Source organism: Aquitalea pelogenes (assembly GCF_001515305.1).
GTDB classification, from domain to species: Bacteria; Pseudomonadota; Gammaproteobacteria; order Burkholderiales; family Chromobacteriaceae; genus Aquitalea; species Aquitalea pelogenes.
The window spans coordinates 1-82,035 of record NZ_LNQV01000018.1; the positions used below are offsets into that span (position 1 = coordinate 1).

Genomic DNA, 82,035 nt, shown 5'->3' on the forward strand with positions numbered 1-82,035 from the left:
AAAAGCAGTAACCCTTTTCGGGCGTTTAGCTCAGTTGGTAGAGCGTCTGCCTTACAAGCAGAATGTCGGCGGTTCGACTCCGTCAACGCCCACCAGGTTGGAGTGGTAGTTCAGTTGGTTAGAATACCGGCCTGTCACGCCGGGGGTCGCGGGTTCGAGTCCCGTCCACTCCGCCAATAATCAAAAAGCAGCCATCGGCTGCTTTTTTGCATTCAGATCATCCCCTCTCCAATAAAAAAACCGGCATTTCGCTGCATGCGAAATACCGGCTTGATCAGTTGTTTGCTTCAGGATTTACGAAACGCCAACCACAGTTGCAGCACGATCACACCGACAAAGAATACCGCCACCCAGAACGGCATTGCCTGCCCCAGGAAGGTCCAGTCAACCTTGGCACACTCGCCACTGCCTTTGAATACCTTGGACAGCACATCCCACATCGGCGAGGTTTCCATCAGGTAATCCAGGCCAGGCCCACAAGCAGGAACCATGTCCTCAGGCAGGCTTTGCAACCACAACTGACGTAAAGACACCGCGCCACCAGCCATCGCCGCCAGCACGCCCAATACACCCCAAACCCTGTAACCAGTACGCCCCGGGTTATGCAGGGCAGCCAGCAAGGCAATAATACCGACCGAGATCACCCCTACCCGCTGGAAAATGCACAAGGGGCATGGCTCCAGATGCAATACGTATTGCGAATAAAGGGCAAAAGCCATTGCGGCGGCGCAGCCGACTGCGACCAGAAAAAAACCCTGTCTGCGTGATAAACGAATACTCACAACTTCCCCTTGTCTTTGTATTGGGCTTGAAAATGGAACATCTAGGATTTTAGTCCTGATTCAAAGTTCCAGAAATTGTCTGATGGCATCTTTCTGTGCCAGCGCATCCTTATAACCGAGTGTAATCAGCGCGCGACAATAACCCGGTTCAAACAGCAAATAAGTGGCCAATGTCATGCCACGCTGCCTGGTTCCACCTGCACCTTTCATCAGAAAGCGCAGCACGGGTGGAAATTCATGGGCGTACTGGTAGGCAATACTCTCCAGTGACTGACTGGGACTGAGCATGAAAATATCCACCTGCTTGAGGCTGGTCTGAGCACATAATTCCTCATGCCCTTGCAGCAGGGATACTGTGTGATTCACCCGCAGCAGACGCTCCATATCCATGGACATGCTGTCAACAAACACACTATTGAGCAGATGACCGAAAATCTGCGCTGGCGAGGGTGCCACACCGGCAGCGCGACGCTCCACCGCCTGAGGCCGCTGACTGGTGAGGCCGACAATGAACAATTTGTCAGCACCCAGATGCAAGGCTGGTGACAAAGGAGTCATTTGCCGGATGGCACCATCGCAATAATGCAGTTTGCCAATCTGGGTTGAAGGAAAAATCAGTGGAATGGCCGAGGTCGCCATCAGGTGATCCAGGCCGATTTTTTCCCGCAACCCCATGCGCTGATGGCGATTCCACTCATCTATCTGCGGCTGTCCCTGAAAAAACGTCACCGACATTCCGGTGGTAAAACAGGATGCCGTCAGTGCCAAAGCCTGCAATGCCCCCTGCTGCAACGAATGCTCGATGCCATCAAATGGCATGGCCTTGCCCAGGAATTCACGTAAGGGCGAATTATCCAGAAAGCTTTTCGGGTTGTGCCAGCCATGGCCACCGGTTGCAATGGAAATGCCAAAGTGGAAAAAGGTTTTGATGAAATAAGAAAGGCTGGCATCGTAAACATCATGGATGTGGAGGTTCTTCCACATCTGCGCAAGGTAGTGCACGGCTTGCCGGTAATTGGCAGCACCGGAGGCCACCGCCACCGCATTGATTGCCCCTGCGGATGTGCCACAGATAATGGGGAAAGGATTCACATCCGGATCGGGCAACATGCGCGAAATGGCCAGCAGTACGCCGGCCTGATAGGCCGCTCTGGCACCGCCTCCCGACAGCACCAGGCCGATATTGCATTTCCCCGCCATCTTGCACCTCGCTACGGATGCTTTTTCATCTATTCAGGAATAGCTGCCCACCAGCCACTTTGGCAAGAACGGAAATGCCTGACAGAACGATGAAGGGTAGCCGGTTTGCTACCCTGCCCGCCTTGCAGCAAGGTAGCAAACGCTTGAGGACAGCTTAATCCTCGCCAGCCACCATCATGGACTCGATCAGCACCGAACCCATTACCTTGCCACCACGCGACAGGGTGTCCGTGCCCACGGCAACCATGCGGCTGAACATGTCGCGCAAATTGCCGGCGATGGTGATTTCTTCTACCGGATAGGCGATCACCCCATTCTCCACCCAGAAGCCAGCCGCTCCGCGCGAGTAGTCACCAGTGACGGTATTAATGCCATGACCCAACAGCTCGGTAACCAGCAAGCCGGTGCCCACCTGCTGCAACAACTCGGCAAAGCTTTCACCGGTGGTATGCACCAGCAGATTATGTGGCCCACCGGCATTGCCGGTTGATTGCATGCCCAGCTTGCGTGCGGAATAGCTGGCCAGCATGTAACCCTGCAACACACCCTGATCAATCAGGCGTCGCGCCGAGGTTTCCACCCCCTCGCTGTCAAACGCGCCACTGGACATGCCACGCAGTACGAACGGGTCTTCATCAATGATGATGTTGGGATGGAACACCTGCTGCCCCAAGGCATCCAGCAGGAAAGACGACTTGCGGTACAAGTTGCCACCACTGATGGCGGAAACCAGATGACCAATCAACGACGCCGCAACCGGCGCTTCAAACAGCACCGGGTACTGACCTGTCTTTACCCGGCGTGCCGACAAACGACGTACGGCTCGTTCGCCCGCGGTCCGGCCCACCTTGATCGGGTCATCCAGATCATCCGGATGACGAGCGGCCGAATACCAGTAATCCCGCTGCATGGAGCCGGCCTCCTCCGCCACCACCGCAGCAGAGATGCTGTGACGGCTACCCGGATAGCCCGCCATGAAACCATTGCTGTTGGCGTAGATGAAGTGACTGGCCTGCGCCGATACTGAAGCCCCTTCGGAATTGCTGATCCGCGCATCCACCCCGCGTGCGGCATCTTCGCAGTGGCGTGCCAGATCAATGGCCTGCTCGACAGACAGCTGCCACGGATGGAACAGATCCAGATCCGGAAAATCCGTTGCCAGCAATTGGCGATCCGCCAGGCCGGCACAAGCATCTTCTGCAGTAAACCTGGCAATATCCAGTGCAGCCTTCACAGTGTCCTGCAGGGCTTGATCTGAAAAATCAGAGGTACTGGCATGGCCCTTTTTCTGTCCCAGATAAACAGTGACCGAAACGCCTTTGTCCTGATTGTATTCAATGGTTTCCACTTCACCCAGGCGCACGCTTACCGTCTGGCCCAAGCCTTCCGACACATCGGTCTCGGCAGCCGTCGCCCCTTGCTGACGCGCCAGGTCCAGTACCCGACTGGCGATGTCCTGCAATACGTCCTTACTGAAACTGAAAGTGTTGTCTGCCAATGTTTTATCTACCATGATGAATGTTGCTTTGCCGATGACGCATTATTGCCGTGACAGCAACACGCCATGCGAGTTTGCGCGGGAATCGGCCCGCCTTTTCCGGTATCATACCAGCCTTGAAAACCGTAGAGACTGTTGAACGATGACTGATTACCAGAACGACAACCTGCCCGATGGCATGGTCAGCAAATCCCAGCGCAAACGCGACATGGATGCGCTGCAAGACCTGGGCAAGGAACTGGTCGAACTCTCCAAGGATACGCTGAAGAAAATGCAGCTGCCGGAGGATTTGCTCACTGCCATTCTGGACTACAAACGCTTTACCGCCCACGGCGCACTGCGCCGTCAGCTGCAATACATCGGCAAGCTGATGCGAGACATCGACCCGGAACCCATTCGTCAGTACCTGCTGGTCATCAAGGGCGAGTCTGCCGAACACATCGCCTGGCAGCATTTGCTGGAACGCTGGCGCGAGCGCCTGATGAGCGACGATAAAATGTCTGCCACCTTCATCAACGAATTCCCCGGCGTGGATGCACAGCAGCTGCGCACCCTGATTCGCAATGCACGCAAGGAACAGGCTGAAAGCAAGCCGCCAAAATCCTTCCGTCTGCTGTTCCAGCTGATCAAGCAAGCCATTCCGGAACCGGGCAAGTCGCGTCAACAATCTGCTGATGCTGCCGCCGATGATGTCGAGGGAGAAGAGGAATAATGCTGAAGATCGGACTGGTATCGGTTTCGGATCGCGCCAGTAGCGGCGTATATCAGGATCAGGGCATTCCGGCCTTGCAAGACTGGCTGGCCAGCGCCTTGAGCAACCCGTTTGCCACAGAGACCCGCCTGATTGCCGATGAACAGGCAGTCATCGAAGACACCCTGCGTCAACTGGTGGATGAGGAAGGCTGCCATCTGGTGCTGACCACCGGCGGTACTGGACCGGCTCCGCGAGATGTCACACCGGATGCCACCCTGGCAGTGGCAGATCGCGAAATGCCCGGCTTTGGTGAACAGATGCGCCAGATCAGCCTGCGCTTTGTGCCCACTGCCATTCTGTCCCGTCAGCTTGGCGTGATCCGCAAGAGTTCGCTGATCCTCAATTTGCCCGGCCAGCCCAAGGCCATCAAGGAAACACTGGAAGGCCTGAAGAACGAACAGGGCGAATCCATCGTCCCAGGCATCTTTGCCGCCGTTCCCTACTGCATAGACCTGCTTGGAGGACCGTATATCGAAACCCGTCCGGAGGTCATCAAGGCATTCCGGCCCAAATCGGCCCAGAAGCCTCCCAGCGCCTGATGCGCTACACCGCACCACCCTGGCTGCCAGAAGGACATAGCCAAACCATCTGGCCCGCCCTGATGATTCGTACACCACGCCCCCACTATCGGCGTGAACAGTGGCCCACCCCGGATGGCGGCAGCATTGTGCTGGATTTTGTCGACGGCAAGCCAGGCAGCCCGCTGGTGGTGCTGTTTCACGGACTGGAAGGCAGTAGCGACAGCCACTATGCCCGCGCCCTGATGCACGCACTGACCGGGCTGGGCTGGCACGGCGTGGTTCCGCACTTTCGTGGTTGCGGTGGCATCGATAACCCTTTGCCACGCGCTTACCACGCCGGTGATGCAGATGAAATCCGCTGGATTCTGCAAAAACTGGCCATCCGTCACCCTGTCATGGCTGTTGCCGCCGTTTCGCTGGGCGGCAGCATGCTGCTGAACTATCTGGCCTGCGAGGGTGAACAGGCCATCCCCCGTGCGGCGGCAGCCATTTCTGCCCCGCTGGATCTGGTGGCGGCCAGCACCCGGCTGGACCGAGGCCTGGGTCGATTGCTGTATACCCGCATGTTCATGAACACGCTCAAACCCAAGGCCCTGGCCACCTTGCAACGTCATCCCGGCCTGTTTGATGGCAAGAAACTGCGCAAGGCGCGCACCTTCATCGAGTTTGACGACCTGGTCACCGCCCCGCTGCACGGCTACGGTACCGCACTGAACTACTGGACCAGCGCCAGCAGCAAGTCACGCTTGCAGTTGATCAGCTGCCCTACCCTGATTCTCAATGCCAGGAATGACCCCTTCCTGCCGGCAAGCGCCCTGCCCGCCCGGCACGAAGCCAGCCCGGCGGTGCAATTGGAGTTCCCAGCAGACGGCGGCCATGTCGGCTTTGTCAGCGGGCGTTTTCCTGGCCACATCAACTGGCTGCCACAGCGCATTCTGGACTTCTTCAAACCCCATCTGCAGGTTTGAAACCAAAGCCTTGCCTGTTCACCAGCCGAGCGCGCATTGCCAAAGCCCGCACAGTTCTGCATGATGTCCGTTTTGGCTGAACGCATCATCACAGGCTTACAGAATGTCAGACATCCTCAATACCATTGTTGCCACCAAACATCAGGAAGTCTCTGCCGCCCTGCAGCAGCGCCCGCTAAGTGCGGTACGCGAGGCTGCCGAAGCACGCAGCACCGACAAGCGCGACTTTGTTGCCGCCATGCGTGCCAAGCATGTATTGGGCCAGCCGGCAGTCATTGCTGAAATCAAGAAAGCCAGCCCCAGCAAAGGCATCATCCGCGCCGACTTTGATCCGCCCGCCATTGCCAGGAGCTATGCCACCGCTGGTGCCGCCTGCTTGTCAGTACTGACCGACAAACAGTACTTCCAGGGGGATGCCGCCTATCTGGAAGCTGCCCGCGCCGCCTGCCATTTGCCGGTACTGCGCAAAGACTTCATGGTGGACGAATACCAGCTGTATGAAGCTCGCGCCATGGGTGCCGACTGCATCTTGTTGATTGCCGCCGCCCTGCCGCTGGCGCAGATGCGCGATTTTGAAGCCCTGTCCCGCGAACTGGGCATGGCCGTGCTGGTGGAGGTTCATAACGAGGATGAGCTGGAACAGGCCTTGCAACTGGAAACCGAGCTGATCGGGGTGAATAACCGGAATCTGCGCACCTTCGAAGTGAGCCTGACCACCACGCTGAAATTGCTGCCCGAAATCAGCAACGGGCGGATTGCTGTCACCGAAAGTGGCATCCTGACCCAGGACGATGTCCGACTGATGCGCAGCCATCAGGTGCATAGCTTCCTGGTTGGCGAAGCCTTCATGCGCCAGGATGACCCCGGTGCGGCCTTGTCCGACTTGTTTTTCCCCGCTTAAGCGTAAGCCCGCTCATAAACCGGTCTTCACCTGGACAGCAAAACGGCCACTATTACAGTGCGTTTTTGCTTTGGGCAACATCAATAATCCGCACCCAGGTAGAGATAACCGCTTAACTTGCCGTTACGGGCATTGCCTACCCCGAGAAAGAATGGCCCCAGAATGGTATCCGCAGCCAGGAACACCGACCCGGCAGGTATCCATGGGGTATTGCTGCCATTGAATGGATTGCCCCACACCCTTCCTACCTCGGCAGACATCCCGGCATACAAGCCGCTACCCAGGACCGAGGGCAAGGATGAAGCGCGCCAGTAAACCATCAGGCGGGATAGCGACACCTTCTCTCCCAGCAATTCGCCTGCCTGATAACCGGTCAGGTTCAGAAATCCACCCAGGGATTCCAAGCGGTAGTCATCCTGCTTGCGATTGACAATGCCCCGCATTTTGCCTGTCAGACGGAAGGTAATGTCACCAAAGGTTTTGACACCCTCCACCACTGCATCGTAATCGCGGCTGGCCGTGTAGCTGCCAAGTGCGGGCAAGGAAGAAGTAAAGACCGTACTCATGAAATAGCCGGAACGGGGCCACCGCGGATTATCAAACTGGTCGATGACAAAGCGGCTGCGGATACCGGCATAGCTGTGGTAGACGGTGGATGACAGCAAGGGAAACTGCCCCTGCGACAGATAACTTTCCACTCTGGAATCAAACAATCCCAGCCTCAGCTCACCGAAACGGCCAAGCACCGTGCCGATATCGGCATTGACCGACGCAACGTCATTACTGACTTCTGCATATTTGATGTGATTGTCATCATAAAAAGACAATGGCTGCACGTGATAGCTGAAGGAAGCCGCAGCAAACAAGGGGCTGTCATAAGACCAGGGCTGATACAGCTCGGTCTTGAACAGCTTGTCCTTGCCAATGGCCATTTCATTACGCCATGAACCTCCCGCAGCGTTCAGCCAGTTGCGCTGATGCGCGGCCAGGAAGGTGAAACTGGAATCACCGGGTGTAGAGCTATTGAGGCTGAGCCCGAAGTGAACAGCATTCGGCCCGATACTCTTCTCCAGCGGCATGACCGTCATCACATGGCGGCCATTCCTGTCATCAATGGCATAACTGAGCTGATCGTAGTCACCCGAGGCAAACACATTACGCAATTTCTGGCGAATATCATCCACAGCCTCTCCATCCTTGAAGTTGGCAATGCTGCTGGCCAGCCCCTCGGTATTGACAAAGTGGCTATCGGATTTCACCTGGACAACATCCACGCGCGGATGCTCCGGCAACTGCAAACGCTGACGCCAGGCCGCATAGCGCTCGGCACTGATGGCAAACTTGCTCAGCTGGGCTGCCTGTGCACTCGCCGCTTCGCCACCACGCTTGATGATGGCCTGGTTATCACCAAACGAAGCGGCACTGAAACCATCCAGGTCTGGACGAATCAGCACATCTCCCGGCTTGAGCAAAGCCATTTGCTCCTTGACGTTCCGGCTCACCATCAGATTGCTGGTTTGTGCCACCACATCGAACAGACTGTTGATCTGGTCCTTGGTAAGCGGCGGAGTGCCAACATCCACCACAATCAGATTCCGTGCGCATTGACGGGCATCCTGGATGGGAAGATTGCGCGCCAGCCCGCCATCCACCAGCAGACGACCATTTGTTTCCACCAGGTCAAACAGTCCTGGCACAGCCATGCTGGCCCGCAAGGCCTCCGCCAGCGGGCCTTTGTCAAAAACCACGGCCTCGCCATTGGCCAGATCGGTAGCAACCGCACGGAAGGGAATGGGTAATTGATCGAAGGAATCCAGCTGACGATCGCGCGTCAGCTTGCGGATGAACATTTCGATTTCCTGCGAGTTGATGGCGCTACGCGGCACGCGCAACTGCCCTCCTTGCAGACCAAAAGTGATATCCAGATAGTTTTTGTAGTCGTCGCGCTTCTTGTCATAAGGAATTTCAGTGCGCGGCAACCGACCGGACAGCATCTGATCCCAGTTGGCATTGTTGAAATCCGTGGCCATCTGATCCAAATCCAGCCCATTGGCATACATCCCGCCAATCAGGGCCCCAGCACTTGTGCCAGCGATGCAGCGAATGGGAACATGCAGGCGCTGCAACTCACGCAATACGCCAAGATGGGCAAAGCCACGCGCTCCGCCACCGCCAAGCACCACGCCCACGCCTTCATCCGGTGCCAGTTCAAAGGCCAGCGCGGGTGTGACATGCAGCATGCACAGAGCGGCAAGTATGATTCTGCTCAGAAAGCGGACAAATCTTTTCAGACAAACATGCATATTCGGTAAAAAAGGAAAAATTGCTATTTCACCCACGCATCCGGTGACGTAAGATATAGTGACATACATTCGATAAAACATAGAGCCCAACAAAGCTAAGGCACAATGTTCGATTTTAAATCTCTGGTCAGTTCCCTGCTCACAAAAAACTCTCTGGCAACAGGTATTGCGCAATCCGCTACCATGCTGGTGAGGGACCTGCCGCAGACAGAATACTTTACCGCCCTGGTTGAAATCATCAAGGCCATCTCCAAAATCAACGCGGACACCGACACCCCGTTGAAGGAGCGTATCAAGACCCTGGTTTATGTGGACGACAAGGCCCACAACATTCACCATCAGCTGTGCCAGGATTTCCTGGCCGCCACGCCGGGCAGCAAGAACTACCTGCCCACCATTCTTGCCTTCTGGCATGAACTGGCCAATGCCTACCAGATTTGCCTGCGCCTGTATCAGGCAGCCCCGAATACCGCGCTGGAAGCGGATATCCGCCTGATCACTGCACGCGGTCTGCATCACCAGATGCGCCTGATCGCGTGGAATTCACTGCGTTACCTGAAACCGGAAGGGTCGGTCTGGCAACAAGGCTTCCGCTTTTACATGCAGGCTGAAGAAGCCGGCGTTGCCCGCACGCCCTTGATGCTGTATCCGGACTCCAAGGTTGAGGTCAGCTGTGAACAGCTACTCCTGCAAGGCTGCATGCTGTATCTGGCGCAGACAGACAATATGCTGCACCGGGAAATCATCGCGGTAGACCAACTGATGATGCCGCTTAGCCAGGGTATTCATCTGGAAAAGCAGCCCCCCATCCAGGAGCCGGTTTTTGTCGTCAATCTGAGCATGCCGGAGCATCCGCAACCCATCCTGCGCGGCATGGCCGGCAAGTGGCTGCGTTACTGGTCCACCAACGACCTGACCAGCCGGCTTGCCGACCTGATGTTTGACCTGGACCGCTCGGTACCACCCGTCCTGCGTGCGCTGGATGCCAAGCTGGAACGGGAAGAATGGCTGGCCCTGTGTGAAAAGCTGGCCATCCGCTGGTCGGATGATGGTGGCAAATCCTTGCGCAAGTCCGAGCGCTCGCTGCACAGCTCGGCCGCACAAGTCACCATCGGCTTCGAACGCGCCGCCTTTGCCGTCAAGATTCAGGACATTGAAAACAATAGTGCCAACTCCATCCAGGAGTGGAAGGTCAACGATATCAGCAGCACCGGGATGGGCCTGACCTTTGTTGGCAAAAGTGTCGAACAACTCGCCATTGGTCGTATCGTGCTGGTCAAGACCGAGAGCCATCCCCTGTTGCTGGGTGCCATCCGCCGCATCTTGCGACAGCAGAATGGCACGCGGGTCGGGATTGAAATACTGGGGCAAAACCCGGTTGGTGTTTCCCTGAGTGAGCCCGGTGGTAATCGTGACCAGCCCACCACCGCCATCTATATTACCCAGCCGAATTCACGCAAGGGTCAACGCTGGTTCCTGATGCCCAAGCCACTGGCCGAACCGGGCCGGGAGCAGATTCTCACGGCACAGGGCAAGTCTTACCTGATTCGCCTGAAAACGCCGCAGCAAGAATTCGAAGACTGCAGCAACAGTGATTTTGACACCTTGTCAAAGGTTGACTGAACAACTCCATCCAAATCGCAAGCAGAAACAAAAAACGCCCGTCAAACGGGCGTTTTTCATGCTGGGGTACTTGTTTACAGCACTTCGATAATGCCTGCCGCACCCATGCCGGTACCGATACACATGGTAACCATGCCGTAGCCCTGCTGGCCGGCATTACGCATGCCATGCACCAGCGTTGCGGTACGGATGGCACCCGTAGCGCCCAAGGGGTGACCCAGGGCAATGGCACCACCATGCGGGTTGATCTTGCTGGTATCCAGCGCCAGATCACGCGTCACGGCCAATGCTTGCGCAGCAAAAGCTTCGTTCAGCTCAATCCATTTCAGATCATCCTGTGTGATACCAGCTTGCTGGCAGGCAGCCGGGATGGCTTCTTTCGGGCCGATACCCATGATTTCCGGCGGCACACCCTTCACCGCGAAGGTGACATAGCGTGCCAGCGGCACCAGGTTGAATTCCTTCAGTACGCGCTCGGACACCAGAATCACCGCGCCGGCACCGTCGGACATTTGCGAAGAGTTACCGGCGGTCACCGAGCCCTTGGCATCAAACACGGTTTTCAACTTGGCCAGGCCTTCCAGCGTGGTCTCGCGACGCGGACCTTCGTCGGTATCCAGCAGCCTGGTCTTACTGATGACTTCACCGGTTTCCAGATTCGGGGTGCGATAAGTCACCTCCAGCGGGGTGATTTCGCTCTTGAAGGCACCGGAATCAATGGCGGCGATGGCACGGCGATGCGACTCGACGGCAAAAGCGTCCTGGTCTTCACGCGACACACCCCACTGCTGGGCTACTTTTTCTGCCGTCAGGCCCATGCCGTAAGCGATGGCATAGTTCTCATCCTTGGCAAAAATTTCCGGGTTCAGCGATACCTTGTTACCCATCATCGGCACTAGCGACATGGACTCGGCACCCGCGGCAATCACCACGTCGGCCTCACCCAGGCGAATGCGGTCAGCCGCCATCTGTACTGCATTGATACCGGACGAGCAGTAACGGTTGATGGTGATACCACCAACGGTATTGGGCAGCCCCGCCAACAGCACGCCGATACGCGCCATGTTCAGGCCCTGCTCCGCCTCAGGAAAGGCGCAACCCACCACGCAGTCGGAAATCAGTTTCGGATCCAGCGTCGGCACCTGGGCCAGCGCGCCGGTAATCACATGCGCCAGCATGTCATCCGGACGCACATGACGCATCATGCCACGCGGTGCCTTGCCCACCGGGGTACGGGTGGCAGCGACGATATAAGCTTCCTGTACTTGCTTGACCATTTTTCAATCTCCTTGCAGCCGACGGCTCCGCCCCTCGCGGCCGTCGGTCTGATGCATTGTTCGTATTAGTTGCGCAGCGGTTTGCCGGTGGTGAGCATGTTGGCAATGCGATCCTGGGTTTTGGAATTTTGCAGCAGGGTCATGAAGGCCTTGCGTTCCAGATCCAGAATCCACTGCTCGTTCACCAGCGTACCGGCCTCAACATCACCACCGGTCATGACATCGGCGATTTGCGAAGCAATGAAGAAGTCATGCTGGGAGATGAAATTCCCTTCCAGCATATTGATCAGCGAGCCCTTGATGGAAGCGGCACCAGAGCGGCCAGCCACCGGGAAGCCCTTCACTTTCAGCGGCGGGCGATAGCCGGATTCAGCCATGGCCAGCGCTTGCTGCTTGGCGACATACAGCAGTTCGTAAGCATTGAATACCACCGGATCGCCCTTGCGGAAGAAGCCGATTTCCTGCGCTTCCTGACCGCTGGTGGCCACCTTGGCAGTGGCAATCGCCATGAAGTAATCCTTCAGTGCGGCCAACACATCACCCTTGGCTTCCTGTGCGGCACGCAGGGCGAATTCCTTGCAACCACCACCGCCCGGCAACAGGCCAACACCCACTTCCACCAGACCAACATAGGATTCCAATGCCGCAACGGTCTTGTCGCAGTGCATGGCGAATTCGCAACCACCACCGAACACATAGCCTTGAGTCGCGGCTACGGTGGGCACCTGGCTGTAACGCAGGCGCATGGAGGTTTCCTGGAAGCGGCGCACGGTAGCGTCAATGGCAGCCCAGTCGCCCGTCATGAAGGCAGGCAGCATGGACTGCAGATCGGCACCAACCGAGAACGGCTCTTCGGTCTGCCAGATCACCAGCCCCTTGAAGCGCTGCTCTGCTATATCCAGTGCGGTGTTCAAACCGGTGATGACATCCGGGCCAATGGCATGTGCCTTGGACTTGAACGACACCACCAGAATGTCATCGCCCGTGGTGAAGGCACGTACGCCATCGTTTTCGAATACGGTTTCGCCCAGCGGAGCAGCCGCTTCACCCAGCACACGCGCCGGAGCCAACTGGCGTTGGTATACGTCCAGCGTGGAGCGGCCTACCAGGTTCTGACCTGCCGCGTTGTAGGAGCCATCAGCAAAATGCACGCCGGCACGGTCGGCCTGCAATGCCCAGGCAGGCAATGCGGCACCGGACAAGGCCTTGCCTGCCTTGATGTCTTCATCAATCCACTGTGCTACCTGCTGCCAACCGGCAGCTTGCCAGGTTTCAAACGGACCAACCGACCAGCCAAAGCCCCAGCGAATGGCAAAATCCACATCACGGGCACAGTTGGCAATATCTGCCAGATGGTAAGAGATGTAATGGAATACATCGCGGAAGCAGGCCCACAGGAACTGTGCCTGCGGATGCTCACTTGCGCGCAGCTGACGGAATTTCTCCGCCGGGTCGGCAATTTTCAGAATGTCCTTGACCGCATCATCACCCTTTTGCCCGCCGCCAACGTATTCGCCGCTGGCCGCGTCGAACACGAACATTTTCTTGCCGTCTTTCTTGTAGATACCAACTTTGGTCTTGGCACCCAGCGCACCGGCTGCAATCAGCTTCTGCAGCCATTCCGGCGATTTGAACAAGCCATGCCACGGGTCACCCGGCAGGGTGTCGTCCATGGTTTTCACTACGTGGGCAAAGGTGTCCAGGCCTACAACGTCGGCAGTACGGAAGGTGGCAGACTTGGGTCGACCCAGGCGCGGGCCAGTCAGATCGTCGACAATATCAAAGCGGATGCCGAATTTTTCGGCATTGGCGATGGTTGCCAGCATGGAGAACACACCAATGCGGTTGGCAACAAAGTTGGGGGTATCCTTGGCACGTACCACACCCTTGCCCAGGGTGGTCACCAGGAAACGCTCCAGATTGTCCAGCATGCCCGCGTCCGACGTTACGCACGGGATGATCTCGACCAGGTGCATGTAACGCGGCGGGTTGAAAAAGTGCACGCCGCAGAAGCGCGGACGCACGGAATCGGGACAGCTCTCGGCCAGCTTGTTGATGGACAGGCCAGAGGTGTTGGTGGCGAAAATGGTGTGTTCGCCCAGATGCGGTGCCACCTTGTGATACAGGGCGGCTTTCCAGTCCATGCGCTCGGCAATGGCCTCGATCACCAGATCACAATCCTTGAGCAGGTGCAGGTGGTCTTCGTAGTTGGCCGGTTCTATGTAACCGACTGCGTCTTTATTGGACAGCGGGGACGGCTTGAGCTTTTTCAGGCCATCCAGTGCCTTGAGCACGATGCCATTCTTGTTGCCTTCTTTGGCTGGCAAATCAAACAGGATGGTCGGCACTTTGGCATTGACCAGATGAGCGGCAATCTGCGCACCCATCACGCCAGCACCCAGCACTGCCACCTTGCGTACATTGAACTTGGTTTGAGACATGGTTTCCTCGTTATGTTGAAACTCATCAATCATGGGGCAGGCCCCTCATGCCTGCCTTGCTTTCGGGCAGCAGCGACCAAGGCCGCCACTGCCCTGCCACGCCCCTAAACCGTTACTGTCTGTTTAGAAGCTGTAGTTGTACTGCAGACCAAGGAATTGCAGGTTGGTCTTGTAAGAGCCCTTGGTGGTTTCGCCGTTACCGGTACATGTGGTCGACGTTGTCGTGCAGCTGTCGGTATAGTTGACATTAGCATTCTTGAAGAACACATAAGAGTAGGCAAAATCAAGCGACGACTGCTTGCTCAGCTTGTAGTTGGCACCAAAGGACAACCAGTAGCGGTCGCTATCCGGCAAGGCCGGATGGGTTTCGTCTGCATTCTTGACCGGAGACTGGTCCCAGGCGACACCGGTACGCAGCAGCAGGTTGTCGCTGTAATGGTAATTGGCACCCAGGGACAGCTTGAAGGTATCGCGCCAGCCCTGTTTGATCACCAGGTCGCCTTCACCAGGCTGGCTGAACTTGATATCAATCTGGTCGAGGCGGGAATGGCGGGTCCAGGTCAGGTCGGCCATCAGGTCTACCTTGTCATTCAGCTTGTGGAAGCCATTGACCGAAATGGATTCCGGGGTATCCACAGTTACCGTGCCATCCGAATTTACGTGATGGAAGTTGTTTTGAATGATGGATGCAAAGGAACCTGCCGCGCTCAAATCCCAGTACGCCTGTCCATCAAGCTTTTGACGGATATTGGAACGATAGGCAACACCAAAACGGGTAGCATCATTCAGCTGGTACATGTAGCCAAGATTGAAACCGAAACCCCAGCCATCTGCACTCAAGGCAGCATGGCCATCACCGTTGTGAGGTACACCTGTCAGATCAACCGCCTTGGACAAGTATGCCTTCATGTATTGGGCAGAAACGCCAAAACCAAAGGCATGGTGGTCATCCAGCTTGTAGGACACCGAAGGATTGAAGTTCAGGGTTTCCAGCTTGATGCTTTCCAGCGAATAGCGGCCCGCCCAGGTTTCGCCATAGTTCAGTTCTGCACCAAACGGGACAAATACACCCAGACCAACCGTCCATTTATCATTAATTTGATGCGTTGCATAGAAAGATGGTGCAACTACATAGTCCGGCGCATAGCCACTGGCACTGCCACCGCCAGTCGAAGTTCCGGAATGTGTCTTGGAACCATTATCGGTATAGCTGGAATCCGGCACGACCAGGGTCAGGCCACCGGAGAAGTTGGTGCCAGTCAGACGCGACATGCCTGCCGGATTATAAAAAATGGTGGAAGCGTCGCTGGCTTCTGCGCTATTGGCAAATGCCGTGCCTTGCGCGGAAACGCTTTGCGAGCCGAAGTGGTAACCGGAAGCCAGTGCTGTGGAAGAGAACGCCCCGACGGCAACTCCCATGAGCATCACGGATTGGCTGAGGTGCTTCAGTTTCATGTGTCATCCCTCTCTTGCGAATATATCTGTATGTAGTCCTAGTCGCTTTTTATGTCCGTATTACTACGGATCAATTTGGATACTACCAGAGAATCTAAGCATGTCCACCAAAATAAGAGCGTTTGTTCCAAACGATCGTTTTACACAACAAACAAGCAACAAATACTCTTAAATTCAACCAACTTCCGCCAAGTTTCGCGATTTACCATCAACATCAATTGCCACAAAAGTGGCAATCACTTCCGTGACAAATACCAGCTCGCCATCCAGCCGCTCCGCCTCAACCGATATCTTCAGCGTGACTGACTTTTGCCCCACTCGCAGTCTTTCGACATACAGATTGACCACATCCCCCAGCAAGATGGGGTGGGTGAACTGGAATGCATTCACCGCCACCGTCGCCACCGGCCCCCGCGCCAGGCGCTCTGCATCCAGACTGCCTGCCATGTCGATCTGCCCCATCAGCCAGCCGGCCTGCACCCGCCCATAAGCATTGGTGGCAGTTGGCAGAGCCCGAACCCGCAAGGTTGGCAGGCGAGGTGTAGTGGAATCCATAAGGCGCTCCTGGTGATCGCTCAGTCAAATTGCCGCAACACGGCAACTTGACTGAACGGCCGGATGAAGAATCTCCCGGCAATCCATTCAGTGTAGAAAACAGGCTTAGAAAATGTGGCGCTTCAGCAGTGCCGCATCATGCTGCTCCAGAGCCATGTCGAAATCATCCACCATGATGACATCGCGCTTGAGCTTGCGTGCACGGGTGACCGCATCAAAATCAGCCTGGGTGATCAAGCCGCTTTGCAAGGCCTCTTCCAGTCGCTCACGCGCAGTAATGCGTGAGAACTTGCCATCACGCGCCAGCTTGCGCAGCTTCTGTTCGACTGGCTCCGTTGCCAGGATGGCATCCAGCGCATGGCGCAGCACACCGACGGCATCTTCTTCCGAAGGCGATACATACATGCCCCGGGTCAAGCGATCGCGCATGCCGCCCGGCTCCATCATGCGCGCGCCACCTTGGTGCCAATGCGATCCGAAGCAGGCTTGAGGGTGAGGCCCCACGGGAAGATGATTTTGCGCAGCACCCAGGCCAGACCACGGCTGGGCAGGTTGGCCAGAAAACCATCCATCGCCTGTTGCAGATCAAACAATGCGTTTTCCACCGCCCAGCGCAGCACGGCCAGGTCTTCCTTAGGTGCGCCATCGCGTTCAAAACGCTTGAGGCAAGCCGTGGCAATGTACAGATTGGACAACATGTCACCCAAACGGGCCGACAGCTTTTCGCGGAACTTCAGCGAGCCACCCAGGCTGAACATGGCCATGTCGGACAGCAAGGCAAAAGCACTGGAGAAACGGGTGATCTGCTTGTAGTAAAGCGCGGTTTCGCCACCACGTGGCGCACCGGCAAAGCGGGCGCCGGTCAGCCCCAGCCACAGCGAACGGAACACATTGCTGATGACGAAGTTGATGTGACCGGTGATGGCACGATCAAACTCGGCAGCATCATTGGCCATGGCGGCCTTCATCTCGCGCAATACAAACGGATGGCAGCGGATGGCACCCTGACCGTAGATGATCATCGAACGGGTGAGGATGTTGGCACCTTCCACCGTAATGCCGATCGGGATGGACTGATAGGCACGTGCCAGATAGTTGCGCGGGCCCAGCACCACGGCCTTGCCACCGTGAATATCCATCGCATCATTGATGGTTTTGCGCATGCGCTCGGTGTTGTGATACTTGAGCACGGCGGACAGCACCGATGGCTTCTCGCCCATATCCAGACCGGTCAGCGCCAGATCCTGCGAAGCTTCCATCTGGTAGGTGTAGCCGGCAATACGTGCCATGGCTTCGTCCACACCTTCGAACTTGCCGATGGGCAGGCCGAACTGGTCGCGAATACGGGCATAAGCACCAGTAGTGAAGGTGGTTACCTTGCCGCAGGCCACCGACATGGCCGGCAGGGAAATGCAGCGACCAACCGACAGACACTCCACCAGCATGCGCCAGCCCTGACCGGCGAATTCACGCCCGCCAATGATCCACTCCAGCGGAATGAACACATCCTTACCCCAAGTCGGGCCGTTCATGAACACAGCGCCACCCGGGAAATGACGGCGGCCGATGCAAACGCCTTCATGCTCGGTCGGCACCAGTGCGCAGGTAATGCCAATCTCTTCCTTGTCGCCCAGCAAGTGGTCCGGGTCGTACATCTTGAATGCCAGACCCAGAATGGTGGCGACCGGAGCGAGGGTAATCCAGCGCTTTTCCCAGCTGACGCGCAGGCCCAACACGTTTTCGTGCCGCTGGCCGCTGCGCGGGTCGGTATAGCTGCCACGGCAGACAATGCCATAGTCAGGAATGCTGCCCGCGTCCGAACCGGCATAAGGGCTGGTCAGGGCAAAGCACGGCACTTCCACGCCCTTGGCCAGGCGCGGCAGGTAATAGTCTTTTTGTGCTTCGGTACCATAGTGCTGCAGCAACTCACCCGGACCGAGCGAGTTGGGCACCATGACCGACACCGCAGCAGAACCGCCACGCGTCGCAATCTTGGTAACCACTTTGGCGTGGGCATAGTTGGAGAATTCCAGACCGCCGTACTTCTTCTTGACGATCATGCCCAGAAAACCGTTGTCCTTGATGAACTGCCACACTTCCGGGGGCAAGTCCTTCAGCTCGTGGGTGATCTTCCAGTCGTCGATCATCGCGCACAGCTGCTCGGTGGGGCCATCCAGAAAGGCCTGCTCTTCTGCGCTCAGCTTGGCATCCGGGAAGGCCAGCAGGCGCTGGTAATCCGGCTTGCCGGAGAACAAGTCCCTATCCCACCACACCGTACCCGCGTTGATCGCTTCCTGTTCGGTCTGCGACATCGCCGGGGTGATTTTCTTGAAGATACCGAATACCGGGCCGGTGAAAACGGCACGACGCAGCGGAACGATATTCAGCACAAGCGCCAAGAGTGCAAACACACCCCAGACAATGGTGGAAACCGGGCAGCCAAACGCAAATTGCAGGCTGGCAAGCCAGGCTGCCAGCCCCACAGTCCACGCCAGCACCGGCGCGCGATAGTACGCCATCACACCAAGCAGTGCGATGAGAAGAACAGCAGCAAACATTGTGATTTACCCTCGTGTTGACCCTGCTAACCCTTGACAGGCGAGACCAACCCGGCAACCACAAATGGCACAAGATACTTCACGATCATGTCTGGATCCCGCGCGGAAACAATCTGGCTGCGTGTGAAAATCTTCAGCACATCATTTCCGGCGAACGCGTTGAACATGACGCTGAATGCAAAGTGCATTCTCCAGGCCAGCTCCTCCACCCCAAGCTCTGGCAGCGCATGATGAAATGCGCGCGAGTAGCGTTGCACGAACACACTGTATTGCTGTGAGATGGTTTCACGCAGCAGCCGGTGGTTTTCCACCAGTGTGCGTGACAGAAGTCTGACAAACAGGGCCCCGCCCCTCGCAGGGTCCTTGGACAGCGCCAGACACGGCCGGATGAAGGTCGTGACCAAGCCTTCCACTGACAGCTTCTCTTCTCTTGCCTCCAGCTCGTCGAGTTCAGCCAGACAGGACGCAATCAAGGGCGCCAGCCTGCGCATGAACACGGCTTCAAACAGTGCATCCTTCGAGCCGAAGTGATAGTTCACCGCGGCCAGGTTGACTTCGGCCTGCTGAGTAATCATGCGAAGCGAGGTAGCCTCGAATCCGTGCTCCACGAACAGACGCTCGGAAACGTCAAGAATGCGTGTTGCCGTATCCGGGCGGCTGGCTTCCATGTTCTCTTGTGCCTTTTTTGTACTTGCAGGGTATTTAGTCTTGTCCATCTCAGCTTTCGAACAAGCGTTTCAAACTTACGTTTTAATTTGATCAGTGTCAAGAGCCCCCTCCTTGCAATATGGATGGATTTCCAGTACACCATCGCGAAAACGGCAGTCTAAAGTCTAGACTGCCGTTCGTTTGAATGAAACGCAGGTATCAATATTTAGTCAAGTCCACGCGCCAGGTCCTTTTTCAGGTCCTCGACATTTTCCAGGCCCACGGCCACCCGGATCAGGCCTTCCTCGATGCCGGCCTTCTGCCGCACTTCAGGGGCCACCCGCGCATGCGTGGTAGATGCCGGGTGGGTAATTGTACTCTTTACGTCGCCAAGATTGGCAGTCCGTGAAATCAGTTCCACACCATCAACCAGTCGCCACGCCCCGGCACGACCACCCTTCACCACAAACGACACCACCGCACCACCCGCATTTTGCTGACGCTGCGCCAGCTCATGCTGCGGATGGCTGGGCAGTCCCGGGTAATACACCCGTTCGATGGCAGGGTGCGCCTCCAGCCAGCGCGCCAATTCCAAGGCATTGGCGCTGTGTTTTTCCATACGCAGCGACAAGGTTTCCAGACCGGACAACAACACCCAGGCATTGAACGGGGCCAGGGTCGGGCCGGCAGCGCGCACATGCAGGTAAACCTGCTCAACCAGCACATCACTGCCCACGACCGCGCCGCCCATCACACGGCCATGACCATCCAGGTATTTGGTGGCGGAATGCATGACCAGATCAGCCCCCAGCTTCAGCGGCTGCTGCAAGGCCGGCGAACAAAAACTGTTATCCACCACCAGCAAGGCATTGTGTCGATGTGCAAGGTCGGCAATGGCCGCGATATCCGCAATCTCGGTCAGCGGATTGGAGGGCGTTTCCAGGAAAAACAGCTTGCTGTTGGGCTTGGCCGCAGCCTCCCATGCTGTCAGATCGCGTGCATCGACAAAGGTGGTTTCCACGCCGAATTTTGCCAGCAGCCCGGTAAACAGATTGGTGGTGGAACCGAACAGGCTTTGCGAGGAGACTATGTGATCACCTGCCTTGAGCAGGCTCATCATGATGGCCTGTATGGCCGCCATACCGGTAGCCGTGGCGATGGCGCGCTCACCACCTTCCATCAACGCCAGTCGCTGCTGGAAGGCCGTGACGGTGGGGTTGGTGAAGCGGGAATAGGTATAACCTTCGATTTCACCCATGAACATGGCAGCAGCCTGCTCTGCCGACTCGTAACAGAAGCTGGAAGTCAGATGCAGGGCCTGGCTGTGTTCGCGATATTCACTGCTTTCACGGCCGCCACGTATTGCCAGTGTTTCAGGATGATATTGTTGCGGATTATTTTCGACTGACATGATGATTCTCGAATCTTGTTGCCGGGAACAAGCCACCATGGCTTGCCACCGTCTTGTGCAGGCTATCTTGCCTGATCAGTACCCGTTATCTAAATGAAATTGCAGCATAACGATGTCAGCCATCGGCAGCATGCCCGCGCCACCATGAAAAAACCGGCCGAAGCCGGTTTTTCTGCGCCTGACTTACATCAGGTTTTGCTCTGCCACATTCAGGTTCAAATCAATCATCTGGGTGCTGACCGGATTTTCCTCTTTCTTGTCGGCACCGCGGGCACACTCGATGGCATCCAGATAAGCCGCCGTGATATCACCGGTGATGTATTTGCCGTCAAAGCAGGAAGTTTCGAACTCATGCAGCTTCGGATTCACCGAATGCACTGCTTCTTGCAAGGCCGACAGGTCCTGGTAAATCACCGCATCTGCGCCGATTTCTGCCGCAATTTCCAGTTCGGTGCGACCGGTGGCCAGCAGCTCGGCACGGGTCGGCATGTCGATACCGTAAACATTGGGGAAGCGGACCGCCGGTGCTGCGGAAGCAAAGTACACTTTCTTGGCACCAGCATCACGCGCCATCTGCACGATTTCCTTGGACGTGGTACCACGCACGATGGAGTCATCCACCAGCAGTACATTGCGATCCTTGAATTCGCAGGCAACCGGGTTGAGCTTCTGGCGAACCGATTTCTTGCGCACAGCCTGACCCGGCATGATGAAGGTGCGGCCGATATAGCGGTTCTTGATGAAGCCTTCGCGGTATGGCAAGCCCAGGCTGTTGGCCAGTGCCAAGGCACTTGGGCGGCTGGTATCCGGAATCGGCATGACTACGTCGATGTCCAGCTCCGGCAGCACACGGCGGATCTTCTCGCCCAGCTTCTCACCCATCACGATACGTGCCTGATAAACCGAAGCACCGTCAATCACCGAATCCGGGCGGGCAAAGTAGACATATTCGAACAGACAGGGCGCGTGGCGGACTTCCTTGGCACACTGACGGGCGTGGAAATCACCATCGAAGCTGACAAACACACCCTCACCCGGCTCGACATCACGCAGCGTGCTGAAGCCGGAGCAGTCCAGCGCAACCGATTCAGAAGCAAACATGTACTCGGTCTTGCCACTGCCCTGCGTACTGCCGATCACCAGCGGGCGAATGCCATTGGGGTCACGGAAAGCCACCAGGCCATAACCGGCGATCAGCGCCACCACGGCATAAGCACCACGCACACGGCGATGCACGGCTTCGATGGCACCAAAGATGGCCTCCACGCTCAACTCAAAGCCCACCACACGCTCGGCCAGTTCATGGGCGAATACGTTGAGCAGGACTTCCGAGTCGGAATTGGTGTTGATGTGACGCAGGTCGTGACGGAACATGTCCGCCTTCAACTCGTCGGTATTGGTCAGGTTGCCGTTGTGCGCCAACACGATGCCGAAGGGCGAGTTGACATAGAACGGCTGAGCCTCGGCCAGACTGGAAGCAGAACCGGCCGTCGGGTAGCGCACGTGTGCGATACCGGCATTGCCCATCAGGGAGCGCATATTGCGGGTGCGGAATACATCGCGCACCATGCCGCTGCCCTTGTGCATGTGAAAGGTCTTGCCACTGGAGGTGACAATACCCGCCGCATCCTGCCCACGGTGCTGCAGCACTTGCAGTCCGTCATACAACAACTGATTGACGGGGGACTGCCCTACCACGCCTAGAATTCCACACATTGCTCTACTCTCTCTTCCCAACTACCAGGATTTTCAGACAAAACCTACAGCCAAAGAAAAAGGCGGAAATCTTGAGGTGAAGATATCAAGATAATCCGCCTGTTCCATCACACTAACCGGTGTAATGCAGATTGTCTGCCAGCATGGCTGGCAGCCAGGGCCTTAATGACAAGGCCAGTGATTCGAATGGAGCGGCCAATACCGCATTCCTCCACATAGGCTGGCGCGGCATGTCACTCAAGCCGCCCACCAGCACCAGCACCGTGACCAGCACCAGCCCGCGAGCCAGGCCGAACACGGCACCCATCAATCGGTTCAGACCACCCAGACCGGCCGAATCCAGCAAACTGGTCAGGGTGATACGCAATAATGCCGTGGCCAGCCACGACAGGAAAAACAACAGCACAAAAGAAGCCACCAGACGCAAACCCTGGCTTGGCAATTCGTTGGGCATGAAGCTTGCCACCAGTGGCGACAACTCCTTGGCACACCAGAAAGCCAGCAGCCAGGAGCCCAGCGACAGCACCTCGGCCACCAGGCCGCGCACCATGGCCACCAGCACGGAGCCAAGCAGGATGGCGATCACAATGTAGTCAAAGACGGTCATCGTTGCTTACTTGCTCACGACAATGCCGGAAACCCCAGCCTGGGAAAGCTTGCGCAGTGCAGCTTCTGCTTCTGCCCGGCTGGCAAACGGCCCAACCCGCACACGGGTGACTTCACCCTTGCTGGTTTGCACCTTGCTGAAGTGGGCAGACACCCCAAGAGCAGACAACTTGTTCTTGAGTGCATCGGCCTTGGCCGGGTCTGACAGTGCCGCCAGCTGGATCACGGATTTGCCATTGCCGACATTATCCACTTTTTCCGGCTTGGACTCACTTTTCTTTACAGCAGCCGGCTTGCTTGCCGGTTCGTCATCAAAATGACCAGACAAAATGGCTGCCGGGTCAGGCTGTTTATGCTTGGCCGGAGCGGGTTTCTCCGCCTTGGCAGGCTTGCTGTCAGCCACTACCGGCTGACGCGCTTCCACCGGTTTGCTGGCCACTTTCTTTTTCGGCGGCTCGTGCACCAGCGGCTGACTGGCGCCTTCCGGCGCCTTGGCCTTGGACTGCCCGGCGGCGATGGCACCTACCGTTGCCACCGCTGCAACTGCTGCAGGTGCCGCCACACTGGCAGTGGTGGCTGCAGGTTTGTCCGGCACCACGGAATTCAGATCTGCCGGCAGCTGGGTGCCGGCAGTTTTGGCAACCGGAGCAGACGCACTGGCCAGGGCCGGAGCCGATGCCACCGGCTTGCCAACAGCAGGTGCAGAAGCACTGGCCACATGCACGGCCGGGGGCAACGCAGTTTCTGCCGGAGCGCCGGAAGCTTCACTGGCGATCTCCACCGACTCCGGGCGCATTTGCTGATCCGGCAGATGACCAACCACATTCCACAGGACGCCCGTGGATACCGTCACCAGCACAACCGCACCAACCAGGCGACGCCGGGCACGCTTGCGCAACAAAATCAGTTCATCGTGGGCAGACAGTGCCATGCCATCCTCAAGTGCGTTGCCGACGGGCTTCCAGCACCTCGGCAACAGTGTGGAAAGAGCCAAAAACGGTAATTCTATCATTCTCGCCCGCTGCCGATAAGGCAGCTTGCCAGGCAGACGCAACATCTTCGAAGGCGCGCACCTTGCCGATGCCCAGCGCATTCAGTTGCGCGGCAATACCGGTGCCGCTCTGCCCGCGTGGCATATCAAGGCCAGCCACGAACCAGCCATCGAATTCATCCTTGGCCAGTTCGGCCACGGCAGCCAGGTCCTTGTCCGCCAGCATGGAAAATACTGCGTAACGGTTTTCGGCAAACGGCAACTGGCGCAGGCTGGCCACCATGGCCTTGACCGCATGCGGGTTGTGACCGACATCCAGCACCACCACCGGCCGCCCGGCAATACCTGGAAACGACCGGGCCATTCCACTTCGACCAGACCTTGCTTGAGCGCACCAATACCGACCGGCAGGCGCTCATGCAGGCAGTCGAGCACTGCCAATGCAGCTGCGGCATTGCCCAGCTGGTAGCCACCACGCAGCGCAGGCATGGGCAAGGCATGGCGACGTGCACTACCCATCTGGAAGGACCATTGATTGTCCATGCGGCTATAGCTGTAATCGCGACCCAGCAGTTTGAGGTCGGCACCGATGGCCGCGGCATGATCCAGCAGGCGCTGCGGCGGCTGCGGGTCCGCGCAGATGGCAGGCTTGCCTGGTCGGTAGATGCCGGCTTTCTCGAAGCCGATATCCTCGCGGTTGTCACCCAGAATGGCAGCGTGGTCGATATCCACACTCACCACCACCGACACATCCGGCTCAAAGATGTTCACCGCGTCCAGACGTCCACCCAGGCCAACTTCCATGATGGCCACATCGACTTTTTCTTCGATAAAGCTGTGCATGGCACCCAGGGTGCCGAACTCGAAATAGGTCAGCGAAGTATCACCACGCGCCGCATCGATAGCCACAAAACTCTTGATGATGCGCTCATCACTCACTGGTTTGAGGTCGATCGCCACCCGCTCGTTATAGTGCTGGATGTGCGGCGAGGTATAACAGCCCACCTTGAAACCGGCACGCTGATACATGGTGGAGAGCATGGCACACACCGAACCCTTGCCATTGGTCCCGGCCACCATGATGACCGGAAAAGCAGGCTGCACCTGCATGGCATGCCACACTTTGCGTACCCGTTCCAGACCCATGTCTATGGTGGTGACATGCAGGCCTTCCAGCCATTGCAACCATTCGTTCAGCGTAGTTCTTTGCATCATGGATTTTCCAAAACAGCAGGTGTAAGCCGCTCTGCTTCCGGATGGAACCACAGCAGATAGACCCGCAATTGCCGCAGTGCTTCCTGATCGGCACTATCCGGCAACAGCAGACAACTGTGACGACGGCCTGCGGCCGTCACATTGACGATGACAAACAAGGGAGACACAAAACAGTCGTCGCGCAACTGCACTTCAACAGTGCGGTCGCCTTGCAAGCACTGCATGCGGCCATGGGCATCCACTTCGATACGCCGCACCCTGTTAGGATTTCCCCAGCCGTTGGCACGCAAGGCAAGCCACCCCAGCAGAAACTGACAGGGCAGCAGTGCCCACATGCGCGGCTGATAAAGCATCAACAAGACAGCAGACAAGGCCAGCACGCACAACACCAAAAGCAAGAAGATGCGGGACGGACGTAATTGCAGCGCAAAGGGCGGCAGCAAGCGGGCCTTGTGCATGAAATGGCTTACAGCTCACCTGCCGGGCTGTTGCTGATATCACCCTCTACCGTGTCCAGTACGGTAGAGTGGATTTCCACATCAAACCATTCCCAGAAGGCCTTGAGCGACATGTCCTTGGGCCACAGGTCTTCGTCGTCATACCAGGACGCCACTTCAATCTTGAACAATTGTTCGTACTGTTCATCGATATGGGCAACCGCCTCTTCCGGCTCATTGAACTCCGGCAACAGGATCACCGTGCAGTCACTGCGCAGGCTGTCCAGGGTCAAATCCACCATATCGTTGCCGGGCACGGCATTCAGCCAGTCCAGAAATGGCTGTTTGGGTTTGATTACGGCAACCGAGCGGTCAACAAAATACATGGCATTCCTTTCCATTCCGAGTTGGCGCGCATTGTAACCCAAGTCCGCAAGGGCCAGCACGCCGCATGCTACAATTGCGGCCATTGAACCCTGATTACAAGATGCTGCAATGTCATTGATTTCTGTTGAAAAGGCCTGCCTGGCTTTTGGCCATCACGCTTTGCTGGATAATGTCGATTTCGCGCTGGAGCCGGGCGAAGTGGTTGGCCTGATTGGCCGCAATGGTGCCGGCAAGTCGTCCTTGCTCAAGGGCATTGCGGGCGCCATCACGCTGGACGACGGGCGCATCAACATCAAGGGCGATGTGCGCGTGGCCTACGTGGCACAAGAGCCGGAACTCAACCCGGACGACACCGTTTTTGACGCGGTTGCCAGCGGACTGGGCGAATTGAAAGCCTTGCTCAGCGAATACCATCAGGTTACCCAGCAACTGACCCAGCCGGATGCCGATCATGAAACCGCGCTGGCATGCATGGAAACGCTGCAACACGCACTGGAAGCACGTGATGGCTGGCAGTTTGATGCGCTGATCTCCACCACCCTCTCCCACCTGGACCTGCAAGCCGACACCCTGATCCGCGAATTGTCCGGTGGCTGGAAAAAACGCGTGGCACTGGCCCGTGCACTGGCGGCCAAGCCGGACGTGCTGCTGCTGGACGAACCGACCAACCATCTGGATGTTGCTGCCATCGAATGGCTGGAAGGCTTGCTGAAGAACTTCAGCGGCAGCGTACTGCTGATCACCCACGACCGCGCTTTCTGGACAATGTCGCCACCCGCATTGTGGAACTGGACCGTGGCATCCTGCGCAGCTATCCGGGCAGCTTCACCGCCTACCAGGTACGCAAGACCGAAGAAATCGCCATCGAGGAAGAGCAGAACCGCATTTTTGACAAATTCCATGCGCAGGAAGAAGTGTGGATCCGCAAGGGCATCGAGGCACGCCGTACTCGTAACGAAGGCCGTGTCCGCCGTCTGGAAGCCATCCGCCGCGAACGCAGCGCCCGGCGCGAACGCGTGGGACAGGTCAATTTCCAGCTGGATGCCGGCGAGCGCTCGGGCAAACTGGTGGCCGAGCTGGAACATGTCAGCAAGGGTTTTGAAGGCCGCACCCTGATCAAGGACTTCACCACCCGCATCCTGCGCGGTGACAAGATCGGCCTGATCGGCCCCAATGGTGCTGGCAAGACCACCTTGCTCAAGCTGATCCTGGGTCAGCTGGAAGCGGACAGCGGCAGCATCAAGCAAGGCAGCAAGCTGGAGATTGCCTACTTCGACCAGTTCCGCGAACAGCTGGACGACGACACCAGCGTGGCCGACATCATCAGCCAGGGCAATGACTTCGTCGAAATCGGCGGGGTGAAAAAGCATGTGATGAGTTACCTGGAAGACTTTCTGTTCTCGCCGCAACGTGCGCGCAGCCCGGTGCGCTCGCTGTCTGGTGGCGAACGTAACCGCCTGTTGCTGGCCCGCCTGTTCACCCGTCCGGCCAATGTACTGGTACTGGATGAACCCACCAACGACCTGGACATCGACACGCTGGAACTTCTGGAAGACGTGATTGCTCAATACAGCGGCACGGTGTTTCTGGTCAGCCACGACCGGGCTTTCCTCGACAATGTGGTTACCCAGGTGATTGCCTTTGAAGGCAATGGTCAGCTGGAAGAATACCCGGGTGGCTATCAGGACTGGATCGACACCAAGGCGCGCATGGCAGCCATGGGAACAGTAGCCAGCAAGACCACCACGACAGCCAGCAAGCCGGCCACCCCGGCCAAGCCGGAGAAGCAGCGGAGCAATCGCAAGCTTTCTTATAATGAAACCCGCGAGCTGGCCGCACTGCCGGACGAGATTGCCGCTCTGGAACAGGAACAAGCCACACTGAACCAGCAACTGCTGGACCCGAACTGCTATCGCGACACCCCCAAGGAAGCCATTGCCTGGCAGCAGCGCATTGAAGCCATCGACGAATTGCTGCTGGAAAAGCTGGCCCGCTGGGAAGAACTGGAGGCAAAACAATCATGAGTAAAACCCGGCCCACCCTGCCCTCCCCGCAACGCCGCCGCCTTTTGGGCGGTGCCATGCTGGGCACGCTGGCTTTGTGGCTGAGCGGCTGCGGCACACCGCCGAAGAAGACCAGCCACGTGCGCCCCTATCCATCACAGGACAAAACGCTGTCTGCCCTGAAGGCAGATGGCGCGGGCCGGGAAATCCTCATGTACACCCTGGGGCTGCTGGATCTGGACTACAAGTTCGGTGGTGCCAACCCGGAAGCCGGGCTGGATTGCAGCGGCATGGTCAGCTACATCTACCTGAATGCGGTGGGAGTGAAGCTGCCGCACAATGCCGCCCAGATCGCCAGCCTGGCGCGCCCCGTCAGCAACAGCCAGATGCAGGTAGGTGACCTGGTGTTCTTCAACACCATGAACCGCTCCTTCTCCCACATGGGCATTTACATTGGCGACAACAAATTCGTGCATGCCCCGCGCACCAATAGCGCATCCGGGTAGACCGGCTGGACAACAGCTATTTCTCCGCCCGCTTCGAAGGGGCGCGTACCCTGTTTGCCTGAACATGGATCATCACTGGCAAAGCCGCTTGATCCGGAGCTGGCAGCAAAGACCCACCCTGCACCGGGATGGCGTCTCCCTGCAAGAAGACTGGCTGCTGCGCAAGTTGCAGCAGGCATTGAATGGTGATGCGCTACAGATTGACGGCCTGTCACTGCTCAGCCGGGACAGCACCCTGCATCTGACATCACAGCAGCCGCTTGCCGCCAGGCTGACCCTGCACTTCGACTTCCTCCCCATCGACTGGGATAGCCGGCAAATACGACTGCGCTATCACGTGCAGGGCGAGGCCATATCCCCCTCCACCACACGCCGCTTGTTGGGCGGACTGCTGCTGGGCGTGATGGAAGGCGCATTCGGCCACAAGGCGCTGCAACAGCTGGCCAAGCCACTGGACTGGCTGAACCTGGAGCAGGATGTTGCCATTATCGACCTCACCCGCTTGCCGGCGCTGCAACAATGGCTGGACTACCCACTGCTGGGCAAACCGTTGGCTGCGCGCCTGACCATCAAGGCCATCGAGACCAGCCCCGGCCTGCTGCGCATACGCCTTGGCCGCTCACCGGCTCCAGCAGACTGAAAAACGAAACGCATGCCGAAACATCTGGCGCAATAAAAAACCCCGCCGTAGCGGGGTTGTTCGCGTCAGGGTGAAATCAATCAGCCCTTGACTACCTTGGCGATGGCTTCAGCCACATACGGCAGGTTCTTGCTGTTCAGCGCGGCCAGGCAGATACGGCCGGTGGATACGGCGTAAATGCCGAATTCGCTCTTCAGCACTTCCACTTGCGCTGCAGTCAGGCCGGTGTAGGAGAACATGCCGCGTTGCTGCGCCACGAAGGAGAAGTCCTGCTCAACACCCTGTGCCTTGATGGCGTCAACCAGACCGGTACGCATGGCGCGGATGCGGTCACGCATGCCGGCCAGTTCGTCTTCCCACTGCTGACGCAGTTCCGGGCTGGACAGCACGGCAGCCACAATGGCAGCACCGTGGATCGGCGGGTTGGAGTAGTTGGTACGGATCACGCGCTTCAGTTGCGACAGCACACGGCCGGTTTCTTCCTTGCTGGCAGTCACGATGGACAGGGCGCCAACACGCTCGCCGTACAGCGAGAAGCTCTTGGAGAAGGAGCTGGACACGAAGAATTGCAGGCCGGAAGCCGAGAACAGGCGCACGGCAACGGCGTCAGCATCGATACCGTCGGCAAAACCCTGGTAAGCCATATCCAGGAAAGGAACCAGACCCTGGGCACGGCACACTTCCACCACTTCAGCCCACTGGGCGTCGGACAGGTCGGCACCGGTCGGGTTGTGGCAGCAGGCATGCAGCACGATGACGGAACCGGCAGCCAGACCTTGCAGGAAGGACTTCATGCCAGCAAAGTCAACGCCACGGGTCGCTGCGTCGTAGTAGGGGTAGTTTTCCACGGTGAAACCGGCGGATTCAAACAGCGCGCGGTGGTTTTCCCACGACGGGTTGCTGATGTAAACCTTGGATTCCGGATTCAGGCGTTTCAGGAAGTCGGCACCAATCTTCAGGGCACCAGTACCGCCCAGCGCCTGGGCAGTCACTACCTGACCATTGCTGATCAGCGCGCTGTCAGCACCGAACAGCAGGTTTTGCACAGCGCTGTCGTAAGCGGCCGGGCCTTCGATCGGCTGATAGCCACGCGGCAGCAGCGCATCAACGCGGGCCTTTTCCGCGGCCTTGACGGCAGCCAGCAGCGGGATCTTGCCATTGTCGTCGCTGTAAACACCCACACCCAGATTCACCTTGAAGGGACGGGTATCGGCGTTGAAAGCTTCGTTCAGGCCAAGAATCGGGTCGCGCGGGGCCAATTCCACCGCGGCGAAGATCGAAGAGGTCATGCAGGGGCTCCATTTGCTTTGCAGAACAGCCGCAACCGGGCGCTGACAATGCAGCAGGCCACGGCTGATTGATGAAAATCTTTGTCCGGGACAAAGTTTACCACCATCTGCGGGCTTGCTGCGCTGCAAAGCCGACAAAACAACAAGCTGCCAGCGCATTTGTGTCTGACAGGACATTGCATACAATCCACCGCTCGGACACGGCATCCATGCCCCTGACTTGAACCTTCTTGAACCTTGCACGCCAAGGTCTAGTCTCAATGCAAATACAAACGCATGATGAGGAGTTCTGACCATGAGAAAAGGCATTCTGCTGTTCTGGCCGTCTTTTCTGATCGCCGCGCTGGCTACCAGCGTGTTTTTCTCGATTTTCGACCCCGCCGAGTTAACCCTGCACGGCAATGCCCTGTTTGCCGACAAGCTGTCGGCCTACTCGGTATTTTTCCTGATCAGCTGGGCTTTTGGTGCGCTCAATACTGCCATTGTGCTGGTACTGGAAAAGTCCTCCCGCGACATTAACGGCTTTACACCGCCACCGGTACAACCCATGGATGATGCGGAAGACCCGCTGCGCAGCTGAAACGGCGTGGTGCGTGGGCAGACAAGAAAGGACGACCCGCGTCGCCCTTTTGCTTGACTGTTTTCAGCCAGACGCATCAGCCATGAGACGGTGCAACCGGAGTCTGCCCCACCACAAAATATTTGCGCACCGGCTGCACTACCTCGAACACGCCGGTGAAACCTGCCGGGATCACCGCCGCTTCGCCAGGCTTCACTTCCACCACTGTCCCGGCTTCATCATGCAGGCGCACCAGTCCTTCGATCACGCAGAAGAATTCGTGCTTGTTATCGGCAAACTGAATGCGCCAGGCACCGGTCTCGCAGGCCCAGATACCACAACTGAGCGCCTCGTCGGCGGTTTCGTAGTGAGTCCAGGTATGACGCTGCGGATTCCCGGCCAGCAGTCGATCCGGACGGGGCTGGTCGGCTACGGGTGTCACTGTCTGGGAAAAATGGGTGATGGCGGGCATGCGGCTTGTTTCCTGCAAACGAAAAACACCATTATCACCGTAGCTGCCCGCTGGAGCCAGACTCACCCAGCCGCTGTGCCATACGGCGCAACATCAGCTTGCTCAGCAGCCAGTGCACAGGCAGCACCAGCGCCAGATACAGCCAGCCACCCCAGTGATGTGGCCGTACCCAGGTTTCAACCTGCAGGCGGCTGCCACCAGCCTCGGGGCTGACTGACAGCAGAATGCGGAAATCCAGATGACGGTCATCCTCACCCAGCACCGCCAGTTGCGGGCCAAGGTGCATGATGCGGAACATGCCGATATGGCCGCCCGGTTGCAAAGACAAGGTTCCGGCCTGCTGCATGGGGCCGGTCTTGAGGCCAAAGCGTGCCACCAGCCGGTTACGCCATGCCATCAGGGTGCCAGCCCAGCCTGGTGCAGCAGTGGAAAAAGCCGTCAGCAGTTGTGCTGCGCCAAGGTCGGCCCCTCGGCAATGTGCCTGATGCATGTCGCGAAACGGGTAATGCGCAGCCTGTGGCAGGGAGTCCGGCATAAATGGTTTTCCTGGGACGAAAAGCTGATTATCCCGTGGCTTGTGTCCGCTGCTCCATGCCTGAAACTACCTAGTAGCGAGTGTTATCGGTGCCGCAATCAACTTGAATCCCATCTCGCAGGCCTGGTTTGCCTCTTTCCAAGCCTGCCGGCAAAGCCAGGCAACATTCAAAGCCCGTCTTGCCACTTGATGGACGCATGCGAGCCGTCACAAAACGGCTTGTTAGCAGAAGCCCCGCAGCGGCATAAGGTCATACGCTCCCGTACCGGATAGGGCTTGTCGCCCTCGACATCCAGCGCATCCGCTGCTTTCACCCACAAGGCAGCCGAACAGTGCAGCTTCGGGTCTTCCAGCAAATAGAGAGCCTGGGTATCAGGCTCTCTATTTGCTGATTTGCTTTTGCGACTGGATATCCCACACCTTCAGGCGACCGGCCGGGCAGTACTCCGCCTCACGCACCGCCAAGGCAATCGACTGTGCATCTGTCTGCTCCACCAGATTCCAGATCTGGCCACCCGCATCGCAAAAGCGAGCAAAGGCACAGAGCTTTTCGGCATCGGACAAAGCAGCGACCGGTCCCTCTTGCAACTGTGCTTGCTGGAAATAGTCTGCGCGGGTCGCTTCTACCCGACCATCGAAACCGGTGGGCTGGTGGCTGCCATCACAGTAGGGCTTGTTGGCAGAATGACCACACCGGCACAACAAGCTGCCTTCTTCCTGCAATGGAAATGCTTTGCCTTCGCGATAGCTCCAGGACAAGCCTTGTGCGTTTGGCTGAATGAACAGTTGGGCGATTTGCCTGGCACCCACCACGCGATAGGGTCCATTGGCCAAAACAGTAATTTTCAATGCTTTCATTGCCTGCTCCTGTGCGCTATTGAGCTAACCTTGCCGCATTATGTGACTGTCTGTTGGTACGGTAACTGGGGCTTATCACAGGTGGCGCAGTGACTTTTCCGATGGATCTGCCGGAAGTCGCCAAATGCAATAAAAAAAGCCGACCTGCCAGGTCGGCTTTTAGCAGCAGGTGTTTTCCAGTCAGGCAAACACCAGTTGACCGTCGCGTGCTTCCACCATGATGGTGGCCTTGGGCGGATACTTGCCGGCCAGGATGGCCTTGGCCAGCGGGTTTTCCAGCTCGTTCTGGATGGCACGCTTGAGCGGACGTGCGCCATAGACCGGATCGAAGCCTTCTTCCGACAGCAGCGACAAGGCGTCTTCGCTGATTTGCAAATTCAGCTCCAACTTGGCCAGACGTGCTTCCAGACCCTTGAGCTGGATACGGGCAATGGCCTTGATGTTCTTCTCGTCCAGACCGTGGAACACCACTACCTCGTCGATACGGTTGATGAACTCGGGGCGGAAGTGGGTTTTCACCTCGGCCATCACCGCCAGCTTGATCACCTGATAGTCATCCGTTGCCATGGCCTGGATTTGCTGGCTGCCCATATTGGAAGTCATCACCACCACGGTGTTTTTGAAGTCCACGGTGCGGCCCTGGCCATCGGTCAGGCGGCCGTCATCCAGCACTTGCAGCAGGATGTTGAACACATCCGGATGCGCTTTTTCCACCTCGTCCAGCAAAATGACGCTATACGGTTTGCGGCGTACTTGCTCGGTCAGATAACCACCCTCCTCATAGCCGACATAGCCGGGAGGTGCGCCAATCAGCCGCGCCACCGAGTGCTTTTCCATGTATTCGGACATGTCGATGCGGATCAGATGCTCTTCGCTGTCGAACATGAAACCGGCCAGCGTCTTGCACAGCTCGGTCTTGCCCACGCCGGTCGGCCCGAGGAACAGGAAGGAACCATAGGGCTTGTTGGGGTCGGCCAGACCGGAACGCGAACGACGGATGGCATCGGCCACTGCGCGCACTGCTTCGTCCTGCCCCACCACGCGCTGGTGCAGCACTTCTTCCATGCGCAGCAGTTTTTCCCGCTCGCCGGTCAGCATTTTCGACACCGGAATACCCGTAGCCCGGCTGATGACTTCGGCAATTTCCTCGGCACCTACCTGGGTACGCAGCAAGCGGTTGGGCTTGTTGTCCGCGCCGGCATCAGCTGCTTCGGCTTCACGCAGCTGGGCTTCCAGCTGCGGCAGCTTGCCATATTGCAGCTCGGCCAGTTTTTGCCAGTCGCCCTTGCGCTTGAGGTCTTCCATGTCCACCTTCAGGCGGTCGATTTCCTCCTTGATGGACTGACTGCCTTGCGCCGCGGCTTTCTCTGCCTTCCAGATTTCCTCCATGTCGGCGTATTCACGCTGTAGACGCTGGATTTCGTCTTCAATCAACTGCAGACGCTTCTGGCTGGCCTCGTCGGTTTCCTTGTTGACCGCTTCACGTTCGATTTTCAGCTGGATCAGGCGGCGGTCCAGCTTGTCCATGGCTTCCGGCTTGGAGTCCAGTTCCATCTTGATGCGGCTGGCGGCTTCGTCGATCAGGTCGATGGCCTTGTCCGGCAGGAAGCGATCAGTGATATAGCGGTTGGACAGCTCGGCTGCCGCGACGATAGCCGGGTCGGTAATGTCCACACCGTGGTGGATTTCATACTTCTCCTGCAGACCACGCAGAATGGCGATGGTGTCTTCCACCGTCGGCTCATTCACCAGCACCTTCTGGAAGCGGCGCTCCAGTGCGGCATCCTTTTCGATGTACTTGCGGTACTCGTCCAGCGTGGTGGCACCAATGCAGTGCAGCTCGCCACGCGCCAGCGCCGGTTTGAGCATATTGCCGGCATCCATCGCACCATCGGCCTTGCCCGCCCCTACCAGGGTGTGGATTTCGTCGATGAAGATCAGCGTCTGGCCGTCGTCCTTGGACAAATCATTCAGCACTGCTTTCAGGCGTTCTTCGAATTCGCCACGGAACTTGGCACCGGCAATCAGCGCTGCCAGGTCCAGCACCAGCAGCCGTTTGTTCTTCAGGCTGTCCGGCACTTCGCCGTTGACGATGCGCTGGGCCAGTCCCTCGACAATGGCGGTCTTGCCCACGCCGGGTTCGCCAATCAGCACCGGGTTGTTCTTGGTACGGCGCAGCAGCACCTGAATGGCGCGGCGGATTTCGTCATCGCGGCCAATCACCGGGTCCAGCTTGCCGTTACGGGCGCGCTCGGTCAGGTCGGTGGTGTACTTTTTCAGTGCCTCGCGCTGGCTTTCCGCGTCCTGACTGCCCACGGTCTGGCCGCCACGCACCGCCTGGATGGCAGCCTGAATGGCGTTGTGATTACCACCATGTTCTTTCAGCAGGCGGCCGGTTTCACCCTTGTCCTGCGACAGGGCGGACAGGAAGGACTCGCTGGAGATGTATTCATCCCCCTGCTTGGTGGCGATCTTGTCGGTGACATTGAGCAGGTTGCCCAGCTCGCGCGAGACAGTGATTTCACCATTGGTGCCCTGCACTTTCGGCAGGCGCTGGATGGCGCTTTTAAGTGCCAGTTTCAAGCCCGGCACATTGACACCGGCACGGGCCAGCAGGCCGCCGATACCGCTGTCGTTGTCATCCATCATGGTCAGCAGCAGGTGTTGCGCCTCGATATAGGCATTGTCTTCAGCCAGCGCCATGCTTTGTGCGTCGCCCAGGGCCTGCTGGAATTTTGTCGTCAGTTTTTCGAATCTCATCAAAAAGCTCCCTTCAAACAAGATAACGCTCTGTTTGCAATATTCACGCATGCCACACACCCTGCCCGACCAGAAGGTGCAGCCATCTGACACTGCATATGCGGGCAGATTTCAGCGCCACAAGGCATGGTATGTTTTTTTCTCATGGCTAACGGCCATCGCGATAACAATAGAAAAAGCCGGATGGTTTATCCGGCTTTTTCTATAGCAGTGCGCGCAGAAATCAGGTACGGAAGGCGCGGACTTCTTCCTTCAGGGCATCGGCCAGACCCGCCATATGGCGTGCCGTTTCTGCCGAGCGTTCGGCCGCATCGTTGCTGGCTTCGGCCTGCCGGGCCACCGAATTCACCCGCTCGGCCATCTGCTCCACGATGTCACGCTGTTGCGACAGTTCGCGGTTGATGTTTTCCACCACTTCCATCGCGCGACGCGAGTCTTCCACGATGGAGCCGATTGCCTGACGGGCGGCCGAGGTAATGGCCGCGCCTTCGGACGCCTGCACCACCGATTGGCGCATGGATTTGACCGCGCCTTCGGTCGCATCCTGGATCTTGCTGATCATCCCGCTGATTTCCTGGGTAGACACACTGGTGCGCTCGGCCAGCTTGCGCACTTCGTCGGCCACCACGGCAAAGCCGCGCCCCATCTCCCCGGCACGCGCCGCTTCGATGGCGGCATTCAGTGCCAGCAAATTGGTCTGATCGGCAATATCGTGAATCACGTTGACGATGGCGGTAATCTGCTGCGCGCTGCTCTCCAGCATTTTCAGGCTGTCGGCCGCACCGGCCAGGGTGGCGGAAATCTGGCTGACGCCATCCACCGCGGCCACCAGGCTCTGGCTGCCTTCCATGGCTGCCGCACTGGATGCGCGGGCGGCGTCACTGGCTTCGCCGGCCACTTTTTCGATTTGCGCCACACCGGCAATCAGCATGCCGGTTTGCTCGGACATGGCCTGCGCACTCTGGCGCTGTTCACCCGAGCTGGCAGCAGCGGCTCCAGCCTTGTCGGACAAATCCTGTGCGGCGTGGTCAAGGTCCACCGCATGGGAGCTGGTGCGGTTGAGTGCCTGCTGGAAGCTGTCCAGCAGGCTGTTCATGGCATCGGCCACCTGCCCTACTTCATCCTTGCGGTTGATGGCCAGCCGCCGGGTCAGGTCACGGCTATCGCGGATATTGCCTACGTCAGCCACCAATTGCTGCACCGGTCTTGCCACCAGACGACGGGTAAACAGCAGCAGGGCCAGCGCCAGAATGGTCAGCAGCAAGGCTGCACCACCAGCCAGCCACAGCAGCAGCTGGCGGTTTTCCTTTTCCAGCTCGCTACGGGTTTCATTGCTAACGATCATCCAACCCCAGGGTTTGTATGTGGCATAGGACAGCATGTGTTCGGCCACACCGGCATCACCGGGCAGCTTGACGTTGAGATTGCCCTGACCGGCTGCCATCAGCTCGTTGGCATAGGCCTGGCCGTTGGCATCAAGGTCCTTGCTGACGGCCCGACCGGACAATTTGGGATGCAGCACATATTGCCCGTAGGTTCTGGATGTCTTGTTGACGTCGATGATGTCGACATGACCGCTTTCGGCCAGCTTCACCTTGGACAGACGCACCAGCAAACCGGCAATGCCTTCGGTGGCGCCCACGCCGACAAAGGTGGCGCCAATGACATTCTGCGCAGCATCCTTGATGGGGCTGTAACTGGTGATGTAGTCACGACCATACAGGTCCACCCGGCCGGAATAGTTCTCGCCATTCATCAACTGGGCATAAGCCGGGCTGGCGTGATCGAGCTTGCTACCCAGTGCGCGCCCGCCGTCTTCTTTCAATACCGAGGTAGCAACACGGACAAACTCGTTACCGTCCTTTACAAACAGGGTGGCGACATTACCGGTCTTGGAGGAAAAGCGGTCGACAATATCGTTGTTGCCATTGACCGGCGTACTGCCCAACACCAGTGCTGGCGTCGAGGTACCGGCCACGTCGATGCGGCTGGCCGGGTTAAGGGAGAATGCGCCACCGATTTCGCCCAGCAGGACTTTCTCGAACTGCCGGGTGGTGATCTTGAGGGATTCGTTGAAGGCATCAATCATGTTGAGCGACTGCGTCAGCAGCTGCGCCTGTACCTTTTCCGTCCGCTCTTGCATCACCCGTCCGGTGAACACATAGAGTGGCAACATCAGGGCCATTGCCACCACCACCATCAGGACTACCTGGGTCGTTACCAGCCGCGACCCAATGCTCATGCCTCGCTTCATCAGCTTCACCCTCTACACTGCCGCACCTGTTTTACAGGATTGTTTATTTATAATTCAGTATCTTTTTGAAATACTGGCTTTATATCAGCGAACAAGAAAAATGCGCGAGAAACATGCAGTTGTCAATGCGAACCCACGCTCTTGCCATTGCTGATCAAGCAAGAACAACGCCAGCAAGACCTGTACATTCAGTCAGCTTAAAGCCTCATTCAGCAGCATAGCCTGCTTTTCCGCAGTGGGGGTGTGACAGCATCATCAACGGCAAGCGGACAATAAAAAACCCGACAGTGCGTCGGGTTTGCTGTGGTTTGAACGGTATCAGTCCATTCAGTCAACACGGATGCGGGCAGCGCCGGCCTCCAGCCTGCCAATCACGCTTGCATAGCCGAAACCCTGGTCATGGAAAGCGGCCAGCACGGCATTGGCCTGCTCTGCTGCCACCGACACCAGCAAGCCGCCACTGGTTTGCGGATCGGCCAGCAGGCGACGCTGCCACTGCGGCACGCTGTCGGCATAATCGACAGCCTGATCAAAACTGGCCTGATTGCGTTCGATGGCGCCCGGTCCGTAGCCCTGCTCGGCAAAGGCCTGTGCTTCGCGGATCACCGGAATCCGTGCCATCTCCAGCTGCGCTTGCAGGCCGGAGCCCTTGCAGATTTCCAGCAAGTGCCCCAGCAGGCCAAAACCGGTGACATCGGTCAGCGCATGCACGCCGGGCAGTTGCGCCAGCGTGCTCCCCACCTTGTTCAACTGCGTGGTGGAGGCAATCAGCGCCTGATAGCCTGCTTCGTCCAGCACGCCCTTTTTCATGGCTTGCGCCAGAATGCCGACGCCCAGGCCCTTGCCCAGAATCAGCACATCTCCCGCGCGGCATCGCTATTGCGCTTGAGCTTGTCCGGATGCACCAGTCCCAGCGCCACCAGGCCGTAAATGGGTTCCGGCGAGTCGATGGAGTGGCCACCGGCAATCGGGATTCCCGCGTCCGCGCACACGGCCTGACCACCATCCAGAATGGCGCGGATGGTTTCCACCGGCAACACATTCACCGGCATGCCGACAATGGCCAGTGCCATGATGGGTGTGCCTCCCATGGCGTAGATGTCCGACAGCGCATTGGTGGCGGCAATGCGGCCAAAGTCGAAGGCGTCATCCACAATGGGCATGAAGAAGTCGGTGGTCGCCACAATAGCCTGCTCGTCATTCAAACGATACACCGCCGCATCATCACTGGTCTCGGTGCCGACCAGCAGTTGCGGGAACACCATTTTTTCCCTGGCGGTGGACAGGATGGACTCCAGCACCGCCGGTGCGATTTTGCAGCCGCAGCCACCACCATGAGACAATTGCGTAAGTTTGATTTCAGCCATCTTCAGGACCACCTTCCCTATGCACTTCAAGGTCGCGACGCTAGCACAGCTGGCGCAGTTTGACGAGATCATCGACGTGCGCTCGCCCGGCGAGTTCGCCGAGGATCATCTGCCGGGTGCCATCAACTGCCCGGTGCTGGATGACGCAGAGCGGATTCAGGTAGGCACGCTGTACAAACAGGTGAGCCCGTTTGAAGCGCGCAAGCTGGGGGCAGCACTGGTGGCGCAAAATATCGCCCGTCACCTGCAACAGCAGTTTCACGACCGGCCCAAGCACTGGAAACCGCTGATTTATTGCTGGCGCGGCGGTCAGCGCTCGGCGTCGATGGTCATCATCTTCAGCCAGATCGGCTGGGCGGCTCACCAACTGGATGGGGGTTACAAGCAATACCGCCTGCAAGTGCTGGCCGACCTCGCCAGCCTGCCTGCACAGTTGGACTTGCAAGTGATTTGCGGCCCGACCGGTTCCGGCAAAAGCCGGCTGCTGGATGCACTGCACCGTGCCGGCAAACAGGTGCTGGATCTGGAAGGTCTGGCCCGCCACCGGGGTTCGGTATTGGGCAAGCTGCCCGATCAGGCACAGCCGACGCAAAAATGGTTCGACACCCAGCTGCACCAGGCCATGCTGCGGCTGGACCCGGCGCGGCCGGTATACATAGAGGCCGAAAGCCGCAAGATTGGCCAGATCACCCTGCCGGACAGTCTGTTTGCCCGCATGCACGACAGCGACTGCCTGCAGTTGCAGGTGGCACGGCCCGAACGGGTGCGCTTCTTGCTGGAGGACTACCCGTTTTATGTCAGCGAGCCGGAAAGACTGGAAACGCAGCTGGGTTTTCTCAAGGCCGTGCATTCGCGTGAGCAACTGCAACAATGGCAGGCCATGATCAGCCACGGCGACTATGCCGCACTGGTGGAACAATTGCTGGAACAGCATTACGACCCGCTCTACACCCGCTCCATGCACAGGCATTACCACCGGCTGCAACAGGCAGTGCTACTCAAGCCGGACAGCCTGCAGGCCGATGCACTGGATGCGCTGGCCGCCCGCCTGCCCGGTTAAGCAGGGTGTGCACTGCCCCGGATTAACAGCATTTGCCCGGTCGCATTGCGGCTGCCGGTTCATCACACGGGTGCCCAGCCGGTGAAAGGGGTAGAATAGGCCCCTTCCCGCGCTCCTTCTTCCTTGTTTGGCATGAGTTCACACGCACAACTCGACTGGCTGGATGGCCAGCCCGTTTCGGTCGCCTTTGGTGATGTCTATTTTTCCCGCAGCAGTGGCCTGGACGAAACCCGTCACGTCTTCATCCGGCACAACCAGCTGGAAGAGCGCTTTGGCACCATGCCGGCCCAGGGACAGTTCTGCATCGGGGAAACCGGCTTTGGCACCGGCCTGAATTTCCTGTGTGCCTGGCAGCACTTTCTGCAGCACGCACCGGACACCGCCCGCCTGCACTTCATCAGCACGGAGCGCTATCCGCTGAGCCGGGCAGACCTGCAACAGGCGCTGGCCTTGTGGCCGGAACTGGCAGCACAGGCGGAACAGCTGTTACAGCAATACGATGTGCTGACCGGCGGCTGGCACCGCTTTGTGCTGGAACAGGGGCGCATCATGCTGACCCTGCTGATTGGCGATGTGCTGGAAACCCTGCCGCAGCTGGATGCCCGCATCGACGCCTGGTTTCTGGACGGTTTTGCGCCATCCAAAAACCCGGACATGTGGCAACCCGCCCTGTTTGCCCAGATGGCACGCCTGTCTGCGCCGGGTGCCAGTTTTGCCACCTTTACCAGTGCCGGTTTCGTGCGCCGCGGCCTGAAAGAAGCCGGGTTTGCGGTGCGCAAGGTAGCCGGGCATGGCCAGAAACGTGAAATGAGCTGTGGCGAACTGCTGACGCCGCCAGCCAGAGCATGGTCAGCCCCCTGGTATGCCCGTCCCGCGACAGTCGCGCAACAAGAACGCAGCGCCATCGTGGTGGGAGGCGGTATTGCCGGGGCAGCCACCGCCCACAGCCTGGCCATACGTGGCTGGCAAGTGACCCTGATTGAACGCCTGCCCGCACTGGCCCAGGCAGCGTCCGGCAACCCGCAAGGCGTGCTTTACACCAAGCTGTCGCCGCACTTCACCCCGCTTACCCGTCTGGTTCTGGCAGGCTATGCCTATTCCTTGCGCTGCCTGCACCAGCATTTGCCGCAGGGCGAAGACAGCTGGCAAGCCTGCGGCGTGCTGCAACTGGCGCACGACAGCAAGGAGGCCGAACGCCAGTCCCGGCTGGCGCAAGCCGGGCTGCCAAGCTCCTTGCTGCACTTGGTGGATAGTGAAGAAGCCAGCCGGATTGCCGGCATTGCGCTGCCATCCGGCGGGCTGTTTTTCCCGCAAGGTGGCTGGCTGAATCCACCCAGCCTGGTGCAAGCCTTGTGCGCCCACCCCAATATCCAGCTGCGGACCAGCCATACCGTCATCGAGCTGGATTACAACCCGGTCGAGCAGAGCTGGCTGGCCAGCAGCGAACAAGGCCCGCTGGCCATGGGCAGTGTGGTGGTGCTATGTACCGCCGCCGATACCACCGCCTTCGACAGCACCAGCCATTTGCCGCTCAAGGCGATCCGTGGCCAGGTAAGCACCCTGCCGGTGACCGCCGAGAGTGCCGCCTTGCAAACCGTGCTGTGCGGTGAAGGCTATGTTTCACCGGCACGCCATCAGCAACACTGCGTGGGTGCCAGCTTCAAGTTTGACGCAGACAATCTTGATGTCACGACAGACGAACATGCGGAAAACCTGGACATGCTGGCAGGACTGGCACCTGCCCTGCACCAGGCCTTGCAGGCCGATACCCTGAGCGCGGAGCAACTGGGTGGCCGCGCCGCCTACCGCTGCACCAGCCCGGACTACCTCCCCATCATCGGCCCGGTGGTGAACCGGCAGGACTTTGCCAACTGCTACAGCGCACTGGCCAACGATGCCACGCTGCCACTGACACAAGCAGCACCGTATATTCCCGGCCTGTATGTGAATGCCGCCCATGGCTCGCGCGGCATGATCACCGCCCCGCTGTCCGGCGAAATCATTGCTGCCTATCTGGAAGGCGAAGCCGCCCCGCTACCGGTGGACCTGATGCAGGCCGTGCACCCCAGCCGCTTTTTACTGCGCCGACTGATCCGCAAGCAGGGCTGAGCCTTCAGCCTGGCGGGCCACCGCTTGTTCAATCACCTGGCGGATGTCATCCGGAATGGCTACCGGCACCCCGGCCTGGTAGTCCACCCACACCAGGGTGACGTCGCCATAGGCATACACGGTGTGCGGGTCACCCTGCCGGTAGAAATGATGGCGCAACTGCAAGCTGCTGCGACCCAGCTTTTCCAGCTCGATGGTGATTTCCACCGTGGCCGGGTAGGTCAGTTGCTTGCGGAAGGTGCAGGAGGTGCTGGCCAGAACCGGCCCCCTGCCCTGGGGATTGATGCTGTGCCCCATGGACTCCAGCCAGTTCAGGCGGATTTGCTCCAGATAGCGGAAGTAATAAGTATTGTTGAGATGGCCAACCGCATCCATGTCACCCCAGCGCATGGTGATGGTCTGGCGGTCAATGACCGGGTAGGTTTTTTCCAATATGTTCTCCTTACCTTAACGTCATGCTGTGCTGCATCATAACGCCAGCCGTCAAAATCCGTCACAAAAAAACCATGCAATGATGCTACTGAGAGCCAGTACGGCTTGCGCATAATCAGCCTGTTCCTGCTCTACAACTTGTGTAGTGCAGGAACATGGCTGTCAGTCAGGTGATCGGTTCCCCCGGCCCACCTGACTGACAGCTCCTGAGCGAAGGTGCAAGCTGGAGCCCCGTCCCCCAAGGCCGGGGCTCGTTTTTTTCCTGCGGCTGCCATCCAGCAGCACACCAGCCAGCCACAAAGCAAAAGGGCCGCAAATGGCGGCCCTGTTCATCTCATTCAGTAATCAGCCATTGCCGGCATTACATCACCAGCTTGGCCCCCACCACGGCCAGCATGACCGCGAGCGCAGGACGCAACCAGCTGTCGGTCAGGCTGCGAGTCAGCTTGCTGCCCAGCCAGATGCCCGGCAGCGAGCCCATCAGCAGGTTAAGCAACAGCATGTAATTGAGGTTACCCATGCTGGCATGGCCCAAACCCGCCACCAAAGTCAGCGGAACGGCATGGGCAATTTCGGTTCCCACCAGGCGTCGGGTGGGCAGGGCCGGATACAGTGCAAACAAGGCCAGGGTACCCAGCGCGCCGGCACCAATCGAACTGAGGGTGACCAGCACGCCAAGACCCACGCCGATCAGCACGGTGGGCAAGGGCTTGAGCACCAGCTCGGCCTGCGGATTGCCAGTCGGGTTGATCAGCTTCATCAGCTTGGGTTTGAGCAGGATGGACGCGGCGGTCAGCAACAGCGCAATACCCAGCACCAGCTTGAAGACCGAATCCAGCACATGGCTGGAGAGATGCAGCCAGGACAACAGGCCCAGCGTCAACAGCGAAGCGGGCACGCTGCCCATGGACAACCAGCCGGTCAGCTTCCAGTCCACGTGTTTTTGCTTGTGATGGACAAACACCCCACCGGCCTTGGTCACGGCGGCATACAGCAAATCGGTGCCGACGGCAGTGGACGGCGAGATGCCGAACCACAGCAGGATGGGGGTCATCAGGGAGCCTCCTCCCACGCCGGTCAATCCGACGATGAAGCCCACCACCAGACCCGCAATTGCATATCCTAACTCCATGACCGCTCCAGACTAAGTTCTGGCGCTATGCTACTGCACACAACATATAACCAACTAGATTGTTTGATTTATTCGATATTCAATAAAAGTCTATACCGCATCGCAACAGGGTTATACGGGAATGTCGGCGTCAAATCTGCTACAAATAACCATACGTGGGGAGATGTAGCGCGGCAAACACACAACATTTTGGGAATCGCTTGACTGATCAGGCTTTACAAATGTTTGAAATACAGTCAAGTTTTAATGGTTGGCACAACCAACCGCATGTTGTAGTACCCACATCAGGAGGTGCAAGGATGATTTCCCGTATTCCTCTCAGCGTCCGCCGCAAGCAGGCGCGTGATCAGCATGAAAGTTTTCTGTACGCGGTAGCCAAACCGCAATTGAGTGACACCGAACGCTGCCGGCAACAAAAGGTTCGCCAGCGCGCCCATGACCGTGATGATGCCCGCTTCATGGCCGAACGCTGCGAAGACGATCTGTTCTAGACACACTTCAACACTGCAAGACACCATGGCGCCACACGCTGGCGCCTTTCCCCTTTTGCATTCCGCCACACCCCGCAGACACCCCACACAGGCATGCATCCCGGCATGCCTGCTGATTTTTATCTTTTCTTTATCTCCCCTCCGCGCTTTTTAGCAGGTTTTTGACACCGCTTTGCGTACCTTTCACTGGCACCTAACGTCCACCAAAGGAAACGCAAAATGGATTTGGTCTACCTGGGCCTGACCCTGGGCTTTACCGCGCTGACATTGGCTTTTGTCGCAGCCTGCCAGCAGCTGGAGGGCAAATAAACCATGAACCTGTTTTATCTGATCAGTACCGTGATCGCACTGGGACTGCTGGGCTATCTGGTCTACGCCCTGGTCAAGCCGGAGAACTTCTGACATGAGCACACCTGCCTTTCTCCAACTGGGGCTGTTCCTGCTTGTCCTGCTCGCACTGGCCTGGCCCCTGAGCAGCTATATCACCCGCGTCATGCAGGGGGAAAACCCTGGCGTGCTGCGATTTGTTGCGCCACTGGAACGCGGCGTCTACCGCCTGGCCGGTATCCGGCCTGATGAAGACATGGGCTGGCGCGGCTATGCAGTGGCCTTGCTGCTGTTCAATCTGCTGGGCGCACTAGCGGTTTATGGCCTGCAGCGCTTGCAGGGCATCCTGCCCTTGAACCCGCAGGCACTGGCCGGCGTTGCGCCGGACTCTTCATTCAATACCGCCATTTCCTTCATCACCAATACCAACTGGCAAGGCTATGGTGGCGAAACCACCATGAGCTACCTCACCCAGATGCTGGGGCTGACGGTGCAGAACTTCCTGTCGGCCGCCACCGGGGCCGCGGTGGTGATTGCGCTGATCCGTGGTTTTGCCGCCACAACTCGGCCAGAATCGGTAACTTCTGGGTCGATGTCAGCCGCTTTACCCTGTATATCCTGCTGCCGCTGTCGCTGGTGCTGGCGCTGGTTTTCACCCAGCAAGGTGTGATCCAGAACCTGCTGCCTTACCAGACAGCACACACCGTTGAGGTGACGCAGTTCCAGCAGCCCAAGCTGGATGCCAAGGGCAGCCCGCTCATCGGCAAGGATGGCAAGCCTGTCATGGTAGACAGCCAAACCCGGCAGCAAACCCTGCCGATGGGTCCGGTCGCCTCGCAGGAAGCCATCAAGATGCTGGGCACCAATGGCGGTGGCTTCTTCAATGCCAACTCGGCCCATCCGTTTGAAAACCCGACCCCGCTGTCCAATCTGCTGCAAGAGCTGGCCATCTTCCTGATTCCAGCTGCCCTGTGCCTGGTATTCGGCCGCATGGTGGGCGACCGGCGTCAGGGCTGGGCCATTCTGGCCGCCATGCTGCTGATGTTTGCCACTGCCGTGGTGGTGGAAACCGGCGCCGAACAGGCTGGCATTCCGCAACTGAGCGCCATGGGGGTGGACCAGCAGGCCAGCAGCATGCAGGCCGGCGGCAATATGGAGGGCAAGGAAAGCCGCTTCGGCATTATCGACACCTCGCTGTTTACCGTCATTACCACTGCGGCGTCCTGCGGGGGCGTGGTGGCCATGCATGATTCGCTCACCCCTGTCGGCGGCCTCGTGCCCACCTTCCTGATGCAACTGGGTGAAGTAGTATTCGGCGGTGTGGGTTCCGGCCTGTACGGCATGCTGGTCTTTGCCATTCTGGCGGTATTCATTGCCGGCCTGATGGTGGGACGCACGCCGGAATACCTGGGCAAGAAGATAGAAACCTACGAAATGAAGATGACCGCCATCACCATTCTGGTGACGCCCATCCTGGTGCTGGTACTGACCGCCATTGCTGTCAGCCTGGATGCGGGCAAGGCCGGTATCGCCAACCCCGGCGCGCATGGTTTCAGCGAAATCCTCTATGCCTTCACCTCGGCCGCCAACAATAACGGCAGCGCCTTTGCCGGGCTATCGGCCAACACGCCGTTCTACAACATCATGACCGCCATCGCCATGTTCTTTGGCCGCTTTTTGATGATTGTGCCCATCCTGGCCATTGCCGGTTCGCTGTCCGCCAAGAAGCGTCTGGCCGTCACCAGCGGCACCCTGCCCACCCACGGCCCGCTGTTCGTGGTGTTGCTGATCGGCACCGTGCTGCTGGTAGGCGCGCTCAACTATGTTCCGGCGCTGGCACTGGGCCCGGTGGTGGAGCATCTGCAAATGGTGAGCGGACATTAATCCTGCAGGCGGACACGCAACAGGATCAAGGAAATCAATATGAACGATCGCAATCATTCTTCTGTTTCTGCCACGGCAGAACAGTCTGCCAGCCAGCAGATCAAGACTGGCAAGGGCATGTTTGACCCGGCGCTGATCAAGCCGGCCATCATCGACTCTTTCAAGAAGCTGTCGCCGCGTACCCAGTGGCGCAATCCGGTGATGTTTGTCGTCTATGTCGGCAGCATCCTGACCACAGCGCTGTGGCTGCAGGCCCTGTTTGGCAAGGGCGAGGCCGCCCCCGGCTTCATCCTGGCCATTACCCTGTGGCTGTGGTTTACCGTGCTTTTTGCCAACTTTGCCGAAGCACTGGCCGAGGGCCGCAGCAAGGCACAGGCCGCCAGCCTGCGCTCGGCCAAGAAAAACGTGGTGGCCAAGAAGCTGTCCGGCCCGCGCCGCGACGCCGGTGTCACCATCGTGGATGGCCACAGCCTGAAAAAGGGTGACATCGTGCTGGTGGAAGCCGGCGATGTGATTCCGGTGGATGGCGAAGTGATTGATGGCGTGGCGTCGGTGGACGAATCCGCCATTACCGGCGAATCTGCCCCGGTGATCCGCGAATCCGGTGGTGATTTTTCCTCGGTCACCGGTGGCACCCGCGTGCTGTCGGACTGGATTGTGGTGAAGATTACCGCCAATCCGGGTGAAACCTTCCTAGACCGCATGATTGCCATGGTGGAAGGTGCCAAGCGCCAGAAAACCCCGAATGAAATCGCGCTGACCATCTTGCTGGTAGCGCTGACCATTGTCTTTCTGATTGTCACCGTCACCCTGCTGCCCTACTCGCTGTTCAGCGTGGAGGCGGCCAAGGCCGGCTCGCCCATCAGCATCACCACGCTGGTGGCGCTGTTGGTGTGCCTGATTCCCACCACCATTGGCGGCCTGCTGTCCGCCATTGGTGTGGCCGGCATGAGCCGCATGATGGGTGCCAATGTGATTGCCACCTCCGGCCGCGCCGTGGAAGCGGCGGGCGATGTGGATGTGCTGCTCCTGGACAAGACCGGCACCATCACCCTGGGCAACCGTCAGGCATCGGCCTTCATCCCGGCACCGGGCATCAGCGAACAGCAACTGGCCGATGCCGCCCAGCTGGCTTCGCTGGCGGATGAAACCCCGGAAGGCCGCAGTATCGTGGTGCTGGCCAAGCAGAAATTTGCCCTGCGCGAGCGCGAGCTGGCCAGCCATGAAGCCAGCTTCATTCCGTTTACCGCCCAAACCCGCATGAGCGGCATCGACTACGATGGTCGGCAGATCCGCAAAGGTGCCATCGACGCCATCCGCCGTCATATCGCCGAGCAAGGCGGGGCCTTCCCCGACGCGCTGGCCAAGAGTGCCGATGAAGTAGCCCGCCGCGGTTCTACCCCGCTGCTGGTGGCCGAAGGCAATCGTGCGCTGGGGGTGATCGAGCTGAAAGACATCGTCAAGGGCGGCATCAAGGAACGCTTTGCCGAGCTGCGCCAGATGGGCATCAAGACCATCATGATCACCGGCGACAACCCGCTGACCGCTGCCGCCATTGCCGCCGAGGCCGGCGTGGACGACTTTCTGGCCGAAGCCACGCCGGAAGCCAAGCTCAAGCTGATCCGCAATCACCAGGCCGAAGGCAAGCTGGTGGCCATGACCGGTGACGGCACCAATGACGCACCAGCGCTGGCCCAGGCTGACGTGGCGGTGGCGATGAACACCGGCACCCAGGCGGCAAAAGAGGCCGGCAATATGGTGGATCTGGATTCCAACCCGACCAAGCTGATCGAGATTGTTGAAATCGGCAAGCAGATGCTGATGACCCGCGGCTCACTCACCACCTTCTCCATTGCCAATGATGTGGCCAAGTATTTCGCCATCATCCCGGCTGCCTTTGCCAGCACCTATCCGCAACTGGGCGCGCTGAACGTGATGGGTCTGAACAGCCCGGCCTCGGCCATCATGTCCGCCGTCGTGTTCAATGCGCTGATCATCGTGTTCCTGATTCCGCTGGCACTCAAAGGGGTGAAATACCACGCCAGAAGCGCAGCCGAACTGCTGCGCGGCAATTTGCTGATCTACGGCCTGGGCGGCCTGCTGCTGCCTTTTGCCGGTATCAAGCTGATCGACATGCTGCTGGGCGCGGCCGGTCTGGTCTGACTCCCGCCCCCTGACATTAAGGAAATCATCATGCTCAAAACCCTGCGCCCGGCACTGGTGCTGTTTGTCATCCTGTCTGCCATCACCGGGCTGGCCTATCCGCTGCTGACCACGGGCCTCGCCCAGTTGCTGTTTCCGTATCAGGCCAATGGCAGCCTGATCGAGAAAAACGGCCAGATCATCGGCTCGCAGCTGATCGGCCAGAACTTCTCTGGCAAGCAGTATTTCTGGGGCCGCCCCTCCGCCACCAGCCCGCAAGCCTATAATGCCGGCAGTTCCGGTGGCTCCAACCTGGGCCCCACCAACCCGGCCCAGCTGGATGCAGTCAAAGGCAATCTGGAACGACTGCGCAAGGCACATCCCACCCAGACAGCAACCGTACCGGTTGACCTGGTAACGGCATCCGCCAGCGGGCTGGACCCGGACATCTCCGTCGCTGCCGCCTACTACCAGATGGAGCGTGTCGCTGCAGCACGCCAGATGCCGCTGGCCCGATTGCATAAGCTGGTGGATGACCACATCATTGGCGAAACCTTCGGCCTCCTGGGCGAACCGCGTGTCAATGTGCTGGCGCTCAACCTGGCACTGGACGGCCTGGGCACCAAGTAAACATCGCGCAGCGACCCAGCCATCCAGGAAGGCGGGGCCGCTGCGCGGTTTGGCTGCGACCGGCCAGAAAAAGAAAGCCGATGACTGATACCCGACCTGATCCCGATGCCCTGCTCGACGCCATCAAGCAGGATGAACTGGCTGCCCAACGTGGTCGCCTGAAAATTTTCTTTGGCGCCTGCGCCGGTGTGGGCAAGACCTTCGCCATGCTCAGTGCTGCCCGTGTACGCCAGCAAGAAGGCTGCAAGGTACTGGTGGGCGTGGTGGAAACACATGGCCGCAAGGAAACCGAAGCGCAGCTGCATGGACTTGAAGTACTGCCCCTCACACAGATTGAATACAAGGGGCGCAGTCTGGCCGAGTTTGATCTGGACAGCGCACTGGCCCGCCAGCCGCAGCTGATCCTGATGGACGAGTTCGCTCACTCCAACGTTCCCGGCTCACGCCACAGCAAACGCTGGCAGGACGTGGAAGAGCTGCTGGCCGCCGGTATTGATGTCTACACCACGCTGAATGTGCAGCATCTGGAAAGCCTGAACGATGTGGTGGGCCAGATCACCGGCATCGTAGTGCGCGAAACCCTGCCCGATCATGTATTCGATCAGGCTGCGGAAGTGGCGCTGGTCGACCTGCCGCCAGACGAACTGCTGGCGCGACTGGCTGCCGGCAAAGTGTATCTGGCTCACCAAGCTGAACGGGCAGTGAAGAACTTCTTCCGCAAGGGCAATCTGCTGGCGCTGCGCGAGCTGGCCCTGCGCCGCACCGCCGACCGGGTGGATGCGCAAATGCGCGCCTACCGGGCCGACCAGTCAATCAAGCCGGTGTGGCATGCCCGTGAACGCTTGCTGATCTGCGTGGGACATGGTCCCGGTACGGAAAAGCTGGTGCGCAGCGGCAAGCGGCTGGCTGCCAGCCTGGATGCCGACTGGATTGCCGTATTTGTGGAAACTCCGGCACTGCAACGCCTGCCGGAAGCCCAGCGCGCCCGCATCATGAAGGGACTGAAGCTGGCACAGGAACTGGGCGCGGAAACCACGGTACTGGGCGGTAGCGACCTGGCCGCCACCCTGCTGGCCTATGCGCGCAGCCGCAATGTTTCCAAGCTGGTGGTGGGCAAGTCCTCGGCCGGGCCGTTGCGCCGCCTGCTGCGCCGCCCCTTGCTGGAACAGCTGACGCGGCAGGCAGATGATGTCGATGTCTACGTGGTATCACACGAGCACGACCCGGACAGCACCGCACCGCAGGAAGGTTTCAACCGGCTGCTGTTTGGTGAAGCCAGCCGGCAGAAACAAGGCCACGGCTATGTGGCTGCCTTGCTGGCCTGCCTGCTGACCACCGGTCTTGTGAGCCTGCTGACGCCGTTTTTTGACCTGTCCAATGTGGTGATGCTCTACCTCTTGGCCGTGGTGCTGATTGCCGTACGCTTTGGCCGCGGCCCCGGCGTGCTGGCCTCGCTGGTATCGGTGGCCACCTTCGACTTTTTCTTTGTGCCGCCACGGCTGTCCCTGTCGGTATCCGACACCCAGTATCTGCTCACCTTCGCCGTGATGTTTGCCGTGGCGCTGATCATCAGCCAGCTGGCAGCCCGGCTGCGCTTTGAAGCCAATATCGCCACCTACCGGGAACGCCGCACCCGCGCGCTGTACGAGCTGGGCCGCGAACTGGCAGCGGCCCTGACCGCCAACCAGATCATCGACATCGCCGTCAGCCGCCTGCAACCCTTGTTCAATGCCAGCATCGTGCTGCTCACCCCCAACAGCCAGGAACAGCTGCGCGCCGAAAACGACAGTACAGCACAGGCCGATCTGGGCGTGGCGCAATGGGTCTACGACAAGCAGCAGGCCGCCGGCCTTGGCACCCAGACCCTGCCCTCCAATGCCATGCTCTACCTGCCGCTCAAGGCGCCGATGCGCAATCGCGGCGTGCTGGCCGTGTTGCCCGAACAACTGGATCAGGTGTTCCTGCCCGAACAGCAACGCCTGCTGGAAACCTGCGCGGCACAGATTGCGCTGGCGCTGGAACGGGTGCATTACGTCGAAGTGGCGCAGGACGCCATTGTCGCCATGGAATCCGAACGACTGCGCAACAGCGTGCTGTCCGTCATCTCGCACGACCTGCGCACCCCGCTCACCACGCTGGTCGGCCTCTCCAGCCTGCTGGCGGAAGGCCAGGTGGATGCGCGCAAACAAGCCAGCATTGCCCAGTCCATTCAGGAAGAATCGCTGCGCATGAACCATCTGGTGACCAATCTGCTGGACATGGCCAGGCTGCAATCCGGCGTCAAACTCAACAAGGCCTGGCAACTGCTGGATGACGTGGTGGGCAGCGCGCTGCGGGCTTGCCAGCGCAATCTGCAAGGACATCAGCTGGAAGTGGCACTGGCCAGTGATTTGCCGGTGCTGGAATACGATGCCGTGCTGATTGAGCGCGTACTGGTGAACCTGCTGGAAAACGCGGCCAAATATACGCCGCCCGGCAGCCATATCACCCTGCTGGCCCAGCCGGAGGGCGCTACAATACGCGTTTGCGTGCAGGATGACGGCCCCGGCCTGCCCAGTGGACTGGAACAAAAACTGTTCGACAAATTCAGCCGCGGCAACAGCGAATCCACCACACCGGGTGTGGGCCTTGGCCTGGCCATCTGCCGCAGCATTGTCGAAGCACACGGCGGCCAGATTACCGCCAGCAACCGCCAGCCGCACGGTGCCGCCTTCTGCTTTACCCTGCCGGTCAGCCAGATGCCGGCCCTGCCCGGCGACGAGGAAATCCAGCCATGAGTGAAACACCTGTCCACCTGGTGGTCATCGAGGACGAAAAACCCATCCGCCGCTTTCTGGCCTCGGCACTGGATGGCGACAACTGGGTGGTGCACGAAGCCGAAACCGGCAAGCAAGGCCTGATTGAAGTGGCCACCCGCAAACCCGACCTGGTGATACTGGACCTGGGCCTGCCGGACATGAACGGCATTGAAGTGATCCGCCAGCTGCGCGAGTGGACCGACCTGCCCATTCTGGTGCTCTCCGCCCGTACCCAGGAAACGGAAAAGGTACTGGCGCTGGATGCCGGTGCCGACGACTACCTGACCAAACCGTTTGGCGTGGCCGAGTGCATGGCGCGCATCCGTGTCCTGCTGCGGCGGCGCAACCAGGGCAGTGCCGCCCCGGTGCAAACCTTTGGCTTTGGCCCCATCGAAGTGGATCTGGTCAACCGCACCGTCAGCAAGCATGGCAAGCCCATCCACCTCACCCCCATCGAATACCGCTTGCTGGCTACCCTGATCCGCAACAGCGGCAAGGTCATCACCCACCGCGAACTGCTGCTGGCGGTATGGGGGCCGTCCTTTTCCGAGCACAACCAGTACCTGCGCGTCTACATGGGACATTTGCGGCAAAAGCTGGAAGACAATCCGGCCATGCCGCAGCACATCCTCACTGAAACCGGCGTGGGCTACCGCCTGCTCGAACGCTAGCTACTCCGGCTTACCCGGCCAGCCGCCCCACGGCTCGCTTGGCGGCTGTCCCGGCCTGCATGGCATTTTCCGGATGGCCGCCATTTTCACCTGACATATCAAGTAAAAATCCCTGGCAATCGACCAGCCATTTCCTGCCAGCATAATCAGAAATCGGCTATTTCTGGCCCACTTCCCGCATTTGTAGACTGCTCTCCCAGCCACCACTGAAACGCCTGCCCTCCGGCATCGCACATCAGTCATCAAACGGGAGAGACCTTGAAACGCTTCGCCATTGCCGGCATCCAGATGCCGGTTTCCGCCTTTGAAGAAAACATCACCCGCATGGGGCACTACGTCGCCCATGTCAAACACCGTTTTCCCTGGGTGGACATGGTGCTGTTTTCCGAGCTGGCAGCCTACGGCCCCAATCCCTTGCGCGCCGAAACCATGCCGGGAGAGGCCGAAGAACGACTGTGCCGGATTGCCGCGCGCCATGGCGTATGGCTGATTCCCGGCTCGCTGTTCGAACAGCGTGATGGCTGCATTTTCAATACCAGCCCGGTCATCAACCCGCAGGGCGAAGTCATCGCCCGCTTCAGCAAGCTGTTTCCCTTCCTGCCTTACGAAAAAGGCATTACCGCCGGTGACCGGTTTGTGGTGTTTGATGTACCGGGCGCAGGCCGCTTCGGCATTTCCATTTGCTACGACATGTGGTTTCCGGAAACCACCCGCACCCTGGCAGCCATGGGGGCGGAAGTCATCCTGCACCCCACCATGACCGACACCATAGACCGCGAAGTGGAGCTGGCCATTGCCCGCGCCTCTGCCGCCACCAACCAGCTGTATTTCTTCGACATCAACGGCGTGGGCGATGGCGGCACGGGCCGCTCCATCGTGGTGGACCCGTCCGGTCATGTATTGCACCAGGCCGGGTCGGGCGCGGAAATCATTCCGGTGGAAGTGGATTTCGACAAGGTAAGGCGCGAACGCGAACGCGGCCTGCGTGGTCTGGGCCAGCCCCTGAAGAGCTTTCGCGATCGCCGTTGTGAATTCCCCGTTTATCAGCGCGACAGCGGGGTGGATGGCTTCCTGCATACGCTGGGACCGCTGGTCAAGCCGGAAGACCACGACCAGAGCGGGCTGTCCGGCCCAGGTGGCCCCGTGCCGGACACCCCGGCCCTGCAGACCGCCGGGACCGGTGAGCAAGACCCACAATGATAGCCAGTGCCATGGCCATGCGCTGGCTGCGCCATTGCCGGCAGTGGCTGCAATCCATGTCAACCGCCAGCCGGCAGCACCAGACAGCAAAAACACCACCGCGAGCCGTTCAGGGAGAACCAACCATGCAAAAAGTCAGCAATATTTCCGATCTGCGCCTGCTGTTTCACCGCAATGAACGGCCGATCTACTTCATCAGCGCCACCAATTTCAATCTGCTGGGCATAGACCAGTGGGTAAACCGCTTCAAGTACATCAACTACATCGACTGTTTCGATGGCCGCCACCCCAATGTCTTTGTGCCGCCACAGTTACCGCACGAAGAGTTCCAGTCCATCGAAGACATCAATAACTACCTGCTGCAGCACAAGGACGTGGTGGATTATGTCGAGCGCGCCGGAGGTCGGCCGGTGGCGGTATTCCTGATGTTCGATGAGGAAACCGAACGGCTGTGCCATGAACTGGGCATCGAAGTATGGTTTCCCAGCGCCAGCTTGCGCGAGCGCTGCGACAACAAGATGGAAACCGTGCGCATCGGCAACAAGGCCGGCGTGCCTTCCGTCCCCAACGCCCTGTGCAAGGTGGATAGCTATGCCCACCTGCGCGAGATTGCCGACGCGCATGGCCTTGGCGAACAGCTGGTGGTGCAAACCGCCTTTGGCGACTCCGGCCACACCACCTTCTTCATTTCCAGCGAAGCCGATTTCGACCGTCACGCCCAGGACATCATCCAGGACCCGGAGGTCAAGATCATGCAGCGCATCAACTGCCGTGGTGCCACGCTGGAAGCCTGTGCCACCCGCAGCGGCACCCTGGTGGGGCCACTGCTTACCGAGGTGGTGGGCGAACCGGAGCTGACCCCCTATCGCGGTGGCTGGTGCGGCAATGAAATCTTCCCCGGCGCTTTCAGTGAGGAAGTACGCGCCAAGGCTCGCGAGATGGCTTACCGTTTTGGCAACCAGCTGATGGCGGAAGGCTACCGTGGCTATTTCGATCTGGATTTCCTGATCGACAAGGACACTGATGAAGTCTATCTGGGCGAGCTGAATCCACGCATCTGCGGTGCCAGCCCGATGACCAACCATGCAGCCTTTGCCTATGCCGATGTGCCGCTGTTCCTGTTCCATCTGCTGGAATTTTCCGGCATCGACTTTGAACTGGATGTGGAAGAACTGAACGCCCGCTGGGCCAACCCGGCCTTCATCGACAGCTGGAGCCAGCTGGTAATCAAGCATACCGCCAACAATGTGGACATCATCACCCATGCCCCGGCCACCGGTATCTACCGCATGGCAGAAGACGGCTCGGTGTCCTACCATCGCTTCGATTACAAGCGCCAGGATATCGAATCGGAAAACGAAGCCTTTTTCCTGCGCATCAGCGGGCCGGGCGACTATCGTTATGAGGGGGCGGACCTGGGCATCCTGATTACCCGCGGCCGTTCCATGAGCGACGACTTTGCGCTCAATGACCGCGCGCGCCACTGGATAGCCGGCATCAAGAAATACTATGCGGCCAAGCCCATCATGGCCGTGCATGATGAAAGCCTGCCCGCACCCGGAGCCTTCAAGATCCTGTAGTCCCCGCTACCAACCTGGCAGTCGCCTGCAGCACGGCGGTGGCCTCAGCCCCAGTGAGACACATGCGCTGTACATTTGAAGCGATACGAGAAGATACGCCGGGAGCACGCTGGCAAGCACTGTTTCAATTACGCTGGCCGGCCTATCAGCAGTGGTTCCTGCGCGATGGCTACCGGGCACGGCCCTCTTACCTGGCAGGACGGCGCGCACTGCGCCAGCACATGCCGGAGCTGTCCGGGCTGTATCAGCAATTGTGCGAACTGGCTGGCGGTGGCGATCTGGAAGCCCGCTTCCTGTTGCAATGGTGTCCGCCATCCTATATCACCGGCTGTTCGCAGGCCGTCTGGCTGGACCCGACCGGGCAGGAAGGGCCTGTACTGGCACGCAATTACGACTACGCTCCCGCCCTGCTGGAAGGCAGCTGGCTGGCCACCCGCTGGCTGGGCCGCCAGGTGCTGGTGATGAGCGATTGCCTGTGGGGCGCGCTGGATGGCATCAACGAAGACGGCCTCGCCGTTTCCCTGTCATTTGGCGGGCGCACGGCAGTGGGCGAAGGTTTCGGCATTCCGCTGGTGCTGCGTTACCTGCTGGAGGCAGCCAGCAATACCGCCGAAGCCATCGCCATCCTGCAGCGGCTGCCGGTACACATGACCTACAACATCAGCCTGCTGGACCAGCACAGCCACTGGGCCACGGTATTTGTCGCACCGGACCGGCCGGCCGAAGTGGTGCATCGCCCGGCGGTGGCCAACCATCAGCATGGGGTGGAATGGCAGGCCCATGCCAGGGCAACACTGTCGGAAGAACGTGAATGGATGTTGAGCCAGGGGGTGCGCAAGGCAGAGCATGCGGATGATGTGGTACGTACCCTGTTGCGGCCACCCTTGTTCCAGACCGCCTATGGGCGCGGCTATGGCACGCTCTACACGGCGGCCTACCATCCTCACACCCTGATGGCCGAACTGTTGTGGCCAGACATGCGCTGGCCGCAATACTGCCTTGATGTGCAGGAAGGCGTACTGAACGTGCGCTTTGATGCCAATCACAGCCTGTAATGCCAGCGGCAGTCAGCGCAGAGGTCTTGCTAAGACTGCTGGCTTGTCATCCTGTTTGATCACAAGCCGACACATCCATACAGCATGAAAAATCAGGTCAAATCATGACAGAATGACTATTTGTCATGAAAAGGTAATAATTTATTCGCATTGGCTGTGGCAGACTGTGCCTTGCTTTTACAACATATATGTACAGTTGTTATGACTGCTTCGTCCAGTAATACACCGTACCAGCAAGGATCATTACCATGAATGCCGCCAAGAAAATCCGTCGATTCATTGAAGAAAACCAGGACCCGGAACAAGTCCAGGTACTCAAGGATCTGGCAGCGGCACTGGAAATGGGACGTGCTTTTGACCTCGGCAGCCTGTACCAGATCGATATGCGCTATTTCGAAGTTGCCCTCGACCTGCTGAAAGACTGGCGATTTGATCACCACATCGCCGCCCGTAGCAAGCTGCTGGAGCAGCTGCTGACCGAGATCGCCCCGGATCTGCGTGCCGACAACAGCAGTGCCGCACCGGCAGCTGCGGTTGAAACCAGTGTGGAAGCAGCAGAAGCCAGCAGCCCGGAACAAACCGGCAAGGCCGACAGCGCTGCACCACAGACCGAATCGGCAGCCAGCAGCAAGCCGGCCACCAGCCGCCGTCGCAAGGCCGCCGCCGAGTAAGTCTGGCAGTCAGCCGTTATGACTCAGAGCGGCTGACATTAGCGTAGCGTTCTTAGGGCAAGGCGCGCCGACGCCGACACTACAAGGGAACGGCAAGGAGGCGCAACGCAGCTGCAAGGGCTTTGTCAGCGGCGCTTACTGGCATAGTTCCGCCAGCCGCTGCGGCTGGCTGACCAGGTAATTGCCCTCCCCTTGCAGGCTGACAATGCGCGCATTGCGGCGTGTCTCCCAGCTGTCCACCGGGTACTGCCTTGCCCAGGCACACATCAGTTGCCGGTCCTGCCGGCTCATGTTCAAACCGTAGCGCTGATGCATGTACAAGGTAATGCGGGCAGCACGCCCGCGCACTTCCTCGCGCGGTTGCACCCTCTTGCCGGCAAAGTCCACCACCGTGCCGCACTGGCCGTAGATGCGCACAGGCTGCTTTGACCAGGCGCCATAAGACAGATTGCTGCGATCGGCATTCACCTCGCCCACGGCCGGAACCAGATTGTTCAGATCCCCCTCCGCCTGCCGGAAAACCGCATCATTGGTCGCGCAATTCTTGCGTCCACCTGCCTGCCAGCACTGGCGCTGATGTCCCAGCACCCAGGCCGGCACCACATGTTCCCATTCGATACGCTTGGCCCGCTCCGGATTCTTGCGTGGCACATAGCCACAGGACAGCCAGTCCACCTCTTTGCCCTCATATGAGCAACCGCAGTAGAAATCCTGCTGCATGCCGGCAAATACCCTGGGCAATACACGTTTGGCGGCGATGAAGTCGCGGTGCCCCACAGCCTTTTCTCCACGCACCAGCGGCGATAGCTCCACCTTGTCCTGAGCCCGATCCGCCCGTGCGGATTGGCCTGTGCCGCTTACATCCAGCTGGCGCACAACTGTTTCGCCCAACTGGGCCAGTGTTTTCACTTCGCGCGGCAGTTTGACCGCTCCGTCCTTGTCACAAGCGCCCAGCGCCAGTAGCAAGACGGCTAATACCAGTTTTCTCATTGTTGGCAAGGCCAGCAACATGCCATTTCGTACTGGCCACATCCTGTACTTTAGGGAGGGGCACTATAACCGCAGCCAGACCATTTTCAAACCATCTGCGGTAGAGATCTGCCAGCAACCGGCACGCCGCCTGCGTTACAATCCCGCCATCAGGCCAGTTGGCCTGGCCATTCACAGCAGATCAGGTCCCGCATGTCCAGAAAACCCCGCTTGCGTTCCGGCACTGGCATCACCATGCATGATGTCGGCCAGGCCGCCGGTGTCAGCGCCATTACCGTCTCACGCGCCTTGCACTCGCCAGAGCGCGTGTCTCCCGCCCTGCGTGAGAAAATCCTGCAGGTGGTGGAACAGCTGGGCTATGTGCCCAACCGCTCTGCGCGCCAGCTGGCCTCGGCCCGCTCCCATACCGTACTGGTGCTGATTCCCTCACTGAGCAATACCGTTTTCATTGATGCACTGGCCGGCATCGAATCGGTGTTGCAGCCGGCCGGTTACCAGATGCTGATCGGCAATACCCATTACAGCGACAGCGAGGAACTGGCCCTGCTGCGTGCCTATTTGCAGCACAGCCCGGACGGCCTGCTTGTTACCGGGCTGAACCAGTTGCCCGCATTCCGCCAGATCGTCGCGCAGCAGGCACTGCCCGCGGTGTACATGATGGATTTGAGTGAAGACGACAGGCCCTGTGTCGGCTTTTCCCAGGAAGCCGCTGGTGCCAGCATGACCCGCCATCTGCTGGAGCGCGGCAAGCGCCGTATCGCCTTTCTGGGTGCACAGCTGGATGAACGGGTGATCAAGCGGCTGCATGGCTACCGTTTGGCATTGCAAGAGGCCGGCTGTCACGACCCGGCGCTGGAATGGCTGAACCCGTCACCCTCCAGCATGCAGATGGGTGCCGACATGCTGGATGCGCTGCTGGCTGCCCACCCTGACTGTGACGGTATTTTCTGCTGCAATGACGACCTGGCCATCGGTGCGATTGCCCGCTGTCAGCAACGCGGCATCGCTGTGCCCGCGCAACTGGCCATCGGCGGCTTCAACGACCTGCAAGCCGCCGCCTGGACCACACCAGCCCTCAGCAGCATTGCCACGCCACGCTTTGACATTGGCGTGGCTGCCGCACGCCTGTTGCTGCAACAGCTGAACGGCGAAGCCATGACGTCGCAAAAGCTGGATCTGGGCTTCCAGCTCAAGATACGCGGCAGTTCCTGAGCGCCGTCCCGCACAAGCTGCAAGCCCCCTGTCCGCCCATACTGGCATTGCTGCCATGCAGCACATGATTTGATTGCCGCGCCGATATTGTTAGCGCTAACATCGCGCCAGATTGTTCAGGCAAATTTTTTTATCTCAATTTGTTAGCGCTAACATGAAAACTCCGAACATTGTGGTGATGGGCGTGGCCGGCTGCGGCAAGAGCAGCCTGGGCCAGGCACTGGCTGCCGCCCTGTCATCCACCTACATCGAAGGCGACCGCTTTCATCCACCGGAAAACATTGCCCGCATGCAGGCAGGCATTGCCCTGACCGACGCCGACCGCGCCGGCTGGCTGGCACAGCTGGCCGCGCAACTGGCCAAGGCCAGGGCAGAACAACAAGCCGTGGTGCTGGCCTGTTCAGCCCTCAAGCAGCGCTACCGCGACACCCTGCGCAGCGGCGACCCGGACTTGCTGCTGGTGCACCTCAAAGGTGACAAGGCGGTCATTGCCGAGCGCATGGCGGCCCGTGACGCCCATTTCATGCCGACTTCACTGCTGGACAGCCAGTTTGCCGACCTGGAGCCACCGGAAGCACAGCGCGAAAACGTCATCACGCTGGATGTCAGCCAGCCCCTGAGCACCTTGCTGCAACACAGCTTGCAGCAGATAGCACAACGTCAGTCCCAAGCATAAAAACCGAGACAACAGAGGAGACTTCAGGTGACACAACAATCCACTCCACATCGCAGCACACCACGCCGCTGGCGCATTGGCGGACTACTGGGCATTGGCGTTCTGGTGAATTACTTCGACCGCATCAGCCTGTCTGTCGCCGCTCCGCAGTTACAGCAGGAATTTCATCTCTCCAGCAGCGACCTGGGGGTTTTGTTCAGTGCCTTTTTCTGGACCTATGCCTTATTGCAGATTCCGACCGGGCTGATCCTCGACCGCTTTGGCGTGACCCGCGTCGGGCGCTGGGGTGCCTTGTTATGGGGAGTGGCCTCCACCCTGACCGCCTGTGCCGGTGGATTCGGCGGCGTGTTTGTCGCCCGCGCCTTGCTGGGCGTGGCCGAAGCACCGGGCTTTCCGGTCAGTGCCAAGGCTACCGGCTACTGGTTTCCGCGCCGCGAACGCGCGATGGCAACGGCCTTGTTCGATGCGGCAGCCAAGTTTTCCAATGTGATTGGCGTGCCGCTGGTTGCCCTGACCGTGGTGAACCTTGGCTGGCGCTGGGGCTTTGGCCTTACCGCCCTGCTCAGCCTGGCGTACTTTGTCGCCTTTACCCTGATTTATCGTGACCCCAGCCAGGACAGCAAATTGTCGGCCGAGGAATACCGCCACATCACCGAAGGCGGTGCCGCCGCCGAAGGGGTAAGCCAGGCCGGATCGCTGGCCATGCTGGGCTACCTGTTACGCCAGCGCAAGGTATGGGGTTTGTCCATCGGCTTTGCCGCCTATGGCTATGTGTTTTACCTGTTTCTCACCTGGCTGCCCGGCTATCTGGTGCAGACCATGCACATGAGCATTCTGAAATCGGCCAGCTATGCGGCCATCCCGTGGATATTCGCCACCCTGGCCGACCTCCTGGTGGGCGGCTGGCTGATTGACCACCTGATTGCCCGTGGCCATGACGAAACCCGGGTGCGCAAGGGCGTATTGCTGGGTGGCATGCTGCTGGGGCTTGCCGTATTCGGCACCACCACGACCAGCGACCCGCTGATTGCCATTGTGTGGATCAGCATCGCCCTGAGCGGGCTGGCTGCCGCTGCGCCGGTAGGCTGGTCGCTGCCCTCGCTGATTGCGCCGCGTGGCGGTACTGGTACGGTGGGCGGCATCATGAATTTTGCCAACAACATGATGGGCGCGGTGGCACCGATTGTTACCGGCATCATCGTGGGCAATACCCACTCCTTTACCAACGCCTTCCTGATTGCCGGTTTCATGCTGTTGATCGGGGTGCTGTCCTTCCTCTTCCTGCTGGGTCGCATTGAGCCCATTGCAGAACCACCAAGCACGGGCGGCGCAGCCTGAGTCAAGGCTGATACTGGCTGCACGGTTTGCAAGCGACCCGCCTGGCGGGTCGTTTTGCTGTCAATGCCGCAGTGCCTGTGTGAATGGCCAGTTCCATCTGACAGCTCAGGCTGTAAATATCGCCAGGTCGCCAAGCAAGCAACCGTTACAGGCAGACCCCCCGGCTGCTGTTGGCGCGCTATGCCGGCCACACCCATTCACCCCGCTGAGGAGTTCACATGGAACAGCATCACGCCAGTGTTTTCATTTATCCAACTCACGCAGAAGCCGAAAAAGCCATCCGCATCCTGGACCGCGCCGGTTTCGACATCAAGCAACTGTCCATCATCGGCAAGGGTTATCACAGCGAAGAACATCCGGTCGGGTTTTACACCACCAGCGAAAAGATCAAGACCTGGGGTGGTGTTGGCGCATTCTGGGGCGGCCTGTGGGGGCTGCTGTTTGCCCCCGCCGTCTTTCTGCTGCCAGGCGTCGGGCTGGTTGCCATGGCAGGCCCGATCGTCACCACCCTGGTCAGCGCCGTGGAAGGTGCCGTGGTGGTTGGCGGGGTTTCCGCCCTGGCGGCAGCACTCACCAAACTGGGCGTGAAGAAAGAAGACGCCGTGGAGTACGAGTCGGCACTGAAAGCTGACAAATACGTGCTGCTGGTGCACGGTTCTGCCGCCGATCAGGACAAGGCACAAACCATCCTGAGCAATGCCGACGCCTGGAAATCTGCCTGATATCCCCTGCCGCCAGTGCGCAGCTGCGCCTTGGCGGCAGTTTTCAATCCAGCGCGTGCAACAGTTTCACTTCCACCGGCACCGCCAGCTTGTCGGCCACCCAGGCCCGGTAAGCCTGGTAATGCGCAGAAGCGCGATGGGCCTCCACCGCAGCCATGTCACGGTAGCGTTCAAACACATGCAGCACGTCGACTGCACCCTCTTCCTGCAATACCTGGTACACCTCACAGCCTGCTTCCGCCAGACTGTCCCGCTGCATGTCACGCATGGCATCACGCAGCGCCTGGCTGTGCTCAGGCAGGCAACGCAAACTGGCAAAGATAAATACGCTCATGTTTTCCCCCTGGAATAAACCGCTTTGCGGTCGTCAATCATACTGCAAAGCAGCAGTGCCAGACTGTAGCTGCGCCCAGCCCCTTTGCTGACGACATTGCATGGACCACAAACCAAGCAATTGCTTGCTTGCATATATTTGTGACTGGTAAGGTGATGGCTTCAAACAACACGACACGGGAGAAACTGCAAATGAAACAACGCGATATCGTGGTATTGAGTGCCGTGCGTTCGGCGATCGGTACGTTTGGCGGCGGCCTGAGCCACCTGGAACCGGCCGAACTGGGCGGCATGGTGATGAAGGAAGCCGTGCTGCGTTCCGGCGCAGACGCCAGCAAGATTCACCACGTAACAGTGGGCAATTGCATTCCGACAGAAAGCCGCTATGCCTATGTGGCACGGCTGGCTTCGATTGCGGCCGGTTTGCCGATGGAATCTGTCGCCATGGCAGTCAACCGCCTGTGTGGTTCCGGCCTGCAAGCCGTGGTGTCCAGCGCCCAGGCCATCATGCTGGGTGACTGTGACTATGCCATCGGCGGCGGGGTGGAAGTGATGTCGCGAGCCGGCTACCTGTTGCCGCAATTGCGCAGCGGTGCGCGCATGGGCGACGTCAAGGCGCTGGACATGATGACCGCCGCGCTGACCGACCCCTTCGGTGTGGGCCACATGGGCATTACCGCCGAGAACCTGGTGGACAAATGGCAGCTCAGCCGCGAAGAACAAGACCAGTTCGCCCTGGTTTCGCAACAGCGCGCGGCCGCCGCCATTGCCGATGGCCGCTTTGCCAGCCAGATCGTCCCCATCGTCAGCCAGACCCGCAAGGGTGAAGTGGTATTCGATACCGACGAACATCCGCGTGCCACCACGCTGGAGGCGCTGGCCAAGATGAAACCGGCATTCAAGAAGGACGGCTCGGTCACCGCAGGCAATGCCTCGGGCATCAATGATGGTGCGGCCTTCCTGGTGCTGGCCAGTGCCGAAGCCGCCACCGCAGCCGGACAGCAGCCAATGGCACGGCTGGTTTCCTACGCGGTGTGTGGCGTGCCCAACCACATCATGGGCGAAGGCCCGATTCCTGCCACCCGCGCTGCCTTGCAACGCGCAGGGCTGACGCTGGACCAGATGGATGTGATCGAATCGAACGAGGCCTTTGCCGCGCAATCGCTGGCCGTGTGCAAGGCGCTGGAGCTGGACCCGGCCCGTGCCAACCCCAATGGCGGAGCTATTGCCCTGGGCCACCCGATTGGTGCCAGCGGTGCCGTGATTGCCACCAAGGCCTTGTACGAACTGCAACGCATCAATGGCCGTTATGCACTGGTCACCATGTGTATTGGCGGTGGACAAGGCATTGCCGTCATTTTCGAACGGCTCTGATCCTGCGCCATTGCACTGCAACCGCCCGCCTGCCGGGCGGTTTTTGCTTGCCACTCTCTGCGGCAGGACAAGCAAGATGCATATTCAATACACATATACGGTTTTGGCCCTATAAAATGGCAGTAGCGTAGCGCTCTGTACAGCCTGCCAGTTGACTCTTTACTCCAACCCCCATGGGCCATCAAGCCGAAAGGTTGCCATGGCAATCAAACGCACACTGCTGATAGTGCTGATGCTGGCCAGCCAAGGCCTGGCGCCGGCATTGGCTGAGCAGCGCTGGGACGGCCCACGCAGTGGACCACCCCGGCAGCCGGGCCATTATCAGGTGCTGTATCTGGCGCAGGATCTGCGCAATGGCGGCATTGCCGGCAGCTATCGTGCCTTTGCCTCTGCCGCTGCGGTATTGGGATGGCAGTTACAGATGATCGATGGCAAGGGCAGCAGTGCGCTGCTGCGCCAGGCGCTGGCCAGCGCGATTGAACAACGACGGGTGCAAGGGGTGATTCTGGGTGGCATTGCCGCCAGCGACCTGAGGGTGGAAATCGGTGCGGCCAGGCAGGCCGGCATTCCGCTGGTTGGCTGGCATGCCACCGCCACGCCCGGAGCACAGGACGGCTTGTTTTTCAATGTCACCACCGACCCGCAGGAAGTGGCGCGGCTGGCCACCAGCTATGTCATCCAGCAAAGCCAGGGCAAGGCTGGCGTGGTGATCTTCAACGACGAGCGCTTTGACATTGCCAATGCCAAAACCCGCTTCATGCAGCAGACACTGGCACAGTGCAAGACCTGCAAATTGCTGAGCGTGGAAAACATCCCCATCAACCATGCGGCAGAACGGATGGATGCGGTGGTCAGGCAGTTGAACCAGCGCTATGGCAAGCAATGGACGCACACGCTGGCCATCAATGATGTCTATTTCGATGAAATGAACTATCCGCTGCTGCATGTGCAGCGTGCGGACATCCGCAATGTCTCCGCCGGAGACGGTTCCAGCAAGGCCATCACCCGTATCCGCGCCGGTTTGTCACAACAAAGTGCAACCGTGGCCGAACCACTTGCGGCGCAAGGCTGGCAGATGGCAGACGAACTCAACCGCGCCTTTGCCCATGCCAGCCCCAGCGGCTATGCCAGCAAACCCATCCTGCTTACTCGTGAGGTGTTGCAACAGCTGGGCGAGCAGGACATTGATGCCGCCCTGCCCTACCAGCAAGCCTATCGCGCCATCTGGCGCTTGCGTTAAGCCACGCTTGCTGCCCACTCAGGCCAGCAGCTTGCGCTCGGTCTTTCCGTATTTGAGCGACTTTTCATCCGGCAACATCAAACCGGTGGCCTCGTCTCGCCCTTGCAGGATGAAGCGCGCCTGCGGCTGACCCAGTTGCTGGGCGGCCAGCTGGCTGTCTGCGCCGATTTCACCCTTTTTCATGCGGTTGACGATCAGCCCCACCGAGGTATCGGCAAAGTCACGCAGCATCCAGGCATCGCCATCGCTGTCGCCAGCCACCAGTACCGGGCCATAACCCTTTTTCGCCTGCAACTGCTGGCGGATGCCCACGGTCTTGCCCGGTCCCCAGTTGAAATGCCAGCCCGGCAGATAGCGGTCGGTGTATTTGCCATCGGCCATGTCCAGTCGCAGGCCGATGACATTTTCCGCTGGCACGCCGTAGCCAAAATCCTCATGACCGGCAAACACCCGCACCACATCGTCAATTGACGCGGTGCTGACATACACATCAATGCCGTTGGCGCGCAGGGTATGCATCAGGCCGCGGATTTCCTCATGCACGCGGATGCCATGAAAATGGGTGTCGGCCACTACCCCGGCCTTGCCCGGCAGGGTTTCCGGGCTTTGGTAACGCACCTTGCGCAGGCCATCCCCCAGCGCCGCCTTGTTGGACGCCATGGCCATGGCCTGCAGTTCGGCCGTACTCATGTTCTTGTAGAAATAGATGATCCACTTGTAGCCGATTTCCAGCGGGAAGCTGTCGCAGATGGCGTCATACATGAAGTAAAGCTTGGCGCGGAAATCCTTGAACTGGTCGCTGGCCTGCACGTCTTCCAGGCTGCGGCTGCCGGCCAGGCCCTGATAGTTGGCATATAGCCAGCGATAGTCCGCCACCACGTCGGCCGCGATGTCGGCCATGCGTACCGGCTTGCCATCCACCGTCTTGTAGTCGGCCATGAAGGTTTCATCCGGCACGTCACGCCACACGACCTGGTGGAACTCCTCCGGCGTCAGCTTGTACTGCAAGTGGTTGATCTGGTACATCAGCAAGGCTTCTTCACAGTCATTCATGATGCAGGTGTTATCCCAGTCGAACACGGCGTAAGGCTTGCGGTCGGCGCGGTAAGCGGGGCTGTGACGGCCATGCTGGTCCAGCAGCAATTGCAGGCGCGCCGCATTGCGAGGTGACCAGCGTGCGGTATCCAGCGGAACACTGGCCGTACTGCTCTGTGCACGGGCTGATGAAGAGGCCAGCAACAAGGGGCTGCTGGCGGATACGGCGGCAAGGGCGTGAATGAACTGGCGGCGTTGCATGGTATCTCCCGATCCGGATGACAAAGGAAGACGGGAGGCCATGCCAGCCCGTCAGCATGGCCAGCATAATAAACACCCAATATTACAACTTTGCCACAAAAGTACACAAAGCGCGCAAATCCGACCTGCAAATCCCAGCAGGCGACCGGCTTGACAGGGCAGCTAAGCCAGGGAGAATGAGCAGGCACTTATCAGGTGGAGAAGCCCATGTGGCAAGAAGAGCGCTACCAGCGCATCCGTGCCTTGCTGGCACTGGAGCAGCGCATCAGCACTGACCGGCTGGTCAGGGAGCTACAGGTATCGCGGGAAACAGTCAGGCGGGATGTCGCCGCGCTGGAAGCGCTGGGACAGTTGCGCCGCACCCATGGCGGCATTGTGCGTCCCAGCGCAACGGAAGCCCCGATTGCCGAACGGGCGCAGCTCAATGTCCGTCTCAAGGAAGACATTGCCCGTGCGGTGTGCAGCAGGCTCAGTGCCGGGCAAACCGTGTTCATTGATGCCGGCACCACCACCGCCCTGCTGGCCCGCCAGCTGGTCGGGCTCTCCGGCCTGACCATCATCACCAATGCCTTTGATGTGGCGCTGGCTCTGCGCCAGCCGGAGGGCGGCAAACGCCATCAAGTCATCATGCTGGGGGGTGAACTGGGCGAACGTGCCGCAGCCACGGTGGGCGGCAGCACCGTCAATGCCATCCGCCATTACCGGGCCGACATTGCCTTGCTGTCCCCGGTTGGCGTCAGCTGCGATATGGGGGCCAGCAATTACGATCACCACGAGGCCGAAGTGGCCCGTGCCATGAGCGAGCAGGCCGATCAAACCTTTATCCTGGCCGATGCCAGCAAGCTGGGCCTCAGCAGCCGCTTCAGCCTGTGCCGGGCGGAAGCCATCGACCTGCTGGTCAGCAACCGGCAGGACGCCCCGTCGCCAGCCTGCGAGGCACTGGCAGCACAAGTGGGAGAGCTGTGGCTGGTATAAGGCGGTCCTGACTGATACCAAGATGGCATATGCAAACAAGTAAATGTTATTTTTGTTATATTAAAAACAGAAATATCCTGCTTTGAGTTATATAAATTCAAGGCATGGTCATGAACTTCCAGCAACTGCGCATCATCCGCGAAACCGTGCGCCAGAACTTCAACCTCACCGAAGTCGCCAACGCGCTGTACACCTCGCAATCCGGCGTCAGCAAACACATCAAGGACCTGGAAGACGAACTGGGTGTCGAACTGTTCGTCCGCAAGGGCAAGCGTTTTCTGGGGCTGACCGATCCGGGCAAGGAATTGCTGATCATCGTGGAGCGCATGCTGCTGGACGCCGGCAACATCAAGCGCCTGGCCGAACAGTTCAGCCTGCGCGACGAAGGCCAGCTGACCATTGCCACCACCCACACCCAGGCGCGCTATGCGCTGCCCAAGGTGGTGACTGCCTTCAAGAAAGCCTTTCCCAAAGTACATCTGGTACTGCATCAGGCCAGCCCGGAAGAGCTGGTGCGCCTGCTGCAGTCCGGTGATGCCGATATCGGTATTGCCACCGAAGCGGTGGCCGAAGTGCCCGAGCTGGTTTCCTTCCCCTACTATGGCTGGTACCACAGCGTGATTGCCCCGCCGGATCACCCGCTGCACCAGCAAACCCTGTCGCTGGAAACGCTGGCCGAATACCCTATCGTCACCTACCACCAGGGCTTTACCGGCCGTGCGCAGATTGACCGTGCCTTTGCCCGCGCCGGACTGGTGCCGGACATCGTGATGTCGGCACTGGATGCCGATGTGATCAAGACCTATGTGGAACTGGAACTGGCAGTCGGCATTGTCGCCTCCATGGCCGTGGACCCGCAGCGTGACCAGGCGGTGAAAGTGGTGCCGGGCGAGCCGCTGTTCGGCCAGCAAACCACCCGCATTGCCATTCGTCGCGGCCATTACCTGCGCAGCTATGCCTACCGCTTCATCGAGCTGTGCTCGTCCGCGCTGGATGAAAGCACGGTGCGCAGCGCACTGAACCCGGCCCTGCAGGACTGAACCGGCCAATAGCGCCCGGCATTACAACTATTGATGTTTCTTGCCGCAAGTTGACGCACGGACAGGGTATGGTGCGGGTTTTCCCACCATACCCTGCTCCAGGCAGGCCAGGACTGCCGTGCCATGCTCAAGGCGCTTTCCCGACTGATTTCCCGACGCCCGCCACTGCCCGCGCTGACGCATGCCAGCATCAATACCCTGTGCCATGATTTTCTGCCACGCGTCCAGGCGCTGAACCGCGAACGGCTGGACACCATCCAGCAACAGCCAGCGCAGCACCCGGCGCTGTTCCGGGAAGACAGCATGAACCTGTACCAACGCGCGAGCCTGTATCTGGAGTACGGCGAATGGCACAAGGCACGCCAGTTGCTGGACGCGGCGGCCCGACGCCTGCAGGCGCACGCCCCGGATGCCGCTGCCACCTTGCTGCATTTGTGCCGCGACATGCAGGCGGCCGAGCGGCAACAACGGGAACTTCTGCGCAACTGAGCCGGTCTAGCCGAGCTGACTTGACCTGCTGGCCAGTACAGGTAACATCCCCAGCCCTGCCCTATTTTTTGCAATCGTGCTGCCGTTCTGGCTCGCAGCACACCGCCAGTTGAGATTCATGTCCGCTTACACCCGCCTCAGCACCGCCCTTGTCCTTGGCAGCGCCTTGTCCTGTCTGTTCTCCAGCCCGGCCCGCGCCGAATCATGGCTGGAGAGTGCCAGCAACGAAGTCCAGCATGTCTGGAACGATGGCACGCTGGATGCCTACCTGCCCTTGAACACCTATCACATGCGCTGGGCCTATACCAAAGAGAAGATCGCCGAGTTCAACGAAAACCCCTGGGGTTTTGGCCTTGGCCGCAGCCTGCGTGACGACAATGACAACTGGCATGCGCTGTACGCCATGGCTTTTCTCGACTCGCACAAGAAAGTAGAGCCGATTGCCGGTTATGCCTATACCCACCCCTTTTTCCGCGCAGGTGAGTGGCGTGCAGAGATCGGCTATACCGCCTTCATCACTTCGCGCACCGACACCCTGCACTCCTTCCCCTTCCCGGGTGTGCTGCCGCTGGTGGGTATCAGCTATGGCAATCTGACCATCAACAGCACCTATATTCCCGGCGGCAAGGGCAATGGCAATGTGCTGTTTACCTTTGCCCATTACCACTTCTGAGTGCGGCTAACAAAAACACTGCTGCTGCGCTGCGCCTGCTTGCCCTACTCTTGTACTGTTGGCGTCGGCGCGCCTTGCCCCAGGGTCGCAACGCTATTTTGTCAGCCGCTCCAAGCCCGGATACCTGCCCCGGCAGCGCATGTAAAACATGTTAAACGGGGCTAATTGGCTTCACTTCGCTCAAAGCGGTGTAAAGCTGGCAGCCACAAGCTTGTAGCGCTGCCAGCGCCTGACTAAGGTGGGCGCATTGTCACCATGAAGGCAGGACTCTCATGCGCCCCTCTCACTTTATTGTTGTCAGCGCCACGCTGGGCCTGCTGTTGTGCAGCACCAGCCATGCGGCAGACAGCAACATGCCGGCTGACTCGGCTGTACATCGTTGCCAGGCCGGGCATCAGGATGCCTCGGAACCGGGGCACCACCAATGCGATCCGCACGGCCCGCATCCGGCCGATGAGCATGGACACATGCCACCCCCGCCGCACGAGCCGCCGTTGGCTGCCGTCAAAGCCTGCGTGGGCAAGAAGACAGGCAGCAAGACCACCATTTACCTGCACGGCGACAGCATTCCCGCCATATGCCAGCCCTACGACGGCATGGTACTGGCCAAGCCGCTGCGTCCACTGTTCCCGCCGCCGCCACCAGATGAAGGGCCACACGCTCCGCAGTAAGAGCGGCTAACAAAATAGCGTAGCGTCCCTGGTGCAAGGCGCGCCGACACAGACAGTACAAGGAGTACGGCAAGGAGGCGCAACGCAGCAGCAGGATTTTTGTTAGCGGCTCCAAGAGCACGGCTGCAATGACAAGGCCGGGGATTGCCCGGCCTTGTCACATCAACTCACCATCTGTTTGCCCAGAACAACTGGCTTACAGCTTGAGCATGCCCTTCTCCTCGATGATGGCGATGATGTCCGCCAGGCCCTGCCCGCTTTTGAGATTGGAGAACACAAAGGGCCGCTCGCCGCGCATCTTGCGTGCATCGCGCTCCATCACCTCCAGCGAAGCGCCCACCAGCGGTGCCAGGTCTATCTTGTTGATCACCAGCAAGTCGGATTTGCAAATACCCGGCCCGCCCTTGCGCGGAATCTTGTCACCGGCAGACACATCGATCACATAAATGGTGAGGTCGGACAACTCCGGGCTGAAGGTGGCGGCCAGATTGTCACCGCCGCTTTCGATGAAGATGACGTCCAGCCCCGGATGACGGGCATTGAGCTGTGCCACCGCTTCCAGATTGATGGACGCATCCTCGCGGATGGCAGTGTGCGGGCAGCCGCCGGTTTCCACGCCAATAATCCGGTCCGGCGACAGTGCTTCGTTTTTCACCAGAAACTGGGCATCTTCCTGGGTATAAATATCGTTGGTGACCACGGCGACGTTGTAGATATCGCGCAGGGTGCTGCACAGCGCCCAGGTGAGGTGGGTCTTGCCCGAGCCGACCGGCCCGCCGATTCCAACGCGCAAGGCGGTTTTCTGCATGGTGTATCTCCTCTGGCCTGTTTCGCTCAGGAGCGGAACAGGCGGCTGTACTGGGTTTCGTGTTTCATCGCCGCCCACATCAGGCCGGGGGCGAAATTACTGTGCTGTCCGGCAGGCAGGCTGATGGCGCGCTCCACCGCATCCGCCAGCGCGGGCAGCAGGGCCGACAGCAGCAGCTGGCCTGCACTCTGGCCCATGGGCATGGCCTTGAGCAGCACCATCACCTGGTTTTCCAGCCAGCTCCACAGCAGCGCCGTCACTGCTTCGCGCTCGTCTATGCCCAGCGCACGGGCCGCCAGCGCCCATGCCACCGGCAGGCAGACGTCGCCATTGGCCAAGCCATCCGGCCAGCTCATGGCCTGTCCTTCCGGCAAACCCGCCAGCAACTGGCGCAGCGAGTAGCCCATTTGTATGGTTTCCTGTCTTTGCTCGCGGCAATCGCGGCTGGCCAGATAGCGCTGGTTGAGCCGGTACAATGCAGCCTCGTCGCCAGCGGCCAGTGCTTGCAGCATGCGGGAGAGCATGGCGGCATCAAAATGGCAGACCGGGCCTTGCAAGACTTCATGCAACCACTGCTGCGCACTGGCGGCATCGTGTACCAGGCCCAGTTCCAGCGCACTTTCCAGCCCCTGCGAATAGCTGAAACCGCCAATCGGCAGGCCGGGGCTGGCCAGGCGCAGCAATTGCAGCAAAGGCAGCAGTGTGCTCATGCCGGCTGACCGAACAGATGCAGCTTCGGCGCGTACTGGAAGGCGGCATCCTTGCCGTGCGAATGATGATGGCCGCCGCCGTAGGCTCCGCTTTCCGGATTGAACGGCGCAAACAGCCGGCTCACTTCCGCCCCCATTTGCTGCAGCATCTGCTCCAGCACATAGTCGTCCAGCAGCCGCAACCAGCCCTCGCCCACCTGCAAGTGAACGTGACGATTGCCCAGATGGTAGGCCGCACGGCACAGCGCTTCCGGGCTGGCGCAACGCACATGCAGCAGAGGCTCGTCTGCCGCCAGTATGCGCACCACGCGGCCATCTTCCGCCCGCAGGCACTGACCATGCGCCAGCGGTGCGCCAGCGGATAAAAACAGGCCGGCTTCTTCGCCATCCACGGTACGGGTACGCAGCCGGGTCTGCTGCGCAATTCAAAGCTGAGCAGCAAGTCGGCATCACTGCGGCAGGCTTGCGGCAGTCGCTCGGTAATCACCAGCATGTTCTTTCCTTGTTTGTCTGTTTTCCGGGCCGTAACCCGGTGGTTTCCAGGCCATGAATGTCCTATGCCAGCTGTGCCTGTTCAGAACAGGAAATAGCGCTGGGCCATGGGCAGCACGGCGGCCGGTTCGCACCACAGCAGCTGTCCGTCGGCTTTTACCTGATAGTTTTGCGGGTCCACTTCGATCTGCGGCAGGTAGTCGTTGTGGATCAGGTCGGTCTTTTGCACGCTGCGGCAGCCATGTACCGCCACCAGTCGCTTGTTCAGGCCCAGCGCCTCGCCTATACCGGCATTAAGCGCAGCCTGTGAGACAAAGGTGACGCTGCCATCGGCAATGGCCTTGCCAAAGCTGCCGAACATCGGGCGGCTGTGTACCGGCTGCGGGGTGGGAATGCTGGCATTGGCATCGCCCATGGCGGCCAAGGCGATGATGCCGCCCTTGAGGATGAGCGATGGTTTGACGCCAAAGAACATCGGTTTCCACAGCACCAGGTCGGCCAGCTTACCCACCTCGATACTGCCCACTTCGTGGCTGATGCCGTGGGTGATGGCCGGGTTGATGGTGTACTTGGCGATATAGCGCTTGATGCGGGCGTTGTCGCAGCCTTCGCTGTCCCCCGCCAGCGGGCCGCGCTGCTGTTTCATCTTGTCGGCCGTCTGCCAGCAACGCAGGATGGTTTCCCCCACGCGGCCCATGGCCTGGCTGTCGGAGGACATCATGGCAAAGGCACCCAGATCATGCAGGATGTCCTCGGCGGCAATGGTTTCGCGCCGGATACGGCTTTCGGCAAAGGCCACGTCTTCGGCAATCGAGGCATGCAGGTGATGGCACACCATCAGCATGTCCAGGTGCTCGTCGATGGTGTTGACGGTAAACGGCCGTGTGGGATTGGTGGAACTGGGCAGCACATTGGCAAAGCCACAGGCCTTGATGATGTCGGGTGCGTGGCCGCCACCGGCCCCTTCGGTGTGATAGGTGTGAATAGTGCGGCCCTTGAATGCTGCCAGCGTGGTTTCGACAAAACCGGCTTCGTTCAGCGTGTCGGTGTGAATGGCCACTTGCACGTCCATCTCGTCCGCCACACTCAGGCAGTTGTCGATGGCCGCCGGGGTGCTGCCCCAGTCCTCGTGCAGCTTCAGGCCGATGGCCCCGGCGCGCACCTGTTCGCGCAGTGCTTCCGGCAGGCTGGCATTGCCCTTGCCGGTAAAGCCCAGGTTCATGGCAAAGCCTTCCGCTGCCTTGAGCATGCTGGCCATATGCCAGGGCCCGGGTGTGCAGGTGGTGGCATTGGTACCGGTGGCCGGGCCGGTGCCACCGCCAATCATGGTGGTGATGCCGGCAGCGAGTGCCTCTTCGATCTGCTGCGGGCAGATGAAATGGATATGGGTGTCGATGCCGCCAGCGGTGATGATCATGCCTTCACCGGCAATGATTTCGGTGGCCGCACCAATCAGGATGTCCACACCGGGCTGGATGTCCGGGTTACCCGCCTTGCCGATGGCGGCAATGCGGCCGCCCTTCAGGCCGATGTCAGCCTTGACCACACCCCAGTGGTCGATGATGAGCGCATTGGTAATCACGGTATCCGCCACCTCGGCGGCCACGCACTGACCCTGGCCCATGCCGTCGCGAATCACCTTGCCGCCACCGAACTTCACTTCTTCGCCATATACGGTGAAGTCGCGCTCTACTTGTGCCCACAGGCCGGTATCAGCCAGTCGCACTGCATCGCCCGTGGTGGGGCCGAACATTTCGGCATAAGCCTGTCTGCTGATTTTCATAAGTCCCCCATCACCCGGCCCTGAAAGCCGAATACGCGGCGTGCGCCATCCAGCGCCACCAGTTCCACCGTGCGGGTCTGCCCCGGCTCGAAACGCACCGCCGTACCGGGGGCGATATTCAGCCGGAAACCACGTGCGGCAGCGCGGTCGAAGCACAGTGCGTCGTTGGCTTCGGCAAAGTGGTAATGCGAGCCGACCTGTATCGGCCTGTCACCACTATTGGCCACCTCCAGCTGCAAGGTGCGCGGCCGACATTCATTTCGATATCGCCGCTGGCAAAGCGGATTTCTCCTGGAATCATCGCAATCTCCTGTTGGCGGGCTGCGTCAGACAATGGGCTGGTGCACGGTGACCAGCTTGGTGCCATCCGGAAAAGTGGCCTCCACCTGGATATCCGGAATCATCTCCGGCACACCGTCCATCACTTGTTCGCGCTTGAGCAGCGTGGTGCCGTAATGCATCAGTGCGGCCACGCTCTGCCCGTCACGTGCGCCTTCCAGAATGGCGGCACTGATATAGGCCACGGCCTCGGGATAATTCAGCCGCAGGCCACGGGCCAGGCGGCGCTCTGCCACCAGCCCGGCGGTGAAAATCAGCAGCTTGTCTTTTTCGCGGGGGGTCAGTTCCATGGGGTGCTTTCTTGTCAGCTTGCCCAGATGCGCGGCTGGCTGGCTGCGCGTCCGTGGCTGAAGGGATAGATCAGGTTGCGACAGCCACGCAGCCAGTGATGGGCAGCTTCGGCGCTGTCACCAATAAAGCGGGCCAGCCAGATGCCGGGCAGCTGACTGGCAGCGGCACGCCCGGCACAGGGCAGTTCCAGACAGGCCTGATGGATGTCTGGCGGCAGTGCCGGCCCGGCCCACAGCAGGGTAGCCAGCACGCTGTGGCCACCCATGCCCACCGGGGATGCCAGCAAGGGGCTGTCACCGGGCACATGGTTGTGCTCGCACCACAGCAGGGTGTCGTCACGCCATACTTCGCTGCCTTGCTGCCACAGGCCACGGTCAAAGTGTTCGGCGCTGGCCGGGCGGCCCAGGCACATCACCTCGCCAGCCAGCAGGCGGGCATCGCCCTGCAGACGGAAGCAGTTGTCCAGCTGCACGGTACTGCCGGCATACAGAATGGTTTCCTGTGGCAGCCATTCCAGCAGGCTGCCTGGCTGCTGGCGCACTTGCAGCTGCTGGCCGCGGCCGACCGAAGCTGTCATACCATTTGGCCGCGCCGGGGCTGGTAAGCAGTACCTGGCTGCCTGCGGACAGATCGACATCCAGCGTCAGCCTGTCCCCGCCAGCCATGCCGCCCGGAGGATGCACCACAATGTGCTGGCACTGGCCATGACCATCGATGAAGTGTTTTTGTCACCCGCAACGGCCCCTGGTGACGTCGATGCACCGGCACGGTGCGGCCTTGCACCAGGGCATAGCCCAATTCCAGTGCGGCATGCCAGCCGGCTTGCAAACCGGCAGGCAAGGCATTGGCCATGCTCAGCGCGTTCAGATTCATCAGCAGTCAATCAGCAAGGTGGATGGTGCAAGACTCAGCAATTAGCGTGCCGGGAGACAGGCTGACAGCCTGCCGTGTCAGATGGCCAGCAGTTCGCGTACTCCGTCCTGCGCCATGTCGGAACCAGCTCCGCAACGTATCACCTCGCCACGTGACATCACCATATAGCGATCGGCCAGTGCTTCGGCAAAGTCGTAGTACTGTTCCACCAGCAGGATGGCCATGTCGCGTCGCGCCGCCAGGTTGCGGATGACTTCGCCTATCTGCTTGATGATGGACGGCTGGATGCCCTCGGTGGGTTCGTCCAGCACCAGCAGCGATGGCTGGCTGACCAGCGCCCGGCCAATGGCCAGTTGCTGCTGCTGGCCGCCGGACAGGTCGCCACCACGACGCTGGCGCATGTCGTACAGCACCGGGAACATCTCGTACACCGAGGCCGGAATCTCGCGCCCGGCCTTGCCGCCAAAGCGCGCCAGCCCCATGCGCAGGTTTTCTTCCACCGTCAGCCGGCCAAAGATTTCCCGCCCCTGCGGCACATAGGCAATGCCACGCGCCACGCGCTGGTGCGGCGCACAGCGGCTGATGTCCTCTCCCTGCCAGCGGATGCTGCCGTTTTTGGCCGGCAGCTGGCCCATCAGGCAGCGCAGCAAGGTGGATTTGCCCACGCCATTGCGGCCGAGCAGGCAGGTCACCTGGCCGATTTCGGCTTGCAGGCTGACGCGGCGCAGAATGTGGCTGCCGCCGTAGTATTGGTCCAGTTCTTGTATGTCCAGCATGTCAGCGCCCCAGATACACTTCGATCACCCGTTCATCCGCCTGCACTTGCTGCAGGCTGCCCTCGGCCAGTACCGCGCCCTCGGCCAGCACTGTCACCTTGCCGGCAATGCTGGCGATGAAATCCATATCGTGTTCCACCACCATCAGGGAATGGCGGCCCTTGAGGGTGAGCAGCAGCTCGGCAGTCTTTTCGGTTTCGGCATCGGTCATGCCGGCCACCGGCTCGTCCAGCAGCAATAGTTGCGGCTCCTGCGCCAGCAACATGCCGATTTCCAGCCACTGCTTCTGGCCGTGCGACAGCAGCCCTGCCTGCCGCGCCCGCTGCTCGCCCAGGCGGATCAGCGTCAGCAATTCGTCGATCCGGTCACGCTGCTGCCCGGAGAGACGGGCGCGCAGGCTGGCCCACACCGAACGCGGCCCGGCCAGCGCCAGCTCCAGGTTCTCCTGCACCGTCATCGCCTCGAACACCGTGGGTTTCTGGAACTTGCGTCCTATGCCCAGCTGGGCAATTTCCGCCTCGGAATGCTGGGCCAGATTGATGGTCTGGCCGAAAAAGGCCGAGCCGCTGTCGGCACGGGTCTTGCCGGTAATCACGTCCATCATGGTGGTCTTGCCCGCGCCGTTGGGACCGATGATGCAGCGCAGCTCGCCCACGCCGATGGACAGGGACAGACGGTTGAGCGCACGAAAACCGTCAAAGCTGACGCTGATGTCGTCCAGATACAGGATCTGGCCATGGGTGACATCCACCCCCGGCTGCAACAGGCGGCCACTGGCCGGGGTATCGCCATCCCAGCTTTCACGCTGTAGCGCTTGCGAAGTAGTGACGGGCATCATGCCTTCTCCTTGTGACGGCGCAGCAGGCCCAGCAGGCCGCGCGGCAGAAACAGCGTGGTGGCAATGAACAGCCCACCCAGGAAGAACAGCCAGTATTCGGGAAAAGCCACGGTGAACCAGCTTTTGGCCGCATTGATGAAGCCCGCGCCCAGCACCGGGCCGATCAGGCTGCCACGCCCGCCCACTGCCACCCAGATGGCAATTTCGATGGAGTTGGCCGGCGACATTTCCCCAGGATTGATGATGCCCACCTGCGGCACGTACAGTGCCCCGGCCAGGCCGCACAGCATGGCGGACGCCACCCAGATGAACAGCTTGTAATACAGCGGGTTGTAACCGCAGAACATCAGCCGCGACTCGGCATCGCGAATGGCAGTGAGAATGCGGCCGAACTTGCTGTTGACCAGCCAGAAACCGGCGGCCAAGGCAGCCACCAGCAGCAGCACGGTCAGCAGGAACAGCGTGGCACGGGTGCCCGGCGCGGCAATGCCGTAGCCGAGGATGCGCTTGAAGTCGGTAAAGCCGTTATTGCCGCCAAAGCCGGTTTCATTGCGGAAAAACAGCAACATGGCGGCATAGGTGAGCGCCTGGGTCATGATGGAAAAGTACACGCCCTTGATGCGCGAACGGAAAGCCAGCCAGCCGAACACCAGCGCCAGCAGGCCGGGCACACCCACCGCCAGACACAGCGCCCAGGCCAGATGCTCGCTGCCCTGCCAGAACCACGGCAGGGTTTTCCAGTCGAGAAACACCATGAAGTCCGGCAGATCGCTCTGGTAATTGCCGTCATGGCCGATGGCACGCATCAGGTACATGCCCATGCCGTAGCCACCCAGGGCAAAGAACAGGCCGTGGCCCAGGCTGAGCAGGCCGGTGTAGCCCCACACCAGGTCCATGGCCAGCGCCACGATGGCATAGCACAGGATCTTGCCCACCAGGGTGAGAGTGTAGGCCGACACATGCAGGCTGCTGGCCGGGTCCGTCCATAAATGCAGGGCCGGCATGGCCAGCAGCACGGCCAGTGCTGCGCCACCGGCCAGTTTCAGCGGCTGCGGCCCCAGACGGGTGGCCAGCCGCAGGGAAAGTGCGGTTTGCATGATGGTGCTCCTAGTCCAGTACCCGGCCCTTGAGGGCAAACAGGCCTTGCGGACGCTTCTGGATGAACAGGATGATGAAGCCGAGGATGAGGATCTTGCCCAGCACCGCCCCCAGCGACGGTTCCAGAATCTTGTTGACGATGCCAAGGCCCATGGCCCCGGTGACGGTCCCGGCCAGCTGGCCTACTCCGCCCAGCACCACCACCATGAAGCTGTCCACGATATAGCCCTGCCCCAGCTCCGGGCCAACGTTGCCGATCTGGCTCAATGCCACGCCGCCCAGCCCGGCAATGCCGGAACCCAGTCCGAAAGCCAGCATGTCCACCTTGCCGGTGGGCACCCCCACGCTGTCGGCCATGCGGCGGTTTTGCGTGACGGCACGCACGAACAGGCCCAGCCGCGTCTTGTTGAGCAGCAGCCAGGTCAGCACCAGCACGCCCGCAACAAAGGCGATGATGGCCAGCCGGTTATACGGCAGGGTGAGCGCCGGGGTGATTTCCCAGCCGCCGGACAGCCAGGACGGGTTGGCCACTTCCACGTTCTGCGCGCCAAACAGCATGCGCACCGCCTGGATCAGCATCAGGCTGATGCCCCAGGTGGCCAGCAGGGTTTCCAGCGGACGGCCATACAGATGGCGGATGATCAGCCGCTCCAGCGCCATGCCGATGACAAAGGTAACGGCAAAGGCCACCGGCAGCGCCGCCAGCAGATAGGCATCGAAAGCGCCCGGCCACCAGCTGCGGAACAGGTTCTGCACCACATAACTGGCGTAGGCGCCGATCATCAGCATTTCGCCATGCGCCATATTGATGACACCCAACAGGCCGTAGGTGATGGCCAGCCCCAGGGCGGCCAGCAGCAGTACCGAGCCCAGGCTGATGCCGCTGAAGGCATAGCCCAGCATGTTGTAACGCCACTGGCTGGACTTGATGTCGGCCATGGCCTGACTGGCGGCAGCGCGTACGCTGGCTTCCGGCTCGCTGGCGGCGACTGTCAGCGGGGCCAGCAGGCTGAGGGTGGCCGGGTCGCACTGTCGGCCAGGGTGTGAATGGCGCTCAGCCGCTGTGCGGCATCCGGGCTGGCCAGTTGCAGGCGGGCGCTGGCCATGTGCAGGGCCTGTCTGACCTGGCTGTCCTGTTCCTGTTGCTGCCGGCTCAGCAGCAAGGGCAGCAGGCCGGGGTTGGCACTGTCCTGCAAGGCCTGAATGGCGCTCAGGCGCTTGCTGCGGTCCGGGTCGCCAGATCACCGGCCGCATGAAACGCCTCCAGCGTACTGCGCACGCTGTTGTTGACCGGCAAGGCATCCAGACTGCTGGCATCGCCAGCCACCGGCTGACCGTTGTCCACATCGCTGAGCTTGCCGTCAGCGCCTTGCAATAACACATGGTTGCCATCGGCGCTGGTAAACAGCCTGCCCTCTTCCAGCGCGGCAACCGCCTGACGACGCGGGCCGTCGGCCTGCACCGTCCACTGGGTGATCAGCCCGGCACGGTCGGCCGGGTCGGCATGTGCCAGCTCGGACAGCGGGCTGGCCGCAGCCAGGCTGCTGTACAGTGACAGCGGCAAGAGCAGGGACAGCAGCAGGAACAGGGGCTTGAACAATTGCATGGTGCATTCCTTACAGGATATGCCCGCCACCACCCGGAAAGGGCAGCAGCGGGCAAGGGCGTGCGTCGTCCCGTGCTGTGCCTGAAACAATCAACCAGAGCGGCTGATAAACAGGCGCAGCAGGGATGTGGTCAGCCGCTGTTACTTGCTCTTCACCGGGGTGTCGGGCTTCTTGTCATTGCCCGGAATGAAGGGGCTCCACGGCTGCGCGCGGATCGGGGTCTTGGTTTTCCACACCACCGAGAACTGACCGTTAGGCTGGATTTCGCCAATCATCACCGGCTTGTGCAGGTGATGGTTTTTCGGGTCCATTTCCAGCGTGAAACCGGACGGGGCGGCAAACTTGATGCCGGCCATGGCCTTGGTGACGGCGGCGACATCTGTGGTGCCGGCTTTCTTCACTGCCTCGGCCCACATATTGATGCCCACGTAAGTGGCTTCCATCGGGTCGTTGGTCACCAGCTTGTCGGCATTCGCCAGGCCCTTCTTCTTGGCCCAGGCGCGGTAGTCGGCAATCCACTTGCTGTTCACCGGGTTCTTCACGCTCATGAAGTAGTTCCAGGCAGCCAGATGGCCCACCAGCGGCTTGGTGTCGATGCCCTTGAGTTCTTCCTCACCCACCGAGAAGGCCACCACCGGCACGTCGGTGGCTTTCAGGCCCTGATTGCCCAGTTCCTTGTAGAAGGGCACGTTGGAGTCGCCATTGATGGTGGAGATGACGGCCGTCTTGCCACCGGCAGCGAATTTCTTGATGTTGCCGACGATGGTCTGGTAATCGCTATGCCCGAAGGGGGTGTACATCTCCTGGATGTCTTCGTCCTTCACGCCCTTGCTGTGCAGGAAGGCCCGCAAAATCTTGTTGGTGGTACGCGGGTAGACATAGTCGGTCCCCAGCAGGAAGAAGCGCTTGGCACCGCCGCCTTCCTTGCTCATCAGGTATTCCACCGCCGGAATGGCCTGCTGGTTGGGCGCAGCCCCGGTGTAGAACACATTGGGCGACATTTCCTCACCCTCGTACTGCACCGGGTAGAACAGCAGGCCGTTCAGCTCCTCGTACACCGGCAGCACCGATTTGCGCGATACCGAGGTCCAACAGCCGAAGGTCACCGCCACCTTGTCCTTGCTCAGCAACTGACGCGCCTTTTCGGCAAACAGCGGCCAGTTGGAGGCCGGGTCCACCACGACCGGTTCCAGTTTTTTGCCCAGCACGCCGCCCTTGGCATTGATCTGGTCGATGGCAAACAGCGCCATGTCCTTGAGCGAGGTTTCCGAAATGGCCATGGTGCCGGACAGGGAGTGCAACACCCCCACCTTGATGGTGTCGGCGGCAAAGGCCGGCATGGACAGCAGGCCGGCGGCGGCCAGAACCAGCGGAGCGGACTTCAGAAAAGTGCGACGAGTGCTTGCCATGAGATTCCCCTGATGATGTGAGATGGATTGTTGCGCTGCGTCATCAAGGTAACCGCAGCCTGCGGTCGGAAAAATACGTTACATGACGTAGATGGCTACGCAGGCGGGCGACAAGGGCTGCTTGGCGCAGCGCCATGCCCTTGTGCTAGGCTGTCTCTCCCATTCCCCCACGGAGCTGTTCATGCTGCCACGCAGCGCCTGGCGCGATTTTGCGGAGCGGACTTCAGAAAAGTGCGACGAGTGCTTGCCATGAGATTCCCCTGATGATGTGAGATGGATTGTTGCGCTGCGTCATCAAGGTAACCGCAGC

At 59.6% G+C, this 82,035-nt stretch carries 71 protein-coding genes, 2 tRNA genes and 6 pseudogenes; 35 read left to right on the top strand and 44 right to left on the bottom strand.

The features are described 5' to 3' along the window. Positions 1-19: 19 nt before the first annotated feature. Positions 20-95, top strand: a tRNA-Val gene (locus tag AWT75_RS09555). A gap of 4 nt (positions 96-99) precedes the next feature. After that, positions 100-176: transfer RNA gene (locus tag AWT75_RS09560), tRNA-Asp, on the top strand. Positions 177-287: 111 nt separating this feature from the next. Here AWT75_RS09560 and AWT75_RS09565 read toward each other — a convergent pair. The 3 genes from AWT75_RS09565 to pmbA form a co-directional block, all read right to left on the bottom strand. Beyond that, positions 288-782, bottom strand: coding sequence for a disulfide bond formation protein B (locus AWT75_RS09565; RefSeq protein ID WP_275575731.1), 495 nt, complete (start codon positions 780-782; stop codon positions 288-290). 60 nt (positions 783-842) lie between these two features. Continuing rightward, complete coding sequence (locus tag AWT75_RS09570; protein WP_062788998.1) at positions 843-1,982, bottom strand: patatin-like phospholipase family protein; 1,140 nt, start codon at positions 1,980-1,982, stop codon at positions 843-845. Positions 1,983-2,136: 154 nt separating this feature from the next. Then, positions 2,137-3,495 carry a metalloprotease PmbA gene (gene pmbA / locus AWT75_RS09575; RefSeq protein ID WP_062788999.1) on the bottom strand — a complete coding sequence of 453 codons (1,359 nt, stop codon included), beginning with the start codon at positions 3,493-3,495 and terminating at the stop codon, positions 2,137-2,139. 127 nt (positions 3,496-3,622) lie between these two features. Here pmbA and yjgA point away from each other — a divergent pair, with 127 nt between their 5' ends. The 4 genes from yjgA to trpC all read left to right on the top strand — a co-directional run bounded on the left by yjgA (position 3,623) and on the right by trpC (position 6,624). Beyond that, entirely contained in the window at positions 3,623-4,192 is a 570-nt protein-coding gene (yjgA, locus tag AWT75_RS09580; protein WP_062789000.1) for a ribosome biogenesis factor YjgA, read from the top strand. Beyond that, entirely contained in the window at positions 4,192-4,773 is a 582-nt protein-coding gene (mog, locus tag AWT75_RS09585) for a molybdopterin adenylyltransferase (protein WP_062789001.1), read from the top strand. Before yjgA ends, mog begins: the two co-directional genes overlap by 1 nt. Next, positions 4,773-5,723 (top strand): YheT family hydrolase, encoded by a 951-nt coding sequence (locus AWT75_RS09590; protein WP_045848061.1) that lies wholly within the window; start codon positions 4,773-4,775, stop codon positions 5,721-5,723. Before mog ends, AWT75_RS09590 begins: the two co-directional genes overlap by 1 nt. A 103-nt stretch (positions 5,724-5,826) precedes the next feature. Continuing rightward, positions 5,827-6,624 (top strand): indole-3-glycerol phosphate synthase TrpC, encoded by a 798-nt coding sequence (trpC, locus tag AWT75_RS09595; RefSeq protein ID WP_062789002.1) that lies wholly within the window; start codon positions 5,827-5,829, stop codon positions 6,622-6,624. 80 nt (positions 6,625-6,704) lie between these two features. On the opposite strand, the gene AWT75_RS09600 is transcribed toward trpC, so the two are convergent. Then, on the bottom strand, positions 6,705-8,864 hold the full coding sequence (locus AWT75_RS09600; RefSeq protein ID WP_062789003.1) for a patatin-like phospholipase family protein: 2,160 nt from the start codon (positions 8,862-8,864) through the stop codon (positions 6,705-6,707). Positions 8,865-9,110: 246 nt separating this feature from the next. On the opposite strand from AWT75_RS09600, the gene AWT75_RS09605 reads away from it, so the two are divergent. Then, positions 9,111-10,550 carry a PilZ domain-containing protein gene (locus AWT75_RS09605; protein ID WP_231588916.1) on the top strand — a complete coding sequence of 480 codons (1,440 nt, stop codon included), beginning with the start codon at positions 9,111-9,113 and terminating at the stop codon, positions 10,548-10,550. A gap of 74 nt (positions 10,551-10,624) precedes the next feature. On the opposite strand, the gene AWT75_RS09610 is transcribed toward AWT75_RS09605, so the two are convergent. From AWT75_RS09610 to AWT75_RS09670, 13 genes and pseudogenes are all read right to left on the bottom strand, one after another. Next, positions 10,625-11,827, bottom strand: a complete 1,203-nt coding sequence (locus tag AWT75_RS09610) for an acetyl-CoA C-acyltransferase (protein ID WP_062789004.1) — start codon at positions 11,825-11,827, stop codon at positions 10,625-10,627. A gap of 65 nt (positions 11,828-11,892) precedes the next feature. Continuing rightward, the gene (locus tag AWT75_RS09615; protein WP_062789041.1) at positions 11,893-14,268 is read right to left on the bottom strand and encodes a 3-hydroxyacyl-CoA dehydrogenase/enoyl-CoA hydratase family protein; all 2,376 of its coding nucleotides are present in this window, start codon (positions 14,266-14,268) and stop codon (positions 11,893-11,895) included. Positions 14,269-14,391: 123 nt separating this feature from the next. Beyond that, on the bottom strand, positions 14,392-15,723 hold the full coding sequence (locus AWT75_RS09620) for an OmpP1/FadL family transporter (RefSeq protein WP_045848056.1): 1,332 nt from the start codon (positions 15,721-15,723) through the stop codon (positions 14,392-14,394). A 174-nt stretch (positions 15,724-15,897) separates the two neighbouring features. Continuing rightward, the gene (locus tag AWT75_RS09625) at positions 15,898-16,278 is read right to left on the bottom strand and encodes an acyl-CoA thioesterase (protein ID WP_062789005.1); all 381 of its coding nucleotides are present in this window, start codon (positions 16,276-16,278) and stop codon (positions 15,898-15,900) included. 105 nt (positions 16,279-16,383) lie between these two features. Then, positions 16,384-18,836, bottom strand: a pseudogene (locus tag AWT75_RS09630) (acyl-CoA dehydrogenase). Positions 18,837-18,862: 26 nt separating this feature from the next. Continuing rightward, complete coding sequence (locus AWT75_RS09635; RefSeq protein ID WP_045848053.1) at positions 18,863-19,504, bottom strand: TetR/AcrR family transcriptional regulator; 642 nt, start codon at positions 19,502-19,504, stop codon at positions 18,863-18,865. Between the two features lie 206 nt (positions 19,505-19,710). Then, positions 19,711-20,895 carry an O-succinylhomoserine sulfhydrylase gene (locus AWT75_RS09640; protein WP_062789006.1) on the bottom strand — a complete coding sequence of 395 codons (1,185 nt, stop codon included), beginning with the start codon at positions 20,893-20,895 and terminating at the stop codon, positions 19,711-19,713. 183 nt (positions 20,896-21,078) lie between these two features. Next, on the bottom strand, positions 21,079-22,611 hold the full coding sequence (gene purF, locus AWT75_RS09645) for an amidophosphoribosyltransferase (RefSeq protein ID WP_045848051.1): 1,533 nt from the start codon (positions 22,609-22,611) through the stop codon (positions 21,079-21,081). Positions 22,612-22,723: 112 nt separating this feature from the next. Beyond that, the gene (locus AWT75_RS09650) at positions 22,724-23,218 is read right to left on the bottom strand and encodes a CvpA family protein (protein ID WP_062789007.1); all 495 of its coding nucleotides are present in this window, start codon (positions 23,216-23,218) and stop codon (positions 22,724-22,726) included. A gap of 6 nt (positions 23,219-23,224) precedes the next feature. Then, on the bottom strand, positions 23,225-24,148 hold the full coding sequence (locus AWT75_RS09655) for an SPOR domain-containing protein (RefSeq protein WP_062789008.1): 924 nt from the start codon (positions 24,146-24,148) through the stop codon (positions 23,225-23,227). Positions 24,149-24,155: 7 nt separating this feature from the next. Beyond that, a pseudogene (folC, locus tag AWT75_RS09660) lies at positions 24,156-25,420 on the bottom strand (bifunctional tetrahydrofolate synthase/dihydrofolate synthase). Then, positions 25,420-25,881 carry a protein YgfX gene (locus AWT75_RS09665; protein WP_062789009.1) on the bottom strand — a complete coding sequence of 154 codons (462 nt, stop codon included), beginning with the start codon at positions 25,879-25,881 and terminating at the stop codon, positions 25,420-25,422. The pseudogene folC and the gene AWT75_RS09665 overlap by 1 nt, the downstream one beginning before the upstream one ends. A gap of 8 nt (positions 25,882-25,889) precedes the next feature. Continuing rightward, positions 25,890-26,246: a hypothetical protein gene (locus AWT75_RS09670; protein ID WP_045848075.1), complete on the bottom strand. Its 357-nt coding sequence runs from the start codon at positions 26,244-26,246 to the stop codon at positions 25,890-25,892. A gap of 109 nt (positions 26,247-26,355) precedes the next feature. On the opposite strand from AWT75_RS09670, the pseudogene AWT75_RS23490 reads away from it, so the two are divergent. The 3 genes and pseudogenes from AWT75_RS23490 to AWT75_RS09685 all read left to right on the top strand — a co-directional run bounded on the left by AWT75_RS23490 (position 26,356) and on the right by AWT75_RS09685 (position 29,396). After that, a pseudogene (locus tag AWT75_RS23490) lies at positions 26,356-28,271 on the top strand (ATP-binding cassette domain-containing protein). Further along, positions 28,268-28,756, top strand: coding sequence for a C40 family peptidase (locus tag AWT75_RS09680; RefSeq protein ID WP_239689531.1), 489 nt, complete (start codon positions 28,268-28,270; stop codon positions 28,754-28,756). The pseudogene AWT75_RS23490 and the gene AWT75_RS09680 overlap by 4 nt, the downstream one beginning before the upstream one ends. Positions 28,757-28,844: 88 nt before the next feature. Next, the gene (locus AWT75_RS09685; protein WP_153013288.1) at positions 28,845-29,396 is read left to right on the top strand and encodes a hypothetical protein; all 552 of its coding nucleotides are present in this window, start codon (positions 28,845-28,847) and stop codon (positions 29,394-29,396) included. 80 nt (positions 29,397-29,476) lie between these two features. Here the strand turns inward: AWT75_RS09685 and AWT75_RS09690 are convergent, their stop codons facing one another. Beyond that, the gene (locus AWT75_RS09690; protein WP_045848045.1) at positions 29,477-30,685 is read right to left on the bottom strand and encodes an amino acid aminotransferase; all 1,209 of its coding nucleotides are present in this window, start codon (positions 30,683-30,685) and stop codon (positions 29,477-29,479) included. A gap of 295 nt (positions 30,686-30,980) precedes the next feature. Here AWT75_RS09690 and AWT75_RS09695 point away from each other — a divergent pair, with 295 nt between their 5' ends. Further along, entirely contained in the window at positions 30,981-31,265 is a 285-nt protein-coding gene (locus AWT75_RS09695) for a hypothetical protein (RefSeq protein ID WP_062789011.1), read from the top strand. A 76-nt stretch (positions 31,266-31,341) separates the two neighbouring features. Here the strand turns inward: AWT75_RS09695 and AWT75_RS09700 are convergent, their stop codons facing one another. From AWT75_RS09700 to selD, 7 genes and pseudogenes are all read right to left on the bottom strand, one after another. Further along, on the bottom strand, positions 31,342-31,716 hold the full coding sequence (locus tag AWT75_RS09700; protein WP_062789012.1) for a cupin domain-containing protein: 375 nt from the start codon (positions 31,714-31,716) through the stop codon (positions 31,342-31,344). A gap of 34 nt (positions 31,717-31,750) precedes the next feature. Then, the gene (locus AWT75_RS09705) at positions 31,751-32,251 is read right to left on the bottom strand and encodes a DUF2867 domain-containing protein (RefSeq protein ID WP_062789013.1); all 501 of its coding nucleotides are present in this window, start codon (positions 32,249-32,251) and stop codon (positions 31,751-31,753) included. A 167-nt stretch (positions 32,252-32,418) separates the two neighbouring features. Then, positions 32,419-32,565 carry a CDGSH iron-sulfur domain-containing protein gene (locus AWT75_RS23815; RefSeq protein WP_420835420.1) on the bottom strand — a complete coding sequence of 49 codons (147 nt, stop codon included), beginning with the start codon at positions 32,563-32,565 and terminating at the stop codon, positions 32,419-32,421. 67 nt (positions 32,566-32,632) lie between these two features. Further along, on the bottom strand, positions 32,633-33,109 hold the full coding sequence (locus tag AWT75_RS09710) for a CDGSH iron-sulfur domain-containing protein (protein WP_082696034.1): 477 nt from the start codon (positions 33,107-33,109) through the stop codon (positions 32,633-32,635). A 180-nt stretch (positions 33,110-33,289) separates the two neighbouring features. After that, a complete protein-coding gene (gene clpB, locus AWT75_RS09715) occupies positions 33,290-35,869 on the bottom strand; it encodes an ATP-dependent chaperone ClpB (protein WP_045848041.1) in 2,580 nt (859 codons plus the stop codon). 223 nt (positions 35,870-36,092) lie between these two features. Then, positions 36,093-38,111, bottom strand: a complete 2,019-nt coding sequence (locus AWT75_RS09720) for a methyl-accepting chemotaxis protein (protein ID WP_062789014.1) — start codon at positions 38,109-38,111, stop codon at positions 36,093-36,095. Positions 38,112-38,450: 339 nt separating this feature from the next. Next, positions 38,451-39,490 (bottom strand): annotated as a pseudogene (gene selD / locus AWT75_RS23820) (selenide, water dikinase SelD). A gap of 19 nt (positions 39,491-39,509) precedes the next feature. Here selD and mnmH point away from each other — a divergent pair. Together mnmH and mnmC are read left to right on the top strand one after the other, a co-directional pair. Then, on the top strand, positions 39,510-40,550 hold the full coding sequence (gene mnmH / locus AWT75_RS09730; RefSeq protein ID WP_062789015.1) for a tRNA 2-selenouridine(34) synthase MnmH: 1,041 nt from the start codon (positions 39,510-39,512) through the stop codon (positions 40,548-40,550). Between the two features lie 132 nt (positions 40,551-40,682). Then, on the top strand, positions 40,683-42,659 hold the full coding sequence (gene mnmC / locus AWT75_RS09735) for a bifunctional tRNA (5-methylaminomethyl-2-thiouridine)(34)-methyltransferase MnmC2/FAD-dependent 5-carboxymethylaminomethyl-2-thiouridine(34) oxidoreductase MnmC1 (protein ID WP_062789016.1): 1,977 nt from the start codon (positions 40,683-40,685) through the stop codon (positions 42,657-42,659). Here the strand turns inward: mnmC and AWT75_RS09740 are convergent. Then, entirely contained in the window at positions 42,627-43,091 is a 465-nt protein-coding gene (locus AWT75_RS09740) for an acyl-CoA thioesterase (RefSeq protein ID WP_062789017.1), read from the bottom strand. The genes mnmC and AWT75_RS09740 overlap by 33 nt on opposite strands. Before the next feature lie 361 nt (positions 43,092-43,452). Continuing rightward, on the bottom strand, positions 43,453-44,223 hold the full coding sequence (locus tag AWT75_RS09745) for a sulfite exporter TauE/SafE family protein (protein WP_062789018.1): 771 nt from the start codon (positions 44,221-44,223) through the stop codon (positions 43,453-43,455). A 299-nt stretch (positions 44,224-44,522) separates the two neighbouring features. Here AWT75_RS09745 and AWT75_RS09750 point away from each other — a divergent pair, with 299 nt between their 5' ends. The 11 genes and pseudogenes from AWT75_RS09750 (at position 44,523) to AWT75_RS09800 (ending at position 57,672) form a co-directional block, all read left to right on the top strand. After that, positions 44,523-44,714 (top strand): hypothetical protein, encoded by a 192-nt coding sequence (locus AWT75_RS09750; RefSeq protein ID WP_045848034.1) that lies wholly within the window; start codon positions 44,523-44,525, stop codon positions 44,712-44,714. A 312-nt stretch (positions 44,715-45,026) separates the two neighbouring features. Further along, positions 45,027-45,116, top strand: a complete 90-nt coding sequence (kdpF, locus tag AWT75_RS09755) for a K(+)-transporting ATPase subunit F (protein ID WP_045848033.1) — start codon at positions 45,027-45,029, stop codon at positions 45,114-45,116. Positions 45,117-45,207: 91 nt separating this feature from the next. Further along, a pseudogene (gene kdpA, locus AWT75_RS09760) lies at positions 45,208-46,925 on the top strand (potassium-transporting ATPase subunit KdpA). Between the two features lie 39 nt (positions 46,926-46,964). Continuing rightward, complete coding sequence (gene kdpB, locus AWT75_RS09765) at positions 46,965-49,088, top strand: potassium-transporting ATPase subunit KdpB (protein WP_476726749.1); 2,124 nt, start codon at positions 46,965-46,967, stop codon at positions 49,086-49,088. Positions 49,089-49,118: 30 nt separating this feature from the next. Next, entirely contained in the window at positions 49,119-49,697 is a 579-nt protein-coding gene (kdpC, locus tag AWT75_RS09770) for a potassium-transporting ATPase subunit KdpC (protein WP_062789019.1), read from the top strand. Between the two features lie 80 nt (positions 49,698-49,777). Continuing rightward, complete coding sequence (locus AWT75_RS09775) at positions 49,778-52,474, top strand: DUF4118 domain-containing protein (protein ID WP_062789020.1); 2,697 nt, start codon at positions 49,778-49,780, stop codon at positions 52,472-52,474. Further along, complete coding sequence (locus tag AWT75_RS09780) at positions 52,471-53,166, top strand: response regulator (RefSeq protein WP_062789021.1); 696 nt, start codon at positions 52,471-52,473, stop codon at positions 53,164-53,166. Before AWT75_RS09775 ends, AWT75_RS09780 begins: the two co-directional genes overlap by 4 nt. A gap of 258 nt (positions 53,167-53,424) precedes the next feature. Continuing rightward, positions 53,425-54,366 carry a carbon-nitrogen hydrolase family protein gene (locus AWT75_RS09785; protein WP_204376918.1) on the top strand — a complete coding sequence of 314 codons (942 nt, stop codon included), beginning with the start codon at positions 53,425-53,427 and terminating at the stop codon, positions 54,364-54,366. Positions 54,367-54,491: 125 nt separating this feature from the next. Beyond that, positions 54,492-55,946 carry a biotin carboxylase gene (locus tag AWT75_RS09790; RefSeq protein WP_062789043.1) on the top strand — a complete coding sequence of 485 codons (1,455 nt, stop codon included), beginning with the start codon at positions 54,492-54,494 and terminating at the stop codon, positions 55,944-55,946. A 62-nt stretch (positions 55,947-56,008) separates the two neighbouring features. Next, on the top strand, positions 56,009-57,001 hold the full coding sequence (locus AWT75_RS09795) for a C45 family autoproteolytic acyltransferase/hydrolase (protein ID WP_062789022.1): 993 nt from the start codon (positions 56,009-56,011) through the stop codon (positions 56,999-57,001). Between the two features lie 248 nt (positions 57,002-57,249). Next, a complete protein-coding gene (locus AWT75_RS09800; RefSeq protein ID WP_062789023.1) occupies positions 57,250-57,672 on the top strand; it encodes a hypothetical protein in 423 nt (140 codons plus the stop codon). A 135-nt stretch (positions 57,673-57,807) separates the two neighbouring features. Here the strand turns inward: AWT75_RS09800 and AWT75_RS09805 are convergent, their stop codons facing one another. After that, the gene (locus AWT75_RS09805) at positions 57,808-58,683 is read right to left on the bottom strand and encodes an endonuclease (RefSeq protein WP_239689534.1); all 876 of its coding nucleotides are present in this window, start codon (positions 58,681-58,683) and stop codon (positions 57,808-57,810) included. 171 nt (positions 58,684-58,854) lie between these two features. Here AWT75_RS09805 and gntR point away from each other — a divergent pair, with 171 nt between their 5' ends. The 4 genes from gntR (at position 58,855) to AWT75_RS09825 (ending at position 62,610) form a co-directional block, all read left to right on the top strand. Next, a complete protein-coding gene (gene gntR / locus AWT75_RS09810) occupies positions 58,855-59,874 on the top strand; it encodes an HTH-type transcriptional regulator GntR (protein ID WP_082696036.1) in 1,020 nt (339 codons plus the stop codon). Positions 59,875-60,028: 154 nt separating this feature from the next. Beyond that, on the top strand, positions 60,029-60,550 hold the full coding sequence (locus AWT75_RS09815; RefSeq protein WP_062789025.1) for a gluconokinase: 522 nt from the start codon (positions 60,029-60,031) through the stop codon (positions 60,548-60,550). A gap of 27 nt (positions 60,551-60,577) precedes the next feature. After that, positions 60,578-61,888, top strand: a complete 1,311-nt coding sequence (locus AWT75_RS09820; protein ID WP_062789026.1) for an MFS transporter — start codon at positions 60,578-60,580, stop codon at positions 61,886-61,888. 218 nt (positions 61,889-62,106) lie between these two features. Continuing rightward, entirely contained in the window at positions 62,107-62,610 is a 504-nt protein-coding gene (locus AWT75_RS09825; protein WP_062789027.1) for a hypothetical protein, read from the top strand. 43 nt (positions 62,611-62,653) lie between these two features. On the opposite strand, the gene AWT75_RS09830 is transcribed toward AWT75_RS09825, so the two are convergent. Next, positions 62,654-62,944 (bottom strand): putative quinol monooxygenase, encoded by a 291-nt coding sequence (locus AWT75_RS09830; RefSeq protein ID WP_062789028.1) that lies wholly within the window; start codon positions 62,942-62,944, stop codon positions 62,654-62,656. A gap of 191 nt (positions 62,945-63,135) precedes the next feature. Between AWT75_RS09830 and AWT75_RS09835 the strand changes: the two genes are divergently transcribed. Beyond that, positions 63,136-64,317, top strand: a complete 1,182-nt coding sequence (locus tag AWT75_RS09835) for an acetyl-CoA C-acyltransferase family protein (RefSeq protein WP_062789029.1) — start codon at positions 63,136-63,138, stop codon at positions 64,315-64,317. Positions 64,318-64,516: 199 nt separating this feature from the next. Next, positions 64,517-65,557, top strand: a complete 1,041-nt coding sequence (locus AWT75_RS09840; RefSeq protein WP_062789030.1) for a substrate-binding domain-containing protein — start codon at positions 64,517-64,519, stop codon at positions 65,555-65,557. 18 nt (positions 65,558-65,575) lie between these two features. Here AWT75_RS09840 and AWT75_RS09845 read toward each other — a convergent pair whose 3' ends face one another. Further along, the gene (locus AWT75_RS09845) at positions 65,576-66,853 is read right to left on the bottom strand and encodes a haloacid dehalogenase-like hydrolase (RefSeq protein WP_062789031.1); all 1,278 of its coding nucleotides are present in this window, start codon (positions 66,851-66,853) and stop codon (positions 65,576-65,578) included. A gap of 207 nt (positions 66,854-67,060) precedes the next feature. On the opposite strand from AWT75_RS09845, the gene AWT75_RS09850 reads away from it, so the two are divergent. The 5 genes from AWT75_RS09850 to AWT75_RS09870 all read left to right on the top strand — a co-directional run bounded on the left by AWT75_RS09850 (position 67,061) and on the right by AWT75_RS09870 (position 70,701). Then, the gene (locus AWT75_RS09850; protein WP_062789032.1) at positions 67,061-67,828 is read left to right on the top strand and encodes a DeoR/GlpR family DNA-binding transcription regulator; all 768 of its coding nucleotides are present in this window, start codon (positions 67,061-67,063) and stop codon (positions 67,826-67,828) included. Positions 67,829-67,938: 110 nt separating this feature from the next. Continuing rightward, positions 67,939-68,868 carry a CysB family HTH-type transcriptional regulator gene (locus AWT75_RS09855; RefSeq protein ID WP_045848018.1) on the top strand — a complete coding sequence of 310 codons (930 nt, stop codon included), beginning with the start codon at positions 67,939-67,941 and terminating at the stop codon, positions 68,866-68,868. Positions 68,869-68,991: 123 nt separating this feature from the next. After that, positions 68,992-69,357 (top strand): hypothetical protein, encoded by a 366-nt coding sequence (locus tag AWT75_RS09860; protein ID WP_062789033.1) that lies wholly within the window; start codon positions 68,992-68,994, stop codon positions 69,355-69,357. Between the two features lie 118 nt (positions 69,358-69,475). Beyond that, entirely contained in the window at positions 69,476-70,030 is a 555-nt protein-coding gene (gene pagP / locus AWT75_RS09865; protein WP_045848016.1) for a lipid IV(A) palmitoyltransferase PagP, read from the top strand. 272 nt (positions 70,031-70,302) lie between these two features. After that, positions 70,303-70,701, top strand: a complete 399-nt coding sequence (locus tag AWT75_RS09870; RefSeq protein WP_062789034.1) for a hypothetical protein — start codon at positions 70,303-70,305, stop codon at positions 70,699-70,701. A gap of 196 nt (positions 70,702-70,897) precedes the next feature. Here AWT75_RS09870 and ureG read toward each other — a convergent pair whose 3' ends face one another. The 14 genes and pseudogenes from ureG to urtA form a co-directional block, all read right to left on the bottom strand. After that, a complete protein-coding gene (gene ureG, locus AWT75_RS09875) occupies positions 70,898-71,509 on the bottom strand; it encodes an urease accessory protein UreG (protein ID WP_062789035.1) in 612 nt (203 codons plus the stop codon). 26 nt (positions 71,510-71,535) lie between these two features. Then, the gene (locus AWT75_RS09880) at positions 71,536-72,219 is read right to left on the bottom strand and encodes an urease accessory protein UreF (RefSeq protein ID WP_062789036.1); all 684 of its coding nucleotides are present in this window, start codon (positions 72,217-72,219) and stop codon (positions 71,536-71,538) included. Further along, the gene (locus AWT75_RS09885; protein ID WP_239689535.1) at positions 72,216-72,611 is read right to left on the bottom strand and encodes an urease accessory protein UreE; all 396 of its coding nucleotides are present in this window, start codon (positions 72,609-72,611) and stop codon (positions 72,216-72,218) included. Before AWT75_RS09885 ends, AWT75_RS09880 begins: the two co-directional genes overlap by 4 nt. 182 nt (positions 72,612-72,793) lie before the next feature. Beyond that, the gene (gene ureC, locus AWT75_RS09890; RefSeq protein WP_062789037.1) at positions 72,794-74,494 is read right to left on the bottom strand and encodes an urease subunit alpha; all 1,701 of its coding nucleotides are present in this window, start codon (positions 74,492-74,494) and stop codon (positions 72,794-72,796) included. Then, complete coding sequence (locus AWT75_RS09895; protein ID WP_338021296.1) at positions 74,491-74,733, bottom strand: urease subunit beta; 243 nt, start codon at positions 74,731-74,733, stop codon at positions 74,491-74,493. Before AWT75_RS09895 ends, ureC begins: the two co-directional genes overlap by 4 nt. A gap of 87 nt (positions 74,734-74,820) precedes the next feature. Beyond that, entirely contained in the window at positions 74,821-75,123 is a 303-nt protein-coding gene (locus AWT75_RS09900) for an urease subunit gamma (RefSeq protein WP_045848009.1), read from the bottom strand. 14 nt (positions 75,124-75,137) lie between these two features. Next, positions 75,138-75,789, bottom strand: a pseudogene (locus AWT75_RS09905) (urease accessory protein UreD). Between the two features lie 285 nt (positions 75,790-76,074). Beyond that, a complete protein-coding gene (gene urtE, locus AWT75_RS09910; protein ID WP_062789038.1) occupies positions 76,075-76,773 on the bottom strand; it encodes an urea ABC transporter ATP-binding subunit UrtE in 699 nt (232 codons plus the stop codon). 1 nt (position 76,774) lies between these two features. After that, positions 76,775-77,611 (bottom strand): urea ABC transporter ATP-binding protein UrtD, encoded by an 837-nt coding sequence (gene urtD, locus AWT75_RS09915; protein ID WP_082696037.1) that lies wholly within the window; start codon positions 77,609-77,611, stop codon positions 76,775-76,777. Further along, the gene (gene urtC, locus AWT75_RS09920; protein WP_045848007.1) at positions 77,608-78,708 is read right to left on the bottom strand and encodes an urea ABC transporter permease subunit UrtC; all 1,101 of its coding nucleotides are present in this window, start codon (positions 78,706-78,708) and stop codon (positions 77,608-77,610) included. Before urtC ends, urtD begins: the two co-directional genes overlap by 4 nt. Positions 78,709-78,718: 10 nt before the next feature. Then, positions 78,719-79,648 carry an urea ABC transporter permease subunit UrtB gene (gene urtB / locus AWT75_RS09925; RefSeq protein ID WP_204376919.1) on the bottom strand — a complete coding sequence of 310 codons (930 nt, stop codon included), beginning with the start codon at positions 79,646-79,648 and terminating at the stop codon, positions 78,719-78,721. Between the two features lie 53 nt (positions 79,649-79,701). Further along, positions 79,702-79,905, bottom strand: a complete 204-nt coding sequence (locus tag AWT75_RS22135; RefSeq protein ID WP_204376920.1) for a hypothetical protein — start codon at positions 79,903-79,905, stop codon at positions 79,702-79,704. Positions 79,906-79,919: 14 nt separating this feature from the next. Next, the gene (locus tag AWT75_RS20840) at positions 79,920-80,315 is read right to left on the bottom strand and encodes a hypothetical protein (RefSeq protein ID WP_082696038.1); all 396 of its coding nucleotides are present in this window, start codon (positions 80,313-80,315) and stop codon (positions 79,920-79,922) included. 141 nt (positions 80,316-80,456) lie between these two features. Then, a complete protein-coding gene (gene urtA, locus AWT75_RS09930) occupies positions 80,457-81,725 on the bottom strand; it encodes an urea ABC transporter substrate-binding protein (RefSeq protein ID WP_062789039.1) in 1,269 nt (422 codons plus the stop codon). Positions 81,726-82,035 lie beyond the last annotated feature (310 nt).

Coding starts and splice junctions, on each gene's coding strand:
- AWT75_RS09670 (WP_045848075.1), bottom strand. CDS start 26,246: ATGTATTTTGTTGACCGCTCGGTTGCCGTAATCAAACCCAAACAGCCA.
- AWT75_RS09665 (WP_062789009.1), bottom strand. CDS start 25,881: ATGCACAAGGCCCGCTTGCTGCCGCCCTTTGCGCTGCAATTACGTCCG.
- mnmH (WP_062789015.1), top strand. CDS start 39,510: ATGCACTTCAAGGTCGCGACGCTAGCACAGCTGGCGCAGTTTGACGAG.
- AWT75_RS09860 (WP_062789033.1), top strand. CDS start 68,992: ATGCTCAAGGCGCTTTCCCGACTGATTTCCCGACGCCCGCCACTGCCC.
- urtD (WP_082696037.1), bottom strand. CDS start 77,611: ATGATGCCCGTCACTACTTCGCAAGCGCTACAGCGTGAAAGCTGGGAT.
- AWT75_RS09815 (WP_062789025.1), top strand. CDS start 60,029: ATGAAAACTCCGAACATTGTGGTGATGGGCGTGGCCGGCTGCGGCAAG.
- AWT75_RS09850 (WP_062789032.1), top strand. CDS start 67,061: ATGTGGCAAGAAGAGCGCTACCAGCGCATCCGTGCCTTGCTGGCACTG.
- AWT75_RS09700 (WP_062789012.1), bottom strand. CDS start 31,716: ATGCCCGCCATCACCCATTTTTCCCAGACAGTGACACCCGTAGCCGAC.
- purF (WP_045848051.1), bottom strand. CDS start 22,611: ATGTGTGGAATTCTAGGCGTGGTAGGGCAGTCCCCCGTCAATCAGTTG.
- AWT75_RS09705 (WP_062789013.1), bottom strand. CDS start 32,251: ATGCCGGACTCCCTGCCACAGGCTGCGCATTACCCGTTTCGCGACATG.
- kdpB (WP_476726749.1), top strand. CDS start 46,965: ATGAACGATCGCAATCATTCTTCTGTTTCTGCCACGGCAGAACAGTCT.
- AWT75_RS09805 (WP_239689534.1), bottom strand. CDS start 58,683: ATGTTGCTGGCCTTGCCAACAATGAGAAAACTGGTATTAGCCGTCTTG.
- AWT75_RS09620 (WP_045848056.1), bottom strand. CDS start 15,723: ATGAAACTGAAGCACCTCAGCCAATCCGTGATGCTCATGGGAGTTGCC.
- AWT75_RS09720 (WP_062789014.1), bottom strand. CDS start 38,111: ATGAGCATTGGGTCGCGGCTGGTAACGACCCAGGTAGTCCTGATGGTG.
- AWT75_RS09640 (WP_062789006.1), bottom strand. CDS start 20,895: ATGTCAGTCGAAAATAATCCGCAACAATATCATCCTGAAACACTGGCA.
- AWT75_RS09680 (WP_239689531.1), top strand. CDS start 28,268: ATGAGTAAAACCCGGCCCACCCTGCCCTCCCCGCAACGCCGCCGCCTT.
- AWT75_RS09795 (WP_062789022.1), top strand. CDS start 56,009: ATGCGCTGTACATTTGAAGCGATACGAGAAGATACGCCGGGAGCACGC.
- urtB (WP_204376919.1), bottom strand. CDS start 79,648: ATGGCCGACATCAAGTCCAGCCAGTGGCGTTACAACATGCTGGGCTAT.
- AWT75_RS09775 (WP_062789020.1), top strand. CDS start 49,778: ATGACTGATACCCGACCTGATCCCGATGCCCTGCTCGACGCCATCAAG.
- AWT75_RS09605 (WP_231588916.1), top strand. CDS start 9,111: ATGCTGGTGAGGGACCTGCCGCAGACAGAATACTTTACCGCCCTGGTT.
- AWT75_RS09590 (WP_045848061.1), top strand. CDS start 4,773: ATGCGCTACACCGCACCACCCTGGCTGCCAGAAGGACATAGCCAAACC.
- AWT75_RS09750 (WP_045848034.1), top strand. CDS start 44,523: ATGATTTCCCGTATTCCTCTCAGCGTCCGCCGCAAGCAGGCGCGTGAT.
- AWT75_RS09880 (WP_062789036.1), bottom strand. CDS start 72,219: ATGAGCACACTGCTGCCTTTGCTGCAATTGCTGCGCCTGGCCAGCCCC.
- urtA (WP_062789039.1), bottom strand. CDS start 81,725: ATGGCAAGCACTCGTCGCACTTTTCTGAAGTCCGCTCCGCTGGTTCTG.
- AWT75_RS09855 (WP_045848018.1), top strand. CDS start 67,939: ATGAACTTCCAGCAACTGCGCATCATCCGCGAAACCGTGCGCCAGAAC.
- AWT75_RS09745 (WP_062789018.1), bottom strand. CDS start 44,223: ATGGAGTTAGGATATGCAATTGCGGGTCTGGTGGTGGGCTTCATCGTC.
- clpB (WP_045848041.1), bottom strand. CDS start 35,869: ATGAGATTCGAAAAACTGACGACAAAATTCCAGCAGGCCCTGGGCGAC.
- AWT75_RS09780 (WP_062789021.1), top strand. CDS start 52,471: ATGAGTGAAACACCTGTCCACCTGGTGGTCATCGAGGACGAAAAACCC.
- AWT75_RS09870 (WP_062789034.1), top strand. CDS start 70,303: ATGCGCCCCTCTCACTTTATTGTTGTCAGCGCCACGCTGGGCCTGCTG.
- AWT75_RS09710 (WP_082696034.1), bottom strand. CDS start 33,109: ATGAAAGCATTGAAAATTACTGTTTTGGCCAATGGACCCTATCGCGTG.
- pagP (WP_045848016.1), top strand. CDS start 69,476: ATGTCCGCTTACACCCGCCTCAGCACCGCCCTTGTCCTTGGCAGCGCC.
- AWT75_RS09825 (WP_062789027.1), top strand. CDS start 62,107: ATGGAACAGCATCACGCCAGTGTTTTCATTTATCCAACTCACGCAGAA.
- yjgA (WP_062789000.1), top strand. CDS start 3,623: ATGACTGATTACCAGAACGACAACCTGCCCGATGGCATGGTCAGCAAA.
- AWT75_RS09570 (WP_062788998.1), bottom strand. CDS start 1,982: ATGGCGGGGAAATGCAATATCGGCCTGGTGCTGTCGGGAGGCGGTGCC.
- AWT75_RS09615 (WP_062789041.1), bottom strand. CDS start 14,268: ATGTCTCAAACCAAGTTCAATGTACGCAAGGTGGCAGTGCTGGGTGCT.
- AWT75_RS09840 (WP_062789030.1), top strand. CDS start 64,517: ATGGCAATCAAACGCACACTGCTGATAGTGCTGATGCTGGCCAGCCAA.
- AWT75_RS09625 (WP_062789005.1), bottom strand. CDS start 16,278: ATGGATTCCACTACACCTCGCCTGCCAACCTTGCGGGTTCGGGCTCTG.
- AWT75_RS09800 (WP_062789023.1), top strand. CDS start 57,250: ATGAATGCCGCCAAGAAAATCCGTCGATTCATTGAAGAAAACCAGGAC.
- kdpF (WP_045848033.1), top strand. CDS start 45,027: ATGAACCTGTTTTATCTGATCAGTACCGTGATCGCACTGGGACTGCTG.
- pmbA (WP_062788999.1), bottom strand. CDS start 3,495: ATGGTAGATAAAACATTGGCAGACAACACTTTCAGTTTCAGTAAGGAC.
- AWT75_RS09790 (WP_062789043.1), top strand. CDS start 54,492: ATGCAAAAAGTCAGCAATATTTCCGATCTGCGCCTGCTGTTTCACCGC.
- AWT75_RS09635 (WP_045848053.1), bottom strand. CDS start 19,504: ATGGAAGCCAGCCGCCCGGATACGGCAACACGCATTCTTGACGTTTCC.
- AWT75_RS09655 (WP_062789008.1), bottom strand. CDS start 24,148: ATGGCACTGTCTGCCCACGATGAACTGATTTTGTTGCGCAAGCGTGCC.
- kdpC (WP_062789019.1), top strand. CDS start 49,119: ATGCTCAAAACCCTGCGCCCGGCACTGGTGCTGTTTGTCATCCTGTCT.
- AWT75_RS09830 (WP_062789028.1), bottom strand. CDS start 62,944: ATGAGCGTATTTATCTTTGCCAGTTTGCGTTGCCTGCCTGAGCACAGC.
- AWT75_RS09690 (WP_045848045.1), bottom strand. CDS start 30,685: ATGACCTCTTCGATCTTCGCCGCGGTGGAATTGGCCCCGCGCGACCCG.
- AWT75_RS09900 (WP_045848009.1), bottom strand. CDS start 75,123: ATGGAACTGACCCCCCGCGAAAAAGACAAGCTGCTGATTTTCACCGCC.
- urtC (WP_045848007.1), bottom strand. CDS start 78,708: ATGCAAACCGCACTTTCCCTGCGGCTGGCCACCCGTCTGGGGCCGCAG.
- AWT75_RS09695 (WP_062789011.1), top strand. CDS start 30,981: ATGAGAAAAGGCATTCTGCTGTTCTGGCCGTCTTTTCTGATCGCCGCG.
- AWT75_RS09610 (WP_062789004.1), bottom strand. CDS start 11,827: ATGGTCAAGCAAGTACAGGAAGCTTATATCGTCGCTGCCACCCGTACC.
- gntR (WP_082696036.1), top strand. CDS start 58,855: ATGTCCAGAAAACCCCGCTTGCGTTCCGGCACTGGCATCACCATGCAT.
- AWT75_RS09600 (WP_062789003.1), bottom strand. CDS start 8,864: ATGCTGCATGTCACACCCGCGCTGGCCTTTGAACTGGCACCGGATGAA.
- AWT75_RS20840 (WP_082696038.1), bottom strand. CDS start 80,315: ATGCAATTGTTCAAGCCCCTGTTCCTGCTGCTGTCCCTGCTCTTGCCG.
- AWT75_RS09845 (WP_062789031.1), bottom strand. CDS start 66,853: ATGCAACGCCGCCAGTTCATTCACGCCCTTGCCGCCGTATCCGCCAGC.
- urtE (WP_062789038.1), bottom strand. CDS start 76,773: ATGCTGGACATACAAGAACTGGACCAATACTACGGCGGCAGCCACATT.
- ureG (WP_062789035.1), bottom strand. CDS start 71,509: ATGCAGAAAACCGCCTTGCGCGTTGGAATCGGCGGGCCGGTCGGCTCG.
- AWT75_RS09650 (WP_062789007.1), bottom strand. CDS start 23,218: ATGACCGTCTTTGACTACATTGTGATCGCCATCCTGCTTGGCTCCGTG.
- mog (WP_062789001.1), top strand. CDS start 4,192: ATGCTGAAGATCGGACTGGTATCGGTTTCGGATCGCGCCAGTAGCGGC.
- mnmC (WP_062789016.1), top strand. CDS start 40,683: ATGAGTTCACACGCACAACTCGACTGGCTGGATGGCCAGCCCGTTTCG.
- ureC (WP_062789037.1), bottom strand. CDS start 74,494: ATGAAAATCAGCAGACAGGCTTATGCCGAAATGTTCGGCCCCACCACG.
- AWT75_RS09835 (WP_062789029.1), top strand. CDS start 63,136: ATGAAACAACGCGATATCGTGGTATTGAGTGCCGTGCGTTCGGCGATC.
- trpC (WP_062789002.1), top strand. CDS start 5,827: ATGTCAGACATCCTCAATACCATTGTTGCCACCAAACATCAGGAAGTC.